Source organism: Ensifer sp. (assembly GCF_035999185.1).
GTDB lineage: Bacteria > Pseudomonadota > Alphaproteobacteria > Rhizobiales > Rhizobiaceae > Ensifer.
The window spans coordinates 1-81,225 of the sequence record NZ_DASYHB010000180.1 but is presented as its reverse complement, the minus strand read 5'-3'; the positions used below and the strand labels follow the sequence as shown (position 1 = coordinate 81,225).

Annotated in this window: 76 protein-coding genes and 2 pseudogenes; 33 read left to right on the top strand and 45 right to left on the bottom strand. The window is 61.8% G+C overall.

Translation table 11 applies throughout. The annotated features are described in order from the left end of the window. Positions 1-260 precede the first annotated feature (260 nt). Positions 261-485, bottom strand: a complete 225-nt coding sequence (locus tag VGO04_RS24725) for a hypothetical protein (RefSeq protein ID WP_327498607.1) — start codon at positions 483-485, stop codon at positions 261-263. A gap of 624 nt (positions 486-1,109) precedes the next feature. Here VGO04_RS24725 and VGO04_RS24720 point away from each other — a divergent pair. Continuing rightward, the gene (locus VGO04_RS24720) at positions 1,110-1,562 is read left to right on the top strand and encodes a MucR family transcriptional regulator (RefSeq protein WP_327498606.1); all 453 of its coding nucleotides are present in this window, start codon (positions 1,110-1,112) and stop codon (positions 1,560-1,562) included. A gap of 29 nt (positions 1,563-1,591) precedes the next feature. On the opposite strand, the pseudogene rpsU reads toward VGO04_RS24720, so the two are convergent. The 4 genes and pseudogenes from rpsU to VGO04_RS24700 all read right to left on the bottom strand — a co-directional run bounded on the left by rpsU (position 1,592) and on the right by VGO04_RS24700 (position 3,270). Next, positions 1,592-1,823: pseudogene (gene rpsU / locus VGO04_RS24715) on the bottom strand (30S ribosomal protein S21). Next, positions 1,823-2,032, bottom strand: coding sequence for a cold-shock protein (locus tag VGO04_RS24710; RefSeq protein ID WP_327498605.1), 210 nt, complete (start codon positions 2,030-2,032; stop codon positions 1,823-1,825). Before VGO04_RS24710 ends, rpsU begins: the two are co-directional and overlap by 1 nt. Positions 2,033-2,530: 498 nt before the next feature. Beyond that, entirely contained in the window at positions 2,531-2,911 is a 381-nt protein-coding gene (locus VGO04_RS24705; protein ID WP_327498604.1) for a hypothetical protein, read from the bottom strand. A 104-nt stretch (positions 2,912-3,015) separates the two neighbouring features. Then, on the bottom strand, positions 3,016-3,270 hold the full coding sequence (locus VGO04_RS24700; protein WP_327498603.1) for a hypothetical protein: 255 nt from the start codon (positions 3,268-3,270) through the stop codon (positions 3,016-3,018). Positions 3,271-3,625: 355 nt separating this feature from the next. On the opposite strand from VGO04_RS24700, the gene VGO04_RS24695 reads away from it, so the two are divergent. Next, positions 3,626-3,871, top strand: a complete 246-nt coding sequence (locus VGO04_RS24695) for a hypothetical protein (RefSeq protein WP_327498602.1) — start codon at positions 3,626-3,628, stop codon at positions 3,869-3,871. 239 nt (positions 3,872-4,110) lie between these two features. Here VGO04_RS24695 and VGO04_RS24690 read toward each other — a convergent pair whose 3' ends face one another. The 12 genes from VGO04_RS24690 to VGO04_RS24635 all read right to left on the bottom strand — a co-directional run bounded on the left by VGO04_RS24690 (position 4,111) and on the right by VGO04_RS24635 (position 17,106). Next, positions 4,111-4,494, bottom strand: coding sequence for a response regulator (locus tag VGO04_RS24690; protein ID WP_327498601.1), 384 nt, complete (start codon positions 4,492-4,494; stop codon positions 4,111-4,113). Positions 4,495-4,534: 40 nt separating this feature from the next. Beyond that, on the bottom strand, positions 4,535-6,505 hold the full coding sequence (locus VGO04_RS24685) for a PAS domain-containing sensor histidine kinase (RefSeq protein WP_327498600.1): 1,971 nt from the start codon (positions 6,503-6,505) through the stop codon (positions 4,535-4,537). Beyond that, positions 6,505-7,143: a chemotaxis protein CheX gene (locus tag VGO04_RS24680; protein ID WP_327498599.1), complete on the bottom strand. Its 639-nt coding sequence runs from the start codon at positions 7,141-7,143 to the stop codon at positions 6,505-6,507. The genes VGO04_RS24685 and VGO04_RS24680 overlap by 1 nt, the downstream gene beginning before the upstream one ends. After that, complete coding sequence (locus VGO04_RS24675) at positions 7,140-7,523, bottom strand: response regulator transcription factor (RefSeq protein ID WP_327498598.1); 384 nt, start codon at positions 7,521-7,523, stop codon at positions 7,140-7,142. The genes VGO04_RS24680 and VGO04_RS24675 overlap by 4 nt, the downstream gene beginning before the upstream one ends. 79 nt (positions 7,524-7,602) lie before the next feature. Next, positions 7,603-7,851, bottom strand: coding sequence for a hypothetical protein (locus VGO04_RS24670; protein WP_327498597.1), 249 nt, complete (start codon positions 7,849-7,851; stop codon positions 7,603-7,605). Further along, a complete protein-coding gene (locus VGO04_RS24665; RefSeq protein ID WP_327498596.1) occupies positions 7,848-9,779 on the bottom strand; it encodes a chemotaxis protein CheA in 1,932 nt (643 codons plus the stop codon). The genes VGO04_RS24670 and VGO04_RS24665 overlap by 4 nt, the downstream gene beginning before the upstream one ends. After that, entirely contained in the window at positions 9,780-10,628 is an 849-nt protein-coding gene (locus VGO04_RS24660) for a protein-glutamate O-methyltransferase CheR (RefSeq protein ID WP_327498595.1), read from the bottom strand. After that, positions 10,619-11,707, bottom strand: coding sequence for a chemotaxis-specific protein-glutamate methyltransferase CheB (gene cheB, locus VGO04_RS24655; RefSeq protein WP_327498594.1), 1,089 nt, complete (start codon positions 11,705-11,707; stop codon positions 10,619-10,621). The genes VGO04_RS24660 and cheB overlap by 10 nt, the downstream gene beginning before the upstream one ends. Continuing rightward, positions 11,704-13,134: a chemotaxis protein CheW gene (locus VGO04_RS24650; RefSeq protein ID WP_327498593.1), complete on the bottom strand. Its 1,431-nt coding sequence runs from the start codon at positions 13,132-13,134 to the stop codon at positions 11,704-11,706. Before VGO04_RS24650 ends, cheB begins: the two co-directional genes overlap by 4 nt. 5 nt (positions 13,135-13,139) lie before the next feature. Then, the gene (locus VGO04_RS24645; protein WP_327498592.1) at positions 13,140-15,071 is read right to left on the bottom strand and encodes a methyl-accepting chemotaxis protein; all 1,932 of its coding nucleotides are present in this window, start codon (positions 15,069-15,071) and stop codon (positions 13,140-13,142) included. Between the two features lie 87 nt (positions 15,072-15,158). Then, the gene (locus tag VGO04_RS24640) at positions 15,159-15,542 is read right to left on the bottom strand and encodes a response regulator (RefSeq protein ID WP_327498591.1); all 384 of its coding nucleotides are present in this window, start codon (positions 15,540-15,542) and stop codon (positions 15,159-15,161) included. 346 nt (positions 15,543-15,888) lie between these two features. Then, on the bottom strand, positions 15,889-17,106 hold the full coding sequence (locus VGO04_RS24635; RefSeq protein ID WP_327498590.1) for an alpha/beta hydrolase family protein: 1,218 nt from the start codon (positions 17,104-17,106) through the stop codon (positions 15,889-15,891). Positions 17,107-17,249: 143 nt separating this feature from the next. Between VGO04_RS24635 and VGO04_RS24630 the strand changes: the two genes are divergently transcribed. The 3 genes from VGO04_RS24630 (at position 17,250) to VGO04_RS24620 (ending at position 19,526) form a co-directional block, all read left to right on the top strand. After that, complete coding sequence (locus VGO04_RS24630; RefSeq protein ID WP_327498589.1) at positions 17,250-17,684, top strand: pyridoxamine 5'-phosphate oxidase family protein; 435 nt, start codon at positions 17,250-17,252, stop codon at positions 17,682-17,684. 307 nt (positions 17,685-17,991) lie between these two features. Continuing rightward, the gene (locus VGO04_RS24625) at positions 17,992-18,921 is read left to right on the top strand and encodes a diguanylate cyclase (protein ID WP_327498588.1); all 930 of its coding nucleotides are present in this window, start codon (positions 17,992-17,994) and stop codon (positions 18,919-18,921) included. Between the two features lie 263 nt (positions 18,922-19,184). After that, positions 19,185-19,526 carry a hypothetical protein gene (locus VGO04_RS24620; protein ID WP_327498587.1) on the top strand — a complete coding sequence of 114 codons (342 nt, stop codon included), beginning with the start codon at positions 19,185-19,187 and terminating at the stop codon, positions 19,524-19,526. A 171-nt stretch (positions 19,527-19,697) separates the two neighbouring features. On the opposite strand, the pseudogene VGO04_RS24615 reads toward VGO04_RS24620, so the two are convergent. Further along, a pseudogene (locus VGO04_RS24615) lies at positions 19,698-20,157 on the bottom strand (DUF3597 domain-containing protein). Between the two features lie 2 nt (positions 20,158-20,159). After that, a complete protein-coding gene (locus VGO04_RS24610) occupies positions 20,160-20,663 on the bottom strand; it encodes a ferritin-like domain-containing protein (protein WP_327498586.1) in 504 nt (167 codons plus the stop codon). 148 nt (positions 20,664-20,811) lie between these two features. Here VGO04_RS24610 and VGO04_RS24605 point away from each other — a divergent pair, with 148 nt between their 5' ends. The 7 genes from VGO04_RS24605 (at position 20,812) to VGO04_RS24575 (ending at position 27,536) form a co-directional block, all read left to right on the top strand. Further along, positions 20,812-21,111, top strand: coding sequence for a PepSY domain-containing protein (locus VGO04_RS24605; RefSeq protein WP_327498585.1), 300 nt, complete (start codon positions 20,812-20,814; stop codon positions 21,109-21,111). A 13-nt stretch (positions 21,112-21,124) separates the two neighbouring features. Continuing rightward, entirely contained in the window at positions 21,125-21,661 is a 537-nt protein-coding gene (locus tag VGO04_RS24600; protein ID WP_327498584.1) for a general stress protein, read from the top strand. Between the two features lie 584 nt (positions 21,662-22,245). After that, complete coding sequence (locus tag VGO04_RS24595) at positions 22,246-23,364, top strand: catalase family protein (protein ID WP_327498583.1); 1,119 nt, start codon at positions 22,246-22,248, stop codon at positions 23,362-23,364. Positions 23,365-23,481: 117 nt separating this feature from the next. After that, positions 23,482-24,000, top strand: coding sequence for a (2Fe-2S)-binding protein (locus tag VGO04_RS24590; protein ID WP_327498582.1), 519 nt, complete (start codon positions 23,482-23,484; stop codon positions 23,998-24,000). Beyond that, positions 23,997-25,022 carry a xanthine dehydrogenase family protein subunit M gene (locus tag VGO04_RS24585; protein WP_327498581.1) on the top strand — a complete coding sequence of 342 codons (1,026 nt, stop codon included), beginning with the start codon at positions 23,997-23,999 and terminating at the stop codon, positions 25,020-25,022. The genes VGO04_RS24590 and VGO04_RS24585 overlap by 4 nt, the downstream gene beginning before the upstream one ends. 10 nt (positions 25,023-25,032) lie before the next feature. Beyond that, positions 25,033-27,273, top strand: coding sequence for a xanthine dehydrogenase family protein molybdopterin-binding subunit (locus tag VGO04_RS24580; protein WP_327498580.1), 2,241 nt, complete (start codon positions 25,033-25,035; stop codon positions 27,271-27,273). Between the two features lie 17 nt (positions 27,274-27,290). After that, positions 27,291-27,536 (top strand): hypothetical protein, encoded by a 246-nt coding sequence (locus VGO04_RS24575; RefSeq protein WP_327498579.1) that lies wholly within the window; start codon positions 27,291-27,293, stop codon positions 27,534-27,536. Between the two features lie 2 nt (positions 27,537-27,538). On the opposite strand, the gene VGO04_RS24570 is transcribed toward VGO04_RS24575, so the two are convergent. The 3 genes from VGO04_RS24570 to VGO04_RS24560 all read right to left on the bottom strand — a co-directional run bounded on the left by VGO04_RS24570 (position 27,539) and on the right by VGO04_RS24560 (position 29,441). Continuing rightward, on the bottom strand, positions 27,539-28,153 hold the full coding sequence (locus tag VGO04_RS24570) for an isochorismatase family cysteine hydrolase (protein WP_327498578.1): 615 nt from the start codon (positions 28,151-28,153) through the stop codon (positions 27,539-27,541). Positions 28,154-28,376: 223 nt separating this feature from the next. Next, the gene (locus VGO04_RS24565) at positions 28,377-29,234 is read right to left on the bottom strand and encodes an SDR family oxidoreductase (RefSeq protein WP_327498577.1); all 858 of its coding nucleotides are present in this window, start codon (positions 29,232-29,234) and stop codon (positions 28,377-28,379) included. A gap of 18 nt (positions 29,235-29,252) precedes the next feature. Then, positions 29,253-29,441, bottom strand: coding sequence for a DUF3008 family protein (locus VGO04_RS24560; RefSeq protein ID WP_327498576.1), 189 nt, complete (start codon positions 29,439-29,441; stop codon positions 29,253-29,255). 273 nt (positions 29,442-29,714) lie between these two features. Between VGO04_RS24560 and VGO04_RS24555 the strand changes: the two genes are divergently transcribed. Next, the gene (locus VGO04_RS24555) at positions 29,715-31,508 is read left to right on the top strand and encodes a thiamine pyrophosphate-requiring protein (RefSeq protein WP_327498575.1); all 1,794 of its coding nucleotides are present in this window, start codon (positions 29,715-29,717) and stop codon (positions 31,506-31,508) included. 112 nt (positions 31,509-31,620) lie between these two features. Here VGO04_RS24555 and VGO04_RS24550 read toward each other — a convergent pair whose 3' ends face one another. The 3 genes from VGO04_RS24550 to VGO04_RS24540 all read right to left on the bottom strand — a co-directional run bounded on the left by VGO04_RS24550 (position 31,621) and on the right by VGO04_RS24540 (position 33,218). Continuing rightward, complete coding sequence (locus tag VGO04_RS24550) at positions 31,621-32,064, bottom strand: DUF421 domain-containing protein (protein ID WP_327498574.1); 444 nt, start codon at positions 32,062-32,064, stop codon at positions 31,621-31,623. Positions 32,065-32,072: 8 nt separating this feature from the next. Then, positions 32,073-32,555 (bottom strand): hypothetical protein, encoded by a 483-nt coding sequence (locus VGO04_RS24545; protein WP_327498573.1) that lies wholly within the window; start codon positions 32,553-32,555, stop codon positions 32,073-32,075. Positions 32,556-32,624: 69 nt separating this feature from the next. Further along, positions 32,625-33,218 carry an NAD(P)H-dependent oxidoreductase gene (locus VGO04_RS24540; RefSeq protein WP_327498572.1) on the bottom strand — a complete coding sequence of 198 codons (594 nt, stop codon included), beginning with the start codon at positions 33,216-33,218 and terminating at the stop codon, positions 32,625-32,627. Positions 33,219-33,511: 293 nt separating this feature from the next. On the opposite strand from VGO04_RS24540, the gene VGO04_RS24535 reads away from it, so the two are divergent. From VGO04_RS24535 to VGO04_RS24515, 5 genes are all read left to right on the top strand, one after another. After that, positions 33,512-35,611 carry a catalase gene (locus tag VGO04_RS24535; RefSeq protein WP_327498571.1) on the top strand — a complete coding sequence of 700 codons (2,100 nt, stop codon included), beginning with the start codon at positions 33,512-33,514 and terminating at the stop codon, positions 35,609-35,611. A gap of 491 nt (positions 35,612-36,102) precedes the next feature. Beyond that, complete coding sequence (locus tag VGO04_RS24530) at positions 36,103-36,342, top strand: DUF2171 domain-containing protein (RefSeq protein WP_327498570.1); 240 nt, start codon at positions 36,103-36,105, stop codon at positions 36,340-36,342. Continuing rightward, a complete protein-coding gene (locus tag VGO04_RS24525; protein ID WP_327498569.1) occupies positions 36,339-37,007 on the top strand; it encodes a dienelactone hydrolase family protein in 669 nt (222 codons plus the stop codon). Before VGO04_RS24530 ends, VGO04_RS24525 begins: the two co-directional genes overlap by 4 nt. A gap of 51 nt (positions 37,008-37,058) precedes the next feature. Further along, the gene (locus VGO04_RS24520) at positions 37,059-37,952 is read left to right on the top strand and encodes a hypothetical protein (protein ID WP_327498568.1); all 894 of its coding nucleotides are present in this window, start codon (positions 37,059-37,061) and stop codon (positions 37,950-37,952) included. 133 nt (positions 37,953-38,085) lie between these two features. Next, positions 38,086-38,940, top strand: a complete 855-nt coding sequence (locus VGO04_RS24515; protein ID WP_327498567.1) for a transglutaminase family protein — start codon at positions 38,086-38,088, stop codon at positions 38,938-38,940. A gap of 78 nt (positions 38,941-39,018) precedes the next feature. On the opposite strand, the gene xth is transcribed toward VGO04_RS24515, so the two are convergent. Both xth and VGO04_RS24505 read right to left on the bottom strand, forming a co-directional pair. Next, positions 39,019-39,837, bottom strand: a complete 819-nt coding sequence (gene xth / locus VGO04_RS24510; protein WP_327498566.1) for an exodeoxyribonuclease III — start codon at positions 39,835-39,837, stop codon at positions 39,019-39,021. A gap of 7 nt (positions 39,838-39,844) precedes the next feature. Beyond that, positions 39,845-40,018 carry a hypothetical protein gene (locus VGO04_RS24505; protein WP_327498565.1) on the bottom strand — a complete coding sequence of 58 codons (174 nt, stop codon included), beginning with the start codon at positions 40,016-40,018 and terminating at the stop codon, positions 39,845-39,847. Positions 40,019-40,238: 220 nt separating this feature from the next. Between VGO04_RS24505 and treZ the strand changes: the two genes are divergently transcribed. Beyond that, on the top strand, positions 40,239-41,984 hold the full coding sequence (gene treZ, locus VGO04_RS24500; RefSeq protein ID WP_327498564.1) for a malto-oligosyltrehalose trehalohydrolase: 1,746 nt from the start codon (positions 40,239-40,241) through the stop codon (positions 41,982-41,984). 7 nt (positions 41,985-41,991) lie between these two features. Here treZ and treY read toward each other — a convergent pair whose 3' ends face one another. Beyond that, positions 41,992-44,547, bottom strand: coding sequence for a malto-oligosyltrehalose synthase (treY, locus tag VGO04_RS24495; RefSeq protein WP_327498563.1), 2,556 nt, complete (start codon positions 44,545-44,547; stop codon positions 41,992-41,994). Positions 44,548-44,725: 178 nt separating this feature from the next. On the opposite strand from treY, the gene VGO04_RS24490 reads away from it, so the two are divergent. Continuing rightward, positions 44,726-44,941, top strand: coding sequence for a hypothetical protein (locus VGO04_RS24490; RefSeq protein ID WP_327498562.1), 216 nt, complete (start codon positions 44,726-44,728; stop codon positions 44,939-44,941). On the opposite strand, the gene malQ is transcribed toward VGO04_RS24490, so the two are convergent. Together malQ and glgB are read right to left on the bottom strand one after the other, a co-directional pair. Continuing rightward, on the bottom strand, positions 44,914-46,959 hold the full coding sequence (malQ, locus tag VGO04_RS24485) for a 4-alpha-glucanotransferase (RefSeq protein ID WP_327498561.1): 2,046 nt from the start codon (positions 46,957-46,959) through the stop codon (positions 44,914-44,916). The genes VGO04_RS24490 and malQ overlap by 28 nt on opposite strands. A gap of 36 nt (positions 46,960-46,995) precedes the next feature. Then, a complete protein-coding gene (glgB, locus tag VGO04_RS24480; protein WP_327498560.1) occupies positions 46,996-49,191 on the bottom strand; it encodes a 1,4-alpha-glucan branching protein GlgB in 2,196 nt (731 codons plus the stop codon). Positions 49,192-49,388: 197 nt separating this feature from the next. On the opposite strand from glgB, the gene VGO04_RS24475 reads away from it, so the two are divergent. Next, on the top strand, positions 49,389-49,694 hold the full coding sequence (locus VGO04_RS24475) for a DUF2934 domain-containing protein (protein WP_327498559.1): 306 nt from the start codon (positions 49,389-49,391) through the stop codon (positions 49,692-49,694). Positions 49,695-49,720: 26 nt separating this feature from the next. Here the strand turns inward: VGO04_RS24475 and glgA are convergent, their stop codons facing one another. Further along, positions 49,721-51,253: a glycogen synthase GlgA gene (gene glgA / locus VGO04_RS24470; RefSeq protein WP_327498558.1), complete on the bottom strand. Its 1,533-nt coding sequence runs from the start codon at positions 51,251-51,253 to the stop codon at positions 49,721-49,723. Positions 51,254-51,437: 184 nt separating this feature from the next. Between glgA and glgX (VGO04_RS24465) the strand changes: the two genes are divergently transcribed. After that, a complete protein-coding gene (gene glgX, locus VGO04_RS24465; RefSeq protein WP_327498557.1) occupies positions 51,438-53,516 on the top strand; it encodes a glycogen debranching protein GlgX in 2,079 nt (692 codons plus the stop codon). Between the two features lie 144 nt (positions 53,517-53,660). Here the strand turns inward: glgX (VGO04_RS24465) and glgX (VGO04_RS24460) are convergent, their stop codons facing one another. Both glgX (VGO04_RS24460) and VGO04_RS24455 read right to left on the bottom strand, forming a co-directional pair. Continuing rightward, positions 53,661-55,589, bottom strand: a complete 1,929-nt coding sequence (gene glgX, locus VGO04_RS24460; protein WP_414650596.1) for a glycogen debranching protein GlgX — start codon at positions 55,587-55,589, stop codon at positions 53,661-53,663. A 23-nt stretch (positions 55,590-55,612) separates the two neighbouring features. Further along, the gene (locus tag VGO04_RS24455) at positions 55,613-58,072 is read right to left on the bottom strand and encodes a glycogen/starch/alpha-glucan phosphorylase (RefSeq protein WP_327498610.1); all 2,460 of its coding nucleotides are present in this window, start codon (positions 58,070-58,072) and stop codon (positions 55,613-55,615) included. A 398-nt stretch (positions 58,073-58,470) separates the two neighbouring features. Between VGO04_RS24455 and VGO04_RS24450 the strand changes: the two genes are divergently transcribed. Together VGO04_RS24450 and VGO04_RS24445 are read left to right on the top strand one after the other, a co-directional pair. Further along, positions 58,471-59,340 (top strand): hypothetical protein, encoded by an 870-nt coding sequence (locus VGO04_RS24450; RefSeq protein ID WP_327498555.1) that lies wholly within the window; start codon positions 58,471-58,473, stop codon positions 59,338-59,340. Positions 59,341-60,314: 974 nt separating this feature from the next. Beyond that, entirely contained in the window at positions 60,315-60,449 is a 135-nt protein-coding gene (locus VGO04_RS24445; protein WP_327498554.1) for a hypothetical protein, read from the top strand. Between the two features lie 249 nt (positions 60,450-60,698). Here VGO04_RS24445 and VGO04_RS24440 read toward each other — a convergent pair whose 3' ends face one another. Both VGO04_RS24440 and VGO04_RS24435 read right to left on the bottom strand, forming a co-directional pair. Then, complete coding sequence (locus VGO04_RS24440; RefSeq protein WP_327498609.1) at positions 60,699-61,622, bottom strand: formylglycine-generating enzyme family protein; 924 nt, start codon at positions 61,620-61,622, stop codon at positions 60,699-60,701. A gap of 423 nt (positions 61,623-62,045) precedes the next feature. Then, positions 62,046-63,602: an arylsulfatase gene (locus tag VGO04_RS24435; protein ID WP_327498553.1), complete on the bottom strand. Its 1,557-nt coding sequence runs from the start codon at positions 63,600-63,602 to the stop codon at positions 62,046-62,048. Between the two features lie 851 nt (positions 63,603-64,453). On the opposite strand from VGO04_RS24435, the gene VGO04_RS24430 reads away from it, so the two are divergent. The 4 genes from VGO04_RS24430 (at position 64,454) to VGO04_RS24415 (ending at position 66,029) form a co-directional block, all read left to right on the top strand. Then, positions 64,454-64,753 carry a PRC-barrel domain containing protein gene (locus VGO04_RS24430; RefSeq protein WP_327498552.1) on the top strand — a complete coding sequence of 100 codons (300 nt, stop codon included), beginning with the start codon at positions 64,454-64,456 and terminating at the stop codon, positions 64,751-64,753. Between the two features lie 258 nt (positions 64,754-65,011). Beyond that, the gene (locus tag VGO04_RS24425) at positions 65,012-65,245 is read left to right on the top strand and encodes a hypothetical protein (protein WP_327498551.1); all 234 of its coding nucleotides are present in this window, start codon (positions 65,012-65,014) and stop codon (positions 65,243-65,245) included. Between the two features lie 104 nt (positions 65,246-65,349). Continuing rightward, on the top strand, positions 65,350-65,820 hold the full coding sequence (locus tag VGO04_RS24420) for a DUF1236 domain-containing protein (protein WP_327498550.1): 471 nt from the start codon (positions 65,350-65,352) through the stop codon (positions 65,818-65,820). A 14-nt stretch (positions 65,821-65,834) separates the two neighbouring features. Next, a complete protein-coding gene (locus tag VGO04_RS24415; RefSeq protein WP_327498549.1) occupies positions 65,835-66,029 on the top strand; it encodes a hypothetical protein in 195 nt (64 codons plus the stop codon). Positions 66,030-66,244: 215 nt separating this feature from the next. Here VGO04_RS24415 and VGO04_RS24410 read toward each other — a convergent pair whose 3' ends face one another. Beyond that, the gene (locus tag VGO04_RS24410; protein ID WP_327498548.1) at positions 66,245-66,412 is read right to left on the bottom strand and encodes a hypothetical protein; all 168 of its coding nucleotides are present in this window, start codon (positions 66,410-66,412) and stop codon (positions 66,245-66,247) included. On the opposite strand from VGO04_RS24410, the gene VGO04_RS24405 reads away from it, so the two are divergent. Both VGO04_RS24405 and VGO04_RS24400 read left to right on the top strand, forming a co-directional pair. Beyond that, complete coding sequence (locus tag VGO04_RS24405) at positions 66,411-66,905, top strand: hypothetical protein (protein ID WP_327498547.1); 495 nt, start codon at positions 66,411-66,413, stop codon at positions 66,903-66,905. The two genes, VGO04_RS24410 and VGO04_RS24405, sit on opposite strands and share 2 nt — an antisense overlap. 189 nt (positions 66,906-67,094) lie before the next feature. After that, entirely contained in the window at positions 67,095-67,874 is a 780-nt protein-coding gene (locus VGO04_RS24400) for a transglutaminase family protein (RefSeq protein ID WP_327498546.1), read from the top strand. A gap of 613 nt (positions 67,875-68,487) precedes the next feature. On the opposite strand, the gene VGO04_RS24395 is transcribed toward VGO04_RS24400, so the two are convergent. Continuing rightward, positions 68,488-69,279: an extensin family protein gene (locus VGO04_RS24395; protein ID WP_327498545.1), complete on the bottom strand. Its 792-nt coding sequence runs from the start codon at positions 69,277-69,279 to the stop codon at positions 68,488-68,490. Positions 69,280-69,283: 4 nt separating this feature from the next. Continuing rightward, entirely contained in the window at positions 69,284-70,276 is a 993-nt protein-coding gene (locus tag VGO04_RS24390) for a L,D-transpeptidase (protein WP_327498544.1), read from the bottom strand. Between the two features lie 338 nt (positions 70,277-70,614). Here VGO04_RS24390 and VGO04_RS24385 point away from each other — a divergent pair, with 338 nt between their 5' ends. After that, complete coding sequence (locus VGO04_RS24385) at positions 70,615-70,857, top strand: hypothetical protein (RefSeq protein WP_327498543.1); 243 nt, start codon at positions 70,615-70,617, stop codon at positions 70,855-70,857. A 718-nt stretch (positions 70,858-71,575) separates the two neighbouring features. Here the strand turns inward: VGO04_RS24385 and VGO04_RS24380 are convergent. The 5 genes from VGO04_RS24380 to VGO04_RS24360 all read right to left on the bottom strand — a co-directional run bounded on the left by VGO04_RS24380 (position 71,576) and on the right by VGO04_RS24360 (position 77,927). Beyond that, a complete protein-coding gene (locus VGO04_RS24380; protein WP_327498542.1) occupies positions 71,576-72,856 on the bottom strand; it encodes a phospholipase D-like domain-containing protein in 1,281 nt (426 codons plus the stop codon). A 62-nt stretch (positions 72,857-72,918) separates the two neighbouring features. Next, the gene (locus tag VGO04_RS24375; protein WP_327498541.1) at positions 72,919-74,841 is read right to left on the bottom strand and encodes an AI-2E family transporter; all 1,923 of its coding nucleotides are present in this window, start codon (positions 74,839-74,841) and stop codon (positions 72,919-72,921) included. A 197-nt stretch (positions 74,842-75,038) separates the two neighbouring features. Continuing rightward, on the bottom strand, positions 75,039-76,625 hold the full coding sequence (locus VGO04_RS24370; RefSeq protein ID WP_327498540.1) for a glucan biosynthesis protein: 1,587 nt from the start codon (positions 76,623-76,625) through the stop codon (positions 75,039-75,041). Positions 76,626-76,927: 302 nt separating this feature from the next. Next, on the bottom strand, positions 76,928-77,503 hold the full coding sequence (locus tag VGO04_RS24365) for an OmpA family protein (RefSeq protein ID WP_327498539.1): 576 nt from the start codon (positions 77,501-77,503) through the stop codon (positions 76,928-76,930). After that, positions 77,493-77,927: a hypothetical protein gene (locus VGO04_RS24360; RefSeq protein WP_327498538.1), complete on the bottom strand. Its 435-nt coding sequence runs from the start codon at positions 77,925-77,927 to the stop codon at positions 77,493-77,495. The genes VGO04_RS24365 and VGO04_RS24360 overlap by 11 nt, the downstream gene beginning before the upstream one ends. A gap of 397 nt (positions 77,928-78,324) precedes the next feature. Here VGO04_RS24360 and VGO04_RS24355 point away from each other — a divergent pair, with 397 nt between their 5' ends. Continuing rightward, positions 78,325-78,750: a DUF1236 domain-containing protein gene (locus VGO04_RS24355; protein WP_327498537.1), complete on the top strand. Its 426-nt coding sequence runs from the start codon at positions 78,325-78,327 to the stop codon at positions 78,748-78,750. A 261-nt stretch (positions 78,751-79,011) separates the two neighbouring features. Here VGO04_RS24355 and VGO04_RS24350 read toward each other — a convergent pair whose 3' ends face one another. Further along, complete coding sequence (locus VGO04_RS24350; RefSeq protein WP_327498536.1) at positions 79,012-79,761, bottom strand: DNA polymerase III subunit epsilon; 750 nt, start codon at positions 79,759-79,761, stop codon at positions 79,012-79,014. Between the two features lie 147 nt (positions 79,762-79,908). Beyond that, positions 79,909-80,988, bottom strand: coding sequence for a YihY/virulence factor BrkB family protein (locus VGO04_RS24345; protein WP_327498535.1), 1,080 nt, complete (start codon positions 80,986-80,988; stop codon positions 79,909-79,911). 91 nt (positions 80,989-81,079) lie between these two features. Between VGO04_RS24345 and VGO04_RS24340 the strand changes: the two genes are divergently transcribed. Further along, positions 81,080-81,225, top strand: a 146-nt coding sequence (locus VGO04_RS24340) for a SemiSWEET family sugar transporter (RefSeq protein WP_327498608.1), incomplete at its 3' end; no start/stop codon positions are given.

Sequence of the window (81,225 nt, the reverse complement as noted above, 5' to 3'; positions counted from 1 at the left end):
ACGCGACGAAGTCGCCGTGCGAGCGGCAATCCTCTCGACTTGGTCAAACGGCCAAACCGAAGGGCAGATCACCCGTCTCAAGCTTGTCAAACGCCAGATGTACGGCCGTGGAAAGATCGACCTTCTCCAAGCGCGCCTCATAGGCGCGCAATAATCCCGACCGTCAGCGAAATTGCGTCAGACCCAAAGTTGGACGCCGATCCCCTGCCTCACGGGGTCAAGCTTGCACGCCGAAACACAGCCAATCTCCCGTTCAGAGATTACAGGTTTGAAACGAGCTTCGCATAACGGATCAGCGCGACTTCGCGCTTCGTCTTGGAAGGGTGGCTCAACTCTGCCCTGATCGAGCGGATCGTGGCTTTGGACAAGGCAATTTGCTCGCCGGATGCAGCTGAGCTGTGGGCGACCGAGTCCGCCAAGGCTAACATCTCTGGCAGATTGCCCGTGGCGCAAACAGCACGAGCTTTGAGTTGGGAGATCGACATTCACTGCGTCTCGACGCTTGAATTGAAACAGGACGGCTAGATTTAACTCGCTTTCGCCGAAGTCGTTCCCCGTCAACGTGACCATTAGCAAGGGCCCGTTGACGAACGACACTGCCGATCCAACACCAGCCGCACATGAGAAGCGGCCCGAACCCATGTTCCTTTCAGGAGTATATGGCTTGGCAGCACCTACTAATCACTTCGAACGACCCGTTGTTATCCTGACCCGTTTCGGCGTTCCGACCGCCGTCTTGTGAAGCGGATATGTCGGCTGGATAAATTATCGCGGCTGAGGACGACCGGAGGAATGCCATTCAGCGAGCGGTCGATGGCCCTTGCGACAGACGCGGAAGGTGCGTGGGAGTTGGCTGATATTACCGACGCGATCGCGCATTACGATTTGCAGCGATGTAATGCGGTTTCTACCATCCGGACATAGGGGTTTGCCTCATTCAACGAGTGAAGACCTCGGGGATGGTTGACCGAGGTGCCACACTCTGAATTCTGGACAAGGCATCCTGATGCTGTCCATTCAGCGGAAAGGTTCAGGGCAGCCTGCGCGTCTATTTCGTGAGTGGGTTCCGCATCGCGAAATTGCAGCGGCTTTGAAAAGCAGGAGACAAAATGACAGTAGTCAATGACGAGATGATCGGCCTCGTTGCCGAGATCGTGTCAGCCTACGTTTCAAAAAACAGTGTCCCGGCGGCTGAACTGCCCGCACTGATCGCAACAACGCACGCCGCGATCGTCAACCTTGGTGAGCCTGCGGCCGCTCCTGTCGAGGAGAAGCCAGTCCCCGCCATATCAATCAGGAAGTCGATCACTGCTGAATATCTGGTATGCCTCGATGACGGGAAGAAGTTCAAGTCGCTGAAGCGGCACCTGCGAACTGCGTATGGGATGACGCCGGAACAGTATCGCCAGAAGTGGAGCCTGCCGGCTGACTACCCGATGGTTGCTCCAGCGTATGCTGAGGCTCGGTCGAACCTCGCCAAGAAAATAGGCTTGGGTCAGCAGCGTCGGAAAAACGCATCTGGCAAGATTTCCAACGCGGCAGCGCTTAAGCCGGTTGGTTGAGGCCCCGGCAACGCCGGGACCTTTCTCTTTCAGGGTGTCGGCGGTGATGGCCGCGGGGTTATCGGAACACGCGGCTTTTGCAGGCGGCAATAGGCATTCTTGGCGCGACGGATCGCCTCCGCCTTCTCCCGGGTGCGCTTATGCTGAGCTTCTCGTAGCTCTCGCGCTGGCGCATTCGCGGACGACGCCTTCCTTTTGCATCTTCCGTTTGAGAACGCGAAGCGCCTGGTCGACGTTGCTATCGCGAACGAGGACCTGCATCAGTCGAGCTTCAGGTTGTCGGCCGACGATTTACCGGAGCGGCGATCGGCGACGATCTCGTAGGAGAGCTTCTGCCCCTCCTTGAGGTCACGGAAGCCGGCGCGCTCGACCGCGCTGATGTGGACGAAGACGTCCTGGCCGCCATCATCGGGCTGAATGAACCCGAACCCTTTTGTGGCGTTGAACCATTTCACTGTACCTTGAGCCATGAAGGTCTCCCTGCAGCGTGGTTTGAGACCTACGTCGTCATCCGTGCTTGCCGCGAAGGCACGGTTCAGATTGGCTTGTCCCACTTGTCGGTGGGCATTGACCGGAATGGTCTGAGCAGATCCCCGCCGAATTGGTAGCATAGGCCGAGGCAGTCACCATCCTTCGTTTGACTGACCCGTTTTTGGGAGCCTGCGCTGCCACGAAGCGCGAACTACTGCGACTCAGTCTGTAGGCAGGGTGGGTTCGATTTGGAAGTGAGACTTGCAAATGATCCCAATGGGTTATCGGCCGCCGGATTGCACGATGCAACGCACCTACCCCAGATTGGCCCGGCTTCACGGTCAATTTCTCACCGTCGCGCTATCCGCCTCAAGGGGCGCAGTCCAATCGGGGGACAACTTTGCGAGGCGTTTAACATTCAACCCTGGATAAAATCCGTCAGGGTCCGGCCGCTGACCATACGGAAGCTCTCCTTCCAGACGAGTGGGATTGCGCTCTCACCTACGTTTGCGGCCGTTGGGCACGGCGCCTTGTGGTTCTGATTGTGCGAAGCCCTCCCCGCGGAGCAAATTCCGAAGCTCCGGAAACATGATCAGCACGCTGGCTGTAGAAAGTGCCCCCAGCAGCCCCGACGCTAACGCGATGATCACATCCTTCGAATAGGGCGGGCGAACTGGAAATGTGCTGAAGGGCGAGGAGTGTTTTGAGATCGGAGTTTGCGCATTTGTTGACCGCCTTGAAATGACGATCGCGGCGGTGCCGCTGGCGAGCGCGCCGATCAGCAATGCTGCCGCAATGAGCAAGCTCGCCGTTATCGCCCCGTATCGCAATGCCAAGACGGTATGACCGGCGTTCAGCGCGTATCCGGCGGTAAACATGGCCAGCAGTCCACTTGCCGCCAGGAGGCCGTAGACAACGACCTGTCGCTTGAGAAATGCGACACCGCGAGAGATTAGAACTGCTGCTAGGGCGCCCACAGGACCTACCGGGCCGCCCAAAAGCCGAACGCCGCGCCTGCTGCTGCAGCCCATCCGAGGGCTCTCATAGGGCGTGCGCGGATTTCATCGATCAGGAGTTGCTGCAGCTCGCTCGCGCGGTCGGGAGCAGTTTCGGTCCTTTGGTCGGTATCGACGCCATAGGTCTTCAACTGCGCTGAGACGCTGTTCTGGCTGTCCTGCTTAAGCTCGCTCCGTCCTTCGTCGGCGTGCTGAGACATTATCTTGAAGCCGTTTTCCATGGCTGCGTCCTTTGAATTCTCTACCTGCTTGGGCAGTCGAGAGGGCGTTAATGTCAGCACAACGGGCACCGGCCTGTGCTGTTCCCCCATTGAAATTAAACACTGAGTGGCCGGTGCAGAGCCTCGGAGGCTCGGTCTGAGGATCGCAAAACCTATGCAGTGGAAGCACAGCAAGCATTTTCAAGCCTGGGATTGACTTGGCGAGGTTGCCAGAGATGCCGGCCGCGAGATGGCTGACCTCATCGCACTTCGCTCACTTGTGAGTTCGCTCGTGGATGGGTGAGGAACATTGAACCGGCCGAATCGTCTCTCTTCATGGACACGTAAGACATTTAACCTTGGATTGGATTCGAACATGAGCAGTTCGCAAGTCGCAGACGTTCGCGGGGCTGAAGCGCGAGCTGCCCGGCAGCAGGAAGGCTCGGGAGGCGGCTCTATTAGCCCGATGCACGCCGATACTCACACCGATGCAAGCCCGGCAGTCGAAACGCCCGCAGAAGGTCGTCAAGGCTTCCTGGGCATGCCCGTTCTTGCTGTTCTTGTGGGCAGTCTGCTGCTGGCAGGCATCGCATGGCTCATCGTCCACTACGCGGTGGGTTGACGGTGATAATGCTACGATTGCTAGCTTGGCTGAACACCCTGATCGCTGGGGATGCCGCGAAGGGAAATATTTCCAGCAGCTTGGCTGTGCCAGCTGTTGACGGCGAGGTTCCCGCGCTAGCATTTGCATGAGGACGGCAATCCTCAGTGCAGTACGGGGGAGCTGGCGATCACACGCTTTGGCTGCCAACACAGCGGGCTTACGGCCCCCAAGCGATAAGGAAATATTCGGCGGAAGCGCTAATTCGCGATCGCCAGCATTTCCTGTATCTTGCGCGCCAATTTTTCCAGATCGAAGGGTTTGGTGATCATATCCATTCCATCGGCTAGGAACGCTCTCTTGTTGACGGCGTTGGCCGCGTAACCGGTGATGAACAGCACCTTCAGTCCGGGGAGAATATCTCGGGCCAGTTCGGCCAACTGCCGACCGTTCATGCCGGGTAACCCCACATCCGATATCATAAGATCGAAATGGATGCTCTGGCGAAGCTTCGCAACAGCCATATCGGCATTGACGGCCTCGATCGCGCTGTAGCCTAGATCCCGCAACACCTCGACTACGAGCAGACGGACGGAAGGGTCATCTTCCACGACAAGGACGCTCTCGCCCGCGCCCTGCGGCACCTGGGGGGCCCCGCAAGCGTCGATGTCGCGCTCTTCGAGACTACGCGGCAGATACAGGTATCTCAGTGCCCTGACCCGGCTTGCTCCTAATTTTGACCGCGCCTCCGGATTGCTGCGCGAACCCGTAGACCATCGACAATCCCAGCCCCGTCCCTTGGCCAATAGGCTTTGTCGTAAAAAACGGCTCGAAGACTTTCTCTAGTACGTCCGCCGACATTCCGACCCCGGTGTCGCGAACCTTGATCGCGACAAAATCAAGCTTGCCCTGAATATTCAGACCCGGAACGTCGCCCTCCACCAGCGCCAAATTGTGAGTCTCGATGCTAAGCTGTCCCCCACCGGGCATGGCATCACGCGCATTGATTGCGAGATTCAGGAGTGCATTTTCGAGTTGGTTTGCATCGGTCATCGCGGCCCAGCAGTCCGGTGATGGCTGCACGAGCAGTCGAAGCTGTTCACCCAGACTCCGGTCGAACAACTCCCGCATACCGAGGATGAGTTGCCTCACATCTGTCGGCTTGCGATCGAGCGGCTGCCGGCGCGAGAATGCCAGCAACCTGTGAGTTAACCCCGCAGCCCGCTGCGCTGAGACCGTCGCAGCATCCATGAATCGATCAACGCCCTCCAGCCTCCCCGCAGCGAGCCTTCGCTTGATGATATCCAGTGCGCCCATGATGCCCGTGAGCATATTGTTGAAGTCGTGGGCGATGCCGCCTGTCAGTTGGCCAACCGCCTCCATCTTTTGGCTTTGCCGCAACTGGGCTTCGGCTTCGCGCAGGGCAGTCTCCTGTTCCTTCTCGACCGTGATATGCCGCCCATAGAGATAGATCGCATCGGCCTCGCGCGACGCGGTCCACGACACCCATCGCGGCGTCCCGTCCACGTGCTCCATTCGGCTGTCGAAAGCGGCGCCGCCTTCAAGATTGGCGTTGGCAAAGCCCGCTGCGACGAGCCCGGCATCATCCAGCCAGGCAAGCTCCGAAACGCGTTTGCCGAGGAGGTCCGAGATCTCGATATTCAATACGCCTGTCCAAGCGGGATTGGCGTCGAGAATGCGCCCTCCGGTGTCGGTGACCGCGAGCATGTCGCGTGAGTTTTGCCAAATCCGGTCACGGTCGCGTGTCCGCTCCTTGACGCTCTCCGAAAGCCCTTCGTTGAGGCGCCGCAGCCTTTCCTCGTTCAGCTTCGAGGCCGTCACGTCGTATGCGACGCCGATATAGCGCAAGCCCGGCGCCGATAAGTCTCGCACGTACTCACCGCGTCGAGACAACCACCGCTGCTCGCCCGTGTCCGCGCGCGTGATGCGGAACTCAATATTCGAATCCGGCTTGGGTTCCTCGGGCAGGATTGGCTCGATGATCGGACGATCGTCCTGATGGACTAGTTGATTAACGGTAGAGACCGGCAGAATGCGGGTCGGATGTAGACCGAGCAACTGGCAGAATTGTTCTGAGACGGTCACCGTGCCGAAGCCTGTGGCGTGCTCGAATGTCCCGATCGCGCCGGCGGACTGGGCGATGCGGAGCTGCTCCTGAATGCGCTTCTGCTCCGTGATGTCGACCAGGTCGCCCACGAACTTTAGGGGCTCGTCGTTCTCGGAGAGGATCGCCCTACCCTTGGCGTGGACCCAGCGCATCGTCCCGTCGCCTTTCAACAGGCGATAGTCCTTCGAGAACATCTCTGCTCCGGCGAGAATGCCAGCAACCGCCAATCGGACACGCTTCTGATCCTCGGCGGCGATATTGGCGAAGAACTTGCTCGTCGAAACGCCTCGAGCCAATTCGGTGGGATCTTGCAACGTCAGCGCGGCGAAGCGCGCGTCACCAATCAAAATCTTGTTTGTGATGTCCCACTCCCAAGTGCCGGTCGCTCCAGCGGCGTCGAGCGTGAGATGAAGGCGCTGCTCCGCATCGCGGATGTCCGATTTCAGGCGCGAGAACTCAGCTGAAAGGCGATCGCGCAATTCAATCCCGTCGTCTTCGATGCGATCAGATCTTCCAACCTCAGACATCAGCCGACATCTTCCGTCACACGATCGATGAAACCCGCGATCAGTATCTTCAGAGCCGCCATCGAGGGCAGATCCATCAACATCGCAATGTAACCCCGGATATTGCGATCTTGGACCGAAAAATTGATGTAGAGAAACAGCACTAGCGCACTCTTGTTGGCATCCGACGTGCGTGCGAAGAGGTGCTCCCCGTTTCCGCGGATAATTTCCGGAAGAGACATCTTGAGCGACTGCTTGAGCATATTGGCCATGGTGCCAAGGCAGTTGTTGAGGATAACGTTGCCCGTTTCGGCAAGTGCCTCGCTTTCGATTTCCAAGACTTGGTCGTCGGTGGCTTCGTCGCCCATAACGGCGCGGGCAAGTTCCAGGCTCTTGGTTTCGGGGAAGATCAGGAGGGCGCGGCCAGAAAATGCGCCTTCGAACTCCTGCTTCACCGCAACGAGATTCTCGCTCTCGCGCTGCCCGATCAGCGAAGCGGCCGCGGCCTGAGTGACGATCTCAACGGACGGCACTGAGAGGAGCACCTGACGTTTGACCATCTTGCGGAGGCTCGATGCAGCCCGGCTGACGCCGATATTGACGACTTCTGTCAGCGCATCGCGCTCGAGTTCGTCGAGGCTGATAGTGGCTCCGGTCATCTCCGCGCCTGCTTGAGGCGCAGAGCAGCCCCCTCAAGAAAACCGGACATGCCGTCCTCAGTTAGCGGCTTGTTGACAAAAGTTGCGTTGACCGCCCTTGCACGCGAAATGACTTCATCCTGTATGTTGGCAGTAATGATGGCAATCGGCATGTTGGGGTAAGACTTCCGCAAGTCAGCTGCCAGCTCTAGCCCGTCCTGGCCGGGCATGTTGAAATCAAGGACCGCGACATCAATCTGCTGCTCGCTGACGAGCTGAAGCGCCTCTTGCGCATTGCTCGCCTCGACCCTGACCCAATCGGGCCGGAGGGCCCCTATGGCTTTCCCAGCGACGATACGTGCGAGCTTGCTGTCATCGACAATCATTATCGTAACCGTCATTCGGTGTTTCCGTCTTGCAATCTTTGGGTAGGAGACTTGTTCCGTATCGCAGGAATGATTTCGGATTTCGATCAAGTCGTCATGGAAGCTCCTCCTTTGGTGCGATCAGGGGCAGGATATAATCGGCTGAAAAGCGATCCGGCGCCTCGCCCGAAATGGTCGGGCGCATGGCAAGAAGCACCTGCCAGAGCGCCGTATGCATGCGCTCCGCGTCCAGAACGACCCGACGGTGCGGAGCTGCGGAAAGGGCCGAAAGCAGTGTCTCTGCTTCATCGACACCGCATCGGCCCGTCAACCTGATCTCCTGTTCCTCGACTGTCACCGTCATGCGAGCAAGACCTCCAGATCGAGCACCATGACGATCCGGCCATCTCCGAGCACGGTCGTCCCAAGGATGCCCCGCACCGCCTTCAACAGGCCCGCGGGTGGACGGAGCAACGTCTCAAAGCGCTCCCCGATGCCGTCGACAACCAAGCCCACGGCAGCGGCCCCGATTTCAAGAACCAGCATCAGCTCCTCCGAGCGCGCCTGCGCAACCGCGCCGACGATATTGCCCAGTCGCACTACTGGAATAGTCCTATCGCGCAGCACGCTCGCTTCGCCCCCTCGGACCGGTATGATGGCGGTTGCGGGAATCCTAACCGTCTCCGTAATCGATTCCATGGGAACGCCGTACTGCTCGCCCGCGACCGTCACCACGATCACGCGGCTCATGGCGAAACTGGTGGGCATCGACAACACGATCGTCGTCCCTATGGCGAACGCGCTGGAGACTGCGACCTTACCACCCAGGCGGCGAACCGATGCGCGCACCGCATCCATGCCGACCCCACGACCCGACAGATCGGATACGGTCTCCGATGTCGAAAAACCTGGGGTGAATAGGAGTTCGAGACTATCGCTATCGCCCAGCGTTGCGGCGGTCTCGGCGGAGATAAACCCGCGCGCCAGCGCCGCGGAGCGAATGCGCTCCGGCTCGATCCCACGCCCGTCATCGCTGACCTTGAGCTCGATGCTGTGGCCGACCTGCCGTGCGCTGACGGAGATAGTGCCTTTCGAGGGCTTGCCGACGCTTAGCCTCTGCTCTTCGGCTTCGATGCCGTGGTCCGCGGCGTTGCGGATGATGTGAAGCAGCGGCTCATACAATCCGTCGACGATCGTCTTGTCGGCCTCGATCTCGCCTCCTCGGACGTCGAGTTGCAGCGGCTTGCCGGTCTGCCCGGAAATCTCCCTTGCGAGGCGCGCGAGACGGCGGAAGGTATCGCTAAGCGGCACCATCCGTACATCTGTTGCCGATCGCTGAAGCTGGCTCACCAAGCGGCCAAGATCCTGATGCACCGCTGCGACTTTGCGCGATAGTGCGATGCCTCCTTCAAGCGCTTGCGCTTGGGCGACGAGCGCGGGCAGGCCGCTCTTGAGCGTCTGGAGCTCTCCGGCGAGCGCGACGATGTCATCGATGCGCGCGAGATCGACGCGAATCGTTCGCGTGATCGTCTCTCCACTCTCAGCCGAGAACTCCTTGGCATCTGACTCCGGGTCCTGCGCGATTGCGATCTGATCCGGGATGAGGCGGAAGACCGCCTCGACTTCAGAGCGCTTCGCAGTGGAAATCGCCTCGAAGATTAGATTGCTGCGAAACGGGTCGAACTCTGCCTCGCCGGGCCAATCCTCTCGCGTCGAGACGCGGGCAAAGAAGACCTCCGGTATGGCGGCCATGAGCGCTATCGGATCATCGCCATTGAAGAAGCACTCCGGCGCTGGCGAATACCGAAGCGCAACGACTCCCCTCTCCCGGATTGCTGGATGGGCCGTGAACAACCTCTGGGCCCATGACGGCACGGCGCCATCGGTCATCGGCATTACGGCTGGCGGGGCGCTACCGCCTGACGCGAGCGAAAGAACCAATTCCGCCCCCTCGTCCGCAGCCGTCGGCGCGAGCACTCCAGCGCGCTCGAGACGCTGAACGCAGCGATCGATCCATTCAATGATCGCGAGCAGGGGGTCGATTCTGGCCGGGTCGATTTCGGCATCGTCCTTAACCGCACAGCCAAGCACGTCTTCCGCAGCGTGAAGCGTGTCGTGCATCGGAGCGAGGTCAAACAGACCGACCGAGCCCTTCAAAGTGTGGATGGCGCGGAACGCGCTGCCTAGTCGACCGCGATCTCCCGGCTCGCGGTCGAGCGCGAGCAGGTCCTCCGCAGCCTGCTGCGTCAGCTCGGCCGCCTCAATAACGAACTGGGCCAGCAGGTCGTCCACTCAGCTCTCCCGCGCCCGACGATAGACGACGGCATCTTCGAACCGGGCGATCTCGAAGCGCGTCGAGATCCGGCTCATCGACTCCGTATGCCCCAGACAGAGATAGCCTCCGGGCAGGAGCGCGCCGTAGAGGTTGTCCACGGTCCGGCGGCGCGATTCATCATCGAAATAGATCAAGACGTTGCGACAGAAGATTATATCGAACTCACCTTGTGTTTCGGCCACTTGCCGGTCGATCAGATTTGCTGCACGGAAACTGACCGACTCGCGCAAGTCCGGGATGATCCGCCAGCGAGCATCGTCCAACTGGTGAAAATAGCGCTGCCGCAGATCGGCCGAAAGGCGAGACACGGAGCGCTTGCCAAACTCACCGAAGGCCGCGTCCCGCAGCACCGCGCTGTCGATATCCGAACCGACGATCTCGACATTATACGCGTCGACGAGATTCCAGTTCTCCAACAGCCAGATCGCAATCGAATACGGTTCCTCGCCCGTCGAGCACGGAATTGACCATATCCTGATCCGGTCACCCGGCCGTTTGCCAACGATCCGGTCGGGAAGCAGGGAGCGGCTCAGGCAGTGGAGCTGATGCTCTTCGCGATAAAAATATGTCTCGTTGACTGTGAAGCTATTGATCAGCAGTTCGGCTTCGCCGGGATCGCTCAGGAGCAGGTTGAAGTAGGAGCCGAAGGACATCGCCCCGGTCGCAGCGACGCGGTCCGCGACTCGCCGGTCGATGTAGTAGCGCTTGGTTTCGCCGAACAGCATCCCGGTACGCCGATACAGGAACTCGCAAAGCCGCAGAAGATCGCCGGCCGAAAGGTATCGCGGTGCCTCGCCTATTGCCATCGGGCGAGCTCCAGCAGGCGTTCGCCAATCCCATGCAACTCGATGACATCGGCTGCGCCACCCAGCTTGACCAATTCGCCGGGCATGCCCCATACCACGGCGCTTTGCTCGGCCTCGGCAATCGTGTGTCCACCCAATTTCCGGAGCTCGGCGAGCGCTCCCGCTCCGTCGTTGCCCATGCCCGTCATCAGGACGCCCACCAGGCGCTCGGCCGGGACATGGTCGATGGCACTGCGAACCAGCCGGTCGACACTCGGGTGCCAGCGATGCTCCGGATCTGCCGGCGCGGAAATGGCCACGAGCGCCCTGTTCCTACGGGTCAAAAGGATGTCCGCGTCGCCCCGGCCGATATAGACGTGTCCAGCCTCGAGCGCGGTCGGGCCGGTCACCTCGACAACTGAAAGTGCGCAGAGCTTGTCGAGCCTGCGGGAGAGCGGGCCCGTGAACGAGGCCGGCATGTGCTGGGCGATGACGATCGGCCAGCCGAAATCTTTGGGCAGGGCGGACAGCACCGCGTCCAATGCGGGCGGTCCGCCGGTCGAGGCGCCGATCAGCACAACGCACTCGTCGGCCAGACCGGTAACGATGCGGGAAATTTTTGCCCCGCTCCGCGCCGACAGCGAGCGCGGCATCTTGAACTCGGTACGAAATCGAACGCGCTCGGCCAATCGACGGCTCGTTCGAACCTTGATCGAAGCCGCGGCGCGTACCCGTTCGACAATCAGGGGCCCGAGGTCGTCGGCATGCAACGAAATCGTGCCCTGCGGCTTCGGAATGAAGTCGACCGCACCCATCTGGAGTGCGCGCAAGGTCTCGTCGGCTCCGTGCTCGGTCAGTGCGGAGACCATCACCACCGGGCACGGATGCTCGACCATGATGCGGTCCAGGCAGGCCAAACCGTCCATGTTAGGCATGGCAATATCCAGCGTCACGACGTGGGGTCGGAATTCGGCCATCGCCCTCAGGGCTTCGGTGCCATCGCGCGCGGAACCGATCTCGAAATCGGTTTCGGCTTCGAAGATCCGGCCGAGGAACCTGCGCATCAGGGCGGAGTCGTCAACGATGAGGAGACGGATCACGATGCCTGTACATCGCCAGCCGCCGGCTTGAAGCGCGCGAGAAGATCGCGCTCAGCCTTGTCCAGCAGTTCTTTCGGGTCGACGAGCAAAATCATCTCGCCGGCATCGCCGCGGGCAGCGACCCTGTCGAATATCTGTGTGCCGTTGCCCGGCAACTTCGGTGCCGGCCCGATCGCAGAAGCCGGAAGGGAGAGGATCTCGGAAACGGAGTCGACGATGAAGCCCGCCTGGAGCTGTCCAATCGTGACCACGACGACCCTCGGCCGTTTCGCCGACAGGCTCTGTCCCGCCTCGAAGCGCAAGCGCTGGTCGATCACGGGCACTGCCTTGCCTCTGACATTGATAACGCCGGTGACGAAGTTGGGCGCATTGGGAACGCGCGATATCGCGTCGGGAAGCTGGACGATCTCATCGACCGAGCCGATGGGGAGCCCGAAGACATCATCGCCGAGCCTGAACACGATAAAGCGCTGGTCCGGTTCGAAAGCCACGGCGTCAGGCATGCTCCTGTTCCTCTCGCCGCGTTCCGCAAGCGCGTTGCTAATTGCCCGGTTCCGAAACAAGCGCAATGGCGACAGGATCGATATCAGCGGCCGCTTATCGGCACTACGGGCGATGGCATCGATTTCGGCGTCGCCGGCGCCCCGCTGCAAGATCGCAGGGATCGGCTCGATCGATGTCTCCGGAACCCGGACGACGCCGTGCAGCCTATCCACGACCAGCCCGATCCGGGCCTCTCCAAAGCGAATGACGACAACGTGGCGACGGCCATCGCTGTCGGCCGGAAGTCCGAGCAGCGACGCAAGCGAGATGAGCGGAACGATCTCCTCTCGAAGCGCGATCATCCCGACGGACATCGCCTCGCCTCTCGGTAAACCGGTCACGTCGCCCGGAAGCGCCAGGACTTCGACGACGCTTTCGAGCGGCAAGGCGAAATACTGAACCGACACCCGGAACGCCAACAGTGCGCGTTCAATGGTAGCGGCAATTTTCTGGCCCGCTTTATCCACGGAACTTCCGATATTTCGGCGCGGAGTCTGCACCGACTCGACAAATATATCCGCGAGCAACGCGCCTATATTCAGTACCTTGGCCGAAGCGCTCTGCTCGGAAGTCAGTTGCAGAACATCGTCTATCAGCAGCCCGACCGCCCCGCCTTCATCGTAGACGACGACCTTGGCTTCACCCGACGACGGCGCCGCGCCTTCGACGACCGCAGCTACCAGCGCCGACACGCGCACGACAGGGATGGCCGCCCCGTGAAAGTTCATCAGGCCCGCCAAGGCGCCGGGGCTGTTCGGGACACGGGTGATGGTGGGTCGCCGCCCAACCTCGAGCACACCTTCGGCGGGTATAGAATATCCGTCGCCACCGACGATGAAGGTCAGCTGCCGCTCGGTCTCGCCGCCCCTGCGAGCCTTCGCCATCGAAATCAACCGGCCGCCAATTGGAGTTCATCTGCCAGAGACGCTATTTCCTCGATCGCTGCGGCGAGGTCCTCGGCACTGCGCGACTGTTCCCTGGCAGCGCTGGCAGCAGCCGTTGCGGCCGAGCTTGCCTCCTGCGCTGCGGACGCGATCTGCTGTGTTCCTAGTTGTACGTCCCGCACGGCCGAAAGCGCACTCTGCGCGCTGCCGAGTATCTCATCGTTGCCGCTGGCGATGGCGGCGACATCGTTTTCAATGGCCTTCATGCGTTCGATGATTACTACATTTTTGCCTTGCTCGGCCTCGGCAAGGCTAAGGACGAGCTCAAGATCGCGGCGCACCGCCGCGATCTGAATCTGCATCAAGCGAACGACGTCCTTGACGCCTTCGATATACTCACTGCTTTCCTGCGCCAGCTTGCGGATATCGCTAGAGACCTGCGCGAAGCCTCGGCCGGCATCGCCGGCTCTTGCGGCCTCGACGGAGCCTGATACCGACAGCATGTTGGTTTGCACAGCAACCAGAACAATGCGGTCGATGCTCTTCTCGATCTGACGCGAAACGTCTTCGAGAGAATCGAGCGCAAACACCGAATGGCGCATGTGGACTACGGTGTTTGCGAAGCTCTCCCCAATCACACGCAGGCCCGCTTGGGTCTTGGCCAGAAGCCCCGCGATCCCCCCTGTCCGCTCAGTCGCGACTTGGGCCCCCTTCCGGGTGTGATCCAGATTCTTCTCGATTTGGATCAAGGCTGCATTCGCCTGCTGCGTCGCGGACGCCTGAGTTTGCGCACCTCGGCTGATCTGATCGATCGCGACGAGGATTTCCCCTGCCGTGCCGGCCAGTTCTTGCACGGTCGCGGATAGCTGTTCCGCCGCCGTGCCCAACTGCTCGATGCCGCTCGCAGCCGAGCCATCGCCTTGCAGATCCTCCGCCAAGCCTGCCAGAGCTTGAGCCGCTTCCTGGCTTTGATCGAGCGCCTGGCTCTGCTGCTGGACGGATCGCTGTGCCTGCGCCACGGCAGCGGACTGCTCTTCGGCCGCACTGGCGACCAATTCGGCGCCGCGTCCTGCCTCGCGCACCGCGATGTCAGCCTCGACGGCAGCGGTGAGGATTGTTTGGCTGCCCTCGGCGAGCACTGACAAGTCCGCGCGCACCGATGACAGATCCGAAGCCATCGCCTGGGTCGTTGCCGTCTGCTGCTGGGCAGCGGTTGCTGTCGCCCTGATCCGCTCGGCGAGTGTCTTGACCTCGCGCCCGACGGTTAAAGATTGCTCTTCGATTTCCCGAGCTGTCCGCTCGGCCACTTCCGCAAGAGCGCGGACTTCGTCGGCGACGACCGCGAAGCCCTTGCCGACATCGCCGGCACGAGCGGCTTCGATCGCAGCGTTCAACGCAAGAAGATTGGTTCGATCCGAAATATCAGCGACCATCTGAGTCGTGGCGCCTATGCCGGCAGCTTGCTTTTCCAGCCTCTCGGCGATTTCGACCGAAGCGAGTTGGCGCGCCGCGGCGTTCCCCAGCGACGCGTTGGCATCATCAATCTGCGTCGCGCTTTCAAGCACGGCCGAATGCAGCGCATCGGTCTTGCGGCGAGAATTTTCAGCTTGGTCGCGCGCGCGGACGAAAGTCGCTCCGAGCATCTCCACTGCCCCCTGCGATTGCTGGGCCGCTCCCGCTGCTTCCCCCGCACCCGCCGAAATCTGTTCGAGAGCTTGGCGAAGCTGCTGCGCTGCCGCCGCCGCCTCCAGCATGCCGCTCGCGAGCTCTTCCGTCGCGGCACCGATCCGCTCCGCGACTTTTTGCTGGCGGGCCCGAGCACGTTCGTGCGAGCGGCGCACCGCGGCGACCTTATTCACCGGTCCTGTCACATCGTGTTTGGAAATAGTGGGTTTGGCGCGGCGTTTAGCGAGCTCAGTGGTCTTTACCAGCGCCATCTAATTCCCCAGTCTATATGGGCTAGAGAGATATTCTCCGGCGCTTCCGCCACGCTAGGCGGTTTGATCCAGAGCAACAAGGTCAAGCTAGACGCCCTGTTCAGGAATAAATCTGCCGCCCAGGGTAAGCGTAAGGCCCTTCACAAGCTCGGGAAAGTGGAACGGCTTGTTGAGGATCGTTCGTCCGCGATGCTCCTCCGGAAGTGAACTGCTTCCAAAGCCCGACGCAAACATGAAGGGGATTCCGCGGCTCGCCAGGACGTCAGCCACTGCAAATGACGATTGCGAACCGAGGCTCATGTCGAGAATGGCAAGATCCATGTCCGTTGTCTGGGCCAGAGCGAGGCCCTTCTCCAGGCTCATGGCCGTGGCCGCAACCTCGCACCCCGCGTCGAGGAGGTGTTCCTCAAGCATCATCGCTATGATTGGCTCATCTTCGACGATGAGGACCTTTGGCTTGAAACCTGACAAGAAATTCCCCCGTGGCTACCGCCAACGCCATTCAACGTTTGGTTCAGTGAAATGTTCCGGCATGACTGCGAGTTTTTCTAAGGTCGAGATTGCCCGAGCAGCGCTCATTTCCGATCCGCAAACCGAGAGCGTGAACCAAGCGGGCTGATAAACCGTGCGGAACTAGATATCTTGGCCAACTGAAATGGTCGCAGGCTCCTACTCGCGCCGGCTTAGAGTGCTAGCTTCGGCAATCGCGTCGCCTTGGGCCGACGACGCACAGAACGCGCCATCTACGGACATTGGCGGACAGCAGACGTTGACGATCACCGTCGCCGACGGTGGAGTGGGCGGCTGCGACGGCATTCTAGCGCTGGACGCTGAAGCAATCATCCAGCCAATCGAGAACGCGCCGGTTGAGCAATGAGCGGTTTCCCATCTCACAATGCCGGTCAGCGCCCTCGGCGGCAGTGAAGCGCATCAGGGCTTTCGGGCATGTTAGCTTATTAAACAAGGCACTAGCGCCGTTACCAAGGATATCATTCTCCGCCTGAGTGATCAGCGTCGGACAAGTGATGGTGTCGACCCGTCCTGTCATCGTGAACCGCTCGGCCGATGCAAAATAATCTCGCAGGTTGTCGACACCGTGGGTCCAGAAGCCCCGATTCACGACCTTCCACTTGATCAGGGGACTCTTGCGGATCGTGGCGTCGATCTTTTGCATGATCGATTCATCGAGATTGCCCAGATCTGCCGCTGCCTCCGACGAGACGCCGAGGTTCCGCACGACGATATCCCGGAAGCCGTCGGCGATACTCCAGAGACCAGGATCCGCAATCAGCGCTGCGATCCGCGGTTCACCAGACGCGGCGCGCGGGGCGAGATAGCCTCCAAGGCTCCAGCCCGACAGAGCGATGCGCTTGGTATCCACCAGTGGCAAACCCTCTGCGAAGTCGACCACCGCCTTGATGACGACCTCCCAGTCGGGTCGCAGCGCCGTACCGTGCTCGTAAAGCATGGCGCCCTGGCCCGGACCGTCGAAGAGCAGGCTGTGGTAGCCCCGTCGGGACGCCGCAACGCCGCATGCGAAATAGGTGTCGACGATCGTCCCGTCATAGCCGTTGGTGAAGATGATCAGCGGCCGGACCTCGGTCTCACTGCCCTCGGCCGGGATGAAATAACCGGGCAGAGAAGTCTCGCCGAACGGGATGGCAATAGGCGCCGTGGGAGCCTCTCCGAGCGACAGGGCCTTGTCGAAGGCAGCGACCTCCTTTCGAAATGCGGAAAGCAGACGCGGATCGACCGGCACTCCATAGAGCGGGCGAAACGAAGAAGCGTAGAACACGCTTGCCCTCAGATATGACTCGCGGGCGCTCGCCATGTGCCCCTTTGCGAGCAGGGTGTCGGCTGTCGCCGTCATACGCTCGCCGGCAGCGACCCAAGCATCATGGAATAAATCGTCTCCGCCATCGGCAACGGCTTCGGCCACCGAGCGGATCTCACCGAAATCCGCTCCGCCATAGGGAATATACCCATGAGCCCAGACGAAATCGCTATGCATCTCGTTGTGAAACAAGGCGGCCATCGTGTCCTCTCGGGCTTAGAGCCGGCCACTTATAGATGACGTAGCGTCGTCTTTAAACGGAGTGCGGCTTCGACCAAAGGAACATGCCTCGCGCCGGCCCGTTCGATCTCCTCGAAAGCCAACACATCACGCAGGAGAAACCTATGGGCGAGCTCACCCTCAGCGACATCGCGGAGAAGATGAAGGACATCGACTTCTGCATGCTCACGACCGTGACGGAAGGCGGCCAACTCTCCAGCCGGCCGATGAGCAACAATCGGGATGTCGATTACGATGGAGATTCCTGGTTCTTCGCCTACGAAAATGCGCGCTTCATCGAGGATGTGCAGGCAAATGACCAGGTTGGACTGACCTTCGCCGGCGACAAGAGTCTACTCGGCAAACCGGGCATCTTCATCGGCGTCGAGGGCAAGGCGAGCCTGACGAAAGACCGTCTCGCCTTCGAGAAGCATTGGGTTGACGACATGGAACGATGGTTCCCCCAAGGCATCGAGACACCCGGCATCGTCCTGCTGAAAGTCCAGGCGTCGCGTGTGCACTACTGGGATGGCGAAGAAAATGGAGAGGTCAAGATTTAACGGCATCATGGCCAAGCGAGATTGGCAATCGCGCGGAAGTGCCTGCCAGGCAATCTGAACTAGCACGGCGCGCCGAAGCGGACTCCAGCTATGTGGCTGAAAACAGAACATGCCGGAGCCGATATCGGCCCGGCACCGGCGTTGTTGGCGGCGACTGAGGGATAAGTCATCGGAATATCTAGGGACGGGCAGGCGAAGCGATCGATAACAGTGGACGTTCCGAAATTGCGAGGTTGTGCCTTTACCGTTCTTTCCCACTGTCCAGGCACGATCTGGCTTAGCTAACAAACGAGCGGGACATTGGCAGATGGAGCAAAGCTATCAAAAGCTCGGCGAGATCTTCGAGACCTCGCCGATGCTCGTAGCCCTCTATGACCAGTTCGATCGGCTTCGTTTTGCCAATCGGACATTCCGAGAAGCGTGGCATATCGGTTCCAACGAGGACCTAAGCTGGTCGGACATTATGCGCCGCAATTTTGCGACGCAGCGTGGAACAGTCGTGCATTCCGACGACATCGAGGCCTGGCTCAACTCTACCCGCTCGCGGCGCGGCAAAGTCCGCTACAAATCCTACGAGACCGACTTGGCAGACGGGCGCTGGCTGTGGATGCAGGAGGAGACAACAGATGATGGCTGGATGCTTTGCGTAGCTAGCGACATCACTGACCTACACGCCGAAACCCGCGCCTTACGGCAAGATCGGGATACCGCACTGAAGGCTTCTTTCACGGACGAGCTGACTGGCGTAGCGAACAGGCGCTTTGTGATGTCGCGGGTAGACGAGATGCTGGCATGGTCAGTAGCGGAAACCACTCGTCCAGGCTGCCTTGCGATCTTGGACATCGACAACTTCAAGGCCATCAACGACCTACACGGCCACCATGTTGGCGACCAAATTCTCCAGGGATTTGCGCATGCCGTGAACTTGAACGTTCGACGGACGGATTGTTTCGGCCGCGTTGGCGGGGAGGAATTTGTCATTGTCATGCCCAGGACGTCATCTATCGCAGCATTACTTATTCTGGAACGCATCCTCGTTCTGGTGAGAAGTTTGACACCCCTTCCCAGCCGCCCTGACTTTTTTTGCACCTTTTCGGCTGGCGTTGCGCAGATCGAGGGCGATGACGTTGCGCTCAGCTTGTATGCCCGTGCCGACAAGGCGCTTTATGCTGCGAAGACACTCGGACGAAATCAGATCGTTTCATTTGACAGCTTAAGCCAGCGAGCGGTGGTTTAGCCGGAAAGGCCGTTGATATACGGTCGGCAAGTTCATGAAGATCGTTCCCCCTATTGGGGGCTCCGCAATGGGCCTCGCATCAACTCGACCCCTGCTGAAACAAAGTTCGTCGCAAGGCTACTTCTGACGGGGCGCTTGCAGCGTGGATGGAGGCCTGTCCGCGATCTCGAGCTAAGCACTGACAAGAGGTCTCTGACGCCTGAACAACTTGAGCCTTGGGACGTTCCGCCTCCACCATCATTTTGGTTCGTGAGGTGGATGCCATGGCAACGTTGGATCGAGCTATCGAAATCGCCGCGTTGGCACACACCGGCCAGTGCGACAAAACTGGCAAGCCCTACATCGTTCATCCCATGCGCCTCATGTCGCGCTTCCTTCGGAAAGGCAATGAGAAGTGCGCGATCGTCGCAGCGCTGCACGATGCTGTCGAAGATTCAGATTGGACGCTCGAAGCGTTGACTGCCGAGGGCTTCACCGATGAAATTGTTGGCGCGGTTGGCGCTTTGACCCGTGGTCAGGCTGAAGATTACGGCCTATATCAATCGAGCGGCAAGGCACCCGCTGGCGCGCTGGGTCAAGCAAGCCGACCTTATCGACAATCTTAATGAAGACAGGCTGGCGAAGGTGCCGGAACCTGATCGGACGCGGCTCCGACGTAAGTACTCTGAGGCACTCCAAGTGAAACTTGCAGGGCCAATGCAACATCGCTGGTCGAGTTTTACGGAGAGTACCCCCGGCGAAAATCGCCGGGGTCAAAATTGCTAGAATCAAGACGATCAGTCTAGCAGGTCGGCCGGCACCCTGCCGCCGTTCTCTAACAGCCTTCTGATGACGGCCTTGTGCAACCAGACGTTCATTGCGGCAGAATCGCTCGTATCCCCGGAATAACCCAACTCGTTCGCCAGATCGCGACGCGCCTGAAGGCTGCTGTCGATCTTCAATGCCTTCAGCAAATCGACGATCGACGTCTTCCAATTCAGCGGTTGACGACTGTCCTTGACCGCCTCGTCGAGGATCGGCGAGATGTCGACCGTCTGCGCGGCAGACGTCGGCGCCGATCCCACGCTTGCGGTCGGCTCACCTGCGGTTGTGCCGGCCCGGTGTCGAGGCTGGAGCTGTCGACGTGTTTGCCGGCGGCACCACGGCGCCAAGCGTTGGCGCCGGGGCCGGCGCAGTGAAGGTATCGGCCTTAGCCTCGCCGAAGATGGCCTTCTTGATGGAATCAAAGATGCCCATCGTCACGCCGCCTTCTTCGTCGCGGCGGCGTTCACCGTCTTGCCGAGCGCACTAAGCGACTTGTCCGTCCTCTCCTCCTCCGCAAGCGTTTCGGCGAGAAGCTTGGACGCATCCTTCAGCCCAAGCTGGTCGGCCCAGGCCTTGAGGGTTCCGTACCGGGAAATCTCGTAATGCTCGACAGCCTGCGCCGAGGCCGCCAGACCAGCGTCGAGGGCGGGACTATCGGAATATTCCTCGATGACCGCCTTGCCCTCCTCGATGATGCCGAGGATCGCGTCGCAGGTCTTCCCGCGCGGTGCCTTGCCAATGATCTCGAACACCTCCGCAAGCCGCTCGACGTGCCCCTCGGTCTCCTCGCGATGTGTGTCGAAGGCCTTCTTGAGCTCCGGCGACTTTGCCGCCTTTGCCATCTTAGGGAGCGTCTTCAGGATTTGCTTCTCCGCATAGTAGACGTCCTTGAGGGTGTCGTGGAACAGGTCTTCGAGCGCCTTCGGTTCCGTGGCCATGTTGTCCTCCAATGATGTGGGTGGTCAATGACTGCCAAACCTTCATCGCGGTGCGGGGTTCCGTCTCGGTCCGATGGAACTTCCATGAGCAGATTGCCGTTGGATTGTGCATCCCGGCGACCCGTCGCCCACCTCTCCGGAGATCATCATGAAGACGCTCCTCATCGCCACGTTGATCGCCTCCGCGACGTCCTTCGGTGCCATGGCACAGACGTCGACGACGGCCCCCACACCTTCTCCGAACGCCGATGCGGACAAGAACGCGCCCCTCCCGGGCGCCAACAGTTTTACGGAGGGCCAGGCCAAGAGCAGGCTCGAGGCCAACGGCTACTCCAACGTCGGTGCCCTGAAAAAGGACGATAACGGCGTTTGGAAGGGAACGGCCACACATTCCGGCGCGCAGGTCAACGTCTCAGTCGACTATCGCGGCAACATCACTCGCAATTAAGTTGGAGATCGATATGACTCGCACTCTCACCCGAACCTACGATAGCCACGCCACCGCTCGGTCCGTTGTCGAACAACTTGAGGCCGCCGGCGTGTCCAGCAGCGACATCAGCATTGTCGGCAGCGACGGCAAGTCCGGCGAGACAAATGCGGGCGAAGGCGCGGGTATCGGCGCCGGCGTCGGCGGCGCTGCCGGTCTGCTTGCCGGCCTCGGCATCATGGCCATTCCCGGCATCGGCCCGGTGGTGGCCGCGGGCTGGCTCGCCTCCACCGCCGCTGGCGCCTTGGCCGGAGCAGCCGCTGGCGGCCTTGTCGGCTCCTTCGTGAATGAAGGCCACGACAAGGAGGAGGCTGAATACTACGCCGAGACGGTGCGCCGGGGCGGTTCCGTGGTCTCGGTCCGGACAGAGCCCGAGCACGAGGCGACTGTCCAGGCTATCCTCGATGGCGCTACGCCGATCGACCGCACAATCCGCGAGGCGGAGTATCGTGCGGGCGGATGGAGCCGCTTCGACGAGAATGCCGGGCCCTATCGTCCGCCGGTCGTCTGAAAACAATACGGCGGGATGACGGAGGCCCCCGGGACTATGTCCCGGGGGTTTTCCTGCGCGGCGGCCGCGCCGCTCAAAGTCCATCCCACTCGTGTGCCTATCGATCTCGGCTGCAGCCAGGGGGACCGGGCGACAGCGATCCGGGAGCTGCGCCTGGCGCTACATCCACGCCGCATCCAGGCCGACCCGAGCCCGCGCGAGGTCCATCGGATCTGTCAAAGGCGAAAACAGCATGGCTTCGATCCTTGAAATCGCGCTTCATTATCGTCGAGCCGTCGATGACCATTCGGGAGCCGATTGCGTCATTAGGACCCGGGACTTTGGCCGACACGACCGTTTCCGCCGTCTTGCGGTGGCCGAGATAGGGGGATCATTCAAACGTACTCGAGGATCGGCCGCTCCGCGGGTGCAAGGCCGTATTGCCCCGGAATCAAAAACGATGATCGCGGGTCTACCCGCCGGGAAACAATATACCGATTGGAGCTCCCGATGAAACGATCGCGCCTCTCCGTTTCGCATCAACACCAATAGGAACCGCCCGGTATCATGGAGGGTTTCGCAGGGGATCATCTCAGGAGCCCGTCATGTCCCTACCCAGCGCGCTTTCGATCCGTCCCCTCCCCTATCGCCCCGAGTTCGAACAGCCTGAACCGGAGGAGCGCGCGACCGAGGATGGTCTCGTCTCAACGCTGCGCACCATAAGCCAGACGACATGGAAGGAGGAAGGTCGCGCCCTGCGCAGCGTCCATGCCAAGAGCCATGCCTTGTTGCAAGGGGAGTTGAGCGTCGCTACCGACCTTCCGCCTGAACTCGCGCAGGGGCTCTTCGCTCGCCCCGGGCACTATCCGGTAATCATGCGCCTCTCGACGATCCCCGGCGACATACTGGAGGACGACGTCTCGCTGCCTCGGGGTCTCGCCTTAAAGGTCATCGGCGTTGCGGGTGAACGTCTCGCTGATTCGGAATCCGAAGCCGTCCAAGATTTCGTCCTCGTCAACGGCCCCGTGTTCTCCGCGAAAAGCGGCAAGGACTTCCTGTCTGGGCTCAAGCTCGTCGCGGCGACGACGGACCGCGTTCAGTTCCTTAAGAAGGCGCTTAGCTATGCATTGCGTGGCATCCAGAGTTTGGCCGAAGCCGCCGGCGCCGACAGCGCTGCGTTGAAGCAATTGGGCGGGCACCCCGCGACGCATCCGCTGGGCGAGAGCTACTTTAGTGCCGCTCCGATCCTGTTCGGTGAGTACATGGCCAAGGTCCAGCTGCTCCCGGTGAGCCCCGAGCTGATGAGCTTGACCAATCAGGCGATCAGGGTGTTCGGCCGTCCGGATGGGCTGCGCGAGGCCTGCAATGCGTTCTTCGCTGACCATGGCGGTCGATGGGAGGTGCGCGTCCAGCTTTGCACGGATCTTGAATCCATGCCGATCGAGGACTCGAGCGTCGAATGGCCGGAGGAGCAAAGCCCTTACTGGACCGTCGCGACGGTGACCGCGCCCCGCCAGGTCGCTTGGGAGGAGGAGAAATCGCGCGCCATCGACGAGAAGCAGTCGTTCAGCCCGTGGCACGGGTTGGCCGCCCATCGTCCGCTCGGCTCGATCATGCGATTGCGAAGGGCAGCCTACCGAAGCTCGGCTCGATTCCGCTCGGAACACGGCGGCTGCCCGATGCATCAGCCGAAGACGCTCGCAGACGTCAATCTGCCCACGTGATCGAAGGTTATTTTTTCGAGACGAACCTTTCCAAATCAAAGGAACTTCGGCCCGCCCTTCCTGTTCTGATCAGACCATGCGGCTGGGGGATCGGCAACATCGGATCGGAGCTTCCGCATGTCCCATCACCCAGCAGAGGCATCCGCCGGCGTTTGGATAGATATCAAGATCAACGGTGAATCCCGTCACCTCGACGTTTCACCTTCGACCACGCTTCTCGACCTGCTCAGACACGACCTCACCCTGACAGGTACGAAGAAGGGCTGCGACCATGGCCAGTGCGGTGCGTGCACCGTCCTCATCGACGGCCGTCGGATCAATTCCTGCCTCCAGCTTGCCGTGATGCAGGATGGGAAAGAGATCACCACGATCGAGGGTATCGGGCACGGCAGCGAGCTGCACCCGTTGCAGCAGGCTTTCATCGAGCGCGACGCCTTCCAGTGCGGCTATTGCACGCCCGGCCAGATCTGCTCCGGAGTCGCGCTGATCGAGGAGGGCCACGCCATTACCCGCGACGATATCCGCGAGCTGATGAGCGGCAATATCTGCCGCTGCGGTGCGTATCCGAACATCGTCGACGCGATCGAGGACGTGCTGATCCAGCGCTCTGGCACGATCCAGGAGGCCGCGGAATGAACCGCTTTTCCTATCACCGCGCCGAGACGCTCGCCGATGCGATCTCGCGTCTCCGGAGCAATCCCGGCGCCGCCGTCATCGCTGGGGGGACGAACCTCGTCGACCTGATGAAATACGAGGTCGAGCGCCCAGGTGAATTGATCGACTTGACCCGCCTCCACGAATTGCGCGGCATCTCCGAGACGGAAGACGGCGGGCTACGCATCGGCGCCCTCGTGCCAAATAGCGACGTCGCCTACGATGACCGCATCGCAGAGTGCTATCCGCTGCTGGCGCACGGTGTCCTGGCAGGCGCTACGCCGCAACTGCGGAACGCAGCCACGACCGGCGGCAACCTCAACCAACGCACCCGCTGCTATTATTTCAACGACGTCGCCACGCCCTGCAACAAGCGCGAGCCGGGTTCAGGCTGCGGCGCGATCGACGGCGTCAACCGTATTCATGCCATCCTCGGCGCCAGCGACCGGTGCATCGCGACTCATCCCTCCGATATGTGCGTCGCCCTGGCGGCGCTGGAAGCTTCGGTCGAGGTCGTCGGGCCCGAAGGCGAACGGCGTATCGCCTTCGCCGACTATCACCGCCTTCCTGGCGACGCGCCTCAGCACGACAACACGTTGCGTCCCGGCGAGATCGTCGTAGCGGTGACGCTGCCTGCGGCGTCCAGGGGCTTCGCCGCGCATTATAGCTACCTGAAACTGCGCGACCGGCTGTCCTACGCTTTCGCTCTCGTCTCAGTGGCGGCAGCGCTCGAATGCGACGGAGCAAGAATCTCTGCGGCGAGGCTGGCGCTCGGAGGTGTCGCGCACAAGCCCTGGCGCAAACCGGAAGCCGAAGATGCGCTGGTCGGGATGGCTGCCGACGAGGCGGCTTTCTCGCGCGCCGCCGACGTCCTGTTGGCCGGTGCCGAACCCCGCGCACACAATGCCTTCAAGGTTGATCTCGCGCGGCGCGCGATCGTGCGGGCGCTGTCACAGGCAGCCGCCGCAACGCCGCAGTCGCTATCCGACAAGCGTATCGCGTGAGGAGAACGCCATGCTGAGAAACGATCCCCATATCGGTTCCCCGCGCAACCGCGTCGACGGGCCGGCCAAGGTCACGGGTGCCGCGACCTACGCAGCCGAGTTCGCCGCGAGCGATCTCTGCCACGGCTATATCGTCGAGAGCGCGATCGCGCGCGGACGCATCCGCTCGATCGATGTCAGTGCAGCGGAGGCGGCGCCCGGCGTTATCAGGGTCTTCATGCACGAGAACCGCCCGCGAACGGCTTGGTTTACCTACAAATACCGGGATCAGGTGGCGCCTCCGGGCTCGCCGTTCCGTCCGCTTTACAGCGACGAGATCCAGTATAGCGGCCAGCCGATTGCTCTGGTCATCGCGACCAGCTTCGACGCCGCTCGCGATGCCGCTGCCCTAGTTGCGGTCTCGTACGAGGAAGAAGTGCACCTCACCGACCTGAGCATCGCACGCATCGACGCCTATAAGCCGCCCAAGAAGCGCATGGGCATCGCCCCTCCGCCCGACCCGCGCGGGGATGCCGTCAAGGCATTCAGCGAGGCTGCCGTCCGGGTCAGTGCGGAATACACGATCGCTGCCGAGCATCACAACCCGATGGAGCCGCACGCGACCACCGTGATCTGGGAAGGCGACGGCAAGGTCACCGTCCACGACAAGACGCAGGGCGTCCAGAACACCCAAGCCTATGTTGCAAGCGTCTTCGGTCTGTCGAGCGACGATGTCCGTGTCGTGGCGCCCTATGTTGGCGGCGGCTTCGGTTCGGGCCTGCGCCCGCAACATCAGCTCTTCCTTGCCGTGATGGCATCACTGGCGCTCGAACGTTCGGTGCGTGTCGAACTGACGCGGCAGCAGATGTTCAGCCACGTACACCGCCCCGCAACTATCAACACCGTTGCGCTCGGCGCCGATGCCGGTGGCAACCTAGTATCGATCCAGCATCACGCAGTCGCCGCGACCTCACGGTTTGAGGACCACCAGGAGAACGTCGTCAACTGGTCGGGCATGCTCTACCAGGCGCCGAATGTCGATCTGCGCTACGAACTGGCCAAGCTCGACACCTACTCTCCCGGGGACATGCGGGCGCCAGGAGCGCCGTTGGGATTGTTCGCGCTCGAAAGCGCGATGGACGAGCTGGCCATCGCCGCGAAGATCGACCCGATCGAGCTGCGCCTGCGCAACTACACCGACTATGACGAGAACGATGGCAAGACCTTCACCTCGAAGGAGCTGCGGTCCTGCTATCGCGAAGGTTCCGAGCGCTTTGGTTGGACCAAACGCAATGCTCGGCCAGGGTCCATGCGCGATGGCCATGAACTGATCGGCTGGGGCATGGCAAGTGGCGTCTGGGAAGCCGGGATGATGAAGACGGCGGCCCGCGCGGTATTCACAGCCGATGGACGCCTCGAACTGTCTTGCGCGACCTCCGACATCGGGACCGGCACCTACACTATCCTCAGCCAGATCGGTGCCGAGACCCTCGGCCTCGAGATGGAGGAGGTCACGGTAAAGCTCGCGGATTCGACGCTGCCCGCCTCGCCGGTACAGGGCGGTTCATGGACCGCGGCCTCCGCCGGCAGCGCCGTCATGGCCGCTTGCCAGGACTTGAGGGAGCAGCTCTTCAAGCTGGCGCGGAAGATCGAAGGCTCGCCGTTGACCGATGCGGGCGCTGACGACATCGCATTCGCCAATGGCAGAATCCTCTTACGGACCCATCCCGCGAAATCCGTTTCACTGGCGGACGCTCTTGCCGCCTCCGGTGAAGAGAAGCTTGAAGCGGAGAAGAGCGCGAGCCCCGGCCTGATCGGACCAATGCGCTATGCCGCATACACGCACTCCGCAGTCTTCGCGGAGGTCCGGATCGACGAGGAACTTGGGCAGATCCGCGTCACGCGTATCGTCAATGCCGTCGCTGCCGGCCGCATCATCAACCCCAAGACTGCCCGCAGCCAGATCATCGGCGGCGTCGTCTGGGGCATCGGCATGGCGTTACATGAGGAGACGCTGACCGATCACCGGCTCGGCCGCATCGTCAATCACTCCCTCGCCGAGTATCACGTCCCGGCGAATGCCGACATCTACGACATCGACGTAGTCTTCGTGGAGGAGCACGATGACAAGGCGAGCCCGATCGGTGTCAAGGGCCTCGGCGAGATCGGCATCGTTGGCACAGCGGCGGCGATCGCGAACGCGATCCACCATGCCACAGGCAAGCGCCTGCGTAGCCTGCCGATGACCGTCGACAAGCTTCTGGCAGCGTGACCAAGAAGGAGATGAGTATGAGGATCTCGAACCACGACGAGTACAATGCCGCGGTCGCGCGGGCTCATTCCTTGTCGGATGCTCCCGAGGGTTCCGCCGCCGCTGCAGAGCATGCCGATCTGATAGCCGCTTTGCGTGCCTGGGATGAGGAGCATAAAGGCGAGAACAGTCACGGGCCCGAGCCGGTCGGGGGCCTCAACACCGCTGATGATTTTGGGGTATCAGGCCTGCCGGGCAATCTCGGCAGGCTCCGCGACACCTGAGGCTAACTCTTCGCGCACATCCAGGCGGCGAGGATTGTCTGAGTATCGGTAATCGCGAGCTGCTGGCTGTAGCGGCACTCGAACATTGAGATGAGCGCGTCATGCCCCTCGTCAGAGGAACTGCACACGGCGTCGCGCACCACGATAATAAAAAACCCGAGATCGATGGCGCCGAGGATGGTCGAAAGCACGCAGACATCGGTCTCCGCACCCGACACGATCAGCGTCTCGACGTCACGTTCCGCAAGCGCCGCCGAGAGCCGTCGGCCGGCAAAGGCAGAGTAGACCGGCTTGTCGAAAACCGTTGCCGGAGGAACGTAGCGCGCCAGCTCGGGCATCAGCTCGATGAGCGTAGCGTCCAGTCGTTCCCGCGTCGCCTCGCTCCAACGCTCATAATATCGCAGCCAGGATCCATGGGCTTCTTCCACAGCGCGCGGCGGAATGAATCGGGTGAAGATGGTGCGCGCGGGGTTCAGGGCGGCCAAGGCGGCACAGTTGGGCAGCACGCGAGGCATCCATGGAGTCGGCCAGGGACCGTCATCGGAAAACAGGCGCTGCATGTCGACGCAGAGATGAACCGCCCGGTCGAAGCGAATTGGAGGCAGCAGCTTGTCCATAGCCGTCAGCTCCAGATTCAATCCGGGGAGGATGTCATCGCCTCGATATTGCTGCTGCCGAGATCGAGGACGAAGCGCCGAAGAAGTGCGCATTCCGGCCAAAGCCCCCCCCATTGGCAAAGGAGAAGCGATTTCGTGCCGCGCGTCACGTTCGAGGGAACGAAGCTGACTTCGAGCAATCGCCAGACCCTATGACGGTGACCCCAGTTCATCGAGACTGCTCCTAGAGGATCGGCTTGCCGCCGGTGACCGCAATCGTGGCACCAGAGACATAGCTCGAGAGCGGGTCGGCGAGCATGACATAGGCCGTCGCGAGCTCAGCCGGCTGCCCCGGCCGCTTCAGCGGAACCTGCTTGCCGAAGTTCGAAACCTTGTCGGGATCCATCGTCGAGGGAATGAGCGGCGTCCAGATCGGGCCAGGCGCCACCGCGTTCGCTCGGATCTCCTTTTCGGCGAGAAGCTGGGCGAGCCCGGCCGTGAAGTTCTGGATCGCGCCCTTCGTAGTGGCATAGGCGAGGAGGGTCGGGTTCGGCATATCCGAGTTCACCGAAGCGGTGTTGATAATCGCGCTTCCGGGCGGCATGTGCGGGACGGCTGCCTTGGTCAGATAGAACATGGCATGGATGTTGACCCTGAAGGTCAACTCCCACTCATCGTCCGAAATCTCGGAGATATCGTCGAAAGTTGCCTGATGAGCCGCGTTGTTGACCAGGATGTCGATCCCGCCCAGCTCAGCCATGGCGGTATCGACGATCTTGCGGCAGTGCGCCGCCGACTGGATGTCGCCGGGTACGAGAACCGCCTTGCGGCCCTCCTGTTCGATCCAGCGCTTGGTCTCTGCCGCGTCCTCCTCCTCATCGAGATAGGAGACCAGGACGTCCGCACCCTCCCTGGCGAAGGCAATAGCAACAGCACGGCCGATGCCACTGTCACCGCCCGTGATAACCGCACGTTTGCCTGAAAGACGCCCGGAGCCGCGATATGTATCCTCGCCATGATCCGGGCGCGGATCCATGCGATTGGTCGAGCCCGGCATCGACTGCTGTTGATGCGGAAATGGCGGCTTTGGGTGGTCGGTCATGTCGGTCTCCAGTGGCAGTCAGGACTTTGATGAGTGCTCGGGCTTCCCCTTGAGCTTCGTCGAGGCCATCTCGCTGAGCTGCCTCTCACTCATCGACTTGGCCATTTCCTTCGAAGCGCCCTTCAATTTGCTCGCGCTCTGTTCGCCTTTCTCGGCAGCGAGCGCGGCTCCAGCCGCTTTCTGCTGTGCTTTCGATTTCGCGGGCATGCCGGTGACTCCGCTAGGGGCAATGGCTAGGGGCAATGAAGAGCCAACCAGCGAGCGTGATCGGCGTTCCGTCTCTGCGGAAGAATTCACCCGCAAATCCAGCCGCGAGGACCAACGGGGAACATGCCGACAAAGCGGCCGTTCAGTCCTTACTAGCCGGAAGCAAACGCGCTCCCGGAAGGGTCCCGCAGCGAGCTCGTTCGCGCTCAACTTCACGGTTCGGTCGCCGGAGATGGTGGTCGGGCTAGATTCCGTGCCAGCCCGGAGATCATCATGGCCGCCACCGTATCGGACTTCATTTGGACTCGTCTTCACGACTGGGGCGTCAAGCGGGTCTATGGCTATCCGGGGGATGGCATCGGCGGGCTGATCGCGGCGTTGCAGCGCCGGGAAGACGACATCGAGTTCGTTCAGGTTCGACATGAGGAGACCGCGAGCCTAATGGCCTCGGGCGAGACGCGGTTCACCGGGAGGGTCGGCGTTTGCCTTGCGACGTCAGGACCGGGTGCGGTTCATCTACTTAACGGCCTTTATGACGCCCGGCTCGATCACCGTCCGGTCGTCGCCCTCGTCGGACAGCAGGCGCGCTCTGCGATGGGCTCGCACTACCAGCAGGATCTCGATCTGCAATCGTTGTTTAAGGACGTCGCCGGTGCCTATATCGAAACGGCGACGGTGCCCGCCCAAGTACCGCATTTGATCGATCGCGCCTTCCGGATTGCCGAGTCAGAGCGGCGCGTTACCTGCGTGATCCTGCCGAACGATCTTCAACTCGAGCCCATGGTCGAGCCATCGCGCGAGCACGGAATGACCCATTCGGGGGTTGGGATCGAACTCTCGCCGGTGGTGCCCGCCATTACAGCCCTTCAGCGAGCGGCCGATGTCCTCAATGCGGGTCATAAGGTCGCCATCCTGGTCGGGGCTGGAGCCATCAACGCGACCGACGCCGTTCTCGCCACAGCGGAGAAGTTGAAGGCCGGCGTCGCCAAGGCGCTTCTTGGAAAGTCCGCCGTTCCGGACGACGTACCGTTCTGCACCGGTTCAATCGGACTACTTGGGACGAAGGCGAGCTGGGAACTGATGCAGGGCTGCGACACACTGCTGATGGTCGGATCGGGATTCCCTTATACTGAGTTCTTGCCAAAGCCGGGACAGGCGCGCGGTGTCCAGATCGACATAGATCCAGGCATGCTCGGCCTGCGCTATCCAATGGAGGTGAACCTTATCGGCGACGCCGCCGCAACGCTGGAAGCTCTTCTGCCGCTGCTGAAGCCTAAGGCGGCCGAAGCGTGGCGGCGGACGATCGAGGCCAATGTCAGCAAGAGCTGGCAGGAGGCGCGCGACAGCGCGATGGTCGAGGCCTCGCCGATCAATCCACAGCGTGTTGCGTCAGAACTATCAGAGCGCCTCCCGGAACGGTGTATCATTGCCGCCGACAGCGGCACCACGACCGTCTGGTATGCTCGCCATCTCCGCTTCAGACGGGGCATGATGGGGTCGGTCTCGGGCACGCTAGCGACCATGGGCTGCGCGATCCCGTATGCAATTGCGGCAAAGTTCGCGCATCCGGACCGCCCCGCGATCGCGCTGGTCGGCGATGGTGCGATGCAGATGAATGGCATCACCGAACTGGTAACCATAGCAAAATACTGGAAGCGCTGGACGGATCCGCGGCTGATCATCATGGTGCTGAACAATCGCGAATTAGCCTACGTCACTTGGGAGGAACGTATTCAGGCAGGTGATCCGAGATGGCCGACGAGCCAGGATTTGCCGGACCTGCCCTATGCCGAGATCGCCAAGCTGATGGGCCTCAGAGGACGGCGGGTCGAGGATCCGGAACAGGTTGGGCCGGCTTGGGACGAGGCGTTAGCGGCCGATCGTCCGTTCGTGCTCGACATGGTGACCGACCCGAACGTGCCGCCGCTGCCACCCCACATCACGTTCGCGCAGGCACGCGGCTTGGCGGGGGCCCTGGCCGCTGGCGATCCCGAGGCAGGCAATATTGTTGCATCCACGGCCAGAACGCTTCTTGGGACGCTACTGCCATCGAACAAGAGCAGTTGAACCGTCCTCGCTTCCATGATCGCGCCACGGCTTGATCTGCGCATTTTCAACTGTCGCCATCGTCTCGCTTCGTTACGTCGTGAACGCAGGACGAGTCGCAGACGCGTCCCAGTCAATCGCGTGGAACGATGCTGATTTCGCCACTGATTTCCAGCACGGCGTATTTGACCTGTTCGAGGCGCTCCAGCCCTTGCTGCACCCGCGCAGCCTCAAGGATGTCGTCGACACTCATTCGTGCGCGCTTCAGCGCGTGCTCGTTCGGCTTGCCATGGCTGACGAGAACGGTCGGTGTGCCATCGATGAGGAGACCGAGCCCGGCATGGCGCGTCTTGAGATGGGAGAACGCAATATCGATGCCGAAGAGCGTGACGATCAGTAGGACTGCGTTGGCGATTGAAAAATCGTCCCCGAGCAGAGCTTGCTGGGTCGTCTCGGCGACAATCAGCAATAGGACGAGATCGAACGGCGTCATCTGCGCCAGCGTGCGTCTCCCCGACAGACGCACGATCAGCAGAAGCACGATATAGATCGCGAGCCCCCGGAGAACGGTTTCCATTTTCCCCCTCAGGGCAGGACAAGGATGACGGTATTGGCGGCGATGCCATCCACCGAGACAATGGACTCGATCATGCCCGCCGCCTCCGGTTTGATCCGCAGGGTGGCACTGGCGGCCTCATTCGGCCGCACCAGGAAGGTCAGCTCCTCGCCAGCGGCAGTGGACTCCCATCGCACCGGGTGCGGCTGCGCATCCTGAAGCGAGATCAACTCCCTGAAGCGCCGCGAAAGGAGCAGCTTGCGTTCGGTGGCCGCATGTGGCGCGAAGGAGATCGTGATCCGATCCGCCGCCTGCCAGCGAGCGACGCGCGGGTAGTCGATTTGGCTCGCCCCTGCCGAGGCCTGCGAGCGCGCGAACGGCCCCCCGGCGCCCGTCAACCCGAGCAGCCCGGCCATCACGATCAAGGCGAAGAAGCCCCAGGCCCAGCGCTCGGCTTGCCAGAACCGCTCCTGGAACCGCCTGTTCTCGTCGAGTTGCAGTCCTTCTGGCATCGCCTCTTGTCACCCGGTTGCCGACAATAACGACCGAAGGCGCGAAAGGTCTCCGAGAATTCGCTACTTTTATCCAGGATAGGGCGAGCGCTTCAGCAGCCCGGCGAGGTGCAGGGCGTTCCTCACGAGCATGCTGGTTGCCGTCGCCACCACTTGCGGCGGCGCCTTCAGGTCCTTGTAGTCGACGCTTCCCATTGCCTCGCCGACCCAGTAGCTCGGGCCGCCGGCCGCAATCGTGAAACCGACATCGGCTAGGGCCTGGAACAGCTCTGCGGAGACATGGTGCGCGCCGTCCTCATTGCCGACGACGCCGACCGCCGCGACTTTGCCATAGGCCGGGGTACGACCCTTGACGTCGGCCTCGTCGAGGAAGGCATCCATCCGCTCCAGCACGCGTTTCGCGACGCTGGACGGCTGACCGAGCCAGATCGGCGTGCCTATCAGAAAGATGTCGCAGGCATCAACCTTCTTACGCAACGAGGGCCATTCGTCGCCCTCGCCTTCGTCGGAGGTCACACCGGGCTTGATGTTCAGCGCAGCGACCCTGACGGTTTCACTCTCGACCTTAGCTCCCATCTCTTCGAGGATCTGGGAAAGCAGGACATCGGTCGACGAGATGCCGTCGGCTTTGAGCGAGCAATTTAAAGCCAGAACCTTCAGCATCGGTGGATCTACCTTGTACTAGCACCGTTCCTTCCGTGGCAGGCGAACGGTTGTCAATTCCCAACTCCGGTGACTTGTTACCGTTCCGCGGAGAATGTTGCGAAAGTCGGTCGGGCGCTGAACTCGCCAGCCGCCATGTTCAAACAGCGAAGTAGTGGAGCCCCGCTCCCCCCGCTTCTGTCGGCTGCCTGAAGTTGGAATGCTTCGGAACGGGCGTCGAGCGCCCGCGTTATGCGGGGGATGAGCGAGCGCGCTCCGCGCCTCGGGCCAACCAATCCGAAGAGGGATCCGACATGGCGACTTCCAAAGAGCGCAGCGGCAGCAAAATGACGGCGTCCGTAGTAGGCAATGGGGGTGAACTCCACCAGTCGGCGAATGCTCCGGAATCCCGGCTGACGACGAACCATGGCGTGCCGATCAGTGACAACCAGAATTCGCTCAAGGGAGGTCAGCGCGGTCCGACCCTGCTCGAGGATTTCGTGCTGCGCGAGAAGATCCAGCACTTCGATCACGAGCGCATTCCCGAGCGGATTGTCCACGCCCGCGGTTCCGCCGCGCATGGCTACTTCGAGCTGACGGAATCGCTGGCCGACGTCACCCGAGCCAAGGTGCTGACCGAGGTCGGCGCCAAGACGGAAGTCTTCGTCCGCTTCTCTACCGTGGCGGGTGGCGCGGGCTCTGTGGACACGCCGCGGGACGTGCGCGGGTTCGCGGTGAAGTTCTATACGCAGGAAGGCAACTGGGATCTGGTGGGGAACAACATCCCCGTCTTCTTCATCCAAGACGCGATCAAGTTTCCGGACTTGATCCACGCTGTGAAGATGGAAGCCGATCGCGGGTATCCGCAGGCGGCGAGCGCTCACGACACCTTTTGGGACTTTATCGGTCTCATGCCCGAGTCGACCCACATGATCATGTGGGCAATGTCGGATCGCGCCATCCCGCGCTCCTATCGGATGATGGAAGGGTTCGGCGTTAACACCTTCCGCCTGTTGAACGCGGACGACGAGCCGACGTTCGTCAAGTTCCATTGGCGGCCCAAGCTCGGCACTCAGTCAACCTGTTGGGACGAAGCGGTCAAGATCGCGGGCGCTGACCCGGATTATCATCGGCGCGACCTCTACGAGGCGATTGCCGCCGGGCAGTACCCTGAGTGGGAGTTCGGCGTACAGCTCCTGACCCAGACCGAAGCCGACGCATTGCCCTTCGACATCCTCGATGCCACGAAGCTGATCCCCGAGGAGATGGTGCCGATCCGCGTCATCGGGCGGATGGTGCTGGACCGGAATCCGGACAATTTCTTCGCCGAGACCGAGCAGGTCGCATTCCTGCCGACGAACATTCCTCCGGGGATCGACGTGTCGGAGGATCCGTTGCTTCAGGGTCGCCTCTTCTCTTATCAGGACACGCAGTTGTCACGGCTAGGCACGGTGAATTTCCACCAGATCCCGATCAATCGCGCCAAGGGCTGTCCCTTCCAGAACCTTCAGCGCGACGGGCAGATGCAGACGCACGTCTCTAAGGGCCGCGCCAACTACGAGCCGAACAGTCTCGCCGAAGCCGGAGAGATCGCAGGCCCCCGTGCCGACCCGAGCGGCGGCTTCCGAACCGCCAGAATTTCGCTGCAAGACGGGAAGGTCCGGCTGCGATCGGAAAGCTTTGCAGATCACTACAGTCATGCACGGCTGTTCTATCGGTCCCAGACCGAGATCGAGCAGGCGCACTTGGCGAGCGCGATCGTCTTCGAATTATCTAAGGTGACGCTCGACCATGTTCGCGATCGCGTGCTGGCCAATCTTGCCAACGTGGACGACGGGTTGGTCAGGCGCATCGCCGATGGCCTGAACATCGATTTACCGAAGTCTTCGAAACCCGCCATCTCTCCGCAGGACATGGCGCCCTCACCTGCCTTGCGGATCGTCGGAAAATATCCGCCCACCCTCGGCGGTCGAACCGTCGGCATGCTCGTCACGAACGGGGCGGATTCGAGGATCGTGCAGGCGCTAACCAAGGCCGTCGCTGCGGAGGGCGGCATCATGAAGATCATCGCGCCTAAGGTCGGCGGGGTAACACTGGACAACGGTGAGCCGCTGAAGGCGGATGGCCAGCTTGCCGGATCACCGTCTGTCATCTTCGACGCCGCGGCGCTCGTGCTCTCGAAGGACGGCTGCGAGGAATTGCTGAACGAGGCCGCGGCCGTACAGTTCGCGATGGATGCCTTCGGTCACCTAAAGGCCGTGGGCTTCTCAGCGGAAGCCGAACCTCTGTTGAAGAAGGCAGGCGTTATTGCGGACTCGGGCGTCGTCGAGCTCACCCCGAAGGTCGATGACTTCCTGAAAGCGGCACGAACCCGCCAATGGGAGCGGGAGCCCAAGGTCAGGACGTTGGCCTAAGGCTGCGGACTTATTCAATGTGATTGGGATTGGGCTTGGTGGTAAACTTAATCACCACGCCAAAAATGTTGCCGTCGGGATCGGCAAAAACGATAATCCTCATCGCTTGGATAGCGCCATTCGACGGCGGGCTAGGCGTTCGATTTCCGCGGACCCGTCGTCGGCGTACAGGTCGAGATGATGGCGTTTTGATCCTCGGCTTGAGATGTCACCGAGGTGATCGCGAGCTGAGAGCCGATGCGTCCTCATACGGCTTCCGCAGCGGTTCGTAGTTTCCCGTTTTGGCCCGGTATCCTTGCAGCATGCTCGCCATCGACGGCACTCCCGATGAAGCCGCAACTGCGTGGCACCGTGCCGGATCCGCGATCCGCGGGACCAATGATCTTGCTAGCGAGCATGAAGCTGAAGGACGTTCCGCGAGATGGCGCCACTCGGAACATCCCTACCCCACATCGGTTGCCCCAGCGATGCATTTAGCCCGGGAGCCGATCATGATGTTCGTCGAGCAGTTCAAGGAAGGCCAGCGCGTCATTGGCGCTGACGGAGGCCATGTCGGGACCGTCGATGGCTTGAGCGGCCAGCTTCTTAAATTAAAGAAGAACGACCCTGAATCGGGAGGTATTCACCACTACCTAGACATCGCCCTCGTTGTTGGGGTCGAGGGCGACATCATCAAGTTGATCGTCCCGGCGGCGGAAGCCAAGCAGCGTTGGTCGGAGGCCGCCGAGTGAGTGGAATCGATCGTCGAACACTTCTCGGCACCGCATGCATGGCGGTAACGGCGAACCGGGCATTGGCCCAAGGCACGATCGGCATCGACCGGTTCGGCTCGGGTGGACCGACCGTGTACTTGCTGCACGGTTCGGATGGCTTGACCAATGGAGGACGCTATCAGTTCGCGGCCCAAACACTCGCCAACGCGGGATACACGGTGCTGCTGCCTCGCTACTTCGAAGCGACCGAAGACAGTCGCGCTCGCTATGGGGACATCCGGTCAAAGTTCCCTACCTGGCTGCGAAGGCTCGAGGCGGTGCTCGCGGTGCCGGCGGGCGGGTGGGAGACGGGTCGCGTCGCGGTGGTCGGCTTCTCGCTGGGTGGCGCCCTCGCGCTGTCCCTCGCCTCGAGATCGTCGCGGATTCAAGCCGTCGTCGATTTCTTTGGATTTGAGCCGGAGGGCCTCGGCGAGGGGCGTAAGCTGCCGCCGACCCTGATCCTGCACGGCTCCGCTGATCGCGTCGTCCCGGTCGGGAACGCTACATCGATCGAACGCCTGATTAAATCGCAGGGCGGTATGGTCGAAAGCTATATCTACCCCGGCGAAGGGCATGGGCTTTCGCTTGCGTCGTTGCCGGATGCCATCGCCCGAACGCGACGTTTCCTTCAAAGGCACCTCTAGCTATCCAACACGTGGTTCCGTCTAGCGCCGTGAGCTTCCTAGGGTCGGACGATGCCGAACAAGCTGACCGACCGGATCGAGATCCGACCTGCCGAAGACGCGACGGGCGCGATCGTGGCTTTTCCCTATGATGCAGGCCTCGTCGAACGCTTCCGCGCCCGGTTTCCGGGAGCGAGATGGAGCGAGGAATTGTGCGCGTGGCTGGTTCCGGGCTCGACCGCGGAGCGCCGCCTCGCGGCCTGGCTTCAACGTGAACTTCCTGAACCATTGGCATTTGCTGACGACCGCGGCAGGGACGCCTTCGATTTCGACCCGATCGAGAGCGATTATCTCGAGGCTAACGAAAACCTCCTCATCAGGACTCCTTATTCCCGCGCGGTCATCGATCACATTCGCCGCGTGCCGTGGGCAGCGTGGGACCCAGATGCGAAGCTGTGGCGGGTTCCGTATAGATCGCTCGAGACTCTGAGGTCGTGCTGGCTGTCTATCGAAATCGCGGCTCGGCGGGCGGAACCGAGCGAGCGAAAAAGGCGCCGCGAGGAGCTGAAGCGCTCCGCGGAATTCGTCGAAATCAGGCGACGCGAAGCGGAAAGGCGACAGAAGCGGCTACCCGTCGTGGCTTCGCAGCTCCCTCCCCCCGGACGACCGGTGATGACCACAAGGGGCATAGTGGTGGTTACCGGAAGTGACGGAGAGCTTGTTTATATAGTTGGGGCCGTCGAATCCCAGCCCGGTGTCGATACAACGGAAGATTATGTCTGGGTGTTCTGGCGCTCGCCGACCCTCGACGAGCTTATCCGGACATGGCCGGCGCGGCGGGAGCCGGAGGCGTTGGAAAGAGCGAGAGGATGGTGGCAGCCGACGCTGGAGGATTTGCGCGCGGGCCGGCGGAAAGCGAAGTCGCTCGAACGCGCGGCCGCGACGCGCGCGGCACGCCTGCTGTGATGGAAGCAGGCGCCAAAAATCGTCACCCATGCAGCACTCGCTTACTTTCAGTGCCTGAAATCTCGCCAAGCCCCTAAGGAACAGCGGCTTTCCTGAGGTGTTGCGATCTCACGTTCATCATCGAGATCAAAGCATGGAAATCCGCGTCGGCTACAGGATCGAGATCGCCACGGTCCAACCGGTTTCGTGCATGACGCTACTCGATCCGCACCCGAGCCGCGACGGAGACATCGTCAGCCTGCCGAAGCCTCAGGTGACATCGCTTCGCAGCGGGTCATACGTGCCGGTACGCGAGTACTCGGATGGCTTCGGTAACAGATGCCGCCGGCTTATCGTCCCCGCCGGCGGTGTTCTCTTCGCGAACGACATGATCATTCGCGACTCTGGCAAGCCCGACGACTGGGACAAGGAGGCGGCCGAAATCCTGCCGGACGAGCTTCCGTCCGACGTCATCGAATACCTACTTTCAAGCCGATATTGCGAGGTCGACGAACTGTCACCGATTGCCTGGAACCTGTTCGGCACCTACGCCCCTGGGTGGAACCGGGTCCAGCAGATCTGCAATTATGTCAACGCGCAGATCCGGTTCGATTACCAGTCCGCCCGGAACACGCGGACCGCCGTTCAAGCCCTGAACGAGCGAGTCGGCGTCTGCCGGGATTTCACTCACCTGGCCATCACCCTGTGCCGAGCCATGAACATTCCGGCGCGCTACTGCAACGGCTTCCTCGGTGACATAGGCGTGCCGCCGGACCCGGCGCCGATGGACTACAACGCCTGGTTCGAGGCCTATCTCGGTGGCAATTGGTATGTGTTCGACGCCCGCCACAATGTGCCACGGATCGGTCGAATCCTCGTGGCGCGGGGACGGGACGCCGCCGACATTCCCATGATCCACACCTTCGGTCCACACATGCTCAAGCGGTTTGAGATCGTCACGGAGGAAGTGGTCGCCACCCAGGTTAGAACCGGTGCGTTGCCGGCCTAGGGCCATTGATCCGGGCGCCGCGCGGCCAACAAGGCGTCAACTGCGGATGCAGTCGGTCGCCATTGACCCCGAACTTGATTATCGCCGTTGCCTCCTCCGCGTAACATTCGCATTCAGCCGAACGCACTTTGACAGCTCGATCCAGGCCGGTGCGTGGTCGCTCGCCTTCTCCCAACCGCGGACATGGGCGTCGACGCCGGCGGATTCGAGCCGTCCGACCAGTCCGGGGCTGAGAAGCAGGTGGTCGAGGCGAAGCCCCGCGTTCCGACCCCATGCGTTCCGCAGATAATCCCAGAAGGTGTAGATGCGTTCGCTCGGATGGAGTTCGCGAACTGCATCTGTCCAGCCACGCGCCACAAGCCCGGCGAAGGCATCCCGCACCTCGGGTCGGAAAAGGGCGTCGTCCAGCCATCGTTCGGGGTTGTAGACGTCAAGCTCGGTCGGGATCACGTTGAAATCGCCGACCAACACGACCGGGACTTCGTGCGCGAGCAATTCGTCAGCGTGGCGTGCAAGCCGCTCGAACCAGCGCCGCTTGTAATCGAATTTCGCCCCCGGCGCCGGATTGCCGTTTGGCAAATAGAGGCAGCCGATCAGGATGCCCTTCACGGCCGCCTCGATGTAGCGGCTTTGGGTGTCGTCATCGTCACCCGGAAGGCCGCGCCGGGTCTCGATCGGATCGGTACCACGTGCAAGGATGGCGACCCCGTTCCAGCTTTTCTGACCGTGCCACACGGACCCGTAGCCGGCTGCCTTGATGGCCGCCTCCGGGAAGCCGCCTTGCGGCGTCTTCAGCTCCTGAAGGCAGACGACGTCAGGCTCGGTCTCTGCCAGCCAGCGCAGGAGTACCTGCAGGCGGCCGTTGACGCCGTTGACGTTGAACGTCGCGATCCGCAAGTGAGGCTCAGCGCCGGTCGCCACGATCGGCCTGGCCAGGCTTACGTTCGGTTTTGGCCTGCTTCCGAACGTCTTGCACCAGGGAGAGAGCAACATCGTCGGAATCCTGGAACGTGCCGTCGTCGTCACGGCGCACGTAGCGCCTGTCGGTCCCCATTGCGATCAGTTCGCGCTGAAACATATGTCTCTCTTTCGGGACCACACGTGCCCTAACGCGCGAGACTGCGATTGGATCGAAGCAATTGCGACGGGTCGGGATCGTGAAATTTGCGCGCTATTGGTCAGATCTGATCAACACTTCTCGCAGGTGGAACCCTATCCGAGCGGTCGAATTGCACTTCCAAAACTATCGTTGGCGCCCCCAAAAGCGGCCGCCTAAAGCGCCGCAGCAGGAGTGGAATTTGGATCAGTCAAGTGCTGCCCTAAACGCGGAGTGCTTTCGTTTTGGCGCCTGGCGAGACGGCGAAGAGGCTGTGTTCCGGATCTGGGCACCGGCCGTGGAGCATTTGGCTATCGAGATCGATGGCGCGCAAACCTTCTCCACTTCCAGCCTAGGATGCGGCTGGTTCGAGTATCGAGCCAAACTACCCTACGGTACCCGCTATCGTTACCTACTGCCGGACGGCACGTGTGTTGCCGATCCCGCATCTCGTCAGCAACATGACACGGTGCACGGCCATAGCGTTGTGGCGCCCCCCCACAATTATCGTTGGCGCAGCAACAGCTGGCGCGGACGACCATGGCAAGAAACGATCTTGTACGAGCTGCACGTCGGCCTCTGCGGCGGGTTCGTCGGCGTTGAACAGCGGCTGCCAGAACTCGCGGCGCTCGGCGTAACCGCTATTGAGCTGATGCCGGTTGCTGATTTCCCGGGACAACGATCTTGGGGATATGACGGCGTGCTGCAATTTGCACCTGCCGCCGCCTATGGCACGCCCGCCGAGCTCAAGAGGTTGGTCGATCGTGCGCATGAACTCGGCCTTAGCGTCTTCCTAGATGTAGTGTTCAACCACTTCGGTCCCGATGGCTGCTATCTTCACGCGCTTTCGCCGGAGTTTTTCAAGGCCGGCATTCAGACGCCATGGGGCGCCGGCATCGACTTCGACCGCCCTGAGGTGCGCGCATTTTATCGCGCCTGCGCGCTGCAATGGCTCGACGAGTACCAGTTCGACGGCCTGCGATTCGACGCGGTCCACGCCATCCCCTCGCCCAGCTTCCTGCTAGAGCTGGAGCGCGAGATCCGGCAGGCCCTGCCGGCCGGACGACATATCCATCTCGTCGTCGAGAACGAGGAAAACGAAGCCGACCTGCTGACGACCTATGACGCGCAGTGGAACGATGACTTCCATCATGCCGTCCATGTCCTGCTGACTGGCGAGACCACGACATATTACAGCAGCTTCGCACCGGAGCCGATCCGCCATCTGGCGCGCGTGCTGGAGAGCGGCTTCGCCTTTCAGGGCGAGGTGGCCTCAAGCCGGGGCGGACCTCGCGGCACGCCAAGCGGGCACCTTCCGCCACGGCGGTTCATCAATTGCCTGCAGAACCACGACCAGATAGGCAACCGGCTCTTTGGCGAGCGCCTCCTAGCTCTGGCCGACCCGGCCAAAGTGAAGGTCGCCACCGCGCTGCTCTTGATCTGCCCGCAGATCCCGATGATCTTCATGGGCGAAGAAATCGGCAGCCGAACCCCATTCTACTATTTCACCGACCATGGGCCGGAGCTAGCGCAAGCCGTACGCGAAGGCCGCCAGCGCGAATTCGCTCATCAGCACAATGCTGGTGGCTCGCCGGCTCCCGATCCGAACGCGCCCTCGACATTCGACGCTTCGCGCCCGAAGCCTGGCGAGGATGCTGAAACCTGGCGCGCCCTGTATTGCGACTTGATCGCGCTTCGCCAAGAATGGATCGTCCCGACGCTCGACGCTTGCCGGAGCAAGGGCGCCGAGCCGCTGGGGCCCGACAGCGTCAAAGCGCACTGGGATCTTGCTGGGCGCGAGTTGACGCTGCTGGCGAACTTCGGAGCGGAATCTGCCCGGACGGTGGTATCGGCCGGACGGACCATCGCCTCACTGGGCGATGCTGCGGTGGATGACGGCATCGCGACGCTGAACGGCGCCGCGTTTCTCGCCATCCTATCCGACTAAGTTGCTTTCAGAGGCGGCCGATCGAGACGCGCCAGGGAATGTCCGCCGAGCCTTCGCCGGGGACCACCTCCCGCCCATTCATCTCCGCACCGACGATCGCCTCGAAAAAAAATTCGCCTCCCGGAAGCGCGATGTGGGTATCCCGCCACCAATCGGCGGGCAACATCAACTCGGGAGTGAGGGCGTCGGAACATCTGAGCGGCAGCACGACGACAAGCACCTTGTCGCGGGCCTCCCGTACGAAAGCGAGGATGTCATCTTGCCTGGATCCTGTGACCCGCAATGGCCGGTAAGCGCCGCCGACGAAGAGTTCGGGCCGATGGAGCCGCGCCTGCAGTAGGAGATGCAGGAGATTCTGCTTTATCCTGCCATCCTGCCAGTGCGGTAGAAGCGCGCTCTCATCCGCCAGCTTCTCCAGAGCCTGCTCGCGGTGGCTGAAGTTGACTGGCCGGCGATTGTCGGGATCGACCATGCTCAGGTCCCAGAATTCAGTGCCTTGATAGGTATCGGGGACACCCGGCGCAGTGCATTGGAGGATGAGTTGGACAATCCCGTTCAGCGCAGCGGCCGGCGCAATGCCGTTCACGAACTCATCCAGCGCAGCGAGAAAGGCGAAGCTGCGCGTGCGATCGAGCGCCGCGCGCAGGAACTGCTCCGCCGCCTGCTCATAGGGCTGGTTAGGCGAGATCCAGCCGGTCTTCAGCTTGGCTTCTCGCAAGGCCTTCAGCCACCAGCCGCTCAGCCGGTCGGCATAGTTGCGGGCCGCCTCTAGGCCGCCGGCCGGCCAGGTTCCCACCAGCGTCTGGTAGAACTGGTATTCGTCGCTGCGGTCCAACCCCTCGGGCCGGATCGCTGCATTCTGCTCGAACCAGCTCTCCACCGCGACGCCCCAGCTGACGGCGTTCTCGCTGATGACGGCGAGGCGTGCGCGAACATCCGCTCCGCGCTTATGGTCATGGGTCGCCAACGCCAGCATCGCGCGTGGCTGCGCCACAGCCCGCTCCTGCATCGTCGCGTGAAATTCCGGTACGGAAAGCGAAAACCGCGCCGCGTCGAAGCCGACATCATTGCGCGAGAGCAACCGGCCATAGCGATAGAAGGCGGTATCCTCGACGCTGCGCGCAGCCAGGGGCGAGGTCAGCTGGTTGAAGCGCTGCACCGCCGTTCGACGTAGATCGGTCGGAAGCGCCGCCTCCGCGCCGGCTATCGCGACATTGATGAAATCCAGCGCCAGCTGTTCAGCCTGTGGCTGCGAATGCGCAGCCTCCAACGCCGCGATAAAGAACGGACCAGGATCGTCGCTCTCGTTGCGACCAGTCGCGTAGGTGCGGTAGCTTCGCATCTGGCAGCAGAGAGCAGATGTGGCGCGTCGCATGGCCCCACGGGGAATGTCGACCTCTCGGCCTGTAGCGGTGGCGAGCGCCATCAGCAGATCCACGACCTGTTCGAGCTGGCCTTCAAAGCCATGCTCCAGCACCTCTCGCCGCGCGGCCTGCTCCTCATCCACGAAGCTGGCAGAGCGGCCGCTGATCTCCGACCAGAGCGAGGCCAGTGTGGGCTCGGAGCGCCCGTCATGCAGCACGCCGTTCACCTGATCCATGAAGTCGTAGCCGGTCGTACCATCCACGCCCCAGTTCGCCGGGATCGTCTCGCCCGGCGCGAGGATCTTTTCGACGATCAGCCAGGCCGGACCGGGGGTCGCCCAATCTGGCCGGCTCGGCGACAGCGCATCGAGACGGGCCCGCAGCGTAGCGCAATAGGCGGCCGGATCGGCGAGGCCGTCGACATGGTCGATCCTTAGCCCGTCGATCCACCCACCCTCGTAGAGCGAGAAGGCGATGCGATGTGCGGCATCAAAGGCTTCCGGCTCCTCGATGCGGATGCCCGCGAGCTGGGTGATCTCGAAGAACCGGCGCCAATTCAGCCGGTCGGAGGCGTTGCGCCAGTAGTCGAGATGATAGTGCTGGCGCTCGATCAGTGGCCTCAGCTTCTCGTGATCTCGATAAGCCCCCTGCTGTGCCGCGCGGATTTCTTCGTCATCCTCCTCGCGCAGCGGAAACAGATGCTCGCCGTAGCGAACGGCGAAGCCCCGGCGCGCGGGGTCGTCGACCAAAGTGAGCTTTCCCTGTTCGAGAGCGTCTTGGAAGGGTTCGCCGAGGAAGGGGACATGGATGCGGTTGCCCAAGACCGGGTCCCGCTCGTCGAAGTCGATGTCGAACCAGCGAGCATACCGGCTGCTGCGCCCTCGCTTCAGCAGGTCGAGCCACATTGCATTGTCGTCGCCGCCGACCGCGACATGGTTCGGCACGATGTCCAGAACGAGCCCGAGCCCCTGAGAGCGAAGTGCCTGGGACATGGCGCGAAAGCCTTCGGCCCCTCCGAGCTCCGGGTTAATCTCGTCGTAGCTGATCACATCGTAGCCATGCTTCGAGCCCGACCGCGCAGCGAGGATCGGAGACGCGTAGACATGGGTTACACCGAGCCTGGCCAGATAGCCCGCGACAGCCTGCCCAGCAGAAAACGGAAAGCCGTGATGGAATTGCAGCCTATAGGTCGATAACACCTGATTTGCGCGTGGCAACTCGTCCCCCTCCCCCCGCCGTGAACCCCGCCGTGATGATCCAACGCTGCAGACGCCACGACGGTTCTGCCGACGTACAGTGGTGTTTGCGCGAAAGAATAAAGTTCAGTCTCAGCGGAACGGCCTCCTCAGTCTCGCGTTGGCGTGGTGGAGGCCTCCCATGCAAGTCGCACCGATCCGTTCGCCACTCGACATGCAGCGCGCCGAGACGCGTTTGACGGCGCTGGACATCAAGCCTCGGGGCTCTGAAGAAGAGCTCGAATACGCTGCGTTATGGGACGCGATGGAGCATTACCGCTGTATCACCGAACGACCGTCACCGGCAACGAAGCAGGCAAGCGAGATCCTTCAGCCTCGGCGCGACCGCTCTAGCTGAGCGAGGCGCCTGCGGACGGTCGGGTCGTCGAGCAGACTGGCCGCATCGCCCGAAAGGCGATGACGCCAGTTCGGCTTTTCAACCGTCGTTCCCGGAACGTTGGGCTGGGTACTGATGCCGAGCGCATCTTCCATAGGCACGATCTTCAGCGCACAGGGCGTTGCTGCGACGTAAGCGACAGCGGCATCAACGACCGCGTCAATGTCCGCCGGCTCGGGCCTCTCTCCCTGAACCAGCCCGGCATTTCGGAACGATCCCCATAACAGCCCGCGATCCCAAGCTCGCACCGCCTGCTGCTCTTCGCCGTTGGGGTCGAGATCGGCACCGGCCCACCAGCCCGCCGTCGGCACGAGATCATGGGTCGTGGTCAGCGCAACGGCCTGGGCATCCCAGTCCTGCGGCGGCACATAGCCATGCTCGGTCCGCTCGAAACGCAGGACCCTAAGGCCGGCCACCCCTTGCTCGCGAAGATAGTCCCGGAAGCCGTAAGGCAGCGTGCCGAGGTCCTCACCAATAACGATGGCACGGTGGCGCCAGGATTCGAGCGCAATCAACCGAAAGAGTGTCTCGGACGGGAACTGGACATAGGCCCCATCCAGCGCGCTGCCGCCTTCCGGGATGAGCCAGAGCCGGCTCATCCCCATGACGTGGTCGATGCGGATTCCTCCGACATGGCGCAGGCTCGCGCGCATGGTCTCAATGAAAGGCGCATAACCACTCGCCGACAAGCCGAGCGGTGAGAAGGTGGTCAGACCCCAGTTCTGGCCGTCGGCCGCATAGTAATCGGGAGGCGCTCCGATGCTCAGGCCGATCAGCACCTCGTCCTGCCGGCTCCATGCATGACTGCCCGCGCCGTCCATCCCGATGGCCAGGTCTGCGATCAGCCCGACGGCCATACCGGCGTCGCTGCAGGCCTTCTGGGCTTGAGCATAGGAGCGGCCGAGCAGCCATTGTAGGAAGATGTGATAATCGACCTCCCCGGCATGAGCCTGCGCGAAGGCCGCAACTTCAGCGCTGCGAGGATCGCGCAACGCCGCCGGCCAATTGCGCCAGTAGCCAGCCCCCGGGTCGCGGTTCAACTCCGCTGCCTGCAACGCCTCGAATACGGCATGATCGCGCAGGAGCGGGGAAGCCCGCCGCTGGAAGCGCTCGAAATCCTCGCCCGTTGCGTGAACACGCGTCGCCCGCAACGCATCGAAGACCCCGCGCAGCAGCCTCTGTTTCAAGGCCGTCGCGACCGGCCAGTCGATCAGCTCCTGCGCCGAAAGCGCCGCCATCTCCTCGGCCACACCGGAGTTCTGGATCAATGCGCGCAGCAGATCCTCCGGGATTAATGCACTTGGGTCGGCATGCAGCGGGTTGTAGAATAGCCGGCTCGACGGCGAGTAAGGGCTGAACTGGGCCGGGAACGCGCCATAGAGGGCGTGTACGGGGCTGATCGCCAAAGCGTCCGCGCCCTGCGCGGCGGCGGCGCGCCCGAGCGCCGCAACGCCGGTGAAATTGCCGATGCCGCCATCGCCCTCACTCCGTAGCGAATAAATCTGGGCCGCCAGTCCCCAGCCGGAGCGACCCGCGACATCGGCGAAGGTCACGCAGCGGGGCGGCGCGACAGCGACGGTGAAATCTCCATCGGGTAGTCGCGCCACATGATAGCCCGGGATGTCGAAGGCCGGCAGCACAAGCTCGCCGTCGAGTGCCTCGAGCGAGCGCACGACCCGCTCTCCACCTCCCTCGAGCACGATCGAAACCGGCGTGCCAGCCGGCACTTGCGCGGGCAGGCTCACCAGCTCTCCGAGGCGCGCCGTGACGAAGCGCGCCGATCCGTGCAACATCGCCCCTCCTGCCGCCAGCACGAGGGAATGGTTCATGTCGGCGAGAGATGTAGCCTGCCAGCCAAGTGCAGCCAGGATAGCTCGCAGGCTCTCCGGAGAAACGGCGCGCTCGGTCCCGGCCTGGTCGGTCCAATGCGTGGCGATCCCAGCTTTCGTCGACAGTTGCCGCAGCGTCTCGTCACTCATAGGCCGCACTCCGCGGTGGCCGTCTGCCGGGCTGCGCTACGCGGCATGCTCGAGCACCAACAGGCCGAGCGGCGGCAGCGTCAGCGTGAGGCTCTGCGCCTCGCCATGCGATTGGGCGTCGGCCGCCCGGCATTCGCCTCCATTACCGAGCCCGCTGCCGCCATAGACCGGCGCATCGCTGTTCAGCCGCTCCCGCCAGAGGCCCGGTTCAGGCACACCGATCCGGTAGTCGTGCCTGGGCACCGGCGTCATGTTCGCAACGACGAGCAGCGGCGCCCTGCCGTCGCCGGCCGACCGCGTGAAGGCGAAGACCGCATTGGCGTTGTCGTCGGCGATGAGCCAGGCAAAGCCTTCCGGCTCGTGGTCTAGGCGGTGAAGTGCCGGTATCCCGCGATAGAGCGCATTGAGGTCGCGGACGAGCCGCATCGTCCCGCGCCGGCGATTATCGTCATCGGCCGGCCAGGGGAAAGGCGCGTCGACGTTCCATTCCGCGGCCTGCCCGAATTCGCAGCCCATGAAGAGCAGCTTCTTACCCGGATGCGTCCACATCAGCGCCAGGCACAGGCGAAGATTGGCGAAGCACTGCCAGTCGTCGCCCGGCATCCGCGAAAGAAGCGAGCCTTTACCGTGGACCACCTCGTCATGGGAAATCGGCAGCACGAAGTTTTCCGAGAAGGCATAGATCAGCCCGAAGGTGATATCGTCGCCATGATAGCCGCGATGGATCGGCTCGCGCCCGAAATAGCGTAGCGTGTCGTGCATCCACCCCATGTTCCATTTGAAATGGAAGCCGAGCCCTCCATGATGGACGGGTCGGGTCACACCGGGCCAGGCGGTCGATTCCTCGGCGATCGTGACCGCGCCGCGCCCGCGCGCGCCGATCAGCGTGTTGAGTTCCTGGAAGAATGAAACCGCCTCAAGGTTCTCCCGCCCGCCATAGCGGTTCGGCACCCACTCTCCCGCCGGGCGGCTGTAATCACGGTAGAGCATCGAAGCGACAGCATCGACCCGTAGCCCGTCGAGATGGAAGGTCTCGATCCACCAGAGGGCCGACGCGATCAGAAAGCCGCGCACCTCGCGCCGGCCGACATTGTAGATCAGCGTGTTCCAGTCGCGATGCAAGCCCTCCCGCGGATCCTCATGCTCGTAGAGCGCCGTGCCGTCGAAGCGGGCGAGACCGTGCTCGTCGGACGGAAAATGCGCCGGCACCCAATCCAGGATCACCCCGATACCGGCAGCATGACAGCGGTCGACGAAGCGCGCGAAGGCCTCGGGCGGACCAAGCCTCGCCGTCGGCGCGAACATCCCGAGTGGCTGGTAGCCCCAGGATCCACCGAACGGATGTTCGGTGATCGGCATTAGCTCGACATGGCTGAAGCCCAAATGTTCGAGATAGGGAATGAGCCGATCCGTCGCCTCGTCCCAAGAGCCCATCTGTCCCCATTCGGTCCTGAGCCAGGAACCGACATGCACCTCATAAGCGCAAAGCGGCTCGGCCATGGGACGGGCCTGCTCGCGGCGCGCGAGCCAATCGGCATCGCTCCAGGTGAAATCGCTCGGCTCGGCGACAATCGAGGCCGTCAGCGGCGGCGTCTCCGTGCGACGCGCCAATGGGTCGGCCTTCCAGCTGATACCTCCCCCCACGGAGGTGACGGCGTACTTGTACACCGCGCCGGGAGCGAGGCCCGGCACGAACAGCTCCCACACCCCAGGCCCAAGTCTGCGTCGCATCGGATGCCGCCGCGGGTCCCAGCTGTTGAAGTCTCCGACTACCGAGACATGCTCGGCGTTTGGCGCCCAGACGGCGAAGAGCACACCGATGACACCATCAAACTCCCGCAAATTCGCCCCGAGGCGCGTCGCGATGTCAAAATGCCTTCCCTCGGTGAAGAGATAAATGTCCTCCTCCGACAGAAGCAGGCCGAAGCTGTAGGGATCACCCGCCTCCGCGATACCGCCCGGCCAGGAGATGCGCAGGCGATAGGCTCCGGCTTCGGGGGCAAGGCCTTCAAAGAGCCCCTCTGCCGTGCCCTGCATCGGCCCAACCATCCGTGCGCCTTCGTTGTAGGTGATCAGCTCGACATAGTTGGCGCCAGGCAGGAAGGCGCGCACGACTGACTGCCCATCGACGGCATGTCGACCGAGCACGGCAAAGGGATCCGGATGCCGGCCATCGACCAGAAGGTGGAGATCGTGGGGCGGAAGCGTTGGGAATGTCAGCACGGCTTCCATCAAATGAAATCCCGGATCATCAGGGGCAACAGCAGCTTTCTCGACTCGGACAAGAAGCGCTCGGCGACCTCGCGGCATAGATCGTGCACGTTCTGATTTCTCGACGAGACCAGCTGAGAAAAATCCGAACAGAGGAACCCGCCGCGAAAGCGAGTGTTTGGGCAAAGCAGCGTCGAGCCGCCACAGGGAGAATTGCCATGAGCCGTGACCAGATCATCCGCGATACCGCGTACGCTATCTGGGAGGCGGAAGGAAAACCGGAAGGTCGGGCGACCGAGCATTGGAAGGAGGCCGAGGCACGGGTGGACCAGAGCCTGAAGATGAGCAAGGGCACCCTTTCCGAGAGCGCGACCGCTGCGCCCGCATCGCGCAAGCCGAAGCCTAATGCTCCGGCGAAGGCGGGAGCCAGCGCGCTGCCGAAGAATGGAACCGGCGCGGTCGCGAAAGAGCCAAAGGGCTCCTCCAGAACGGCAACGGACCGTTCCTCGAAAGCGAAGGTTTGAAGGGATCCAAAATCCGGCGCAGGCTCTCACGTGTGGAGCGCCCGCGCATAGACATGAGCGTAACGATGGCACGGGTGATGCCAGTCAAAGCGCTTGGCCATCGCGTGTTCGCGCATGCGGCGAAAGGCCTTCTTGGTACGGAAGGCCTGCAGCGCTCGCGTGACAGCGCCCGTCAGCCCCGCTCCTGAAAGTGACGAGAACAGGAAGCCGGATAGGCCGTCCTCGATCGTGTCGACGAGGCCGCCGGTGCGATAGGCGATCGGCAGCGTGCCGAAGCGCTGGGCATACATCTGGCTGAGCCCACAAGGCTCGAAGCGGGACGGCATCAGCAGGAAATCGCTAGCGGCGAAGATGCGGCGCGCCTCGGCATCATCGAAGCCGATGCGCGCCGCGATCGCGCGCGGGTTCTGACGCGCCAACCGCTGAATTTCCTCCTCCAGCCTGCGTTCGCCACGCCCGGTGACAACGAGTTGACCACCGTTGGCAACGATGGTCTGTGCCGCCTCGATCGACAGGTCGACGCCCTTCTGGTGGACGAGCCTGGAAATGATCGCGAAGAGCGGCCCGCGCGATTCCGGCAAGTGGAAGCTCTTGCGGATGCTATCGGCATGCCCACGCTTCCAGCGCCTCAATGCCGAGGCGCATGCCTTCTCACCATGGGCAGGCGAGATCCAGCTATCATCGATGCCATTGACGATGCCGGTGAGCCGGCCTTGATCCATTCGAAGCTTGAGGAGGCCATCCAGGCCGCAGCCATGCTCGGCCCTCGTGATCTCCCGGGCATAGGTCTCGCTGACCGTGGTGACGTGCGAGCCATAATAGATCCCGGCTTTCAGAAAGGAGAGCTGGCCGTGGAATTCAATGCCATCGACCGCGAATGCGCGCTCGGGAATGCCGAGCGGCGCCAGGCGCGAAGGATGGTAGAGTCCCTGGTAGGCCAGGTTGTGGATCGTCAGGATCGTCGGCGTCTTGAGCCCCTTCCAGCGGATATAGCCGGGCGCCAGGCTGGACGGCCAATCGTTCACATGGACTACGTCGGGTTTCCAGTTGGGATCCGCTTCGCCCGCGGCGATCTCGGCAGCGGCGAGCGAGAGGCGCGCGAAACGGATATCGTTGTCGAGAAAATCCCCCCCGCCGAATGGGCCGTAGGGCGAACCTTCGCGATCGTAGAGTTCGTCGCAGAGTACGGCGTAGATTGTGAGGCCGTCAGCGGTGTTGAAGCGCCCGAGGGACCAGGGAGGCAATCCGGCCGTCCGCGGCATCTGCTTCACGATATCCATGGCGGGCTTTGCTGCTCGCACCTGCCGAAAACCCGGCAGCAGGACTCTGATGTCGCAGAAGCTGCGCAGCTGCCGCGGCAGTGCGGTCGAGACCTCGCCCAGCCCCCCCGCCTTAATGAAATCGCCCATTTCGGAGGTGACGAAGAGCAGTCTTGTCGCCGCGGTTATAGGAGACGGCTCTTCGGGGGGATCATCCTGGACGGCCGGAGCGTAGTGAAGAGCGTGGCCGGATGTCGACAGGCCGGCGTTCGCTTCGGTGATCTTCAGAACGTCCGCCATCGTCGCATCCTTGGTCTACGAGACCGCAACCGCGGCCCCCTCGGCAAGTTCCTTGCTACGGTGCAAAAATTTCATGCAAGATCGGGGCCCACCCGGAACCGCGACCGGGCTGCGACGTTGCTGGCAGCGCAACGAGCAGCGTTCTGGCGAAATCCTTTCGCCCGCCTCGCCGGGATGACAGCGCATGACGCAAGATCAGTTCGAAGTCCGATCCGGCTCGCCGGTCGAGCTGGGTTCAAACTTCGACGGCGAAGGAACGAACTTCGCGCTCTTCTCGGCGTACGCCGAGCGGGTCGAGCTCTGTCTCTTTAATGACACCGGAACGGTCGAGACGGGACGGATCGTGCTCCCCGAATATACTGACGAGATCTTCCATGGCTATCTGCCGGGCGTCCGGCCCGGTCAGCGCTACGGCTATCGCGTGCATGGCCCCTTTGCTCCCGAGGAAGGCCATCGCTTCAATCCCAACAAGCTGCTCCTCGATCCCTACGCCAAGGAGTTCTCGGGCGTCGTCGACTGGAACGATGCGCATTACAGCTACCAGATCGGCGTCCAGGACGACCGCGATCTGAGTTTCAGCGAGTTCGACAGCGCGCCGTTCATGCCGAAATGCGTCGTCTGCGACTGGGTAGCCGACGCGGGCGCGGCGGCCAAGCCCGCAGTCGCCTGGGACCGTACGATCTTCTACGAGACCCATGTCCGCGGCTTCACGATGTTGCATCCGAAAGTGCCGCACGACGACCGGGGAACTTTCGACGGGCTGCGGCACAAGGATGTGATCGCCTACATCAAGAGCCTGGGCGTCACCTCGGTCGAGCTGCTACCGGTCCATGCCTTTCTCGACGACCATCACCTGGTCGCCAAAGGGCTCTCAAATTACTGGGGCTACAACTCCATCGGCTTTTTCGCGCCGATGCAGCGCTACGCAGGTCAGGCCGGGCTTGCCTCGTTCCGGCAGATGGTCCGCGCCTTTCACGATGCTGGGCTCGAGGTGATCCTCGACGTGGTCTACAACCACACGGCCGAAGGCAATGAGCTGGGACCAACCCTCTCCTTCAAGGGCATCGACAACTTTTCGTATTACCGGACAATGCCCGGCGAGCCACGCTTCTACATCAACGATACCGGCACCGGTAACACGGTGAATACCAGCCATCCTCGCGTTCTGCAGCTCGTGCTGGACTCCCTGCGCTACTGGACCGAGGTGATGGAGGTCGACGGCTTTCGCTTCGATCTCGGCACCATTCTCGGCCGCGAGCCACATGGCTTCGATCCACGCGGCGGCTTCTTCGATGCGATCGGCCAAGATCCAGTGCTACGCAAGGTCAAGCTTGTCGGCGAGCCCTGGGACATCGGACCGGGCGGCTATCAGGTGGGCGGCTTCCCGCCGGGATGGTCCGAGTGGAACGACAAGTATCGCGACACGATCCGCGCCTATTGGAAAGGCGAGGAAGGTATCATCCGCGACCTCGCCGCCCGCGTCACCGGCTCCGGCGACGTCTACGACCAACGCGGCCGCAGGCCTTGGGCGGGCGTGAATTTCATCACGGCCCATGACGGCTTCACTCTCAACGACCTCGTCTCCTACAACGACAAGCACAACGAGGCTAATGGCGAGGGGAACCGGGACGGTCACGGCCACAACCTCTCCTTCAACCACGGAGCGGAAGGACCCACGGACGATCCCGGGATCATCGCGGTGCGCGAGCGCCAGAAGCGCAACCTGCTAGCAACTCTGCTGCTCTCCCACGGCATGCCGATGCTGCTCGCCGGCGACGAGCACGGCCATTCCAACCATGGCAATAACAACGTCTATGCGCAGGACAACGACACCGCCTGGATGCGCTGGGATGAGCTGACGCGCAGGGACAAGGCACTGACGGAGTTCGTGCGCCGCGTGGCGCAACTACGGGCCGAGCACCCGATCTTCCGCCGCGCCTCCTTCCGGGACGGCTGCCTGCTGCGCTGGATCAATCCTGCTGGAGGCGAGCAGCTGGAGGAGCATTGGGACGATCCGGGCGTGCTCGCCATCGGACTGCTGATGCATATGCCAGATGTTGAGGCCGGCGGAGACGAGGCGCTGATCCTGTTCAACGCCTTCGACGGCGAGGTCCCCTTCAAGATCCCGCCGCGGGTGAAGACCGGCTCATGGTCGGTCGTTCTTGACACTGAGATCGGCCCCAGTTCCGACGAGGGCCGCAAGGGGTTGAGGGCCGATCAGGAGATCACGCTGTCGCCACGCTCGCTGATCGTGCTGATGTGAGGATGTCTGTCGGTCCTTTGTGGGAACGCGACGTCAATCTGAGCCTGCGCCGGGATGCATCTTAAAGCGCGGCCCTCTCCCATGGGTCCCGGAGCGGCGCGGCTAAGGCCGCTTGTCCAAGATGGCGGCATGGCTCTGGTGCGCTCAAGACGCCGACATCGACCACAGTCCGACCCCGCGCGCCGGCAGCGATCCATCGTCAGCCGCCGCCGAGACGAACATCCTTTCCCAGTGCCCATCCGGCATCGCCATGGGCAGAGTCCGCTGCCCCCGGTTGATACCAATCAAAAGGCCCTCTCCCTCCCGTTCGATCCGAAGGCAGACGGCGTCCATGCTGTGCCACTCGTCATCGCCGATCGCCGTTCCATCTGGCTTGAGCCATCGCGCATTGGCCTCCCCACCCACTCCGCTAAGAAAGGCGTCGGCCGTCAGTGAGCGATGCTCGCGACGCAGGCGCGCCAGCATCGCGACGAAGCCGATCAGATCCGCATCGGCCTTCGCCCAGTCGAGCCAGGTCGTCTCGTTGTCCTGGGCATAGGCGTTATTGTTGCCGCCCTGTGTCCGGCCGAACTCGTCTCCCGCCGTCAGCATTGGGATGCCGAGCGAGAGGAATAGCGTAGCGAGCAAGGCCCGGATGTCCCCTGCGCGCGCCGCATTTACCTGCGGATCGCCGCTCGGCCCCTCGACGCCATGGTTCCAGCTATGGCTGTCATTTTCGCCGTCGCGGTTATCCTCGCCGTTCGCAGCATTGTGCTTGGCGCTGTAGGCCACCAAATCGGCGAGGGTGAAGCCGTCATGAGCGGCGAGGAAATTGATGCTGGCCCGCGGGCCGCGATGCGCCGGCTCGAACAGGTCGGAAGAGCCTGCGAGCCGGGTCGCCAGCGCCCCGGCGATGCCGGCATCTCCGCGCCAGAAGCGCCGCAGATCGTCACGATAGCGGCCGTTCCATTCCGCGAACGGGATAGGAAAGGAACCGAGCCGATAACCGCCGGGGCCGATATCCCAAGGTTCGGCGATAAGGGTGGCCCGCGCGAGTGCCGGGTCCTGCAAGATAGCACTCAGCAGCGGCGCTTCGGCGGTGAAGCCCGTCGCGGTCCGGCCCATGACTGTCGCGAGATCGAAGCGGAATCCGGAGACGCCAGCGCACTGCCAGTGACGCAGCGCATCCATCGCCATACGCATCACCGGCGCGCGGTCGAGCGCCAGCGTATGGCCGCAGCCGGTATCGTTGATGAGGCGGCCGGGGTCGTCGTCGGCGTGCCGATAGTAGACCGCGTTATCGAGCCCGCGCAGCGCAATGGTTGCGCCGAATTCGTCGCTCTCGGCGGTATGGTTGAGGACGACATCGAGGATGACGCCGATGCCCGCCTGCGCGTAGACCGCGCAGAGTTCGCGCATACCGGCCATCCCGCCGGGCATCAGCCGCGGATCGGGCGCGAAGAAATTGATGGGGTTGTAGCCCCAGCCATTGGAGAGTCCGAGCGGTGGCAGATGGCGCTCATCCATCCAGGCCGCGATCGGCATGAGCTCGACATGGCTGACGCCGAGCCGGCGCAGATGGTCCAGGATGCAGGGTTCGGTCAGGGCCGCGAGCGTGCCGCGCAGGCGCTCCGGCACGTTAGGATGGCGCATCGTGAAAGACCGGACGCCCAGCTCGTAGATGAACGCTGGTGGATCGGCCGGACCGACGAGCCGGGCGCCCCGATCCGTCACGATGCAGCGGGGGACCAGGCCCGCCGTGTCCTCGCCATGCACAGCGAGACGCGGGTCCCAGCGGAACGTGCGGTCGATGGCTGTGGCGTACGGGTCGACAAGAAGCTTCGACGGGTCGAAGCGATGACCGAAATCGGGACGCCACGGCCCTACGGCCCGCAACCCGTAGCGCAGCCCGGCGCTGCCCCCCGGGAGGAAGCCGTAATGAATGTCGCCGCCGCGGCAAGGCAGAGGCAGGCGGGTGATTTCCTGCTCGCCGGCCTCGTCGAAGAGGCAGAGCAGCACACGCTCACCATGGCGCGAGAACACCGCAAAGGAGACCCCTTCCGGCGTGGTCGTCGCGCCGAGCCGCGAAGGCATCGAACAGCGGGCCAGTTGCACCGTTAGGCCTGGCTCGCCTGGCCGGCGGGGATATGCCAGATGCGCTCGGCATATTCGCCGATGGCACGGTCGGCGCTGAACCAGGCGCAGTGCGCGGTGTTGGTCACCGACATCCGCCACCAACGGGACCGGTCGGCCCAGAGGGTGTCGACCCGCCGCTGCGCCTGCCAGTAGCTCTCGAAATCGTTCAGCACCATGAACCAGTCATTGGCCCGCAGCCCCTCGACGAGCCCGGCGTACCGATCGCGCTCTCCGGGCGAATAGGCGCCTCCGGCCACCGCATCGAGAACGCCTTCGAGGCGCGGAGTCTGGCGGATCACCTCGTGCGTCGGCCGCGGATCACGCTTGGCCGCCTCGACCTGCTCGGCCGTCATCCCGAAGATCACGATGTTGTCCTCGCCGACACGCTCGCCGATCTCGATATTGGCGCCGTCGAGCGTGCCGATGGTGATCGCCCCGTTCAACGCGAACTTCATATTGCCGGTGCCGGACGCCTCCATGCCGGCGGTCGAAATCTGCTCGGACAGGTCGGCGGCGGGGATGATGACCTCCGCCCGGCTAACATTGTAGTTCGGCAGGAACACCACTTTCAGCCGGTCGCGGGTGGCGATGTCGTTGTTGACCACGGCCGCCACATCGTTGATCAAGTTGATGATCGACTTGGCGGTCGTGTAGTTGGAGGCCGCCTTGCCGGCGAAGATTTTCACGCGCGGCGCCCAGTCCCGATAGGGCTCGGCGCGGATGGCGTTGTAGAGCGCTATGGTCTCGAGGATGTTGAGAAGCTGGCGCTTGTACTCGTGGATCCGCTTAATCTGGACATCGAACAGCGCCTCGGGGTCGACGGTGACGCCGCAATCCTGGCGGATGATCCCGGCAAGCTTCAGCTTGTTCTCGCGACGTATGGCCGCCAATTGCTCATGGACCGCGCCGTCGGCTGCATGGGCGCCGAAACGCCGGATCAGGCTGATATCGTCCGCCACCGCAGGGCTGCAGACTTCCTCCAGCAGCCGGGTGAGGCCGGGGTTAGCGCTGAGCAGCCAGCGCCGGGGCGTGATCCCGTTGGTCACGTTGGTGATCCGGCCCGGCAGCGTCCGGTGAAGCTGCGCGAAGACAGTCTCTTTCATCAACTCCGTGTGCAGCGCCGAAACCCCGTTGACCACATGCGAGCCGACGAAAGCGAGATTAGCCATCCGCACCCGGCGACCATGCTGTTCGTCGATCAGCGAGAGACTCGCGAGATCGGCATCCGGCGAGGCCCGGCGCACCCCGTCAAGGAACCGCGCATTGATGGCGTAGATGATTTGCATATGCCGTGGGAGGAGCCGCTCGACCAGCGCAACCGGCCAAGTCTCTAGCGCCTCCGGCAATAAAGTATGGTTGGTATAGGAGATCGTCGCATTGGTGATCTCCCAGGCCTTCTCCCAGTCGAAGCCATGCTCGTCGAGCAGGAGCCGCATCAACTCGGCCACCGCGAGCGAGGGATGCGTGTCGTTGAGCTGGATCGCGACCTTGTCGGCAAGATTGTCGAGCCTGCCGAACTGGCGGTGATGGCGGTGGACGAGATCCTGCAGCGAGGCCGAGGTGAAGAAGAACTCCTGCCGCAGCCGCAGTTCCTGCCCAGCGGGTGTCGAGTCGTTAGGATAGAGGACTTTCGAGATCGCTTCCGCGCGGTTGCGCTCGGCGACGGCGCCGACTAGGTCGCCTTGGTTGAAGGCGTCGAGGGACAGCGGATGCATCGCCCGGGCGCGCCAGAGGCGCAGCGTCGATGCATCGCGCCCGCGCCAGCCGGCGATCGGCGTGTCATAGGCGACGGCGAAAACCGTCTCGCCCGGCGTCCAGACGACCTTGTCCGGCCCTCCGGCCGAAACCCAGCCGCCGAAACCGATACGGTACGAGGCCTCCCGCCGCTCAAACTCCCAGGGGTTGCGGAAGGAGAGCCAGTCCTCCGGCATCTCGACCTGACGGCCATGCTCGATGCCCTGCTTGAAGAGGCCGTGGTCGTAGCGGATGCCGTAGCCAAGCGCCGGAACGCCCGTCGAGGCCATTGCCTCCATATAGCAGGCTGCAAGCCGGCCGAGACCGCCATTGCCAAGCGCTGCGTCAGGCTCGATCGTCTCGATCGCCGGGAGATCAACCCCAAGTTCGCTCATCGCTTGTGTCATCGGCTCCGTCAGGCCGAGATTATTCAGCGTGTCGGCGAGCGATCGGCCGATGAGGAACTCGAGCGAGAGGTAATAGACGCGCTTACGGCCCGTAGCATAGCTCTGCTGGGTGCTCGCCTGCCAGACATCGATCACATGGTCCCGGACAGCCAGAATCGCAGCGGTAAGCCAGTCATGCGGTTTCGCGACCGACGGGTTCTTGCCGAGCGAATAGGTGAGCTTGCGAAGGATTTCGGCCTTGAGAATGCTTACGTACTCGTCGGAGCTAGTGCCAACGAACGCGCATGGATCGTCTGCGATGAGTGTCAAACTGCCAGCGTCCTCTAGCTGTGGGCGAACTGCAGACTAGGAGATAGCGCCCGGTGAGCCAAGTCGACGCGTGTCAAACTCGCAAGCGACGAAAGTAAGTGCCAATCCCGTGCTCGTTGTCCCTTCCGGAACTCATTTGCCATTCATCCGGCAATTCCGCTGAGATGCGTCCCTAGTAGGGCTTGCCACGCTTAACGCTGGGTACGCTTCTGATCTTCGCGTCTCGATGGGTGCCGGAACATGTCCACTAACTGTGCAGTTATTGGAGCACGCGCGCTCGCGCAGCTGTGAACGGGGGCTGTCATGGACAGTATCATCTATCTCGTCGGTCTCGTCGTGGTCGTCTTGGCCATCCTGTCCTTCCTCGGTCTTCGATAAGGGGTTTCGCCATGTCCCTCGGTTCAACTGACGTCGTCGTTGTCACCCCTCCTGGATCCGACACTCCCTCAGGATCCTATCTTGAGTGGAGCCCGATCTTCGGAGGCGCCGTTCTATCTGCCGCCATCTCGACGATCATGGCAGCTTTCGGATCGGCAATCGGGTTATCATTGGTCTCGGCCGACACGTCGCGCTCCAGCAGCATGACGGCTCTGGCCATTGCGGCGGCGCTGTGGGCGCTTTGGGTAACGGTGTCGGCCTGCGGTGCAGGCGGCTATCTCGCAGGTAGGATGCGCAAACCCCTGGCAGACTCAAGCTCGCACGAGCGCGGTGTTCGTGATGGCGCACATGGTCTCGTCGTGTGGGCCGTCGGTGCTCTGTTGGTCGCCTTCCTCACCTCATCCTCGCTGGTCGGAGCGGCCAAAACGGCTGTGACGGGCGCCGCTGCCACTGCAGGCGGAGCCGGCGCCCTGATCAGCCAGCAAGCTGATCCGCTCGCATCTGCGGTTGATAGCGTGATGCGTGCGAATGGCACCGAACCTGCGACGCAGGGCGAGCGCGATGAGGCGTCGCGGATCCTCGTTCGCAGCCTCGCGAATGGCAGTCTCGATGCGGCTGATCGCGGATATATTGCCTCGCGTATGGCAGCTCGCATGAACATCGCGCAGGCCGAAGCCGAGAAGCGAATCGATGATGCTTACGCCCGACTGAATCAAGCCAAGGAAACAGCCAAGCAGGCGGCGGAGAAGGCACGGAAGACCGGCGTCATCGTCGCTTTCTTGACGGCGGCCGTGCTCCTTGTCGGAGCGGCTGCAGCATACTTGGCGGCCATGATGGGCGGTCGTCATCGCGACGAAGAGATCGACGTTTTCGCGCGCTGACAGAGGGAGCAATCGCACAGGAATTTTTCTGCCGACGGCAGCGCCCACATTAGCAGATCGGTCAAATCGTGATCCCAGTCAGAGGCCCGTCGCCAGCAGGCGGCGGGCTTGGTGTTTGGACTTTGGATGCCTGCGGTACCATCCTATAGCGCCGCGCTCGAAGAGGATGCTACTGTGGCCTTTCCGGGCGCAGCGGTCTCTAGCGGTAGAGGTAAGCGGGCCTCTCCAATTGGGCTGCCGGCGCGCCGTGAGGCTGTTGAGGCTGGAGAGCCTCGCGCCGGCAGCCGCCGCTCCTTCGGGGGGAACTGGCGAAGGTGGCCAGCGAAAGATGGAAGAACCGAGGTGGCGAGGCGTCATGCATTCGGATGAGGCCGCGCTGGTTCCGGATCGCAAACATTAACATCATAGACACGATGATGTTGCGCGGCGGCGCGTGTCCCAAGCATAAGACATGGCCGCGCGCTACCGGCCGCGTGTTCAGTTGTTGGTGTCCGCGCAGGCAAATGTTCCAAGGAACTCTCCGCACTTAAGGCAGAAAGTCGCGGGGAATCACCAGTGCAATCGTCGCGGCGCATGTTAGAGGGGGCTAACCGCCCAATCGTGAACAGCCGAGAGAAGGACAGTAGGCACCTTGAGCGCGCCGGACGTCCATTTTCATACTACACATAAGTGATTCTAGTGTGCAATTTCAGTCCGGAACTTCGGAGAGTATAGCGGACGCCACTATCCACGTGCTCTGTTTCCTCGAAAGCGCGGGCGGCATTCCTCTGGCGAAACAGCAAAGCCGGTTGCCCGGTCGGCTTTAAGGCCCCTACCATTCCAGCGGTATGCGGTAGTTGTCGTTGTCGAAACGTGGACGTGGCCTCTTTTCGAATGCTCCCCAGCGATCTCGCATCTGTCGAAGGGTTGCGTGCTTGTCGCCGCATCGACCGCAGCGGACAATCGCATCCTCATGCGGCCAGTGACGCACGCTGATGGACGTTGAGCCGCAGAGCTTGCAGACGATCGGATTTGCACTCGCAGCCGCAATTGCCAAGGACGACGCCAGCGCAGCCATGATGGCAGTGCGAAGCCAGGCGCCTATGTCGCTGCTGTTGATCAGCATCTGACACTCCAACGCATGGGCCGCTATGGCGGCCGGTACCCTCCAGAGGCCATGCCAACATGAACACTAACGAGGCGCAAGCCGCGCTGATCGCGCTCAGCTACGCTGACGAGACACACCCGGACATGACAGGCTCAAAAAGCAATCCCCCGCGCTATCTCTCGGACGTTCAGTCGGCTCGCGTCCAGTTGCGGACTCTCGGCAAGCCTTGGGCTCACAGGCCAAATGTCACTTTGATCGCCCCTCCCTCGAGCTATGGGTCGGAGGCCGGTCGCCAGACACAGCGGAAACCGAGATGGCTGGTCGAGGTGTCGACGGGTTCCGCATGACGTGCGGCCGGTCGGTAGCGCCGGCAATAATTGGGCGCGCAGAGATGTGAGCCACCCTTGATGACCTTGCGCGGGATGCTGATACCGGGCAGGTCCGGATCATAGCTGTCGCCCTCGCTGCCGCCGCGCGGGTTCTGCGGGATGCAGCATGCCTTCCCGGAGTCGGCCTGATGTTTGGCCGTGTACCAGTCCGTAGTCCATTCCCAGACATTGCCGATCATGTCTCGGAGGCCGTAGCCGTTCGCCGGGAACGAAGTGACGGGCGAGGTGCGTTCGAAGCCATCCTCGGCAAGGTTCCGATGCGGAAAATCGCCTTGCCAGGTATTGGCCATATGGCGCCCGCCGGGAATGAGGACGTCGCCCCAGGCGTACTCGGCGCCGCCCAGCCCGCCGCGCGCGGCAAACTCCCATTCGGCCTCGGTCGGCAGGTCCTTGCCGACCCAGCGCGCATAGGCGAGAGCGTCCGCGAAGGTCACGTGGACGACCGGGTGATTGTCGAGCGCGTTGATGTTGCTCCTCGGGCCGTAGGGATGGCGCCAGTCGGCCCCCCTCAGCAAGCTCCACCACTGGGTAAAATTACCTCGGTCGACCGGCTCCGAGGGCTGGGAGAATACGAGGGAGCCCGCATACAGCATGTCCGGCGGCGTCCCGGGATAGTCCTGCGGATCGGGAGCTACCTCTGCGAATGTGACATGGCCCGTCGCCTTGACGAAGTCCTTGAACTGCCGGTTCGTGACGGGCGTTCGGTCCATCCAGAAGCGGTCGACGCTCACCCGATGGACCGGGGCCTCCTCGGGATAATGCCGGTCGGATCCCATGCTGAAGATGCCGCCAGGTACGGCGATCATGGCCGCGGGCGCAGCGCCAGTCAGAGAGGCGCTGTCGCGCCCGATAGTCGCAGGCGCCGTCGGGGCCGCAATGTTTAATTCGGACATGACATCCCCATCCGTCAGCGTCCGGCAGGCGCTCCGAGGCGATAATCCCGTTGAAGCTGCGCAGTGGAGGACGGACGGATCGACTGGCATTCATCGAAATAGAAATTGCCCGGCTGCCGATTGACAGGGTTGGCGCAGATCGTGGCCAGGTCCACCTGTTGCGATTGCGATGTCTGGCAGGCTGACAGTACGAGCCCGACGAGGGTCGCCAAGCAGATTGTCCGAATGACGTTCATCACCAGCCTCCAACTCCCGGATGTCGTTCGCTGCAATCTCGATTCTCGGGCCGCATGCAGGTGCGTGCGGCCCGACGCCTGTGCCCAGTTACGGATCCGGTCAGTTGCCGCTTGGCATGGGCAGACTGATGCCATCCTTGGCGAGCAGTTCGCGGACGCTCTGGAACTTCTCGTAGTCCGACAGCGTCATTGGGCCGGTATAGCTCTCGCTCTGCAATTTGCGCGGCGGATGCTGGACGTAGGTCTTCATGAGGCCTTTGATGGCTTCGCTGATGGTGACCATGGTCCAGGTCCGCTCGGTATAGTTGTTCATGAAGATGTCGTAGCGCTCTTGCGGATCCTGCCAGAGGTCGAAGACCTGCGGCACAGTCGCGACGTATTTTTCTGCGCCCTTCCAGCCTAGGTTGGTGTCGACCGCCAGACCACCGGTGGGGGCGCCGTTGTCACCCCGCAGATTGAACACCGCCTTATAGTTCCCGACGCGCGCCGCGCCCGGCGAAAGCTCATTCTCAGTGAAGTAGAACCACGAGGTGCGTGGTGAGGGACCGGTGCCGAAAAGAACCGGTGACAGGTCGAAGCTGTCGAAGATGATAGGCTGGTTCGCGCGGTCCTGTGTCGGCAGCCGCACACCGCCGACCGCGGCGAAGGTCGCCATCAGATCGAGGCCGCCGGTAATCTCATGGTTCTTCGAATTGGGCGCGATCTTGCCCGGCATCCAGGCGATGGCGGGAACGCGGTTGCCGCCTTCGCGAAGCGTGCCCTTGGTGCCGCGGAACGGCGTGTAGCCCGCATCCGGATACACGTCCTGCCAAGCTCCATTGTCGGTGGTGTAGAAGACCAGCGTGTTGGCCGCTAGTCTTGGGTTCGACCGGACCTTGTCCATGATGCGGCCGATGCGGGAGTCGAGCTCGACGACAGAGTCGGCGTATTTGCTCTTGGACATCGACTTATGAATGTAGTCCGGGTGCGGCATGTTGGGCTGATGCACCTTCATGAAGTTGATGCTCATGAAGATCGGCTCGGCCGAATTGGCATTGCGGTCGATGTAGTCAAGCGCTGCCTTTTCGACGTATCCGTCGAAGAACGGGATGCCGACGACCCCTTCGCGGCCGTTGATGTTCGGCGTGTCGACATACTGGCCGTTGATCTTGAATTCCTCGCGTACCGGTTGCCCGGCATTGCCTGACAGAGCGCCTTTCGTGACGCGCTGGAACATGGCCCTGAGGTCTGGCGCCATGTCCGGGAACCAGGTCGGATCCGCATAGGTGTAGGCATTGAGGTGATAGAGGCCGCAATACCTCATCTCGTCATAGCCTTGCGCATTGGGTAGCGCGTAATCGGCCTCGCCGAGATGCCATTTGCCGGTGAAGAAGGTCTTGTAGCCGCCGGTCTTCAGTACAGATGCCAGCGTCCATTCGGCAGCCGGAAGTCCGCCGCCCTGCCCCTGGAAGGCCACGGTCGTCATGCCGCTGCGGTTGGGAATACGGCCGGTCTGCATCGCCGCGCGGCCGGGCGTGCAGCTCGGCTGCGCATAGAACGAGAAGAAGGTCATGCCTTCCGCGGCCAGCTTGTCGATATTCGGGGTCGGCATGCCGCGCCCAATGCCGCCGCCATAGGGTCCGAGATCGCCGTAGCCCGTATCATCCGAGATGATCATGATGATGTTCGGCTTTTGGGCAGTCGCAGGTGTCGGGAGCTGCTGCTGCGCGAGTGTGGGGAGAATCCCGCCCGCTGATATCGCCGCGCCGGTGCACAGACCCAGCCATTCGCGTCGACAAAAATTCATTACGTGTCTCCACATTGTATCACTGTGGTCGCAATGGATCATCGGTGCGCGCAAATGCGGCGGCACCTGATGCGAGGCAGTAACGTGGCAGCGATCGGCGGATCTAAGGGCAGCCTTGCGAGATGGAAACTGTATTTAGAGCCAAGATCGATGCAAGGCAACGCATTCTATGACGGCGTCAATTAGGTAAGCGCCGCTGTCCAATCATGTGGATCAAGCATTGAACGACTAGTATAGATTCTAATATTTAGATCTCGGCAAGATTGAGAATTGGAGTGGCTGATCCGGCATCCCCTGCCGCCAACGTGCAGCAGGCCATTCAATCCGGCGTTACAGAGCTGCATGGTTCAGGGGCTGCAACGGGTTAAGTGTGAACCGGCGTGGGGTTCTGACGCCGATCGGCGCGACAAGATCTTCAAATCGTTGCGACCGCTGGGGTGGTCACTGCGTCGAGCCGATTTACAAGGCAGCCCTTCTTGGGGCGTTTCCCTCCCTTAACTTGGGCCCGTCTCCGCGAGGGCCCGGCCCCGTTTTTCGTTCGGGCGGAACAGCGGCATGCGATTGGCGTTCAGGCAGCAATGACCATACGCCCGGAGTGGCGTGGCAAGGTCTTCTAGGATAGCCCGGCCCCGCTCAGGCGTGGTCGGGCTTTTTTGCGTTCGGTAGCGGGAACGGCTGCGTTCTCCGGTCGTTCCTCTAGTTTATAGCGAAGGGAACGCATCATGGACCATTCCAGGCATATCCGGCTATCCAGCACCGAGCTCACACCGGACATCCTTAATGGGGCGACGATCTATGGGCCGGGCGACGAAACGGTCGGCTCGGTGTCCCACGTGCACGGGATCGGACCAACAAGTTTGATCGTGGTGGATGTCGGCGGTTTCCTCGGCATCGGGGCAAAGCCGGTCGCAGTGCCCTTGAATCAGCTTGAGTTCATGCGGGACGATAGTGGCGGGGTTCATGCTCTCACGACCTGGACGAAGGATGAGCTCAAGGCCATGCCTGAGCATACGGATCCCTGAACCTGAATGAGTTGAGAGCGTCACCGGTCGTTCTCGCGACATTGCGGGGTGCGGCCTGTCTGTCAGGCGTGCCTGAACTATTCAAATTGGCTTGAGTTGGACAGCAGTCACCGAAAAGGGCGAGGTTCGGTGATTGCCCCGGCGGTCGCGCATTCGGCCGTCGTCACTGGCAGGCCCGGTTTCGCTTTGGCGGAGCCGGGCCGTTTTTTGTTTGAGTTCTAAACTGGCAGAGGGCACGATGGGCGAAAGGGGTAATGAATGCCGTTTTCCAGCCTTACCGATGCCAATGATGTTGCGCGTGCCATGTTGGCCCTCGATCGCGCTTGGTCCATTTTGAGAGAGCGTCCAGGGATGGTGCTTGGCAGCGAAGATGCCGAGCGCACGCGGTTGGCGGTGATCATCGCGGGTTGCGCACCACTCGCGTTGAACGACGACGATCTCATCGCCCGCTCAATCGAGCGGTTCGCCGCCACGCAAGGGCCGCAGCCCTGATAGTGTTTATCCGTTCGCCCCCACTATTCTTCTTGCCCGCAGATTCATTCCCTGGAGGTTTTTTGCAGTTTTTGATTAGTACAACTAGGAACTAGTATTCGCCGATGGCATTTCCGAGTCGACGCGCCATGAGGCGCGCCTGCTCGAAGGAAAGTCATGAAAATGCCGAACCTTGGATTGGTCGCCGCAGCTGCATTGTTCGCCAGCACAGCTGCTTTGGCTCAAGTCAGCGCCAGGTCACGATTGGTCAGCCGGAGCAGACCCGCATCAGGGAATACGTCGTCAAGGAGAAGGGGCAACCAATCATGATCAAGGAGAAGGTTACGGTTGGAGCCACCTTGCCGGTGGATGCCGAGCTCCACGCGGCTCCCAACGATTGGGGGCCCAGCGTCAGCAAATACAGCTATGTGTATACCGATAGCCACGTAGTGCTGGTCGAGCCGTCGCGTTGTTCACATAATCGAATGATCAAATGGCAGGCGCCGGGGACCGGCGTCTGCTGTTCCCAGGCCGCTGGGCCGATTTCCCAATGGATAAACATACATGCGGCTGGTCGGAACCTTGCGAATGCTTAGCCGGAGGGCCTGCCATGAAGCAAGAAAGTGACGGCCTCGACCCCAGGAATTTCACCGTTACGAACAGCATGCAGTTCCGCGAAGCGCTAGCACGACTTCGAATGCTTGCGGCCGCGCAGGATAGTAGTACAGCAACCATGGAGCGCGACGCTTGGGAGCTTGCTGTGTCCCGTTACATTGCAAAACTCGAACGCGAACACCGCCGGTAGCGATGAACCAGGCGCGCACAGAGGGATCAAGGTCAGCCACAACTGTTTCGCCTGTTGCGCGTAAGTCTTAGCCAGCGAGACCGGCACGCCTCCGTCATAGACCGGAAGGTCGGGCCCTTGCGGACCTCTGGCACCTGGGCGGGCCCGACCTAGCCTGGAGAGCTGGGGCGGCGGGTTTACGAGCCTGACGGGAACGTGGTCGTCATAAAGAACGTTCATCCGGCGAGCCCCAAGGCTGGGTTCAGGTAGGGGTTTTCCGGCATGACATCGACGTCCCCCCCATCCATTGCGAAATGGCCGCTTTCGTCGTCCACGACGCTCGGATCATCGGTGAGGACGAAGGGAATCGAGCGCGAACTGCGGCGTCGCCTTCCCTGGCCCATGCGCAGCCACCTGACCGTCGAGTCCGGGCGCGTCATTCTCGCCGTGCCGGCCCCCGAGGACCTGAGAGCGCTCGCGAGCCGTATCGACGAAGCAATCGAAAGCATCGCGGAACTGCCCCTGCTTCCGAGCGAGGTCGAAGACGTCCTAGCTATCTCCTCGCGCGAGCGCCACAAATGGCTGGAGGATGGTCGGCTGCAAAGTGCGGGGACGCGCACCGTGAAACTTCGCGGACGCGCGCGCGCTGTGACCTTCCACGTATTCGATCCGCGACAAATCGAGGCGATTCTCGACGGTGACCTGCCCGCGGTCTGGCGAGAGGAAGATTCAATCAAGAGCGCCGAGAACCGTCGGCGCGCCACAGCGAAGGCAGCTCTCGCTCGGACCCGTAAGAAATCTCCGGAGCCTAGCGCTACGAGCACTGAAACGACGGATGACGAGCCGCCTGGCTTGGCCGGCTGGGACGACTTCGATGCAGACGGGCTGCTGCGATGAAACTGGGGAGCGTCTAGCGATGTCGTAAGGACCGTTTACTTTCGAGCTCGCCGATCCTCCTACTGGCTGCCTAAAGCCTTCGCAGGACGCGCTGTATTCTGCGAGGGTAGTACCCGCGCTCTGCGCTTAGATGGAACGCCGACCGACTTATTCCGTTGATGGGCGGTCACATCCAGCAAGGCGCTCTGTATGAAAATTCGGATTTCCGCTGACTTGACGTACCGGTTCGCCGAACCCACGCAAATCATCGGCCTGCTGGAAGCCGCGTCCTCGGACGACCAGACCGTTGTTTCGGAAACGCTGACGCTATCGCCAAAAGTGGAGGTGACGTCCAACGCCGGCATCGGCGGTGAGCGGCGCATTAGGACATGCGTGACGGGCGAGGCGACGATGACCTATCGGGCCGAGGTCGACAATGGAGACCGTGCGCTGCTGCCGAGGAGGGCGCGTCAGCACCTCTGGGGCGAGTTGCCGCAGGATGTCTTGCCGTATCTGCTTCCGAGCCGCTTCTGCCCGAGCGATCAATTCCAGCGTTTCGCATTGCGTGAATTCGGAGACGCGGGCGACGGCGCCGGGCGCGTCATGGCGATCATGGACTGGATCTGCCGCCATGTGGACTACGTACCAGCCGTCAGCACCGCCGAGACCGATGCCGCCCACACCTTCATTGTCCGGGCCGGCGTCTGCCGCGACTTTACCCATCTCGGCATCACGTTGTGTCGAGCTCTGTCCATCCCTTCGCGCGCAGTTAGCGCCTACGCTGTCGATCTTCGACCGCCGGACTTCCATGCGGTTATCGAGGTCTTCCTTGAGAATCGCTGGTGGCTCGTCGATCCGACACGCCTCGCACCGGTGGCGGGCCTTGTGCGCATCGCCAATGGTCGCGACGCAGCCGATATCGCGTTCCTGTCGACCGACAAACCGTGCCAACTCGTCAGCCAAGCGATCATCGCGGAGCGGGTCGATTGATACTACCGGTAGGGCGTGGCTGACCGAGCCCTCCGTTTCGCCTGAAACGCGCGTCGGATTCAAGCCTCTCGTTGACGACGTCAGCCGCGTGCTGTTCGTATCGGCGGACACTTCGCCCCGGCTTCCGATGATCGACGACGGGCCACGGGCACGCCGTTTACAGGCGAATGTTTCATCCCGCTACTTCGAATCACAAAGTTACACGGCGATTCAGCGGCCGACCATCGGGATCGTTGCTACCATCCGGCTTGCGATTGGGGGCGACGGGTTTCTTGCGCCGAAGCCAGAAGCCGACAGCCCCGTCGCCGCCGCCTCAAGCGCGACACCTCCCACACGAACGAAAAGAGCCAATTCTGCGCGTTGCTTAATGCCGAGCATCACTTAATCAGCTTGATTGCACATGCGATTCGGGCTGTCGACAGAGCCGCAAGGTCGACTTCTCCAATCGCCGAAATCAGCGTCCCGAAACCGGCTGCGTGAGGTCGCCATTGCCGCACGTTTCACGTCTTAACGGATCTGGACAACGAGCGGACCCGAGCCCTAGCGAGGCGTGAGTTCGTCTGTCGGGTCGCATCCTCCTTGCTGCAAGCCTCGAGGGTTCGACGCTCGCGCGTTAATCGATGTTCCACTGGCAGATCTTATAGTCGCGTGGCCTCTGCCGCATGTCGAGATGCAGATGATCCTTGTGCGAGGGGTCGGAACCGGGGCCTAACACCGTCCTGAAGCGCGCGCAGGCGCTGGTCTTAAGGCGTTCGCGCAGCGAGCGCGTGTTCGCGTCCGTCCGGACGAGGCTGACGGTTCGACCGTCAGCCAGACGCAGACCGAAGACATCGAGCGCATTCCCCGTCGCGTGTTCGCTGATCTGAGCGCCGGCTACACCATTGCGCGGGCGGCAGGCATGACCGCCGACGCCAGTGATCCCGGTCAGTTTACCGTCCTCGTGTGCGACGATCCCCGGCAGGTCCTCGCGAACCCAATCAAGAATCTCGACCGCGAAGGCACACGTGACAGTGAAAGAAGAGTCCAACTCGACCTTGGAACCGTCTGGCATGGAAATAGCGCGAAAAGTAACCGGCTCGGCAATAGCACAGGCACCGCTGCCGCTCTCAGAGGCCGCTGGTAAGGCGATCCCGCCGCGCTCGGAGAAGGTTCCAAAGCAAGCGGGCGGCCCGATCAGCGCCTGCGGCTCGGCGGGAGCGGGCGTCGTCTGCGCAGTGGGTGTGCTGGCCTGGCTCGGTCTGCCATGGGTCAGTTCAACCGGACGCCGCGGCGGCAGTGGCGCTGAGATACCGGGACTGACGGTCTTTGCCGAGCGGGCGCGATCACGGGCCTGCGCATCCTCTGCGACGCCGAGATGCGCTGCCCAGACAAGTATTGCGACCAGTTGGCCGGTTAGCCCCCACACGTGGCTACTCTACGAAGCGCACCACGACGCCCGGCTTTACCAGATCTGCGAGATCCTCAGCGTCCCAGTTGGTTAGGCGAACGCAGCCATGCGAGTTGGTCTTGCTGACCTTGGTGGGCTCCGGCGTACCGTGGATACCGAAGGTTGGTTTTGATAGGGCGATCCAGACAGTGCCGACTGGCCCGTTCGGACCGGGCGGGAGCGTCAGGGTCTTGGTATTCCTCCCCTGCTGGAAGTTCTTGTCGGGATCGTAGGTGTAGTTCGGATTTCGGGCTATGCGCTCAATCGTGTACTCGCCGGACGGCGAGGGTGTGTCCTCGCTACCGATCGTAGCCGGGTAGCTAGCGAGCACTACGTCGTCGGCGCCGAACACCATAACCATGCCTGTGCTCTTGATCGCATCCACCCGGCGAGCAGCTCCCTTTTCGGGCGATCGGCGGCCAGACACCACGGCGATGAGCGAGCCAGGTTCCACAAACGCCTGCCGCGGATTGAGCGCGATGAGCAGCGTCTCGCTCATATGGAAGCGCTCCCCCAACATTTCCTGCGGACTGGTGTAGGAAAGGCGCTTCATCTTCGCCTGTTTGGAATAGTCGCGCGGGATCGAGTCGGCGAAATCGTAGGCGGCGTCCTTGTCAGTCAGCGTATACTCGGCGATCACGTCGTTGGCCGTCTCGCCACCCAGACCCAGCCAAGCTTGTTCATCGATCTCCTCGCCATCGGGAAGCCGTTCCTGCCGACGAAACTGAGAGACCGCCTTGCGAAAATTCTCACCATCGATGCCGTCAATCACTCCGGGCGAGACACTTCGCCGGCTGAGCAGAATCTGGGCCTTGACGATGAAAGGGTTGGGCCCAGGCCCGGCTACCTTGTTCTGTTCCGCGAAGTTTACAGCATTAATCTCGGATGCCGTCAGCGCCAGTGCGGGCCAGGTTGCCATGGCCGCGATAACGAGCGCGGCGAGTCCGGCAGGCTTACTCGAATTGGAGGATTTCATCTTGGGCTCCGACGAGAAAGGCGTTTGCTGAAGCTATACGGACAGGTCGACCGGATGTTCCGCCAGGCGCGCGGGCCTGTGCTTCGCGCCACGGCTCGGATCGCCGTTTGGCGATGCATCGCGGTGTACGCCGCCAAGCGAGAGTTGCCGAGATCAAGACGTCCAATTCGATAGAACTATAGTGATGGCCGGGCGATCGACGCCATGAATGTGGAGCTACCCCTAAGGCCTCGCATGCGTTTTGGACCTAAGGAGGTCAAAACGACCGACGAAGGTCGGCTGCGTTCGTTTTTGGGATTTTCTACACCGATCCGGGGGAGGAAAAATGGGGCAGGACAATGAAACGAGTTTTCTCGGCGGCCCACTATGCGAGGCGGGATCGGCTCAGGAAGACCATCCAAGAGAAAAACAAAACGGCTCGCAAATTTAACGCCGAGCGAAACAATCAAGAAGCGAACAACGATAATTTTGGCATCGCCGATACGCTTTCTAAAACAATAGTGTTAGTTCATGATTTCGCTCTTGAGAGGGAATCAGGCGACGTTCGCCACGGAGTGGCGCGTGGCCTCCCGGAATCATAGGATAGTTGCGGCAGCTGCCCATCTCACGCGCGTAGCCTTTATGGAACCGCGAGATGGACCGCATACACGGAGCCAGACATTGCCATCGGTCCCGTCGTCGAGCCGCGCCGGTAGACGCGGCCCCCCCGCGCCCACCGAGGCTGAGGCTCAACCAGTTGCGAGCAAAAAGGAGTAAGCCGAAGCAACTAGCTCCGGCGATGCAAGCTTTGTTGCACGCCCACATCAGCTTCACTCCCCGACGCCTGCAGCGGGCTTCTCATCCCGAGGTACGGCCGGTTTGTCGGCCTCACCGGTGTCCTTCTCCCCAATTGGATCTATGGAGACCTTCTTGCCGATGCTATCGCTTGGATCTCCTTGAATCGATTTGACGCGTGCTTGCTCTGCGGGAGAGAGCTTGTTCCCATCACCGTCTCGCATTGGTGCCTCCATGAAGACCCCATGAGTGCAACGACGGGGGGCGTCTGGGGTTCCAAGGAGACCGTGTCGGCTAAACGTCTGTGGAGCGCTCTACATATCCGAGCCCCTCAACGTCCCTGCGGCGCCTTGTTCTAGGCCCCATACTGCTCGGCCGTGGTCAGGATGACCGGCATTGACTGGGATGGATGCATCTGCCTTGCGCCGCAAGTTTCAGCGCAGAGCTAACGGCTGCGCACGGCCGCCGGCTGAACCTCTTTGTCCAGGCCGCCTCATAAGGATGGCGGGGACGGATCAAGCAAAACTAGATCTGCGACCGTGCTAGGCTCGATAGCCAGTCGGAGAATTTTTCGTTTGCTGAACGATTTTCCCATTGCGAAAAGGTGTATGGTTTGGAGGTTGCGGCATCCTTCTCAAACAACGCGATTTGTGTGCTTGCGAACCGCGGATCAAACAGATTGATGTTAGCTTCATCGTTGAGTCTCAGTGCCCGGTCATCGATATTGGTCGAGCCGATCGAGGTCCAGACGTCGTCTACGACCACCAGCTTGCAGTGGAAGAACGTCGGCTGATATTCGCTGATCTTCACGCCGGCTTGAAGTAGCTCGCCCCATAGGTGCCGGGAGGCCTTTCGAACGATACGCGCGTCGGTCTGGGGTCCTGGGACGATAATCTGGACATCCACGCCACGAATGCGAGCCTCCAGTAGCTGCCGCCTGATAAGTTCGTCTGGAACGAAGTAAGGCGTGGCGATCCGGATGTTTTTCTTGGCTGAGGCTAGCGCCGTCATCAGCATCAGGTGCATGACGTTTCGCTGGTGCGTCGAGCTGATGACCACTTGGGCAGCGTGATCGCCAGCGTGGGGGATCTCCGGAAAAAAGCGATCGCCAAGGAGGAGTTCGCCGGTTGCCTCGATCCAATGTTCCGCGAATGCGGCCTGGAGTTCCGCGGTAGCCGGGCCTTCCACTCGATAGTGATTATCGCGCCACTCGTCCGGCGATCGCGCATCGCCGTTCCATTCGTCAGCAATCCCGACGCCGCCGCTGAACCCGACACGACCATCTACGATCAACAGTTTCCGATGAGTGCGATTATTCACCCGATCGACGGTGTACCAGGTTATTGGTCGGAATCGGACGACCTCGACGCCCGAATCCTGCATGCGCTGGATGAGGGCCTCATCCATCGGGACGCTCCCGACCCAATCGAGCAAGACCTTCACGCTCAGGCCCTGGCGGGCTTTGATCGAGAGTGCCTCGGCGAACTCGCTGGCGATGTCGCCGCGCCAATAAATGTATGTCTCAAAGCTGATTGTCTGCCGCGCTTCACGAATAGCGCGCAGCATCGATGGGAAGATCTGGATTCCATTTACGAGCGTCTCGACGCGGTTCCCCGGTACATAATTCGATCCGAATAGGGCGCCCATGGACGTCTTGAGCTGCCGATCCGACGACGCCAAGTTGTGTGGAAGCGGTTGCTGAAGCTCCTGCCGTTCAGGCAACAGATTGCTTGCGAGGAGCGAGCCCGCGACGCCCAAGGCGGCCGAGAGCATTCCGATGACGAGGGGGCGGCGATTATGCTTCATGGCGGCGCGGGCTTACACGCGACGACGGGAGGATGCAGCGAACACGGAGAGGATCGAAATGATCATACCGCATTTCGTTTCTCCGCCACCTGTAGACAGGCTCGACAGATGCCTCGGAGAGTGGTCGCCGTATCATCGGCGAGCGACGGCCCCTCCATGTGCGCCGTGGGATCAGAGACCTCCCAGAACTGGCCGAGGATGAGGATCGCACGCGGAAGCCGGCGGCGAAGGCGCCTGAGGGCGTACCTAACGTGAGCGGTGTTTCGGGGGCCGATGTAGCAGAGGCAAATAAGGGCTGGTTCTTGCTCGGCAAGGCGCTCCAAGCCGCCGGTCAACAGCGTGGTCGGAGGCAAGGCAACGGCTTCCAAGCCATGCTTCTCCAGAATTTGGCTCAGCATCAGCGCAACTGCCTCGTCGAGTTGAGATCGCGCACCGATGCAGACGACCCGATCTCGACCCTGGAAGGCTTCTCCGAGTTGGGCTGCGGTCAGCACCGGCAGATCGGAGGCGCCTTCGCGCTCGTCGGTCTGTTCAATGGCGGCCTTAATTTCGGGATCCGTGGTGGTGGCGTCAAGCGAGGGGCGGCTATCGTCATGGTCGGACAAGTCCTCGACGACCTCGCGGACCGTTGCGAGTATTTGATTGCGTCGAGGTGCATCGAGAACCCCGCGCACCTCATCCGTTGCAGCCAACCGTAACCCTTCGAGCGCGACCTCGTCATAATAGGCCGAAAGCGAGCGTTCCTTCAGCACTTCCTCCGCATTATCGGCGGCTTCTGCCGGGTCTCCCGCCAGGATCCGCTGATAAAAGATTTCCGGCGCCGAAAGCGGCGGTCGATCTCCGAGCATTACGTCCAGAAACTCCAACCTTTCGACATGCCGGCCGAGGACGACGAGGCACACGGTCAACGGTGTTGCCAGCACGAGTCCGATGGGACCCCACAACCAAGTCCAGAACGTTGCCGCGACCACGATGGCGACCGGCGACAGACCCGTCGAGCGACCATAGGCCAATGGCTCAATCACATGCCCCACAAGCGGCTCCGTGATCAGGAACAACCCTGCAGCCAGCGCAAGCATCATCCAGCCAGGATCGACCGAGGCAGCTATCACCATCGGAAAGACGGCGGAGAGCACGGCGCCGAGATACGGGATAAACCGCAGGATTGCCGCCAGTATTCCCCACAGCAGTGCGCTGGGGACGCCGATGGCCCAAAGCCCCGAGCCGATCACAACACCAAAACCCGTGTTAACGACGAGTTGTGTGAGGAACAGGCGACTTAACCTGCGTGCCGCATCATCGAATGCGGCCGTGGTCTTCTGCAGATCGTACGTGCCGGTCAGGCGGATGAACCGGTTTCGAAGGTCCTCGCGATTCAATAAAATGAACACGACGAAAATCAGTACGATTCCAGTCGTCGTTATGGGATGAATGAGCGGCGATATAAATGCCTGCAGCGTTTCGATTGCTCCAGGCTCGGGTTGGTGCACTTCCACAGGGATGGGCCGCCCCTCAGGCCCTGGGGCCGTTGTCCCACTCGAAGGCAGCTCGGCGTTTGGGCGGTCGAGTTCTCGCCCGAGGTCCTGTAGGACGTCGGCAGCTCGGCTCAGTACCCCACTCCCCGCATCTGAGCCTTTCAGCGCGGCAATCTTTGAGCGCATATTGTTTTGATAAATCGGCAGTTGGCTCGCCAGCTGCGTCGCTTGGCTGACCATTGCCATGGTCACGGTTGCCAAGATGGCGAACGCGATTAGGACAACTGTTGTGACTGCTAATGCCCGCGGAACACGGAGCCTCTGCAATCCTTTGACCAGCGGTGCCAGTACAAAGCTGAACAGCACCGCAAGCGCCACCGGGACGAAAACCTCTCGCCCGAAATACAAAGCGGCGACGATGAAGGCCCCTATGGCCACGCTGGTGACGCCATCGGATGACGACTGATTTGCAGGTCTTGAGGCAGACGATGGGAGGTCGATCGCAGGCATCGCTCAGTTTCCTTCGACAAAGACGCCGGCGAAAACTCTGTCGACGGGTAAAACCCTTTGACTCGGACGAGCTTCTACTTCGCAAATGCTTGTTCCCCGATGAGGCGTCACGAGGAGTGGCGTGGTCTCAGCATTTCTGACGCCTGACCCCATTGGCACTCCTCGCCACGCAGAAGTCGAAACGGGGGCATGGCACGTCATTTCGTTGCCGCAGCGCCTGAGGTATCACCGGCAGGAACTGACCAGGTCGCCGTCCAGGTCTCACTCAATGTCCGATTACGCGTTCTGAGGAACATGCGTAGTTCGGCAGACTGACCATCTGGCAGCGTCGCATCGACCAGCGCGCGGACCCCTTTCAGAGGCGCGTGGAACGTCAGGATTTTGGACGTGATAGTGCCGCCCGTGGTCGTCGCGACGAGCTCCAAGCGTTCGGGCTCGCTTTCATAGTAGGGCAGATCCCCACCGGCAAAGTCGACTATGAAGCGCTTCGTATCATGGTCATCTACAACGCCGTCCTCAATGTCTGAGCCGTTGAAGCTCTGCTGCACCTGGGCATAGGGATGGAGGTGCCGCGTCGTCGATATTGCCGAGATGCGGTATCGGAATTCAGCCGGCTGACCGCTGACCAAGGGCGTGTTCGGAGTCCAGCAAGCTACAATGTTGTCGAAAGCTTCGTTAACCGTAGGGATTTCGATGAGCTCGACCCGACCTTCTCCCCAGTCGCCATGAGGCTGGATCCAATATCCTGGCCTTGCTTCGTAACGTGCTTCCAAGTCTTGGTAGCTGCTAAAGTCGCGGTCACGTTGCATCAAGCCGAAGCCGCGCGGGTTCTTGTCACCGAAGCTTGATATTCGCAACGTCTTCGGATTGCGGATAGGACGCCAGATCCATTCCCCCCTGCCCGACTGCATCATCAGACCGTCGGAATCGTGAATTTCAGGACGGAAATCCGTGCGCTGGCTGAGATCCCCTTCCCCGGCTTGGAACATCGACGTCAGCGGCGCAATTCCGATCCGCTCGATCCGCTTGCGCGGAATGATCGTGGCAGTGACGTCCATACTGGTTTCTTGGCCTGGATGGACGACATAGCGATAGGCACCGGCGACGGACGGCGAGTCGAGCAACGCGTAAATGACCAGTTCAGTCGTGTCGCGTGAAGGTTCCTCCACCCATAGCGCGCGCATGAAGGGGAATTCCTCGGGCTGCTTGCCTCCGACGTCCAGCGCCAGAGATCGTGCAGATAGCCCGTAGCGGTGACCTCGTCCGATCAGCCGGAAATAGCTCGCGCCGAGGAATGAGATCACCTCATCCTGCAGCTTCGGCTCGTTCAGGTTGGTGGTCACGGCAAAGCCGGCGAAGCCTAGCGATGGCGACAGACCCTTCGGAACCGAAACCTTGCCGTATTCAAAAAGGCTGGTCGTGAAAGCGACCGGGATCGCATCGCCGTGATTTATGATGTGAATCTGGACCGGCTTGTCGTGAAGAAACCCAAGGTGAAAGGGCAGCAGGCGAAAGTCCGATCCGCCTTGGCGCCAGAAAGCTTTGTCCCGGCGCAGCCTGATTTCGCGATAGGTATCGTAGGTCAGCTTTGATAACTCAGCCGGAATCTTTATGCTTTCCGCATCGAAAGGTTGCTTGGCTAGCGCTGCCGCTTGCAGAATGACGTCGTCATAGGTGAAGCCCTTCGCCGCCCCCGCTGTCGTTTGAGCCCGCATTGGGGCGTTAGCGACTACGCAGGCACCTGAAATAATCGCAATCATCGCTCGACGAGACGGAATGAACAACGCTGCCCCCCACGCTAGTGTGCAGCCGACGTGCTATCGGGCGCTCCACTTTAGAACGTGAGCAAGGTGGCGAAGTTCCAAGGACTCAATGCGATCGGTTGCGCGAGCACGGGACAGAGAAGCTTCCCGCACAGGGGGCGACCAAGTCGAAAGGCAGCGCTCAGCGCCCACGCCAAGCGTGAAAGAATCAAAGCGCGCCGACGATATATACTTGGACGGATCCGCAAAAGACCCGCACACTGCCACGGCCCACGTCAACGGGGCAGTGATACAAGCGGCTTTGAGCAGGTTGGTTACCCTCGTTACTTCCGTATCACGACGGTCACGCGGCGATTCAGCTGCCGGCCATCCGGATCGTCGCTGCCGTCCGGCTTGCGATTGGGGGCAACTGGGTTTCTCGCGCCGAAGCCAGGAGCCGTCAGGGCCTTCGCCGCCACACCCTCCCGGGAGACCAGCCAAGTTTTGACAGCATGGGCACGGCGCTCAGACAGTTTCTGATTATAGGCGTCGGCGCCCAGCGCGTCCGTGTAGCCTTGGATTGTCACCGGGCCGCGCGCCTTGGCCCTAATGATCGCCGTAAGCTCTCGCAAGGCATCCAGAGCGTCCGTGCGCAGTTCGGCTTTGTCGAAGTCGAACAACACGTCGGCCGGCAATGTGATCTCGATCGCTGTCGGCGTCTCGGTCTGAAGCGGCGCGCTTGGAAAGGCGATAGTCCCGGCGGGGAAGCTGAGCGGCGATGACCGAAAAACGATTTCACTGCTGCGAAAGGTGGGGGAAGCTCTCGACTGTCCCATCGCAGCAAAAGCTGGAAGGAGCAGCCCGGCGGCGAGCGCTGTGCAGCGGACCAGGCAGCGCCAACCGATTGGGCTACCGTTCATCGATCGGCACACCGGAGATCAGATCCACCTTTTCGTAGAACTGAATGTTGATCGTCTTTGTCGTCGCCGGCGGCGCGCCGAAAATAGCGTAACACGAGGATGTCTTGCCTGCCAGCGTCGAGCAGCTAGGGCCAGTGACGCCGGGCGTGTAGCTACGCCTGCCGGCAAGGTCAATCAAGCGAATGTTGTCGGCTACCATGCTATAGCTGCTGCTGCCGTTATTGGTCACCTGAAGGCGCAGCGTCAGAGTCTCTGCTTCAGTCCGCCTTAACGAGGTAACGTCAATACGAACCTCGGGGTCAGCGCCCTTAATACTCGCCAGCGGCCTGTCCTGCGCCGTTGCAACCGTGGCCACCATGAACCACGCCGTGCCGACCAATATGGCGGCGAATACCTTGCCGGTCGACCTCGTCTTCATCGCCATTGCCAGTCCCTTTTTTGCCGGCGCCATGCATCGAATTGACCATAGATCAGGATGATAGCCGATCGATAGAGACCGCTTGTCCCGCATTCGAAGGATAGCGATCTTCGTTCGGGCCTCAGTCGTCTGGATGATACCCATTTACGTGACGGGATCGATATCGCGATAGGCGCGGAAGGTCCGCCGCCTGAGCGCACCCTTCAGTCTTTGATCATTCACTTAGCCCAACGCGAGGTCGGCGCCCGACGCGCGAGGCTTTGAGCGGGAACGAGCGGTGAGGCCCCACAGTTTAGAGACATTCGAATAAACCGCCTAAGCCCCTCGTTATGAATGTTTATTCATGGAACTGGGGGAGTTTCCGCGTGTTTCATTCTCCGGTTGGGCAACCATGGAGACTAACATGATCAAGAATCTCGTTCTTGTTGCCGCTCTCGCCATCGCCCCTGCGACCGCATTCGCACAGTCCAGCTCGGGGGCCGTCGGCGGCGCCGCCAGCGGCGCGGCGACCGGCGCTGTTGGAGGCGCCATCGTTGGTGGGCCCGCCGGAGCTGCTGCAGGCGCTGTTGGCGGTGCTGCAGCCGGCGCCATCGTCGGCGGCATCGCGGCCGATCAGCGGGCGGAGTTCCGCACCTATGTGACGCAGCAGAAGGTTCCTTCCGTAGCGTATCGCGAGACGGTCGTCGTCGGCGCGACGCTGCCGGATACCGTTACCTATCGCGAGGTCCCGGCTCGCTTCGGCAAAACCGAGTACCGGTACACCGTCGTCAACGACCATACGGTCCTCGTGGAGCCTCGGACCCGCAAGATCGTCCAGATCATCGAATGACCGAAGGGGAAGCCCAGCCGATTGGCTGGGCTTCCCGTATCAGCTTTCCGAAATCGCTCCAAAGGCGACGCCGAAGCTCGTGCCAACTCCCTTCGCCCTCACGGATGACCCCAGCGTCGTGGGCGAGGGCGGCCATTTCGCAATCGATTCGGATGCAGTCGATGTCATGAAGGAAAATCCGTACCCGAAATGACCCTTCGGGACCCGGATGAATGGCAGAATGACGCCCCGTTCCAGTCAGGCTCGCGGACCCCGCGTTGCTCAAAGTAAGTTGGGCTGAATGGGTGCCGACGGCACCGGGATTGGAAGACCTCCTCGCCGTTTCAGTTCCGTCTCGGCACTGAACCGAATGTCGACATCTCGATCCCGCGACATGGCACGGAGAGCAACCTCGGAAATCTGATCCCAGCTCTTGCCACGTTCGGGGCCGGACGGGACACGCGGCAGCAGGCCAGGTTCGTCGCTCCAAAGAAGGAGCTGTTTAAGCGATGCCTCGTTCAACATGTCTCGCAGGTGATGGGCCGTGACATAGGCGTCGGGCATGGCACGATGGGCCGGAAGGCCCATCTCGTGGACGAGCCCTTCTGGCATCCGCTGGTAGCGAAGCATCTGGTTCGAGAAGCGCGGAAGATGGGGCCAAAGTCTTAGGGCGCACTTCCAAGTGCAGATCCAGTGCACCCCTCCTGTAAGCGCCGGGGAGCAGTATCGCATCTCGAAGCTCGCTCGATGCGCCGCAAGCGCGAGGACGCCTCCTTCCGGGCGAAGCACCGCCGGCGCGACTTGCTTCCAGAACGGCGCGCCTACGACATCGACATCTCGGATGTGGTGGATCGACATCGTGTCCGGGGAGATCGCCCGCCCCGGATCTACCAGGAAAGCGCCCCGTTCGTCATCGATGAGCCACCTTCCGTCAACGTCGAGCGTAACGTCCTGCCATCCGACTTCGCAAACGTCGTAGGCTCCGTTTCCCGCGGTTTCCAGATCAATGACCCTGATGCGTTCTCTCGTCATGGCTCCGAGATGGTCATCCTCTTGGTCGCAACGAGTCAGGAATGTTCTGGCTCCGGATTCGGCAGCTTCTGCTCAGCATCCTCTCCACGCCCGAGCTTCAGGGTGCCGGCCCGTGAAAGGCTCAGTCTAATCGCTCATGGGACGCCATCATTCCTTCCGATCGGCCGCATCGGCCCCACGTAACCCGATCGGCATCGCTGGACCTCGGGTCGTGTCCCTGTCTGTTTGCCTTTCGGCCTCGGAGTTCAGTTCTGCTCCTAGCAGCACAATCGTCGTTGATAGCCACATCCACATGAGAAGGCCGATGACCGCTCCGATGGCGCCGTAGGTCTTGTTGTAATCCTCGAAGTTCGCGACATACCAAGAGAACAGGAGTGAGCCGATCAGCCATGCGATCGAGGCAAAAACAGCGCCGGGGCTCACCCAGGTCCACTGGGCCTGATCGCGACTCGGTCCGTACCGGTAGAGTATCGACAGCCCGACCATCAGAAGAACAATCATCAGAGGCCAGCGCCCAATCGCAATCAGCCATTCCGCAGCGCGGCCGAGATACAGGTAGTCGAGAACAATCGGTACGACAGCGATGGCTCCAATGGCCGTCAAGACAAAGAGCAGAACGCCAATCGTAAACAGAAGCGACACAGCATTGACCTTGATAAAGCCGCGCTTTTCGTCTTCGCCGTAGGCGACATTGAGGGCGTCGAAAATCGCTTTCACTCCAGCGTTCGCGCTCCAGATCGCTAAGGTCGTGCTTAGCAAAAGCGCAAGGCCGAGCTTGGTCTCCCCACCGCTCCCGATCCGCACCACCTGATCGTGCAAAAACTCGACGGCGCCTCCTGGAAGTACAGAGTTCAACAACGCTAGGTGGTCAGAGATGGTCGTAGGTTCGGCTATGAGCCCGTACAGAGAAACGAACGCCGTCAACGCCGGGAACAATGCGAGCAACCCATAAAAGGTAACACCGGCTGCAACTGCCAGAACTCGATCACGGTCGAACTCGTGATAGGTGCGGCGTCCAATCTCGATCCATCCCGCGGCAGGGATCTGATGCGGCTCCGCTGCCTGCGCGCCTTGCTGTGTACGATGCCGGGATCTGGCAGCGAATTCGGCCTCTCGGGCGCTCTGCTTCGGTGCTGTCAGTTTGGATGCCACAAAAGCCGAACTCAATCCGAGCGCTAGGGCAAGTGAGGCTTCGGTGATCAGCCGTCTGGACCGGATGGTAAGCATGTCAGTCTCGTATTCGCGAAAGCGAAGTTCGAACCAACTGCGTCGCTCCATGTTCCGTCTAGGGAGTAAATCAAATTCAGAGGGCAATTGAATGAATTGGGTCACAATCGCTGGCGCATGTGCTGCCGTTTGTTCGATGGTCAGTTTCGTTCCGCAGGCATGGCGGATCGTAAAAACCCGTGAGACCAGCTCGATTTCGCCCGTCATGTATGGTTTCAACGTGACAGGCTTTGCGCT

What these genes read in the sequence shown, in the direction of transcription:
- VGO04_RS24725 (WP_327498607.1), bottom strand. Translation starts at nt 485, where the DNA reads ATGTCGATCTCCCAACTCAAAGCTCGTGCTGTTTGCGCCACGGGCAAT.
- VGO04_RS24720 (WP_327498606.1), top strand. Translation starts at nt 1,110, where the DNA reads ATGACAGTAGTCAATGACGAGATGATCGGCCTCGTTGCCGAGATCGTG.
- VGO04_RS24710 (WP_327498605.1), bottom strand. Translation starts at nt 2,032, where the DNA reads ATGGCTCAAGGTACAGTGAAATGGTTCAACGCCACAAAAGGGTTCGGG.
- VGO04_RS24705 (WP_327498604.1), bottom strand. Translation starts at nt 2,911, where the DNA reads ATGTTTACCGCCGGATACGCGCTGAACGCCGGTCATACCGTCTTGGCA.
- VGO04_RS24700 (WP_327498603.1), bottom strand. Translation starts at nt 3,270, where the DNA reads ATGGAAAACGGCTTCAAGATAATGTCTCAGCACGCCGACGAAGGACGG.
- VGO04_RS24695 (WP_327498602.1), top strand. Translation starts at nt 3,626, where the DNA reads ATGAGCAGTTCGCAAGTCGCAGACGTTCGCGGGGCTGAAGCGCGAGCT.
- VGO04_RS24685 (WP_327498600.1), bottom strand. Translation starts at nt 6,505, where the DNA reads ATGTCTGAGGTTGGAAGATCTGATCGCATCGAAGACGACGGGATTGAA.
- VGO04_RS24680 (WP_327498599.1), bottom strand. Translation starts at nt 7,143, where the DNA reads ATGACCGGAGCCACTATCAGCCTCGACGAACTCGAGCGCGATGCGCTG.
- VGO04_RS24675 (WP_327498598.1), bottom strand. Translation starts at nt 7,523, where the DNA reads ATGACGGTTACGATAATGATTGTCGATGACAGCAAGCTCGCACGTATC.
- VGO04_RS24670 (WP_327498597.1), bottom strand. Translation starts at nt 7,851, where the DNA reads ATGACGGTGACAGTCGAGGAACAGGAGATCAGGTTGACGGGCCGATGC.
- VGO04_RS24660 (WP_327498595.1), bottom strand. Translation starts at nt 10,628, where the DNA reads ATGGCAATAGGCGAGGCACCGCGATACCTTTCGGCCGGCGATCTTCTG.
- VGO04_RS24650 (WP_327498593.1), bottom strand. Translation starts at nt 13,134, where the DNA reads ATGGCGAAGGCTCGCAGGGGCGGCGAGACCGAGCGGCAGCTGACCTTC.
- VGO04_RS24645 (WP_327498592.1), bottom strand. Translation starts at nt 15,071, where the DNA reads ATGGCGCTGGTAAAGACCACTGAGCTCGCTAAACGCCGCGCCAAACCC.
- VGO04_RS24635 (WP_327498590.1), bottom strand. Translation starts at nt 17,106, where the DNA reads ATGGCCGCCTTGTTTCACAACGAGATGCATAGCGATTTCGTCTGGGCT.
- VGO04_RS24630 (WP_327498589.1), top strand. Translation starts at nt 17,250, where the DNA reads ATGGGCGAGCTCACCCTCAGCGACATCGCGGAGAAGATGAAGGACATC.
- VGO04_RS24625 (WP_327498588.1), top strand. Translation starts at nt 17,992, where the DNA reads ATGGAGCAAAGCTATCAAAAGCTCGGCGAGATCTTCGAGACCTCGCCG.
- VGO04_RS24620 (WP_327498587.1), top strand. Translation starts at nt 19,185, where the DNA reads ATGGCAACGTTGGATCGAGCTATCGAAATCGCCGCGTTGGCACACACC.
- VGO04_RS24610 (WP_327498586.1), bottom strand. Translation starts at nt 20,663, where the DNA reads ATGGCCACGGAACCGAAGGCGCTCGAAGACCTGTTCCACGACACCCTC.
- VGO04_RS24605 (WP_327498585.1), top strand. Translation starts at nt 20,812, where the DNA reads ATGAAGACGCTCCTCATCGCCACGTTGATCGCCTCCGCGACGTCCTTC.
- VGO04_RS24600 (WP_327498584.1), top strand. Translation starts at nt 21,125, where the DNA reads ATGACTCGCACTCTCACCCGAACCTACGATAGCCACGCCACCGCTCGG.
- VGO04_RS24595 (WP_327498583.1), top strand. Translation starts at nt 22,246, where the DNA reads ATGTCCCTACCCAGCGCGCTTTCGATCCGTCCCCTCCCCTATCGCCCC.
- VGO04_RS24590 (WP_327498582.1), top strand. Translation starts at nt 23,482, where the DNA reads ATGTCCCATCACCCAGCAGAGGCATCCGCCGGCGTTTGGATAGATATC.
- VGO04_RS24585 (WP_327498581.1), top strand. Translation starts at nt 23,997, where the DNA reads ATGAACCGCTTTTCCTATCACCGCGCCGAGACGCTCGCCGATGCGATC.
- VGO04_RS24580 (WP_327498580.1), top strand. Translation starts at nt 25,033, where the DNA reads ATGCTGAGAAACGATCCCCATATCGGTTCCCCGCGCAACCGCGTCGAC.
- VGO04_RS24575 (WP_327498579.1), top strand. Translation starts at nt 27,291, where the DNA reads ATGAGGATCTCGAACCACGACGAGTACAATGCCGCGGTCGCGCGGGCT.
- VGO04_RS24570 (WP_327498578.1), bottom strand. Translation starts at nt 28,153, where the DNA reads ATGGACAAGCTGCTGCCTCCAATTCGCTTCGACCGGGCGGTTCATCTC.
- VGO04_RS24565 (WP_327498577.1), bottom strand. Translation starts at nt 29,234, where the DNA reads ATGACCGACCACCCAAAGCCGCCATTTCCGCATCAACAGCAGTCGATG.
- VGO04_RS24560 (WP_327498576.1), bottom strand. Translation starts at nt 29,441, where the DNA reads ATGCCCGCGAAATCGAAAGCACAGCAGAAAGCGGCTGGAGCCGCGCTC.
- VGO04_RS24555 (WP_327498575.1), top strand. Translation starts at nt 29,715, where the DNA reads ATGGCCGCCACCGTATCGGACTTCATTTGGACTCGTCTTCACGACTGG.
- VGO04_RS24550 (WP_327498574.1), bottom strand. Translation starts at nt 32,064, where the DNA reads ATGGAAACCGTTCTCCGGGGGCTCGCGATCTATATCGTGCTTCTGCTG.
- VGO04_RS24545 (WP_327498573.1), bottom strand. Translation starts at nt 32,555, where the DNA reads ATGCCAGAAGGACTGCAACTCGACGAGAACAGGCGGTTCCAGGAGCGG.
- VGO04_RS24540 (WP_327498572.1), bottom strand. Translation starts at nt 33,218, where the DNA reads ATGCTGAAGGTTCTGGCTTTAAATTGCTCGCTCAAAGCCGACGGCATC.
- VGO04_RS24535 (WP_327498571.1), top strand. Translation starts at nt 33,512, where the DNA reads ATGGCGACTTCCAAAGAGCGCAGCGGCAGCAAAATGACGGCGTCCGTA.
- VGO04_RS24530 (WP_327498570.1), top strand. Translation starts at nt 36,103, where the DNA reads ATGATGTTCGTCGAGCAGTTCAAGGAAGGCCAGCGCGTCATTGGCGCT.
- VGO04_RS24520 (WP_327498568.1), top strand. Translation starts at nt 37,059, where the DNA reads ATGCCGAACAAGCTGACCGACCGGATCGAGATCCGACCTGCCGAAGAC.
- VGO04_RS24515 (WP_327498567.1), top strand. Translation starts at nt 38,086, where the DNA reads ATGGAAATCCGCGTCGGCTACAGGATCGAGATCGCCACGGTCCAACCG.
- VGO04_RS24505 (WP_327498565.1), bottom strand. Translation starts at nt 40,018, where the DNA reads ATGTTTCAGCGCGAACTGATCGCAATGGGGACCGACAGGCGCTACGTG.
- VGO04_RS24490 (WP_327498562.1), top strand. Translation starts at nt 44,726, where the DNA reads ATGCAAGTCGCACCGATCCGTTCGCCACTCGACATGCAGCGCGCCGAG.
- malQ (WP_327498561.1), bottom strand. Translation starts at nt 46,959, where the DNA reads ATGAGTGACGAGACGCTGCGGCAACTGTCGACGAAAGCTGGGATCGCC.
- glgB (WP_327498560.1), bottom strand. Translation starts at nt 49,191, where the DNA reads ATGGAAGCCGTGCTGACATTCCCAACGCTTCCGCCCCACGATCTCCAC.
- VGO04_RS24475 (WP_327498559.1), top strand. Translation starts at nt 49,389, where the DNA reads ATGAGCCGTGACCAGATCATCCGCGATACCGCGTACGCTATCTGGGAG.
- glgA (WP_327498558.1), bottom strand. Translation starts at nt 51,253, where the DNA reads ATGGCGGACGTTCTGAAGATCACCGAAGCGAACGCCGGCCTGTCGACA.
- glgX (WP_327498557.1), top strand. Translation starts at nt 51,438, where the DNA reads ATGACGCAAGATCAGTTCGAAGTCCGATCCGGCTCGCCGGTCGAGCTG.
- glgX (WP_414650596.1), bottom strand. Translation starts at nt 55,589, where the DNA reads ATGCCTTCGCGGCTCGGCGCGACGACCACGCCGGAAGGGGTCTCCTTT.
- VGO04_RS24450 (WP_327498555.1), top strand. Translation starts at nt 58,471, where the DNA reads ATGTCCCTCGGTTCAACTGACGTCGTCGTTGTCACCCCTCCTGGATCC.
- VGO04_RS24445 (WP_327498554.1), top strand. Translation starts at nt 60,315, where the DNA reads ATGGACGTTGAGCCGCAGAGCTTGCAGACGATCGGATTTGCACTCGCA.
- VGO04_RS24440 (WP_327498609.1), bottom strand. Translation starts at nt 61,622, where the DNA reads ATGATCGCCGTACCTGGCGGCATCTTCAGCATGGGATCCGACCGGCAT.
- VGO04_RS24435 (WP_327498553.1), bottom strand. Translation starts at nt 63,602, where the DNA reads ATGATCATCTCGGATGATACGGGCTACGGCGATCTCGGACCCTATGGC.
- VGO04_RS24430 (WP_327498552.1), top strand. Translation starts at nt 64,454, where the DNA reads ATGGACCATTCCAGGCATATCCGGCTATCCAGCACCGAGCTCACACCG.
- VGO04_RS24425 (WP_327498551.1), top strand. Translation starts at nt 65,012, where the DNA reads ATGCCGTTTTCCAGCCTTACCGATGCCAATGATGTTGCGCGTGCCATG.
- VGO04_RS24420 (WP_327498550.1), top strand. Translation starts at nt 65,350, where the DNA reads ATGGCATTTCCGAGTCGACGCGCCATGAGGCGCGCCTGCTCGAAGGAA.
- VGO04_RS24415 (WP_327498549.1), top strand. Translation starts at nt 65,835, where the DNA reads ATGAAGCAAGAAAGTGACGGCCTCGACCCCAGGAATTTCACCGTTACG.
- VGO04_RS24405 (WP_327498547.1), top strand. Translation starts at nt 66,411, where the DNA reads ATGCGCAGCCACCTGACCGTCGAGTCCGGGCGCGTCATTCTCGCCGTG.
- VGO04_RS24410 (WP_327498548.1), bottom strand. Translation starts at nt 66,412, where the DNA reads ATGGGCCAGGGAAGGCGACGCCGCAGTTCGCGCTCGATTCCCTTCGTC.
- VGO04_RS24400 (WP_327498546.1), top strand. Translation starts at nt 67,095, where the DNA reads ATGAAAATTCGGATTTCCGCTGACTTGACGTACCGGTTCGCCGAACCC.
- VGO04_RS24390 (WP_327498544.1), bottom strand. Translation starts at nt 70,276, where the DNA reads ATGAAATCCTCCAATTCGAGTAAGCCTGCCGGACTCGCCGCGCTCGTT.
- VGO04_RS24385 (WP_327498543.1), top strand. Translation starts at nt 70,615, where the DNA reads ATGAAACGAGTTTTCTCGGCGGCCCACTATGCGAGGCGGGATCGGCTC.
- VGO04_RS24380 (WP_327498542.1), bottom strand. Translation starts at nt 72,856, where the DNA reads ATGAAGCATAATCGCCGCCCCCTCGTCATCGGAATGCTCTCGGCCGCC.
- VGO04_RS24375 (WP_327498541.1), bottom strand. Translation starts at nt 74,841, where the DNA reads ATGCCTGCGATCGACCTCCCATCGTCTGCCTCAAGACCTGCAAATCAG.
- VGO04_RS24365 (WP_327498539.1), bottom strand. Translation starts at nt 77,503, where the DNA reads ATGAACGGTAGCCCAATCGGTTGGCGCTGCCTGGTCCGCTGCACAGCG.
- VGO04_RS24360 (WP_327498538.1), bottom strand. Translation starts at nt 77,927, where the DNA reads ATGGCGATGAAGACGAGGTCGACCGGCAAGGTATTCGCCGCCATATTG.
- VGO04_RS24355 (WP_327498537.1), top strand. Translation starts at nt 78,325, where the DNA reads ATGATCAAGAATCTCGTTCTTGTTGCCGCTCTCGCCATCGCCCCTGCG.
- VGO04_RS24350 (WP_327498536.1), bottom strand. Translation starts at nt 79,761, where the DNA reads ATGACGAGAGAACGCATCAGGGTCATTGATCTGGAAACCGCGGGAAAC.
- VGO04_RS24345 (WP_327498535.1), bottom strand. Translation starts at nt 80,988, where the DNA reads ATGCTTACCATCCGGTCCAGACGGCTGATCACCGAAGCCTCACTTGCC.